This window comes from Bacteroides salyersiae WAL 10018 = DSM 18765 = JCM 12988 (assembly GCF_000381365.1).
Lineage (GTDB): Bacteria > Bacteroidota > Bacteroidia > Bacteroidales > Bacteroidaceae > Bacteroides > Bacteroides salyersiae.
Genome location: NZ_KB905466.1, coordinates 242415 through 357757 on the forward strand (window position 1 = coordinate 242415; position 115343 = coordinate 357757).

Here is a 115343-nt window from a genome sequence, read left to right on the forward strand (position 1 = left end):
GAAAAATAAATTAGTATTATTATCTTTATTATTGGCTGGAACTACAACTGTTGTTTCTGCACAAACTAAAGAGAAATCCTACAGTGAAAGTTGGAAGGATAATATCTTTATCAGTGTGGGTGCAGGAGTACAAGGAACTACCAATCCGGATAGTAAATTCGGCAAAAATTTGACACCACTGATTAATGTATCAGTGGGTAAGTTCGTTACTCCAGTCTGGGGATTCCGTGGCCAAGTATATGGATGGAACTCCAAAATGACTACCAACTATCCATTTGAGAGCGTTAATGCTCCCGAAGTAAAAAGAGAAGAAAATTACTTCGGCATTAATTTGGATGGTATGATGAATCTGACAAACTTGTTCTGTGGTTATAAACCGGGACGCGTGTTTGAACTGAATTTCTTCATCGGTCCTTCTATGAATGTAGTGAAAAATTTCAAAGGATGGGATGCATTCTACAATTCAGAAAAGGTAGTGGAAAACGGACAGACATACGTCAAGGGTGTTCTTGTTCCTGAAAAAAGTACTCCAAAAGATCATGAGGTCCGTTGCCTGGTCGGTGCAAGTCTTGGCTTGGGGGCAAAATTCAATATCAATCCGAAATGGGCCATCGATATAGAAGCTCGCGGACAGGTTACCCCTTCCATTCTGGGTGCATACAGCAGTGGTAAAACAGACGGATATATTCACTTGACAGCCGGTGCAACTTATACGTTTGGTGGCAAAAAATTTGTATCTTGTAATTCTAAAATTGACCAAAGCGCTATTAACGACGAATTAAACAAATATCGTAATGAATTAGCTCAGGCACAAACTGATTTAGCTGATACAAAGAATGCTATGGTCAATGCTCGTCCTGTAACTCAAGAGGTAGTAAAAGAGGTGCAAGTTGCTGGTCCACGTGCTATTTTCTTCAAAATAGGTAGTACTAAGATTGACGACTATGGCATGGTTAATATTCAATTAGCAGCCAAGATACTGAAAGCTAATCCCGATAAGAAGTACAAAATCGCAGGTTATTGCGATCAGGCTACAGGCAGTGTTAAATGGAACCAGGAATTGTCTGAAAAACGTGCCCAAGCTGTTTACGACGCCTTTATTAAAGAAGGTGTAGACAAAAAACAACTTGAACTGATCGGAAATGGCGGAACTCCCAATATGTTTGATAAAGACTCACTGAACCGTGTAGTTATTATGGAATGACAGCAAAAATAAAAAATAGAGATAAGGTGTTCGTTCCAATCGGACACCTTATTTTTTTATACTTTTACTCATGACATAAGAATATCTTAAAAACAACAGAAACAGATATGTGACAAGATACAAAAAAGCGAGCTGCAATCTAACCGATTACAACTCGCTTCCTTTATTATATATACCTTTTATACTTATCAGTAGATCAACTTCACGTTATCCACCCAGAATGTATTACCGGGAGATCCGATATAAGCACCACCGTGGCTGGAAGTAAATTGGAGCACCATATGAGTCGGTTCATCTCCTTCTTCCCCCCAAGCAACTTCGTGAACGGGAACGCTTTCACCTTTACTGTTAAGCGCATAACGTTCTTCAACTTGTAAACGCATCATATGTGCCTTATACGCCGGATTACCGGTTATATCACCATAAAGGATCTCATAAGTAGCATTATTGTGCCAATCGGTTGTCGTATAATACCGTACTACCATCGTACCAACACGTTTCGCAAAAATATTACCGTCTGCATCTTCCCACCTTTTCTGAAGCAATAAAATAGCAGCCGGAAAATCTTTTCCTGCAACATCTGTAATCTTACTAAATCCGGTTGCACGGATTCGATTCTCCCGATCGGACATTTTCACTTTATAATCAAACTGAAGGGCAATCGGACGCTTTGTAAACGGTATTCCCATTTCCAGCATCTTGTTGGGATTCTTAGTCCCCTTAATCGGTTCATGAACAGACCCAAGAAACATAGAGCCGGCTGCAAGCACCGTAATATCTACCAAGCCAAACACTTTCACGCTTTCCATACGGGTATCCAAGCGAGCACAATAACCATCGCCCCGTTCTTCCGGAAACACAGAAGTATTGGTCTTAACCACACCGGCAACTTTAGCCAATACATTGGAAGTAGCCCACGGAGAACCACCTAAATTTTTATAGGCTTTCGCACCGGTAATCGTCTGAGTAGGACCCACGGCATATACATTTTTAGTATGGCCGCCAATTATACCGGATTCCTTAATTTCTCTATTAACCCACTGATCCATATCCCCAAACGGGAGCATTTCGACTTTATGCTGCGCTATGGCAGCCGTTGAGCATAGTGCAGCAAAACCTGTTGCTAACAAATGGCGACATGCATTCCTCATCATCGTTTCTCCTTTCTTTTAAAGACTATATCCCCACTGTTTCAAAGCAAAATCCCAATTGGCCTCTACCAACTGAACAGTACGGTCGTCATACTTATATTTATTCTTTTTATACCCTTTCTTACCGCCTACATATTTCTCTATGGCCTCACGTGCCTCTTCAAAACCGGGAATAGAAAGTTTTTGGTATATATTTTCCGTCATTGCCATAGCATCCGCTTCAAAATCCTCAAACTTCACTTCCATCAGGTTTCCTTCCGGAATAAATTGTTTATCGGCTTCATATTTATGATATAACTTGGCATAGATGGACAGAATATTCTTTTCAATCTCTTCATTACTGATATTTTCGAGCTTCAACGGCTGAATCGTATTCGTAAAAAAGCTTCGTGTAGATTCAAAAACCGTATACGGATTACGCATCAGATAAATGAATTTTGCGTTTGGGAACATTTTCACGAGTTCTTTCACACGCCCGGTATGAGGCGGGTTTTTACTCAAAAATTGAGTTCCCTGTGTATTCCACAATGATATTTTTATCAACTTAGTGAAAGTTTCTTCAAAGACCTTTAACTCCGCTTCGGAAATATCATCAAACAGCAAATATTTATCGGCATACTCCTGCTGATACTTAGGCAAGAACCAAAAATTATAATAAGTATACGGCATCATGTTTGCCAACGCAAATTCTTCTTCCTGCGGTAAATCTACAGCCAATTCCATATTATCAGTCGGACGTTTATCCGGCATCAGCCAACTCATATTCTTTTTAAAGAAAGGTTGCCCCCACATCATCAGATGAGGAAAAACAGTCTGATAAGTTGTATTATACCCGAAATGCTTGTCACAAGAAAAAACATTGTGCACGAATGTCGTACCGCTACGCCAGTGCCCTAAAATGAATACCGGATCGTGCTCCAATGGTTTATCTGCCAGAAGCTTATTATAGCGACTGTCTTGCAAAGGAGCCAATGTAGAGAGCAAACGGCATACAGCCTTTGTCAAACGATATTTTCCTTTATAAGCAGCGTCGATATCTCTACCGCCTGTAATGGCTTTAAAAGTTTTCCAGTCAGCCCCTACCAAAGTATTTATCGGAAGTTTATTGAATTCAAGTAATCCCATCTTAATAATATAATTAATAATTTTTCAATATGCTAATGTGCCAATATGCCAATTGGCTGCGCTATTACAACGAATTCCCATACGGCAATCGCATACCATTATGCCAAATACCAATGTGTCAAGTGTGTCAATTGCCCGCTATTATACCGAATAGCCAATGCCCCATTGGCATATTGGCACATTGAATAATTATTTAATAATTTTCACTGCAATACCCTGGCGTTCCAATTCTTTCACCGCCTTTTCTATCGACTCATAATGTTCCGGCGCAATACCGAGTTTCGGAAGATCGAGCACAGGAATATCATCTGTCGTATTCATGTCTTTCACCTCGACCCGGTCGATAATCATGCCGACAGCACTGGTATTATTAGTTATCGGATCGATAAGAATAAAGGAACCGCACGATTTATTTTTCTGATACGGATCAAAGAACAGCTCTTTGGCAGTAGTCAATACCACACGGGCGATTTCATTCAATGACAGAAACGGTACGGCGGAATGTTCCATCGTATTCACATCCACCTTGTATTTGATGCTGTCGATACGTGTACGACTCATATTGGTGGTCTGCTTGATAAAGAACGATTTGTTTACATCCATCGGTTCCTCATCCATCCATACCAACATAGCTTCAAAGTTACGGTCTACAATAGGAAGATTATCCGTATGAACCAACATTTCCCCTCTCGACACATCGATCTCGTCTTCCAATGTCAAGGTAACGGATTGTGGCGGAAATGCATAATCCAATTCACCATCATAAGTCACAATACTCTTGACACGTGAAGTTTTTCCGGAGGGAAGCGCCATCACCTGATCTCCTTTACGAACCACCCCCGAAGCCACTTTCCCGCAGAATCCACGAAAATCAAGATTAGGACGAAGTACGTACTGTACAGGAAAACGGAAATCTGTTAAGTTATGATCATTGTCGATATGCACCGTCTCAAGAAAATCGAGCAGAGAAATACCTTTATACCAAGGAGTACGCTCTGATTTTTCTACTACATTATCGCCATCCAATGCGGAAAGAGGAATACAATTCACATCGGGAATCCCAAGTGGGTCTACGAATTTCTTATATTCCGAAACAATCTCATTAAAACGTTCTTCGGAGAAATCCACTAAATCCATTTTATTCACGGCCAACACAACATGTTTGATACCCAGCAACGATACCAGGAATGTGTGACGGCGCGTCTGAGTAATTACCCCCGTACGAGCATCGACCAATATGATAGCTAAATTGGCAGTCGAACCGCCGGTAATCATATTACGCGTATATTGTTCATGTCCCGGAGTATCGGCAATGATAAACTTACGGTTGTTGGTTGAGAAATATCGGTATGCCACATCAATCGTAATGCCTTGTTCGCGCTCTGCTTTCAAGCCATCCAGCAATAAAGCATAATCAATATGCTCGCCGGCATTTCCCATGCGTTTGCTGTCACGTTCCAAAGCATCCAGCTGATCTTCGTACAACTTCTTGCTATCAAACAACAGACGGCCAATCAAAGTGGATTTTCCATCATCTACCGAACCTGCCGTCAGAAGACGGAGTAAATCTTTCTGTTCGTCTTTATCCAGAAATGCTTTTATATCTAAAGTAGTTCCCATCTTTAATTTCTAATTTTCAATTTTTAATTTAGAAGTAACCTTCACGTTTCTTCTGTTCCATACTCGCATCCTGGTCGAAGTCGATCACACGTGTCGTACGCTCACTCTTCGTAGTGGTCATCATCTCTTCTACAATCTTTTCGATCGTATCGGCTTCACTTTCTACTGCACCTGTCAACGGCCAGCAGCCCAATGTGCGAAAACGTACCATACGCATCTGAATCTGATCGCGATATTTTTCCGGCAGACGATCATCATCGGCCATTATCAAATTACCGTCTATCTCTACACACGGACGTTCTTTGGCATAATAAAGCGGTACGATAGGTATATTTTCAAGACGGATGTATTGCCAGATATCCAATTCCGTCCAGTTACTCAATGGGAAAACACGGATACTCTCCCCTTTATGTACACGGGCATTGTAGATATCCCACAATTCAGGACGTTGGTTTTTAGGATCCCATTGATGGAATTTATCCCGGAAAGAAAAAATACGCTCCTTTGCACGGGATTTTTCCTCATCGCGGCGGGCACCGCCAAAAGCCGCATCAAATTTATATTTATCGAGAGCATGTAGCAGAGCTTGGGTCTTCATCAGATCGGTATGTACCTTACTTCCATGAGTAAACGGACCTACCCCCGCATGAAAAGCCTCCATGTTACTTTCTACAATCAGATTCCATCCGTACTTTTTTGCATATTCATCACGGAACTGAATCATTTCCTTAAACTTCCATTTTGAATCGATATGCATCAAAGGAAACGGAACTTTACCCGGATAAAAAGCTTTTTCCGCCAAGCGAACCATTACAGAAGAATCTTTCCCTATACTATAAAGCATTACCGGATTCTCGAATTCCGCAGCCACCTCGCGGATAATATGAATAGACTCAGCTTCGAGCTCTTTCAGATGGCTTAATTTATACTCTTCTTTCATTATATTCTTGTTTTATAAAATCTCTCTTTATCTTTTTACTTTCGGCAGAATCAGCTCCAACAAACGGTTGACCGATTCTTCAAGTGAAAGTCTGGAAGTATCCAACTCCAATGCCGGATGTTCCGGAGCTTCGAACGGAGCCGAAATACCGGTAAAATTCTTAATTTCTCCTTTACGGGCTTTGGCATACAGGCCTTTCACATCACGTTTCTCGCATTCTGCAAGCGGAGTACTGACATAGATTTCCAGAAAATCATCTTGCCCGATAATATTTGCAGCCATTTCACGAATATCGTTATTAGGACTGATAAATGCGGCAATCGTTATGATACCACTATCGATAAACAGTTTTGAGACCTCTGCTATGCGACGGATATTTTCTACTCGGTCAGCTTCGGAGAACCCTAAATTATTATTAATTCCACTACGGATATTATCACCGTCAAGAATACGGCATAACAATCCGCGTTTATGCAATTCGCGTTCCAATGCAATGGCAATCGTACTCTTTCCGGAGCCGCTTAATCCGGTAAACCATATCATCACACTGTGTTGCTTCAATAAATCTTCTTTGTCTTCCCGCGCTAACATGCGGTCGAATATAGGGTAAATATTGTTTTTAGTTGAAAGTTGAGAGTTGAAAGTTGAAAGTTCTTCGTTCCCATCATTCTTTTCTATTTCATTATTATTTTGCTCCATATAGGTTATTTTTAGTCGTTTTTACAATACTGGCTGTCAGTTTAATCAATTCACTACAATTTTCATTCATCGATTCATATTCCGTTTCCGATATATAATCTGTTTCTTTTAACAACATCAGCCAATATTCTGTTTCATTGGCTTCTTTTAAAGCTATATTGACTTTATTTATGAAATCTGCAACAGATTGTGCATGTTCTGCTTCTTTCAACAAAGCACCAATGGCAGTACCACTACGTAACATCTGTTTCGATAATACATATTCATTTCTTTCACACAGCAACTTATAAAGTCTCACTACACGAATAGCAAAAACAAAAGCTTTCTCCCTAACTATACTCTTCCCCATTTCTTTGTTCTCATTTTCAACTTTCAACTCCCTATCTCCTCCAAACTTTCAACTTTCAACTCTCAACTTTCAACTCTAAAAGGGCCAAATTAGGGGTATCAGAAATACAGATATAAGGAAAGTTATGATATTTAGCGGCAAACCTATACGAACAAAATCCGTAAATTTATAGTTGCCGATACCTTGCACGATCAGATTTGTCTGATAGCCGATAGGAGTTGAAAAGCTGGCAGAAGCCGCCATACAGATAACCACAAAGAATGGTGTCGGATCGACTCCCAACTGTTGGGAAATAGCCAGTGCCAGCGGGAATGCCAAAGCCGCTGCCGCATTGTTTGTAATAAGCTCTGTAAACAGATTGGTTATGATAAACAGGATAGCCAACAAAACGTGAGGACCATAATCGTTGCTCAAACTGATTATATAAGCAGCTACGCCATCGGCTACACCCGAATTCACCATCGCCTTGCTAATAGCAAAGGCACAGGCAATCGTAATCAGAATATCCCATGAAATGTATTTGGTATACTTGCGCGCAGGAAATATCTTAGTCCACGCCATTATGATAGTAGTAACCGAAACAAAGAAAAACATGTCTAATTTAATATTCGGAAACATCTCCTGCGTCACCGGCAACTCACCCACCGTGGCACCCAAAATCATCAGAATAAGCAGAATCAAAGCAAACCAACGTTTTTTCTTTCCGGGAACAGGCTCGGTGTCTTTTCCATTAGCAAGCAGCACAAAGACCGAAGACTCTCCCCAAGTAGGAACAAATGTTTCATCAGCCATCACTACCAAAGTATCGCCTTCACGGAGCACCACCTCATTAAGATTATCAATAATCCGTTGTCCGTTACGGGTTTTTATCTCCTTCACTTCCGCTCCATAATGACGCTGAAAATTAAACTCAGCCAAAGTTTTATTAATACCTGGAAAACGAGCTCCCAAAACAGCCTCCACACGATGCAAATTCTCTCCTTTTTCCACCTCTTCATCAGGCACAGCGGTATCCGGACGTGCATCAGGCAAGAGCTTCTTAGAAAAAACAAAAAGATAAATAATACCCGCAATAGCAATAAAAATACCGACTTTCCCCAACTCGAACATCGTAAAACCTTCATATCCGGCTTCAAGAATCATACCATGCACAACCAAATTGGTAGAAGTACCGATCAATGTACAGATACCTCCCAAAATAGTAACATAAGAAAGAGGAATCAAAAATTTAGTAGCCGGAAGATGAACAGCCCGTGCCCACCGTTTAATAATAGGAGCAAAAATAACAACGACCGGAGTATTGTTCAGAAAAGCAGAAATAAAAGCGATAGAAGGCAACATTCTAAGTTGTGCCTTAAAAACAGTCGTTTTACCCTCCGGAAGCAGTTTTTTGATAACTTGCCCCAATGCTCCCGATTGGCGAACACCTTCACTTACCAAGAAAAGCATGGCAACAGTAATCATCCCTTTATTACTAAACCCTTCAAGCATCTCTTTCGGACTAAGAATGCCGGCACAAAGAAAAAGTACCACTACCGAAAAGAGTACCATGCCTGGTCGCATCTTGTCCATAATAAGAGCAATCACCATTCCCAATAGCGATAGTAGTACAAATACAATTTCAAATGTCATAATCGGTACAAATCAATTAGTGATTTACTCTTTTCTTCTCTACAATAAACCAAGGATTCAGCAAATCCTCCTTATTATATTGTAGCGGCCACTCTTCGCCGGCCTGATAAACTTCCATACCAGCAGCCCGTGCAATGGCATGCCCGGCAGCAGTGTCCCACTCCATCGTCGGAGCAAAACGGGGATATACATCTGCCTTTCCTTCGGCAACCAGACATATTTTTATCGAACTTCCACTCGAAATCAGTTCAACATCCGCATGTTTCCGTTTCATCTCATTAATATATGTTTCTGTTTCAGGGGTAAGATGCGAGCGGGAAGCTACAATTACAAAATGATCTTTCCGGGAGTCTTTCCCGGGCAAACGAACAGAAGAAGCTATCAACTTATCCAAAGAGGCAGAATCATCCAAAGCGGTAATTCCCGAAAGCTTATAAGCGCCCAAAGACTCTTCGGCGAAATATAGTTCCTGTTTTACCGGAAGATAAATAACCCCCAACACGGGAATGCCCTCATAAACCAATGCTATGTTAACGGTAAATTCTCCGTTACGCTTTATAAATTCCTTTGTCCCATCCAACGGATCGACAATCCAAAGCGTATTCCAACCTTTACGCACTTCATAATCCAAATGCTTTCCCTCTTCACTCAACACAGGAAAAGGAGTTTCATTCAGGATCATGGCAATCGTTTCATGTGCCTTACGGTCAGCAATTGTTAAAGGGGAGTTATCGGCTTTCCTCTCTATCTCAAAATCCGACTTCGGATCATTATAAATAGAAAGTATCTTTTCACCTGCTCTCAGGGCCGCATCAACAGCAACAAATAAATATTTCTGTTCCATCTTGTTATCTTATTATAACCCTGTTTCCAACAAGGCATACTATTTCATTCTATAAAGAGCTACAAAAGTAAAAACTTTATTTTCTCCCAAAGTTTCCACACTATCATTTATAACTTATTTTAGCAGTATGGCTAATATTACCAAATATTACTAAAATAAGGAAAGAGATATTTGTGAAAAAGGCAGTAACTTCCCAGCTACTGCCCTTGTTCCGGAAGGGTGCTTTCCCACTTCCGATATTACCAAAAAGAAATTATTAAAATACCCGATAAAGCAACCAGGCACCCTGGAAGTCTTTACGGTTAGGATATTTAGCTTTAAATGCGTCACGAGCCTGTGCAGCAGAAGCACGATCAGCGAAAGTACTTACAATCACACGATACATTGCAGACTCTGCATTGAATGCAATTGTCGCGTTGTAACCTTCGGCATCCAAAAATTCCTTCAAACCTTCGGCATTTGCCTTCAATCCAAAGCTGCCGCATACCACGCTATAATCTTTCAGGTTATCTCCATTGCCCGATACGACCGTCACCTTTTCCTGACGGACACCATTAGCCGCATCAGTAGCTTTTTTCACTTCTACCGGAGCAGCAACAACCGGAGTCACTTCTACCGGAGCTTCTACCTGAGGTTCTGCCAGTTCTTGTTGTTTTGCTTTCTCGTATGCTTTCTTATATGCACTTTCGCTTGATTTACAGGAAGCAAATGCCAGTACCATGCATACACCCATTCCCAATACTACTAATTTTTTCATAATCTACATTTTTGAGTTAATAATTTCACTTTAATATTTTCTAAAGACCGATACAATCCCCTCATAATTAAGCCGAAGCGAAGAAGAAGAAAGTTCATCCACATGGAATATACGCTTATTTTCTTCCCATCCTATATACTTATCATATTCCGGTCCACCGTATTCAGGCAGCAAAATAATAGAAATTTTATCATCCTGCAAAGAATAATTCCCAAAAAAGGTTTGATAATTGCCATCTGCCAACAAACAAATGGCCGAAAAACTACCTTTCTGAAAATTATAAAATACGCTATCCACCGTTTGCGTTGTGCCGTCCGGAAATTCATAACGCCTCAACTGCCATTTATTAGTCAGCTTATCTTCATCGTCCGAACAGGCCGTTGCCACAGAAAACAGCAAAGACAGACATAAAACAACGTATAACCATTTTCTCATCATTCCATTTTCTTTTTATAGGAGATTGTCCCTGTAGCCTGATAGGTAGGCATCACCAACACTTCCGCTATCTGAATATGCTCGGGTGCCGAAGCTGCAAAATATACCGTTTCCGCAATATCCTCTCCGGTAAGCGGACGAATTCCTTTATAAAAATTGTCGGCCGCCTGTTTATCACCACGATAACGCACTACTGTAAAATTCGTTTCCACCATGCCCGGCTTCACATTTGTCACCCTCAACGGAGTATCCACCAAGTCGATACGTAATCCATCCGACAAAGCTTTGACTGCCGCTTTAGTAGCACAATACACACTACCACCCGGATAAGCGGCATCCCCCGCAATAGAACCGATATTAATAATGTGTCCGCGTCCACGTTCCACCATTCCGGGAACAACCAGACGGGTTATCGCTAACAAAGCTTTTATATTCGTATCTATAACAACATCCCATTCATCCAGATTTCCTTCAAATTCTTTATCCACCCCGATTACAAGACCTGCATTATTTACCAATACATCAATGGCTTTCCAATCTTCGGGCAGCGAAGCCAATGCATCAACTGCCGCCTTACGGTCACGCACATCGAAAGGTAACAAAAACACCCGAATACCATAAGCCTTCTCCAGTTCCTTTTTCAACTCTTCCAATTTAGCAACGTTACGGGCATTAAGTATCACATCCGAACTCTGTGAAGCAAACTTCCGGGCACAACCTTCACCAATTCCGCTACTTGCCCCGGTTATAAAAACAATCTTACCTCTCATATTGTTATCTATTATATAGAATTGAGCAACAAAAGTACGGCTTAACCCGCTATCTTTCGACCTTTCTCTTAGTTAAATAAGATTAAACCAATCGATATAAAAGTATTTACCACACAAGTTGGCGTATCTTTGCATAAAACAAGTGCACTTCAGCACAGTTCAAGCAAATTTGACTCTGTATTCGTTTGCATTATTTTGTCCTATAATAAATATAACAGAGCCGCGAGGCTCATTCAATTTTTTCACATGATATTTGAAAATTTAAATCTGATAGAGCCCATACTTAAAGCTCTTCAAGAAGAGGGATACACCTCTCCCACCCCCATACAAGAACAGTCGATCCCCGTTTTACTCCAAGGAAAAGATTTATTAGGATGCGCACAGACCGGCACCGGAAAAACAGCAGCTTTTTCGATCCCTATCTTGCAAAAACTATATAAAACGGACCACCGTAAAGGAATAAAAGCATTGATACTTACTCCTACACGTGAACTCGCCATCCAAATAGGCGAATGTTTCGAAGCATACGGTCGGTACACGGGACTGAAACACGCAGTGATATTCGGCGGAGTAGGTCAAAAACCTCAAACAGATGCGTTGCGCAATGGAGTACAAATCTTAGTAGCGACTCCGGGTCGCTTATTAGACTTGATCACTCAAGGATTCATTTCGCTCAAAACTCTCGACTTTTTTGTTTTGGACGAAGCCGACCGTATGCTCGACATGGGCTTTATCCATGACATTAGACGCATACTGAAACTCCTGCCGGCAAAACGACAGACGCTTTTCTTCTCCGCCACTATGCCTCCGGAAATCGAAACTTTGGCCAACTCTATGCTGACCGATCCGGAAAAAGTAGAAGTAACTCCGGCATCCTCTACTGTAGATACCATTGCACAACATGTGTATTTTGTAGAAAAGAAAGAGAAGAAAGACTTGCTTCTGCATCTGCTGAAAGACAAGTCTGTCGAATCGGTTTTGATCTTTACACGTACCAAATACGGCGCCGACAAATTGGCACGCACCTTGACAAAAGCGGGAATACGCGCCGAAGCCATACATGGCAACAAATCGCAGAATGCCCGTCAACGAGCTTTGACCGAATTTAAGAACCACACGCTTCGTGTACTGATAGCAACAGACATTGCGGCACGTGGCATCGATGTGGACCAACTGTCACATGTCATCAACTACGAACTCCCCAATGTCCCGGAAACTTACGTACATCGCATCGGCCGTACCGGTCGTGCCGGACACGAAGGTATCGCCATTTCTTTCTGCGAATCGGAAGAAATCCCTTATTTAAAGGATATTCAGAAGCTGATCGGAAAAACAATCCCGGTCGTGAGCGAACATCCGTTCATCACCAACGAAGGCATGAAAGCGCAAGAGGTGAAAACAGAAGAGATCAAAGCTAAAGCCAAAGAAAATAAAGTTTACCGTGGAAGCCGTTCCAATGGCGATTTCTGGCGTAGAAAGAAACAGGTACCCAAAAGAGAACAAAAAAAATAATCGGAAAAGACTCAAAAAAATCATGCCTTACAGAACATCCTTATCAATAAAAATGTTATATTTGTAGTATTATCATTTTAAAACATTAGAATTATGAAAGGACTTAATGTATTAGCAGCTTTTTTGGGTGGTGCAGCCGTAGGTGCAGCCCTTGGTATCTTGTTTGCTCCGGAAAAAGGAGAAGATACTCGTCATAAAATCGCAGAAATTCTTCGTAAGAAAGGTATCAAACTGAATCGTAGCGAAATGGAAAACCTCGTTGACGAAATTGCAGCCGAACTGAAAGAAGTAACCGATTAAAGAAGAACCCAAAAAAACAGAGCCATCATGTTTGCAGACGACAAAAGTATTGAAAACTTCCAGCAATTATTTTTCGAGTTCAAAAAATATCTGGAACTCCAAAAAGAATACACCAAACTGGAATTAACGGAAAAGCTGACTATACTCCTTTCCACCCTAATTATGGTTTTGGTACTTATCATTCTCGGGATGGTGGCTCTGTTTTATTTTTTATTCGCCTTGGCATATATTTTAGAGCCATTGGTAGGCGGTCTCATGGTAAGTTTCGGCATTATTGCGGCTATCAACATCTTACTAATTGCCATTGTCATTATTTTCCGCAAGAAACTCATCATCTCCCCGATGGTAAACTTCCTTGCCGGTCTGTTTCTTAACGATTCAAAGGAATAAGTCATGAACAATCAGCAACAAAAACCTCAGACAATCACATTAGAATACATCGCCCGGCTCAAAGCGGAGAAACTGGAAGAAATACGGGAACAAAAAAGGGCAATGAGCCGGACTACGCGAAGAATATTTGCACCACTTGCACCTGCCGCTTCTAAAGGAGATGCGCTGATGAGATCGTTCAATACAGGAATGGCGGTCTTCGACGGAGTCATGTTAGGATGGAAAATACTAAAACAAGTCCGTCGCTTCTTCAGAAGAAATTAGGAAAAATCTATCAAGAGCTACAATTCAGCAGCCATTGGCACAATCAATTTACAGCCATAACCAGCAGATAACCAGCATTTATAAGGATGTACACTTTTACATGGCAAGAGTATATACTTTTGTAGTGTAAGAATATATACTTCTATATGACAAGAGTATATATTCTTCCGACCCTCTCTTTCATCCCGATTTATCATATCATAAAAAATCTTTTCCCTTAAAGACAAGATCGGCAGCATTCTTTGCCCCTATCTTAATCATCAAGCGTTTGCGATAAGTTTTAATCGTATTTTCACTGAGATAGATTAATTCTGATATTTGCTTGTTATTGAATCCCTTAACGATATATGCCAGTATCTCTTTTTCCCGTGAGGAAAGGTTCGGCCCTTTATTCTCCGTACAGATATAAAACTCTTTTCCATGCCGGATCATATCGAGAAACACCTCGTTGAAATAAGTTTCTCCACTCCGCAAAGTAGAAATCGCTTTTTGTAGCTCCGACAAATCTGCATTCTTCGAAACCAAGCCATCAATATCGGCATCAATAAGTTTAGCCAGCATCCAAGGCTCTTCATGCATCGTATAGATCAGAATACGACTATCCGGTGCCTTATCGCGAAGCATTCGGAGTACACTGAAACCATCCGCTTGGGGAAATTCAAGATCTAATATATACATATTATAAGGAGAACGCACAGAAAAATAATGTTCCAGTTGTTCCACTTCCATAATACCATCGCATTTCACACCTTCCAATGCAGAAGCTATCTTCTTTATACCCTCTAAAACAATCGGATGATCATCGACAACCAGTATTTCACAGCATTCCACTTCCATACACCACCTCTTTTAGATTAAAACGTAAGCAAGAAAACCGTTCTTCCACTTTCGTTCAATGTTTCAAAAACGGCCGATATCGATTTGGCACGGTCTTGAATTGTACGTATACCGATACCTCCTTGCTTATTTGTCGCATCCGCAGCCATAGCAGCAGAGAAAGCATTGCCATCATTCTCTATCCTCAACCGATATTTTTCATCGGTCACAGCACTGAGTGATACACTGACTGAGTGTGCTCCGGCATGTTTGGCAATATTCGTCATCAATTCTTGGGTTATACGGTATACTTCGTAAGCAGTTTCTTGTGGAATCCGTTCCCAACATGTGTCCGAAGCTGCTTCGTAAGCCAACACGAATCCATATGTTTTCTGCATATCGGTCAGATAGTAACCGATAATCTTATCGATACTTAAATGATTGAATTCGGGTGGCATCAATTCATGAGAAATATTGCGGACATTCTGCCTAAGCTCATTTACAGACTTCACCATTTCCTCCTTTTCATCCGGATTGTCTCCCACCGAACTCAATTTCATCTGTAATCCTAAAAGATCGTTAGCTACCCCGTCATGCAGTTCTTTGGCGAAACGTTTACGTTCACTTTCCAGTCCTTCAATGTATTTTCTGGCAGCTTTCAAATCGCTTTCCTGTTCCAAAAGCTTCATATTTTTCTCAATCTGTTTTCTTTTTTGCGTTGCGATAATAATGCTGATAGCCAACACCGCTATAAGTATTGTACCGATAATTCCCATTGCCATTCTATTTGCTTCCTGTTTAAGTTGTTCTTGTTGCAGACGAGCTATTTCCAATTCTTTTTCACGAGTTTCATATTTAGCGGAAAAATCCGACAGTTGCGTTTCCACCTTTCGCCGGGCAAGCGAATCGGTCCACATACGAGCACTATCCATATAAACATATGCTTTATCCTTTTCTCCAAGGTTCTGATAGCATTTTGCCATTCTTAAATAGAGCGCATCTATGGCCGTCTGTTCGTTCTGTGGAATATTTTTAAGATACCGCAACCACTTGACGGCTTCTTTATACTGCCCATATTCCAGTAATAATCGCGCTTTCATTTCAATAAAGCCCAACCCTTCCACTGTTTCCGGCGGTGTTATTTTAAGCAATTCATCGCCTCGGCGCATATAGTACATTACCGAATCTTTTTCCTGCCGGTTGGAATACATCGCCATTATATTGGGCAAACAACGCAACTCTGCCCGTGGAAGGTTGTGCTCTGAAGCAACCGCAATGGCTTTTCTGAGAGAAGGTATCCCCCGCTCCGACTCCTTCCTTAACATATATATAGAACACTCTATCTGATATGCAAAGACGATATCCGAAGCATTATCCGTTTGCTCTACATAAAAGATAGCCTTACGAATGTAGGTCAATGCTTCGTCCAGCCGCTTATTATTGGCATAAAACACAGCAAGATTATTATAAATATTGGCAAGCCATTCATCATTTCCAAGCTTCTCGGCCGAATCCAAAGCTTTTTCATAATAGACAAGAGCCGAATCCGGCATCTGACGGCGACGATAAATAATGCCGAGCGTACTGTAAGCATCAACCAATCCTTCAAGATCCGGATGCTCTTTCCGGTTCAGCAATCGAACAGCCTCCAACTTATCTGCAAGGGCACTGTCCATATCGCCTGTTGTATAATATAAAAGCCCTCTTCCATTGATTATTTTCGCATACCAATCTGTACTTTTCACTCCATTCTGACTTAGGGCCGCATTGTAGAAATAGAAAGATGAATCATATTTCGCTTCATCCATGCACCTTTCTCCCTGTTTACATAAATTCTCTATAATCACATCCGAAGATCTTACCTCCGCCAAAACACCTGTAATTCCTACCAATAAACATATAGCCAATAGAAATTGCTTCCTCATAATATAAGATAAACTTTAGTTTTGTTTTTTAGCGAGACAAAAGTAGCATATTTTTCTACATACATCCCTTATCAAGTTCATACTTTTAACCGCCTAATCGGGCGAACAATGCAAAATCACCCTTTTGGGTGACAATGACGCATATGTAATTGACCTACCTTTGTTGCAATCAATAATATTACTAATTTTTTCTTAAGCTTATGAAAGAACAAATTACCACATGGTTGTTTCTACTTCTATTGGGAAGCGGTTACAATATCGAATCGGTGCAGGGACAGAATGTGATTAATGAATTTCCTTATGAACTGTCTCCCGAATCTTATAGCAAATGGACTTTGGAAGAAGGGTATGACTGGATTGTCACCTCCTCCATGGGCAAACCGATCTATGGGTTTAGCGGAACAGGATTAGGATCTTATGTAGTCTCACCACTTTTTGATTTCTCATCGCTCGATCATCCGGAAATTACATTTACAGGAGAAAACTTTCGCTTTGAAACATTAGATAAGCAAGGGAATGTTCTCTTCAGCAGTTCGGTGCTTGAGGGAAAAAGAATAGTAACTTTCAAAATAGACAAGGAATGTTGCCAATTCAGATTTTCCAGTTATCATTCTATCGCGTCGGTAGAAGTGCTTACAGTAAAGGATCTGATTGTCGGTGAAGCAGGAACTACTGATAAAAGCCCGATCTCGCAATTTCCTTATACTTTAGAGCCACAAGCTACCGGTTGGCTACTGACAAATGGGAATTGGGGGACTACAACTCCGCTCATCAATGGCAGTAGAATCGCTTTACAATCCCCCAGAATTAACTTACCGGAAGAAGGCGGTTCATTATATATCAGCGGAATAGTTGGCAGTTTCACTATTTACGGTGGGACAGATAGAGAAACGTACAATCCGCTCGGCTATGCCAACAATGCCAGCCCCACAAGCAATATCATCTTATCAAAAGACATTCATTATTTGAAGATACAAAGCAGTTATAACGGACAGATAGGTGCACTAACTATAAACGGTTTTAGTAATGACTTGAACTGGACTGTCAGCGATGACACCTATACTCTATCGGGAGAAGAATGCGAAGCCGGCCAAACTGCCTTTTGCTGGTTACCGGAAGTTTCTTTATCAATAAGTGAAAACGGCACAAAAGGAGCGGTTTCCTTTAAAATAGCAAGCTCTTCCATGGAAAACATAGAGCTATATTTTATAGATCAAAATAACATAAATAAAGAAACCCTCATTACTACTACCAATGGAATAGCTACGGTCGACCTTGGCACTTTGCCCACGGGCACATACAAAATGATACCCGGTTTTAAAGCAGTAGCAACCAAAAAAGGAAAAACACCTACAGTAGTAATCAGTAAATTCTTTGCCGGGACAACTAACGGAGGAACCATGCAATTCGACTTGAATTACTGGTATGACGAAGATAGAGACGGACAAATGGAATTCTGTTTCGGACAAGAGATATACAGAAATTATTGGATATATTATGGGAAATACAAATTAATAAATGGCAGGACGCTGAAATACGAGGATCTTCCAGAGGGTATCAGTAGCCTGATGCCTTGCAATATAAACAACGACAAGGCCATTGACTATTGTGGAGGCATATTACGAGGTAACTATGAGAATCATTCTTTTAACTACAAAGTCTACACAAACGATGAACAAGGTGAAAACAAAGATTCTCAAATATTTGAATCTTGGGGAACATCCCGTATAACCGGAAAGTCCGGAGAAATTTTTGTCCCCTGCGATTACAATAATGATGGATTAACGGATTTTTTGTTACCCCATTCTAAAGTTGCCGTACAACTGATAGATGGCTCGTTCGAAATTCACCAATTAGAGATATTAACGCAAGATGAATATCTCAACCGTGACAAAACAAATGACGAATGGTCACAAAACGGAAATTATAGCGGAGTGGTCGTTCAAAATAAAAATGACGCATTCCTTAGCGGAAAAGACATGTTTATCGGTGGAAAAGGAGAATACACCGGCAGCATGGGTTATCAGACAAGCAATATCGATTTCAACAAAGACGGCTATCCAGATATCGTAAACACCGGTACCGGAGAAATCCTATTGTATGTAGCAAAAGATAAATATGTGGGATTGCCAATGGGAGGTGCCATTTACTTTAGAGACTTAAACAACGACCAACGATTAGATTATATCGTTTATGAGCCTGCCAGTAAAACCGTTACTGCACATGTATACCAATCAGATGGAACAGAGAAGACACAACAACTCATCAGCAATCTGAGTATGGATCAGCAAGTGTGGTGCTATGACTTTGATAAAGACGGAGATATAGACATCTTGTTGCCGTTCAGTTATCTGGAATCCAACGGAGCAGCCTATCTTGTCGTTATGGAAAACGACGGAAAAGGTAAATTCAAAATGCACGAAACGGCTTTTGACGAAGCACTGACGTTTAGGGCTTGTGCAGATATCGACCATGACGGATATTATGATATTGTGGCCCAATATGCAAAACCCAACGTAGTCAATGACGTGCTGCTGCTGAAAGGCAATAATAAAATGCAATTCGAACTTCAGCCTACTCCTCTTATCCACTTGCCAGAGTCTAAAGATGAATATCGCATACAAGTGGCAGACATCGACAATGATGGTTATTACGACATAATGACCAATGATTACGTTTACTCTGTAAAAGATCTCTTGCCTGATATTACCGCTAATCAAGCTCCGCAAAAGCCGGAAAAGCCCTCTTATTTGTTCGAACCTTCTACGGGATTCCTAAAAGTAAACTGGCAACTCGGAAAAGACACAGAATCCTCTTCCGTTGATTTAACTTACGCATTACGCATTGGCACCGAGCCGGGCAAGGGAGATATCTACTATGCCCACGCCAAAGAAGACGGAATGCGGTTAAATCTATTGGATGGCAACATGGGATACAACCTTGACCGTATCTTGGATGCCTCGGGATGGAATGCCGGAAAATATTATATCGCGATACAAGCCATCGACCCGATGCATAACGGTTCTATGTGGTCGGAGGAAACGATATTTGAAAAGTCACAATCCGGTTTCGGATTCCGCTTATCCGACGAGAGAACGGTATGCGATACAATAACCTTGGCCTTGCTCGCGCCTAAAGATCCTTCTTTAGAGTATAAGTGGGATATGGCAGATGCAACCGTCATTTCCGAAAGTAATAATAGTTCTGTCTACCAGATACGGTTTACTACTCCCGGCAAGAAACGTATTTCGCTGCAAACAATCAGTACCAAAGGAGAAGTATCAGCAACGACAGACGAAAACATCTATATCTTTTCTAATAAAATAGTTTTAGATACACTGACACTCACACCGAAAGACTATACAGTGGTATATGGAGCCATAGACATGAATGGTGATGGCACAATGGAGTTACTCACAAGTAATGGAGTACATGAGTATGACAGCAAAGACACATACAATAAAATCAAAAAGATATACAATACAAATCTCTCTTTCGACGAAGACATGTATATCACCGATATAAACAAAGACGGCCTGCCGGATATTGTATATTCCGCCTATAACTCCAGTCAACACAAAGACTATCTGTATCATTGCATTAACGAAGGAGACAAAGTACTTTCTGTAGAGACTTTCGAGAATCGCTCTTTTAGTGACGGAAAATACTATTTAGATTTTAACCACGACGGACACATGGACTATAATACCGGCAGTCGCACTGAAATAAATCTCGGAAATGATATGGATTTTGCACCGGTTGAGATAGGCTATGTCGGTTCTTACATGAGTTATGAAATGCCTTTCATTACAGACTTAAACAAAGATGGTTTTTATGATGGAGTCAGTAACTATTTCAAAAGTGACGCTAATGTAGAAGTCTACATAAACAATGGAGATGGAACAATAACGCGGCAACAAATTCCAATAACAGATACTTCGCATTTTGCAGACAAAGAAAGGTTCACCATCTCAGCCGTTGCCGACATGAACAATGATGGCTATTCCGATCTCATCATTCAGAAAAACGCCCAAAGCATTCTCATCGCATTGAACAACAAGAATGAAACTTTCGATGAAGTTAAAGAAATCATCCTGCCAATGGACTTATATAAGGTAGAAATCGGAAATATTTTTGATTTCGATAACAACGGATTTCTCGACATTGCTTTATATTCTTCCCAAAATGCCTCTATTCTCTATTTCTACAATGATTTGGAGACAAAGATGATGAATTTTGGAGATAACAGATATAATTATGATGGTATTGGACGATATAAGGCTGCTCTTGAAATAGACCTGAATGGGGACGGAATACCGGATTTTATTGACACGGACTATGGAAACTATACTTACTTCAGAAACAACACAAGCATCACCAATACCCATCCGGAAAAACCTACAAACATCCGTAGTAATCAAACCGAAAAATTCGTCACGCTGCAATGGGATGCGGCAAAAGATGCTGAAACACCTTATACCCAGATGCGTTATAACATCAGTGTAAAAAAACAGGGTTCGACCGGTGCAGGAGCATTCATCCTTTCTCCAATGAATGACCTGAAAGCAGAAGCGGCTATCATACCCTACTATATGTATCCTAACGCTACAGAATATTCCATCCCCCTATCAGTACTTCCTACCGGAACTTACGAAATACAGATACAGGCTATTGATGGATGGAACGCTACCTCTCTCTTCTCCGAACCCTATCTGCTGACGGTAGAATCCAATCCACAGATGCGACTGCCGTTATCCGTTTGCGCAGGAACATCTGCCATAGTCGCCTACACCGGCAATGCCAGTTCATCCGGCATTACTTGGGATTGGGACGGAGGAAAACAGATATTCTATACGGACTATGGTAAAGAAATACAGTATGAGGTAGTTTGGGATACGGAAGGCAAGAAACAGATATCCGTTACTTCCGACGGGGTAACGTCTACTGCCGAAATTTGGGTAGCTCCCGCCATCAACCCGGAATTCTCTATCCCTTCGCAAGCACTGCTCGTTGCCGAAACACCGATGACTTTGCCGGAAGGCGACTACGAATATTCATGGGAAGTCAGCAAAGACGGAAGTGATTTCAAAGCACTGGGCGAATACAGAGTTCCACCGGTTCGCATCGTACGCAACGGAAACAGCAACCAAGCAAAAGCAACCTTTATGAGCACCGGCAATTTCGTATTGCGCCTGTCTGTTTCTACTCCTTGCGGCATCGCTACTTGTGACAAGAGTATTACAGTCGCAGACGAACTGTCCCGACAGGAAATCAACCTGATTACAGTAGATCCTGCCACCGGAAAATACAGCATATCCTGGCAGTACCCGACTGCAATCCCTGCATTTGTCAGCAATGTAAACATCTACAAAGAAGGAAGCAAGTACAATGACTTCTATTTATTAGCTACCGTCCCTGTTTCGCAAACGAGCTTTGTAGATATGACATCCAACCCGCAAGTTCAAGCATCGCGCTATCGTCTGACATTGCAAACCAATTATGGTGCAGAAACCACTCCTGGCACACCTCACCAAGGTGTACATGCCATGATAAACAAAGGTACAGGTAATGGATGGAATGTTACTTGGAGCCAATACGAAGGAGCGCCCATAGAGACATACCGTATCTTAAGAGGTACCACCCCAAATAACCTGACCGTAATAGCAGAGATCTCGGGCAATAACACCTCTTACTCAGATCTCAATGCTCCCGCAGGCATCCTCTACTATGCATTGGACTTTGATGCCAAATACGAAGACAATTGGAAGCCGATGCAAACCGGCCGACAAAGCAGAGCCGGCAAAGCAACCGTACGCTCAAATATTGTCAGTACTGACGGTGCAGCCAATGTAATTTTTGCAGAAGATATTATCGTTCATTCAACAGAAGAACCAACCCTTTCACCGGAACAAACCAGCATCCATCTGACTGCCGATATCTATCCGTTAAATGCTACATTCAGGGCGGTCAACTGGACAATAGTATCGGGTAATGACATTGCAACTGTCAACCAGAACGGAATACTGACTGCCAAAGGCGATAAAAACGGTTCAATAACTGTACGGGCAAGTGCGATCGATGGTTCTAATGTGTACAAGGAAATAACCGTCACTGCAGATGGGCTGACCTCGATAAACGAACTGGAAAAGGAAGACAATACTCTTATATATCCTTCACCCGTAACGGATATGTTATATATCAAAAACATGCCCGAAGGTAATGGAAATAAAAATAAAATTTACATTGTCAGTTTAAACGGTCAATTGCTTTATATGGAAGAAACAGCAAGCTCGGAAGCTAACATTTCGTGTAGCAGTTATTCCACCGGCATCTATCTATTGAAGATTGTATCCGAAGACAAAGTGACTACCCGACGGTTTATAAAAAAATAAACTCAAAAAACTTCTATTCAAAAAAAGATCCCTGCTTCGGTGTTGAAGCAGGGATCTTTTTTTACTTAAGTTTCGACCGTATCAAACGGATATAATCTTCTTTGGGGCAATTGTCTCTTTTTTAACATTGTTAATCACCTTTTCCAAGTATTAATTCCTGTTCTACAAAACATTAATTCTTTAAGTGCAAGAATACGTATTCATGGCTATAAAGAATTAATATTAACAGAGTGTTAATATTAATTTCTTTTTCCGATGAATATGCATGCTTCTTCTTAATAAAATACCACATTATATACTTGATATACAATATTTTATCTTAAAAACATCATTTCTCTGTTCTATCTTGCTTTGCCGTTTTTTCAAAAGGTAGTTTATCTATACTTATCAATACAACAACTATATCAGTACTACCACCTCACAGTTACTCCGGATATATACGCCTTCTTCTATACCTCCCAACATTTCCATCCTCGGTTGGCACAGATGTAAACCACATACGTACGCACCTTATAATTCGGGAAATGCCGCAGTGTGTCTTCGGCATAGCGGTGCACCTGTTCCACATGTTCGGGCAGGGGCGCATCCGATGCTAACATCTTTTCCGCCTCTTTGGCTTTGTAATATTTGAATTCCACCAGGCGGTCGTCCGTGTAATAATCCGTGCCCGGTATGCCGGTCATTTCGAAGTCGGCGCGTCCTTCCGAATTGTTCTGTTCGATGGCAAAGGTATAGCAACTGCTCAGGTAGCGGGATACCAACTCGAAGAAAGAGCAACGGATGAAATTTTCATTGATCTTGTCGAACACCTGCGCGGGGAACTGGCCGAGGTATTGCTCGAAATAATTCCGGACAAGCGATTCAAAATCACGTTCGTCAACGAAGCGTTCGTAAGTAGGGACATACCGGTTGGCGCCGCCGTCTATACGGTTCAACACGTTGTAGTAGTCCATATAGATGCTGCGCATGGTCAGGTTGGGGAGTGCCATCCGGAAGTTGTTTTGCAGGGTCGTCATGCCTAAATAGAAAAGGCTGACGGGATAGAAATTCTTGTCAAAGAACTTCTGCTTGTTGAATTTGCTGGAGAGGTCGGCTACGTTGTAATATAATCCGTTGTCTATCACTAATGCATCCAGCATGGCTTTCGAGTTTTCCAGCGAAAGGGTGAGCCGTCGCAGCCAGCCGATGTCGGTGCGCAGGTTCTCGTCTATCATCTCTTCGGGAACTTCACCTTTATTGACTGCAAATTTCTTCAGGAAATACGTCAGTATCGTTGCATTGAACAGTTTTTCCCCCTTGGGGCTGAAACGGTAACCGTCGTAGTTGTTGACGATGAGCTGCCATATTTCGTCGTAGCGTTCCTGACTTCCGGTATACTTGTCGAGCACGTAGCGAAGATAAGCATCCGCTTCGGCATGGGTAAAACCCAACATATTGATAAAATCGGATTCTAATGTCAGTATCTCGGCAATGTTATATCCACTGGTCAGGTCGTCCATCGTCACAGGCAGCACACCGGTGCAGAAACAGGTACGGATACTGCCCTCGCCGATACCTTTTTTGATTACCTTGAAAAAGGTGCGCAGGAAGCTGTCGGCAGTGGTTACTTTCTCGTAGAGCGGGTCATTGTAAGAGGTCAGCAACTGGTTGGTGAAGTTATCGTATTCGTCTATCAGGATGTAAACCGGAGGGAACCCGTGTCCACGGGCATAAGCCAAGGCTTCCTCCAGCATTTTCGAAGCATTGCCACGAGCTGTGAATTTAAAATCGCCGAAGAGGTCGTGATTGTGTAATACCATGATTTCCACAGGGCTGCAATTCAAGTCGTTAAAGTTCTGTTCCAACCCTTCCATATTATCAGCCATCACCATTGCCGAGAAGTCATAACGAATGATCATATAACGATTGTGCTCCGGTGTAGGATGGCTTCCGATATATGTTCCACCAAAGAGATCCTCAAACCGGTGGGCCAATGTACGGTCGTAATAATGCGCTAAGGTAGATACCAGCAGGCTTTTCCCGAAACGGCGGGGACGCAGGAATACGGGCGCTTTATAGGCCTCGAGACGTGGGATGTAATCCGTCTTATCCACATAATAAAAACCACGGTCACGCATTTCGGCATAGTTGGCCACGGCATAGGGAATCGTTATACGTGCTTGAATTTTCATATTCTATCACTCTTTGTTACACTAACAGTTACAAAGTTACAAAAGTTTTTGCATTTAAAATGATAAACAAGCAGAATATCTTCTCACACCCTATATTATTGCGAACAATAAAAATCCCCTATCAAGCAATACGCCTAATAGGGGAAATCCCATCAGAGAGATCGTATCATGTAGCGATACCGACCGTCTTATTTCTTATACATATGTCTCAAGAATCTTCACACTGCCTCCTTCTTCCGGAGTAATTGTGACATCTTCTGTTGAAGCAGGCAATAAAACTGTCTCACCGGCACGCAATGTCAGCTCATTGTTTTCATTGTCTTTCAGTTTACAAACTCCTTCGATACAGATAAAGATTACGAACGAATCCAACTCCGAATAGTCACAACTGATCTCTTCGGTCATATCATATATAGAAGTAGTAAAGTACGGACAAGCAACCAATTCTACAGGTTCATCTTTCACAGCATCGTATTTCGTACGGTAATCGTCGAGTACCTCGTAATTGATGGCTTCACGTGCCAGATCGGTATGCAATTCACGCGTCTTGCCATTGGCATCTTTACGATTGAAATCATAAATACGATAAGTGATATCCGACGTTTGCTGAATCTCCGCAATGAACGCGCCGGCACCTATACTGTGAATACGTCCTGCAGGCAAGAAGAATACATCTCCCGGATGTATTTCATATTCTTGCAGAACATCAGTTATTGTGTTATTGTAAACGCGTTCCTTATACTCTTTCGGTGTGATCTGCTCTGAGAATCCGGAACGAAGTTTCGCACCTTTATCTGCATCAACCACATACCACATTTCAGTCTTTCCCATAGAGTTATGACGTTTTTTCGCCAACTCGTCATTGGGATGTACCTGGATAGAAAGATCTTGCTTGGCATCGATGAATTTTATCAGCAAAGGAAACTTATTGCCAAATCGGGCATAATTTTCTTCACCAACCAATTCGCCACGATATTTCCTTACCATATCGGTCAACGTCAGTCCTTTGTCGGGGCCGTTAGCCACTACAGACTCATTGTCTTCTACGCCGGAGATCTCCCAGCTTTCCCCTACTCCCGTTAAGTTATCACTTAAGTGCTTGAACGGAACAATTTTGTCGCCTCCCCAAAGTGTCTGCTTCAGGATCGGTTCGAATTTTAACGGATACATTTTGTTTTTCTGTTATAAACTTAGATTAAAATAATCAATGAATAATCGAGGACAAACTTACAAAAAATATCAAATAATACACAAATTCAAGGCTTTTAATTAAAATCAACCGCAAAAATTTATGGATTCGTTATCAAAATATGCTTCGACAGACAAGAAACAAAACGCTAAACTTTCCTAAATGCCCATCCATATTTACTGTGAATAATTTGGGAGTACGGAAGAATTTCCCTTTATTTGCAAGAAATTTTAATATATCAGACATGAATAACACATTCCCAACAGAAGGAAATTTATCCGGTCTAAACCGAGAAGATTTTCAAAAGGATATAAATGATAAGAAAACAGACTTATTTATCCTGAAAAACAAGAAAGGAATGGAAGTTGCCGTAACAAATTACGGTTGCGCCATTCTCTCTATAATGGTTCCCGACAAAAACGGAAAATATGCCAATGTCATTCTGGGACACGACAGCATAGACCATGTAATAAACAGTCCCGAACCTTTCTTAAGCACCACTATCGGCCGATACGGAAACCGAATTGCCAAAGGGAAATTCACTCTCTATGGCGAAGAACACTCGTTAACCATCAATAATGGCCCGAATTCTCTCCACGGAGGTCCTACCGGATTTCATGCACGTGTCTGGGATGCCGATCAAGTCGATGAAAGCACAATCATTTTCAATTACGTATCGGCTGACGGAGAAGAAGGATTCCCAGGTAATCTGGAAGTAGAAATGACATACCGACTCGAAGAAGAGGAAAATGCACTGGTAATAGAATATCGTGCCACTACCGACAAAGCTACTGTTGTGAACCTTACCAACCACGGTTTCTTCAATCTGGCAGGAATTGCCAATCCTACTCCGACCATAGAAAACAACATCGTCACTATCAACGCGGATTTTTATACCCCGATAGACGAAGTTTCCATCCCTACAGGAGAAGTCTCCAAAGTAGAAGGAACACCTATGGACTTCCGTACCCCTCATACAGTGGGGGAACGTATCAATAATTCATTCCAGCAACTCGTATTCGGAGCCGGATATGACCATTGCTATGTTTTGAACAAAGCAGAAATCGGTTCACTTGATTTGGCAGCTACCTGTACTGATCCGGTAAGCGGACGTATTATGGAAGTGTATACTACAGAAAACGGTGTACAGCTCTATACCGGAAACTGGCTGAATGGATTCGAAGGCGCACACGGAGCCACGTTCCCGGCACGCAGTGCGATCTGTTTTGAAGCACAATGCTTCCCCGATACGCCCAATAAAGCCCATTTCCCATCGGCAGTATTGCTCCCGGGAGATGAATATCAACAGATTACGATTTACAAATTCGGAACGGTCAAGAGTTGAAAGTTGAGAGTTGAGAGTTGAAAGTTACCATACGGCATAGACAGCGCAGCCTAATTTTCAACTTTCAACTCTCAACTCTCTCCCAGCATCATCATGTTTACAACTAACCTAATTTTATAAACTAACAACTTTTTTAAAACCATGACACAACAAAAAAAGAGCTATCTATTGCCTATCGCAATGATGTTCGCCCTCTTCGCAATGATTTCGTTCGTAACAGGACTTCCTGCTCCTTTTGGAGTCATTGTACAGAATCAATTCGGTGCAACCAATTTTCAGGCTACTTTAGGATTTGCCGCTAACTTTATCGCTTATTTCTTCATGGGTATCCCATCCGGTATGTTACTCCAAAAAATCGGATATAAGAAAACAGCATTAATCGCTATCCTCGTCGGTTTCACAGGTGTTGGAGTGCAAGCGCTTGCTTCACAGGCAGGACCGGATTACGGTTTCACCGTTTATCTTTCCGGAGCGTTCATTTCCGGTTTCTCCATGTGTATGTTGAACGCTGTAGTAAACCCAATGTTGAATACACTTGGTGGTGGCGGCAAAAAAGGTAATCAATTGATTCAGGCCGGCGGTACACTCAACTCTATTTCAGCTACAATCGTTCCGGTATTGGTAGGTTACCTGATGGGAACTGTTGTTGAAGAAAGAACGATTGCAAAGGCACTTCCTGCTTTGTACATCGCCATGGCCATCTTCGCTGTTGCTTTCCTTGTATTGTTCTTTATGCAGATTCCGGAACCACGTTTGGAAAAAGCTGCGAAAACAAAAACAAAAGATCCTCACAGCCCATTGTCTTTCCGTCACTTCATTCTTGGAGCAGTAGCCATTTTCGTATATGTAGGTGTAGAAGTCGGTATTCCTCACTTTGCCAATTTGTTTATGACTACGCAGGCAGGTGGTGGTGGTTTGGCCATCGATACCACTATTGCCGGATCGGTAGTAGGTACCTATTGGTTCCTTATGATGATCGGCCGTTTGACCGGTGCTTCTTTAGGTGCAAAATTCTCCAGTAAAGCTATGTTGACATTTGCCTCCTCTTTAGGACTGATTCTGGTTGCAGGTGCTATATTCCTGCCCACTACCATACATGTAAGCATGCCGGTATTCCAGTCTGATATTTCATTCGGTATGGCTCAGGTTCCTGTCAATATCATGTTATTGATTCTTTGCGGCTTGTGTACTTCCATCATGTGGGGCGGTATCTTTAATCTTGCAGTAGAAGGTCTTGGCAAATACACAGAAGCAGCTTCCGGTATCTTCATGGTAATGGTTTGCGGTGGTGGTCTTTTGCCATTATTGCAAGGTGGAGTAGCCGATTCTCTCGGTTTCCTGTCCAGCTACTGGGTTATTTTCATTGCTTTTGCTTACATGCTATATTATGCACTGATCGGTTGCAAAAATGTAAACAAGAATATTCCTGTTGAATAATTTATTAACTCTTAATAATTTAAAAGTATCATGGATATAGAACACGTAAGAAGTCGTTTCATCAAACACTTTGACGGAACTACAGGATTTGTTTATGCCTCACCGGGCCGCATCAACCTTATCGGCGAACATACCGACTATAACGGTGGATTCGTATTTCCGGGAGCTATCGATAAAGGAATGATTGCAGAAATCAAACCGAACGGAACAGATAAAGTACGCGCTTACTCAATCGACTTGAAAGACTATACAGAATTCGGATTGAACGAAGAAGACGCTCCCCGTGCCAGCTGGGCCAGATACATTTTCGGTGTATGCCGCGAGATGATCAAACGTGGTGTTGACGTAAAAGGATTCAATACAGCTTTTGCAGGCGATGTGCCATTGGGAGCCGGTATGTCTTCATCCGCCGCATTGGAAAGTACTTATGCTTTCGCACTGAATGAACTGTTCGGTGATAATAAAATAGATAAATTCGAATTGGCAAAAGTAGGTCAGGCTACCGAACACAATTATTGTGGCGTGAACTGCGGTATTATGGATCAGTTTGCTTCCGTATTCGGAAAAGCCGGTAGTCTGATTCGCTTGGATTGCCGTTCTTTGGAATATCAGTATTTCCCATTCAAGCCGGAAGGTTACCGCCTGGTTTTGGTTGATTCGGTGGTAAAACACGAATTGGCTTCTTCTGCATACAACAAACGCCGCCAGAGTTGCGAAGCTGCTGTAGCCGCTATCCAAAAGAAACATCCGCATGTAGAATTCCTGCGCGACTGTACAATGGATATGCTGAAAGAAGCGAAAGCAGACATTAGCGACGAAGACTATATGCGCGCCGAATATGTGATCGAAGAAATCCAACGCGTACTTGATGTTTGCGACGCTTTGGAAAAAGACGATTACGAAACTGTAGGTCAGAAGATGTACGAAACTCACCACGGTATGAGTAAATTGTATGAAGTAAGTTGCGAAGAGCTCGACTTCCTCAACGATTTGGCCAAAGAATGTGGTGTAACCGGATCACGCGTAATGGGTGGCGGTTTCGGCGGTTGTACCATCAACTTAGTAAAAGAAGAACTCTACGATAACTTCATCGCAAAAGCGAAAGAAGCATTCAAAGCTAAATTCGGCAGAAGTCCGAAAGTATACGATGTGGTAATCGGAGACGGTTCGCGCAGATTAGCATAACCCTATCTTAATAAAAAGAGGAAGAATATAAAATTTCGTCCTATAAAAATTTTACTTGCCCGGGAAATATGTTTTAAACATTTACCCGGGCAAGTTTTTTTGCTTTTCACACCCGAATCCCTCTGTTCAAGCCATATACAACAAACGATTTCTTCCCTCATCCACACGAAAATTCACCCCACAGTCAAGCCATACGACTTGTAAATAATAAGATTTTATATTACAACAAACAAAATATATGCTGCACAACATATTAAAGTGTAATATTTACACCAAACAAAAGTGTTACTTTTACACCCAAAATAAGATAAGTATCTCATTTACATAAAATACTAATCCATGAAAAAGCAAATCTTATTAGTGGGACTCTCCACATTGATGCTGATGGCATGCCAACAGAAGCCAGACAAAGTATCTACATTATCCGGACTTGATCCGGTAAAATTCAGTACAGAAGTAAACCATTCCCAAACCAATCTTTATACATTAAAGAATAAATCGGGAATGGAAGTTTGCATTACCAATTTCGGAGGACGCATCGTATCTATAATGGTGCCCGACAAAGACGGAAAAATACAGGATGTCGTGTTAGGATTTGATAACATCGATGACTATATCCGCATACCCAGTGATTTTGGGGCTTCCATCGGGCGATATGCCAACCGAATAGCTCAGGGTCGCTTCGTGCTGGACAATGACACCATACAATTACCGCAAAACAATTTCGGGCATTGTTTGCACGGCGGACCGCAAGGATGGCAATATCAAGTATACGATGCCAACCTTATAGACAATACAACATTAGAACTGACACGCCTATCTCCGGACGGAGATGAGAACTTTCCGGGAAACGTAACAGCTAAAGTCACATTCAAACTATCGGATGACAATGCTTTGGACATAAAATACAGTGCCACCACAGATAAGAAGACTATCATTAATATGACAAACCATTCTTATTTCAATCTTTCGGGAGATCCGTCACAACCCGCAACAGATCATATACTATATGTGAACGCAGATAATTATACCCCGGTAGACAGCACTTTCATGACTACCGGAGAGATAATTCCGGTGAAGGATACTCCTATGGATTTTATCACTCCGAAAGCAATCGGTCAGGACATCACTAAATATGATTTTGTTCAACTCAAAAACGGTAATGGCTATGATCACAACTGGGTATTGAACACCAATGGAGATATTACAAAACCTGCTGCCCGACTGACTTCCCCCCAAAGCGGCATTACATTGGAAGTATATACCAATGAACCCGGCATACAAGTATACACCGGCAACTTCCTGGATGGAAGCATACAAGGCAAAAAAGGCATTACCTACAATCAGCGAGCTTCCGTATGTCTGGAGACACAACATTATCCCGACAGTCCCAACAAGCCACAATGGCCCTCTGTAATACTGGAACCCGGGCAGACTTACAACAGCGAATGTATCTTCAAGTTTTCAATAGCAAAATAATATAAACTTAAAATCATTAATATCGTGGAAGCATTAGATTGGATTGTAATCGGAGTCTTTGCCCTGGCTCTGATCGGAATTATAGTTTGGGTAGTAAAACAAAAACAAAACGACTCTGCCGACTATTTTTTAGGAGGACGCGATGCAACATGGCTTGCCATCGGTGCATCTATATTTGCATCGAATATCGGTTCGGAACACTTGATAGGCCTCGCAGGTGCAGGAGCATCCAGTGGTATGGCTATGGCTCATTGGGAAATTCAAGGATGGATGATTCTTATCTTAGGATGGGTATTCGTACCGTTCTATTCCCGTAGTATGGTATACACGATGCCGGAATTTCTGGAACGACGTTACAATTCCCAGTCACGCACCATCCTTTCAGTCATTTCTTTAATCAGCTATGTACTTACCAAGGTAGCCGTTACGGTATATGCGGGCGGTTTGGTGTTCCAGCAAGTATTCGGTATCAAGGAACTTTGGGGAATCGACTTTTTCTGGATCGCTGCCATCGGTCTGGTGGTACTGACTGCATTATACACCATTTTCGGAGGAATGAAGTCCGTGCTATATACTTCCGTATTGCAAACTCCGATTCTGCTATTGGGCTCTTTGATCATACTTGTACTCGGTTTCAAAGAGCTCGGAGGATGGGACGAAATGATGAGGATTTGCGGTGCAGTCACTGTCAATGATCAAGGAAACACCATGACCGAACTCATTCGCAGTAATGATGATCCCAATTTCCCATGGTTAGGCGCATTGATCGGATCGGCTATCATCGGATTCTGGTATTGGTGTACGGATCAATTCATCGTACAGCGTGTTCTTTCCGGTAAAAACCAAAAAGAGGCCCGCCGGGGCACTATCTTCGGAGCCTATCTGAAGTTGTTACCGGTATTCCTGTTTCTGATTCCGGGTATGATCGCTTTTGCACTGCATCAAAAATACATCGGTGACGGTGGCTTCCTTCCCCTACTGGCTAACGGAACCCCGAATGCAGATGCCGCCTTCCCCACCCTTGTAGCCAAAATACTGCCTGCCGGTGTAAAAGGCTTGGTTGTATGCGGCATTCTGGCAGCATTGATGAGTTCACTGGCCTCTCTGTTTAATTCATCCGCCATGCTGTTCACCATCGATTTCTACAAGCGTTTCAAACCCCAGACTTCCGAGAAGAAGCTGGTAGTAATCGGCCAGATAGCAACAGTAGTCATCGTAATTTTAGGTATCCTGTGGATTCCTATCATGCGTAGTGTAGGAGATGTGTTATATACCTATCTGCAAGACGTACAGTCGGTATTGGCTCCGGGTATTGCGGCCGCCTTCCTATTGGGTATTACCTGGAAAAAAACTTCTGCACAAGGCGGTATGTGGGGATTGATAGCCGGTATGGTGATCGGATTGACCCGCTTGGGAGCTAAAGTTTATTACAGCAATGCCACCGTCACCGACAGTTCTCTGTTCAAATATCTGTTTTATGACTTGAACTGGCTGTTTTTCTGCGGATGGATGTTCCTATTCTGCATAGTCGTCGTAGTGGTAGTCAGTCTGTTTACAACTCCTCCGACTGCCGAAAAGATACAAGGACTTGTATTCGGAACAGCTACCTCCGAGCAAAAAGCAACGACCCGTGCCAGTTGGAATCATTGGGATATTATCCATACTGTAATCATATTGGCTATTACAGCAGCTTTCTATTGGTATTTCTGGTAAAAACAACTGCATAAACAGATTTAATAAATGAATAATTATTATTCTTCGAATCCTACTTTCTATGTCAGCGTCGACTGTATCATTTTCGGCTTCAACGAAGACGGACTGAGCCTGTTACTGCTGAAAAGAAACTTTGAACCGGCTAAAGGAGAATGGTCTCTGATGGGTGGGTTCATTCAACAGAATGAAAGTGCTGACGAGGCAGCCAAACGCATTCTCGCAGAACTCACCGGACTGCAGGATGTGTACATGGAACAAGTGTATACTTTCGGAGAGATACATCGCGATCCGGGTGAAAGAGTAATCTCCATCGCCTATTATGCACTGATCAACATCAATGAATATGACCGTGAACTTGTGCAGAAACACAATGCATACTGGATGAACATCAACGAGCTCCCGCCTCTGATATTCGACCACCCGCAGATGGTGGAAAAGGCACAGGAGATGATGAGGACACAAGCATCTACAGAACCTATCGGGTTCAACCTCCTGCCCAAACTTTTCACCCTGTCGCAACTGCAAAGCCTGTACGAAGCGATTTATGGCGAACCGATAGACAAACGGAATTTCCGCAAGCGGGTAGCCGAAATGGACTTCATTGAGAAAACGGATAAAATTGATAAAACAGGATCCAAACGGGGAGCAGCCCTATACAAGTTCAATAACAAAGTATACCGCAAATCCCCCAAATTTAAATTATAATTGATATGCTGGAAGAACTGAAAGAAAAAGTATTTCATGCCAATCTGGAATTAGTAAAGCATGGATTGGTCATTTTCACTTGGGGAAACGTATCGGCTATCGACCGCGCAACAGGATTAGTCGTCATCAAACCCAGCGGCGTCAGCTATGAGAAAATGAAAGCGAAAGACATGGTAGTAGTCGACCTCGACGGAAACGTAGTGGAAGGAACACTTAAACCCTCTTCGGACACTCCTACCCACGTGATACTCTACAAGGCATTTCCCGAAATCGGCGGCGTAGTACATACTCATTCCACCTATGCCACTGCATGGGCACAAGCGGGATGCGACATACCGAACATAGGAACAACCCATGCCGATTATTTCCACGATGCCATTCCCTGTACGGCAGATATGACCGTCCAAGAAGTGGAAGGAGACTACGAGTTGGAAACCGGCAATGTCATCGTAAAACGATTTGAGAAATTAAATCCGATGCATACGCCGGGAGTATTGGTAAAAAATCACGGTCCGTTTGCATGGGGAAAAGATGCGGGAGACGCTGTACACAATGCAGTGGTCATGGAGCAAGTGGCCAAAATGGCAAGCATTGCTTACACCATCAATCCCAATCTGACCATGAACCCGCTCCTGATAGAAAAACATTTCAACCGTAAGCACGGGCCGAACGCTTATTATGGACAGTAAGAATGAATGAAAGAGTGAAAGAATGAAATAACCAACGAATTAATAATTAAAAAATAAAAGAAGATATGAACAACGCATTTGATCAATATGAAGTATGGTTCGTAACAGGAGCACAGCTTCTGTACGGAGGTGACGCAGTAATCGCAGTAGATGCACACTCTAATGAAATGGTAAACGGATTGAACGAGTCCGGCAAACTTCCTGTTAAAGTGGTATACAAAGGTACGGCCAATTCTTCCAAAGAAGTGGAAACTGTTTTCAAAGCTGCCAACAATGACGAAAAATGTATCGGTGTCATCACCTGGATGCATACTTTCTCTCCTGCCAAAATGTGGATTCACGGTCTGCAACAGTTGAAGAAACCATTGCTGCACCTGCATACCCAGTTCAACAAGGAAATTCCATGGGATACAATGGATATGGATTTCATGAATCTGAACCAGTCAGCTCACGGCGACCGCGAATTCGGACATATCTGTACCCGCATGCGTATCCGTCGTAAAGTAGTGGTAGGCTATTGGAAAGAAGAAGATACTTTACACAAAATTGCTGTCTGGATGCGTGTTTGTGCCGGTTGGGCAGACTCACAGGATATGCTGATCATCCGTTTCGGAGACCAGATGAACAATGTTGCCGTAACTGATGGTGACAAGGTGGAAGCCGAACAGCGTATGGGTTACCACGTAGACTACTGCCCGGTAAGCGAACTGATGGAGTATCACAAAGAGATCGAGGATACAGATGTGGACGCATTAGTAGCTACTTATTTCAAAGAGTACGACCATGATGCAGCATTGGAAGACCCATCAACGGAAGCCTATCGGAAAGTATGGAATGCCGCTAAAGCCGAACTGGCTATCCGCGCTATCCTGAAAGCAAAAGGAGCAAAAGGATTCACTACCAACTTCGACGATTTAGGTGATATTGAATACAACGGTTTCGACCAGATACCCGGACTTGCTTCCCAACGTCTGATGGCAGAAGGTTACGGCTTCGGTGCGGAAGGCGACTGGAAATCGGCCGCCCTATATCGCACTGTATGGGTAATGAATCAGGGACTTCCGAAAGGCTGTTCTTTCCTCGAAGATTATACACTCAACTTCGACGGCGCAAAAAGCTCTATCCTGCAATCGCACATGTTGGAAGTTTGTCCGCTCATCGCTGCCAACAAGCCCCGTTTGGAGGTACACTTCCTCGGCATAGGTATTCGCAAGAGTCAGACCGCCAGACTGGTATTCACCTCAAAAGTCGGTACAGGCTGCACGGCTACTATCGTAGATATGGGGAACCGTTTCCGCCTGATCGTAAACGATGTAGAGTGCATCGAACCGAAACCGTTGCCTAAATTACCCGTCGCTTCCGCTCTCTGGATTCCGATGCCCAACCTCGAAATAGGTGCAGGAGCATGGATTCTGGCCGGTGGAACGCACCACTCTTGCTTCTCCTACGACCTGACGGCCGAATATTGGGAAGACTACGCCGAAATCGCAGGTATCGAAATGGTACATATCAATAAAGATACCACGATCAGCTGCTTTAAAAAAGAGCTGCGCATGAACGAAATTTATTATATGCTAAACAAAGCTCTCTGCTAATTATGGATAGTAAATTTGTAATAGGACTCGATTACGGTAGCGACTCTGCACGCGCTATCGTAGTCAATGCACTGACAGGCGAAACGCTTGCCACTGCCGTGCAATACTACCCCCGTTGGCAAAAAGGCCTGTATTGCAATCCTGCCATCAATCAATACCGCCAGCATCCGCAAGACTATATCGACGTGCTCGAAGGCACTGTAAAGGAAGCCCTTGCACAATGTCCGGCGGGTACTGCCGAACAAGTAGTCGGTATTGCTTTCGACACTACCGGAAGTACTCCCGCCCTGACAGATACCAGTGGAACCCCACTTGCCCTGTTGCCCGAATTTTCCGAAAACCCGAATGCCATGTTCATTCTTTGGAAAGACCACACCGCCATTCAGGAAGCCGCCGAGATAAACAAAGCCTGCAAAGAATGGGACATCGACTATTCAGCCTATGAAGGCGGAATCTATTCTTCCGAATGGTATTGGGCAAAGGCCTTGCACGTATTGAGAGCAGACGAAACGATACGTGCCAAAGCATATAGCATCGTAGAATATTGCGAATGGCTGCCTGCACTTATCACCGGAGTCAAGACAAGCAGTGATATTGTGCGTAGCCGTTGTGCCTGTGGTCATAAAGCGATGTGGCACGAAAAATGGGGCGGACTGCCTTCTGATGAATTCCTTACCAAGATAGACCCGTTGCTGACAGGATTCCGCGACCGTCTGTTCGAAAAAACAGAAACCGCCGACAAACCGGTCGGACATCTGACCGAAGAATGGGCGGCACGTCTCGGACTGACCACCAAAGTAGTGGTTGCCGGAGGGGCATTCGATTGCCATATGGGTGCTGTCGGTGCCGGAGTGACTCCCCACACATTCGTCCGGGTGATCGGTACGTCTACCTGCGATGTGATGGTAGCTTCCTATGAAGAGATCGGACACAATCTGATAAAAGGCATTTGCGGACAAGTGGACGGCTCCGTTATCCCCGGCATGATCGGTCTGGAAGCCGGGCAATCCGGATTCGGAGATATTTATGCCTGGTTCAAACGTGTTCTCGAATTCCCGTTGCACAACATCATCGGGCAATCGGCCTTGATCGATGAAGCCACCAAAGAAAAATTGATAGCCGAATCAATCGACCGTATCATCCCGGCTCTGACTGCCGAAGCAGAAAAGATTCCGGTAAGCGAAAGCACGGTCATTGCTACCGACTGGATGAACGGACGCCGTACACCCGATGCCAATCAGTTGCTGAAAGGAACAATCACCGGACTGACATTGGGCAGTACGGCTCCCCGTATCTTCCGCGCACTGGTAGAAGCGACCGCTTTCGGTTCAAAAGCCATTGTAGACCGATTCCGCAGCGAAGGCGTACAGATAGACAGCGTGATCGGTATCGGCGGTATTGCCCTGAAGTCCCCTTTCGTGATGCAGACATTAAGCGATGTGCTGGATATGCCTATCAAAGTTTGTCGCACAGACCAAGCATGCGCATTAGGCGCCGCCATGTTTGCCGCCACCGCCGCCGGTATCTATACCAAAGTCGAGGATGCACAGAAAGCAATGAACTCCGGCTTCGCCAACGAATATCGCCCCAATGCCGAAAACGCAGCTGCCTATAAAGAGATATACGAAAAATATATCAAACTCGGTCAATTTACAGAAAAAGAGCTGTTTAAATAGCTAAGCAGTTTAGTAGTTAGTTAAGTAGTTAAGTAGTCAAGTAGTTAAGTAGTCAAGTAGTCAAGTAGTCAAGTAGTCAAGTAGTTAAGTAGTTAAGTAGTTAAGTAGTTAAGTAGAAATGACTTGCTGATGTGTTTCTCTTGACTATCTACTACTTGACTACTTGACTACTTAACTACTATATATATTGTATCATTTCCAATTCTCAAAAGTAAAAATCAATAAGTATGCAACTGACGTAAAACCAGTTAGTAAATAGTTTGTTATATATTCAGTATAACTCGGATTACGGTAAAAGCTTATTGTATTCAAAACAAGAACCATCTTTCAAAAGCCACAAAAAGATGTATGTTTTGTATTTCTAATTACACATAAAGAGTTATCTTTGCCAAAGAAAAGAATGAAATTTATAAATTTTAAGAGATATGAATGATAATAAACTTATGAACCGTGCAGCGGACAACATCCGTATCCTGGCTGCTTCGATGGTTGAAAAAGCCAATTCCGGACACCCGGGAGGTGCAATGGGTGGTGCAGACTTTGTAAACGTACTCTTCTCCGAGTTCTTAGTATATGACCCACAGAATCCGCGCTGGGAAGGACGGGATCGCTTCTTCCTCGATCCGGGACATATGTCGCCTATGCTCTATTCCGTGCTGGCTCTCACCGGCAAATATACGCTGGCCGAATTGGCACAATTCCGCCAATGGGACAGCCCCACTCCGGGACATCCGGAGGTAAATGTAATGCGTGGTGTGGAAAACACTTCCGGTCCTCTCGGACAAGGACATACCTATGCCGTAGGAGCAGCCATCGCCGCTAAATTCCTGAAAGCACGGTTCGGTGAAGTAATGAGCCAAACCATCTATGCCTATATTTCGGACGGCGGTATCCAAGAAGAAATTTCACAGGGTGCAGGACGCATTGCCGGAACATTAGGACTGGATAATCTGATCATGTTCTACGACTCCAACGACATCCAGCTTTCTACTGAAACAAAAGATGTCACAACAGAAGACGTAGCCATGAAATACAAGGCATGGGATTGGAAAGTAATCGAAATCAACGGTAACGACCCCGATGCCATCCGCGCTGCCCTCAAAGAGGCAAAAGCAGAAAGTGAACGCCCTACCCTGATCATCGGTAAAACAACGATGGGTAAAGGTGCACGCAAAGCCGATGGAAGCAGCTATGAAGCCAATTGTGCTACACACGGTGCTCCGTTGGGCGGAGATGCCTACATCAACACCATCAAAAATCTGGGTGGTAACCCGGACGAACCGTTTACAATCTTCCCCGAAGTGGCCGAACTGTATGCCAAACGCGCTGAAGATCTGAAAAAGATCGTAGCCGAGAAGCATGCCATAAAGGACGAATGGGCCAAAGCAAATCCGGAACTGGCAGCTAAAATGGCCGAGTTCTTCTCCGGCAAAGCTCCGAAAGTGAACTGGGATGCCATCGAACAGAAAGCAGGTATCGCCACCCGTGCCGCTTCGGCAACTGTGCTCGGCGCTCTTGCTACTCAGGTGGAAAACATGGTAGTGGCTTCTGCCGACCTCTCCAACTCCGACAAAACCGACGGCTTCCTCAAGAAGACACACGCATTCAAACGCGGTGACTTTAGCGGTGCTTTCTTCCAAGCCGGTGTATCCGAACTGAGCATGGCTTGTATCTGTATCGGTATGTCGCTTCATGGCGGTGTAATCCCTGCATGTGCCACTTTCTTCGTATTCTCGGACTACATGAAACCTGCTATCCGTATGGCTGCCTTGATGGAACAACCGGTGAAATTCATCTGGTCGCATGATGCTTTCCGTGTAGGCGAAGACGGCCCTACGCACGAACCGGTAGAACAGGAAGCACAAATCCGCCTGATGGAGAAACTGAAAAACCACAAAGGCCACAATTCAATGCTGGTACTTCGTCCGGCAGATGCCGAAGAGACGACTATCGCATGGAAGCTGGCTATGGAAAATGTCTATACCCCGACTGCATTAATCCTGTCTCGTCAGAATATTGCCAACCTTCCGGACGGAACGGACTACGCCCAAGTAGCCAAAGGCGCATACGTCATTGCCGGTGCCGATGAAAACCCGGATGTTATTCTGGTTGCTTCCGGATCAGAGGTTTCCACACTTGTAGCCGGAGCCGAACTGCTTCGTAAAGACGGTGTGAAACTTCGTATCGTATCCGCACCTTCCGAAGGTCTGTTCCGCAGCCAGGACAAGGCATATCAAGAATCTGTTCTCCCGACAGGTGCAAAGATATTCGGTCTGACAGCCGGTTTGCCCGTCAACTTGCAAGGTCTTGCCGGTGCTAACGGCAAAGTATTCGGACTCGAATCATTCGGTTTCTCCGCTCCATACAAGGTATTGGATGAAAAATTAGGTTTCACTGCCGAAAACGTATACAATCAGGTAAAAGAAATGCTATAATGAAAACAATCGGATTATGTTGCGACCATGCCGGTTTTGAGCTGAAAGAATTCGTTCGCGGATGGCTACAGGCAAAAGGCTGGGAGTACAAAGATTTCGGAACTTATTCTACCGAGAGTTGTGATTATCCGGATTTCGCTCACCCGTTAGCATTGGCTGTAGAAGCCGGTGAATGCTATCCGGGAATTGCTATCTGCGGAAGTGGAAACGGAATCAGCATGACACTGAACAAGCATCAAGGCATCCGCGCCGCACTTTGCTGGACAGCAGAGATCGCACATCTGGCCCGCCAACACAACGATGCCAATGTGCTCGTGATGCCGGGACGCTTTATCAGTACTGAAGAAGCGGATATGATTCTGACAGAATTCTTCTCTACACCATTCGAGGGAGGAAGACACCAGAAAAGAATAGATAAAATTCCCGTAAAATAAGAACATAGTACAAGAAAACCCGGTTCAGACTGACTGAAGCCGGGTTTTCTTTTCATATTAAATCAAAAAACCCACCTTTTCAATCAAAATACATCAGATAGAGATGCGCGACAGTTCGTATTTTTGCAACCATAAAATCTATTATCCATCAAAAACAACCCAAAACAAATGAAAAGAATATTTGGATTCCTATCTTTGTTGTTAACAGCAGCAATCACTTTCGCCAATCCGATTGACTTTGACAAAGCTTTCAAAGAGAGCAAAAAGATCGAAAAGCAGATCAAGAAAACATCGTTCCCCAAACAAACGTACCACATCACGGATTTCGGAGCAAAAGCGGACAATGAGTCGGTACCTTGCCATGAAGCAATCAACCAGGCAATCCTTCAATGCAGCCTGGCAGGAGGCGGCACAGTGATTGTTCCCAAAGGAACATTCTACACCGGTCCTATCACGTTGAAAAGCAATGTGAACTTTCACTTGGAGGAAGGAGCCGTACTGAAATTCCTCACTGATCAAAGCCTGTATTTCCCCGGTGTGATAACCCGTTGGGAAGGGTTGGACTGTTACAACGCGCGCCCTTTGATCTATGCTTACGGTGAAACCAATATCGCCATTACCGGCAAAGGCACCATTGACGGACAAGGCTCCAACGACACTTGGTGGCCAATGTGCGGTGCAGCCAAATATGGCTGGAAAGAAGGCATGGTGGCACAGCGTAACGGCGGTCGCGAACGTTTATTAATGTATGGAGAGACCTCCACTCCCATCTACAAGCGTGTGATGACACCGGAAGACGGTTTACGTCCGCAACTCATCAATCTGTACTCCTGCCACACCATCCTCATAGAAGATGTCACTTTGCTGAATTCTCCTTTCTGGGTGATTCACCCGCTTTTCTGTGAAAGCTTGATCGTACGTGGAGTGAACATTTTCAACCGTGGTCCCAACGGAGACGGATGTGACCCGGAATCCTGCAAAAACGTGCTGATAGAGAATTGTACATTCGACACCGGTGACGACTGCATCGCTATCAAATCGGGACGTAATGCCGATGGACGTAAATGGAATATTCCGAGTGAAAACATCATTGTACGTAACTGTAAAATGAAAAACGGACACGGCGGCGTAGTGATCGGCAGCGAAATATCCGGCGGATACCGCAATCTGTTTGTAGAAAACTGCCAAATGGACAGCCCCAATCTGGATCGTGTGATCCGTATCAAAACCAGTACTTGCCGGGGCGGCATCATCGAAAATGTATTTGTCCGTGATATCACCGTAGGCCAGTGCCGGGAAGCAGTATTGCGTATCAACTTGCAATATGAAAACCGTGAGAACTGCAACCGCAACTTTCCTCCTGTTGTCCGCAATGTACACCTGAAAAATGTAACTTGTGAAAAAAGCCGGTTAGGAGTGCTCATCATCGGGTTGGACGACGATCAACATGTATATAACATCAGCGTGGAAGACTCGCACTTCAATAATGTTGCAAAAGGAACCAATGACATAAAAGGAGCGAAAAACGTTACTCTCAAGAACCTATACATAAACGGAAAACTTGTAAAAGAGTAAATCCATAGAACCAGTCAAAAAAGATGTAGCATCCTTTCCAAAAAGACGTAACATCCTCTCCAAAAAGATGTAACGTCTTTCAAAAAAACATATAACGTCTTTAAGAAAAAGATTTAGCAGGCTTTAGAAAAAGATGCTAAGTCTTTTTTTATTGGTTACTTTTATACTTGAAGCATATGGAAGTGTTTGATTTAAACCTTTTATCCATAGAGCCTACAGGGTGAAGCGACACTAAAGAAGAAAAGAACCGGCAGACCAATATCCCGATGCCGGGTATATACTCCCCCTGAGACTCCTTCTTACTGGTCATATGCACCGTGCTTGACGCACGTAAGCACCGTTTCCGGATGGTTTTTGAACGGTACATAAAAACAAAGTTTGCCTTCACCCCGTAACGCCTATGAACAAAGGGTTTGATAGAAAAAGGTGAAGGCGGTGAACGGGGTAAAAACAAGTTGAATAGAGGTTATTTGCCACGAAATCCACAAACATACGGATCTTCTCCCTGCATCCGGAGTCAAAAGACCTCCTTACAAATTGTAACTCAGCCACTTCCCCGTAAAATAATAAAATGACAAATTGTCGTTAAAATCCCTTTATATCCTCTCTATTTTAAATAGAAAAAGAATAAAAGGAAGAAATTTAACCTGTTTCATGAGCAACGAATCTAAATAAAAAACTATCTTTGTAGTGCAAACTCTGAAACTCAACAGATATGGAACAAATGGAGACCATAAAAGAGCTTATCAATCAGGGAGATGTAAATAAGGCGATTGAAGCCCTCGATACTCTCCTCACTCAATCAGACTTCGCCGGAAAAGACGAAGTTTACTACCTACGGGGTAACGCTTACCGAAAACAAGGAAACTGGCAACAAGCCCTCAACAATTATCAATCCGCTATTGAGATCAACCCGGAAAGCCCGGCTTTGCAAGCCCGCAAAATGGTAATGGATATTCTGGAGTTCTATCACAAGGACATGTATAATCAATAAACGTAATAAAATCGATAGATTATGGCAAAAATTAAAGGAGCAATCGTAGTCGACACAGAGCGTTGCAAAGGCTGCAATCTGTGTGTGGTGGCTTGTCCGCTCAATGTAATATCACTCGCCAAAGAGGTGAACGTAAAGGGGTATAACTATGCCCGGCAGGTGTTGGAAGATACCTGTAACGGGTGCAGTTCGTGTGCAACGGTCTGCCCGGACGGTTGTATCTCAGTGTATAAAGTTAAATGTGAATAAAAGAAACGAATATGGCAGAAGAAGTTGTATTAATGAAAGGTAACGAAGCCATCGCTCACGCAGCCATCCGTTGCGGTGCCGACGGATACTTCGGTTACCCTATTACTCCGCAATCGGAGGTATTGGAAACGCTGGCTGACCTGAAACCATGGGAAACTACCGGTATGGTAGTGCTTCAGGCAGAAAGTGAAGTAGCAGCTATCAACATGGTATATGGTGGAGCCGGAAGTGGCAAGATGGTACTGACCTCCTCTTCAAGTCCCGGCGTCAGCCTGAAACAAGAGGGTATCTCCTATCTGGCCGGTGCCGAACTTCCCTGTTTGATTGTAAATGTGATGCGCGGCGGCCCGGGATTAGGAACCATCCAACCCAGTCAGGCAGATTATTTCCAGACAGTAAAAGGCGGCGGACACGGTGACTATAAACTGATCGCACTCGCTCCGGCTTCCGTACAGGAAATGGCTGATTTCGTCGGACTTGCCTTTGAACTTGCCTTCAAATATCGTAATCCGGCTATCATCCTTGCCGACGGTGTTATCGGACAGATGATGGAAAAAGTAGTGCTACCGCCTATGAAACCCCGCCGTACCGACGCGGAAGTAATCGCACAGTGCCCGTGGGCCAGTACAGGTAAAACCAAAGACCGCAAGCCTAATATCATTACATCACTCGAACTCCGTCCGGAAGAAATGGAAAAGAACAACATCCGTTTCCAGGCCAAGTATCGTGTAATCGAAGAAAATGAAGTGCGTTTCGAGGAAATCGATTGTGAAAATGCAGAATACCTGATCGTAGCGTTCGGTTCAATGGCGCGTATCGGACAAAAGGCAATGGAACTGGCACGTGAAGAAGGTATCAAGGTAGGTATGCTTCGCCCCATCACGTTATGGCCTTTCCCCACAAAAGCCATTGCAGCATATGCCGGAAAAGTGAAAGGCATGCTTGTTACCGAGTTGAATGCCGGACAGATGATTGAAGATGTACGCCTTGCCGTAAATGGGAAGGTAAAAGTAGAACATTTCGGCCGTCTCGGTGGTATTGTTCCCGATCCTGACGAGATAGTGACTGCTCTTAAAGAGAAAATAATGCAATAATAATTTACGGTTAGACTCAAAGAAATTCCAATCGTCTAATCATAAACCGTCTAATCGTTAAATAGAATAAAGATGAATCCCGATAAAATAAGAAATGTATTGAACATACTTTTCATGATACTTGCTCTGGCAGCTATTATCGTTTACTTCGTGGCAGATGATTTCAAGATATTCATCTACGTCTGCGGTGCGGCGATCTTCGTCAAGCTGATGGAGTTTTTTATACGATTCACCAACAGATAAGGAGAACAAGTTATGACTAAAGAAGAAATAATCAAACCCGAGAATCTGGTTTATAAAAAACCGACTCTGATGAACGCCAATGCCATGCACTACTGCCCGGGTTGCAGTCACGGCGTGGTACATAAACTCATTGCCGAAGTCATCGAAGAGATGGGAATGGAAGATAAAGCCGTAGGTATCTCTCCGGTAGGCTGCGCCGTTTTTATCTACAACTATCTTGATATCGACTGGCAGGAAGCTGCCCACGGACGTGCCCCTGCACTGGCCACCGCCATCAAACGCCTGTGGCCGGATCGCTTGGTATTTACTTATCAAGGTGACGGTGATTTGGCTTGTATCGGTACTGCCGAAACCATCCATGCACTGAACCGTGGCGAAAACATTACCATTATCTTTATAAACAACGCCATTTACGGTATGACCGGCGGACAGATGGCTCCTACTACCCTTGTCGGCATGAAAACAGCTACTTGTCCTTACGGACGCGATGTGAATCTCCACGGTTATCCGCTAAAGATTACCGAAATAGCTGCCCAACTGGAAGGAACGGCATACGTCACCCGCCAATCCGTACAATCGGTTCCGGCTATCCGTAAAGCCAAGAAAGCCATCCGTAAAGCATTCGAAAATTCAATGAACGGCAAAGGTTCCAATCTGGTAGAAATCGTATCGACTTGTAGTTCCGGCTGGAAGATGACACCCGAAAAGGCCAATAAATGGATGGAAGAACACATGTTTCCATTCTATCCATTAGGTGATTTGAAAGATAAATAATGACTCAATATGCCAATGTGCCGATATGCCAATGAAGACAGGAAATGTAGTTTTGGACAAAAGTTTTGCATTTGCATTATCAATTATAAGCTATTGCGAAACTCTGGAACAAAACAAAAAATTCGTAATTTCCAATCAGCTTCTAAAAAGCGGTACATCCATTGGTGCTAATATCAATGAGGCACAGAACAGTGAAAGTAAGGCAGATTTTATTCATAAATTAAAGATAGCTGCAAAAGAAGCGGAAGAAACCAGATATTGGTTATTACTTTGTGAGGAAGCAGTTAACTATCCTTACGAATCAAATTTGCTAAACGATCTGGGAGACATATTGAGATTACTCAATAGCATTATAAATTCAGCCAAGCAGCAAATGTAACCGACAATTGGCACATTGGCATATTGGCACATTATCACATTATTACATTATTAACATGAAAGAAGAAATCATTATAGCAGGCTTCGGTGGACAGGGTGTACTGTCTATGGGCAAGATTTTAGCATACTCAGGATTGATGGAAGGTAAAGAGGTTACCTGGATGCCGGCTTACGGACCAGAGCAACGTGGAGGTACGGCCAATGTTACCGTTATCGTAAGCGATGAAAAAATATCTTCACCCATCCTCAGTAAGTACGACACCGCCATCATCTTAAATCAGCCGTCACTCGAAAAGTTTGAAAGCCGCATTAAACCCGGAGGCATACTTATCTATGACGGATATGGAATTATCAACCCACCCACGCGCAAGGATATCAAAGTATATCGTATCGATGCGATGGATGCAGCCAATGAAATGAAAAATGCCAAAGCATTCAACATGATTGTGTTGGGTGGATTATTAAAACTCCGCCCTATCGTAACATTGGAAAATGTCATCAAAGGCTTAAAAAAGACACTTCCCGAACGCCATCACCACTTGATACCGATGAACGAAGAGGCCATCAAAAAAGGGATGGAACTGATAAAAGAGTTGAAAATTGAAAGTTGAAAGTTGAAAGCTTATTCAGTTGAAAGTTGAAAATTTGGAAGAAATAGAGAGTTGAAAGCTTATTCAGTTGAAAGTTGAGAGTTAAAAGTTAAAAGTTACTATGCAGCATCACAGCGCAGCCAACTTTCAACTTTCAACTTTCAACTTTCAACTTTTTAGTACTATCTTTGCGCCCAATTATGAGACGATTCCTACTTACATATATATTACTTGCCATTGTAGGTCAGTTGGCTATCCAAGCGCAAGTCAACCCTAATAATCCGTATGACGACCGGATAGATGAATTCGGTAATATCGTAGATCAATACGGCAATCAGATTGATCCTGCCATGCGTCCGCAAAACCCGGATAGTAGCAATGTAGAAATACAAGGACTCCCCCCCAAGCTCTACATGTGGCACATCAGTGAAAATCTGGGAACTGTAACCCGTACACCTGCCGATACATTACGTCTAAACTTCCAGAATACCAATCTTACGGAAGGAATGACAGGGCACTATAATTATCTGTCCAATATGGGTGCCCCGCGTATATCCCGTATCTTTTTTGACCGTGACGCTACCCAGGAGCCGACTATCTTCATGCAGCCCTACTCCTTTTTCTTTATACGGCCGAACGAATTCAATTTCACCAACAGTAACGTTCCCTACACCAATCTGACATACTATAAAGCCGGTAGTAAAGTAAATGGTGAAGAACGTTTCAAAGCATATTTCTCAGTCAACGCAAATAAGCAGTTGGCTTTCGGTTTCAATATCGATTACTTATACGGACGAGGATATTACAACCATTCGAGTACCTCCTTTTTTAATGCCGCTCCTTTCATCAGCTATATGGGAGAGCGATATGAAGGAACACTGTTATACAGCTATAACTATCTGAAAAACAACGAGAATGGAGGAATCACGGACGACAACTACGTCAAAGATCCCGAAGCCGTATCCGGTGGGCAGCAAAGTTATGAGTCGATCAATATGCCAACGGTTATGAGTACGGCTACTTCCCGAAATTCAGATAGCTATGTTTTTCTGGCACAACGTTATAAGTTAGGTTTTCACCGCGATCTGCCACAAGAAGAAAACGACACGTTGCCACCTGTGCAGGAGTTTGTCCCCGTCACCAGCTTCATCCATACGATGCAGGTAGAATGGAGCAAGCATAAGTTTACTTCAGAAGACCAGTTGAAAGACTATTATCAAAATACATACATCAAGCCGGGCGTCCCTTATATCGTCGACGATTCCACCTCCTATATAGGAGTAAAAAACACATTGGGAATTTCCCTTCTCGAAGGTTTCAATAAATACGCCAAAGCCGGACTGACCGGTTTTATCTCACATAAATTAAGTAAATACGAACTGATGAATAAAGACTCGGTCAGCATAGATCGCTATACCGAGAATGAAGTCTTTGTAGGCGGTGAATTATCTAAACGGCAGGGCAGCATCCTTCATTATCATGCCATTGGCGAAGTGGGATTATTGGGAAAAGCCATCGGACAGTTTAATGTAAAAGGCGACCTCGATCTGAATTTCCGTTTGGGAAAAGACACGGTCAGTTTGATAGCACGCGCAACGGTAAGTAATACATTACCCTCATTTTATATGCGACATTACCACTCCAAGCATTTCTATTGGGATGATGATAATATGGATAAAGAATTCCGTACACGCATAGAAGGCGAACTGAACATCGAACATTGGAAAACAAACTTGAAAGCCGGTGTAGAAAACATTAAAAACTACACTTATTTCAACCAACAAGCCCTTCCGGAACAATTCGGAGGCAACATCCAAGTACTTTCGGCCACATTATCCCAAGACTTCAAACTTGGAATTCTTCATCTGGACAATGAAGTTACCTGGCAAAAATCGAGTAACAGCACAATCTTACCCTTACCGGATCTCTCGTTATACCACAACCTGTATATAGATTTCAAACTGGCGAAAAAAGTACTGAGTGTTCAATTGGGTGCTGATGCACGTTACTTTACCAAATACCATGCACCGGCTTATATGCCTGCTACGGGACAGTTCCACCTACAGCCAACCAATGATCAAGTGGAGATAGGCGGCTATCCCATTGTCAATGTATATGCCAATCTTCATCTGAAACGGACACGTTTCTTCGTTATGATGTATCACGTAAACGATGGATTGATCAATCGTCCGAATGCATTCTATGCACCTCACTATCCCATCAATCCCCGACTGCTGAAATTTGGTGTATCCTGGAATTTCTATGATTAATCCTACCATGCATCTATGAAGCCCATCCAAAGGAAATATCTGAAATATCTGCTTATTGCCATCGTCTGCTTCCTCGTATTTGCTTTCTGGCCTCAAAGAAAGGAAAAGGAAGAAGGACATCCGCGCGATTATGCGGAAATAGCGGCAGACGGTATTCTCCGCGCGGCAACAGAATACAATTCCATCAGCTTCTTCGTTGACGGCGATACGGTGAGCGGATTCCACTATGAACTGATAGAAGCCTTTGCCCGTGATAAAGGAATTCAGGCACAAGTCTCTCCAGTGATGAGTTTTGACCAACGTCTGAAAGGACTTGAAACCGGTAAATACGATGTAATAGCATATGGCATTCCAGCCACCAGCGAATTGAAAGACTCGCTGCTCCTCACCTCGCCCATAATCCTAAGTAAACAGGTATTGGTGCAGCGAAAAGCAACGTCCGAAAACGATTCACTCTTTATCAGAAACCAACTCGATCTGGCAGGACGAACCTTGCATGTCGTAAAAGCCTCTCCATCCATCCTTCGTATCCGTAATTTGGGAGACGAGATCGGGGATACGATTTATATCAGTGAAATAGAAAAGTACGGTTCGGAACAACTGATTGCAATGGTAGCTCATGGAGACATCGATTACGCCGTCTGCGACGAGAGCATTGCACAAGCGGCCATAGATTCACTGCCCCAACTGGATATCAGTACAGACATCAGTTTCACGCAATTTTACTCTTGGGGGGTAAGCAAGCAATCGCCTGTCCTGCTGGATAGCCTGAACACATGGCTTACAAGCTTCCGCCAAGGAAAAGAGTATAAAGAAATATTGCATAAATATTATCCTGTTAAGTAGAGAGTAGTTTAGTAGTAAGTAGTTAAGTAGTAAGTAGTTAAGTAGTAAGTAGTTAAGTAGTAAGTAGTAAGTAGTTAAGTAGTAAGTAGTAAGTAGTAAGTAGTTAAGTAGTAGTAAGTAGTTAAGTAGTAAAGTAGTAAGTAGTTAAGTAGTAAGTAGGAATGACTTGCGTGATGTGTTTCTCTTAATGACATACTATTGGACATGAATTATTCAGACTAAAATCAAAAGTACAAGTGTTTCGGTCAAAAACAGCACATTTATAAAAAGCGAAAAGCCCTATTTTTGCCAATATTAAATTCTGAATATGAAAGACCGGATGATCATGAAAAAGATTTGCCTTATCAGTTTACTTTTTATTCTATATGGCTGTGCCCACACCAATCCCCATCGCCAATCAACCCTGTCCGATGCCTTGTATGGTTTCGAAAATATACAAGATTCAGCCCGCACGAAGGTATGGTGGTTTCATGGAGAAACAGAAACTACCCGGGAAGGAATTACTGCCGACCTAAAAGCCTTTCGAAAAGCGGGTGTCGGTGGGGTCGTCTTCTATGATCAGGTACACTTAAAAAAGCCTGTGGCATTGGATGCCTTTTCCGATGAATGGTGGGCGATGCTCTATTATGCAGCCCGGGAAGCTGAAAGATTGGGGTTAACTTTTGAAACGCATATCTCCAACGGCTTCGTAGCAGGAGGTCCATGGATCACAAAAGAGTTAGGCATGCAGATGCTGACAGCATCCGATACACTGATTCAAGGCGGAAAAAACTTTTCGGGCAATCTCCCTCTTCCCGCAAATGCAAACGATTATTATCGTGATGTAGCCGTATTGGCATTCCCGGTTTCACGCGAGCAATGGTTAACCAGCGATGACATCAAGCCAACAGTAACATCAAACCTGACCGAGCTTCCGGCAGCCGACCTCTTTTCCTCCAATGCCCCAGCAGTAGAGATACCGGCTCAACCCTCCGGAAAATCCGTTTTCGTAAACCTCGATTTCCATAAAGATTTTACAGCCCGTAGCATCACCTACCAAGTACACCCCAGAGGAAAAGCAACCACAAGCGCCACTAATGTCCCCGCCCCTCCGGGAGATACGTTCGTAGGAACCGGTTACCGGGTATTACCGGATTTGGGTAGTCTGGAGGTGTCGGATGACGGTATTCATTATACCACGGTATGTGCACTGAAACCCATCTACAGAGCCCACTCCCAGTGGAAACAAAAAACAATCGCATTTCCTCCCGCTACCGGACGATATTTTCGTCTGAACTTACACGATTGGTACATGGAAGACGACCGACGCCCCGGTATGCAATTAGGAAATGTCACCTTGTCTCCACAAGCAAAAGCCGACCAATGGGAAGAAAAGAACGGACTTTTTTCCGAATATATCGAAAAGGACAACACTCCGGCTTATAAAACCGATGAAACGATACGCCCGGACCGGATAACGGACCTCAGCCACTTGTTGAAACCGGACGGATCCATCTCTTGGGATGTACCCGCAGGTGACTGGGTAATCATGCGGTTTGTGCATGTTCCTACAGGAAGTAAAACGAAACACGGGCGTCCTAATCTGATGGGACTGGAATGTGACAAAATGTCCTCTTTGGCGGCCACCGTACAGTGGAACAACTATTTCAAGGTCATATCAGATTCATTGGCCAAACATCATTTGCCGCTACATGGCATGGCTATGGATAGCCATGAAGCCGGCTCGCAAAATTGGACTCCGGGATTTGACAAAGAATTCCATAAAAGACGGGGATATGATCTAAAACATCTTCTACCAGCCATGATGGGGCACATAATCGGCACATCCGAAGAGACCAATGGAATATTATATGATGTCCGTCGCACCATAGCCGATCTGATTGCAGACAATTATTACGGGACACTAAATAAGCTCTGCCAAGAATCCGGTGTCAATTTTACAGCACAGGCCACCGGAAATGCACTTTGCATCGTAGCCGACCCTATCCAGGCAAAAGGAAAAGTAGACATTCCTCAAGGAGAATTCTGGGCCATACATCCGGATGGTAATTATGACATCAAGGAATCCTCCTCCGCAGCACATCTCTATGGTAAAAAAACAGCTTCTGCAGAAGCCTTCACGGATGCAAAGTTCAGCCACTCACTCGCCTATCTTAAAACATTGGCAGACTACGCTTATTGTTACGGCATCAATGAATTCGTCGTGTGTGCATCAGCTTATCAACCCTGGCTGGATAAAATTCCCGGAAACACAGGAGGAGGCCGTCACTATTGTCTGAACAGAAACAATACCTTTTGGGATTTCAGCAAACCTTTCTGGGATTATCAGGCACGTTGCGCCTATATCATGAGACAGGGGATGCCATTGATAGACCTCTGTGTCTATCTGGGAGAAAATGCCCCTGTGAAAATTCTCACACACCGTTTGCCCGATATCCCCGGTGGCTTCGACTTTGATGCTTTCACTTCGGACGCCCTGTTTACGAGAATGTCGGCAAAAAACGGACAAATCGCATTACCGGATGGTATGAGTTACCGAATGATGATCCTTCCCGGAAATGGAGAAATCACTTTAGAAGCATTAAAGAAAATTGCGGATTTAGTCAATCAAGGAATATCGGTATATGGCACAAAAGCCAGATATTCAGAAACATTTGCAGACATCGGCAAGAAAAAAGAATACGAAGCGTTGGCCCATAAACTATGGGGAAAAGAAACACCTTCGTCCGGATATCGGCATTATGGTAAGGGAACTGTATACTGGGGAATGCCTTTGGAAGAAGCCGTCTATCAAGCAGGTCTACAACCCGACATTAAAATGGAGCATGCTTCTATCAAACAGGAAAAAGTGTGGTTTGCACATCGCCAACTAAAAGATGCGGACGTCTATTTCTTAAACAATCACAAAGATACGGCAGTCGACGATATATTCACCTTCCGTTCATCAGGCAAAATTGCCGAATTATGGAATCCCATGTCCGGCCAAAGATATACCCTGCCCACAAGTAGCGACAGACAAGGACATATCTCTGTTCGTTTGAAAATGGCCGCCTGGGAGTCCTATTTTCTGACACTATCAGATACCGGTTCCGGAAACCTTCCCCTTCTTCATTGGGACCGGCAGGAAACCGTAACTCCGGTTAGCGACGATTGGAGTATATACTTCGACCCGGCTATGGGCGGACCGGGAGAAGTAAAATTCGATTCACTATCAGATTGGGCTTTGCACCCCGATCCATCAATAAAATATTATTCCGGTACAGCCCTCTACCGGAAAACACTGAATCTGCAAAAAACAGAAAAAGATGAAAAAACATTATTGCGTTTTTCGGAATTGGGATCAGTAGCCCGAGTTATCATAAACGGACAAGATATGGGTATCGTATGGTGTTCTCCCTGGGAAATAGATGTCACAAATGCTATCCATGACGGAGAAAATGAATTGGAAATCCATGTGGCCAATTCATTAATGAACAGAATGATTCTCGATTCTCAACTACCGGTTGAAAAACGCATTACCTATTCATATCCGGAGATAGCTTCTCCGAAAGACGCGCTAATACCGTCGGGCATCATCAAAGGAGTAGATATTATTTACAAAAAATGAATTGAATAGAAAATAGTCTTAATTTCACTTTTTATTCTTATTTTTGTGATTCTTAAAAACAAAATAGGTATATGAGTGAAAAGATTATTAAGTGGGGCTTCATCGGTTGCGGTGAAGTGACAAAGAAAAAAAGCGGCCCGGCATTTCAGAAGGTAGAGGGTTCGGAAGTCGTGGCCGTGATGAGCCGTGACGGTGCCAAGGCAAAAGCCTATGCAAAAGAGAGAGGTATCAAAAAATGGTATGACGATGCCCAAGAGCTTATCGACGATCCGGAAGTAAATGCTATCTACATCGCCACTCCTCCCTCATCACATGCTACCTATGCCATCATGGCCATGAAGGCTGGAAAACCGGCTTATATAGAAAAGCCGATGGCCGTTACCTACGAAGAGTGTACGCGTATCAACCGCATCTCGCGTGAAACCGGAGTACCTTGTTTTGTGGCATACTACCGCCGTTATCTCCCTTATTTTATCAAGGTAAAAGAATTGGTAGAAGAGGGTGCCATAGGTAACGTGATCAATGTACAGATTCGTTTCGCCCAGCCTCCCCGTGATCTGGATTATAACCGGGATAACTTGCCTTGGCGGGTTCAGGCGGATATTGCCGGAGGTGGATATTTCTATGACCTTGCCCCACACCAGATAGATTTGTTGCAGGAAATGTTCGGCTGTATCCTTGAAGCCAGTGGATATAAAAGCAATCGTGGCGGACTTTATCCGGCAGAAGATACATTGAGCGCTTGTTTCCAGTTCGATAACGGCCTTGTAGGTAGTGGCTCCTGGTGCTTTGTAGCACACGATTCCGCCAAGGAAGACCGCATCGAAATCATTGGTGACAAAGGCATGATCTGTTTTTCCGTATTCTCATTCGATCCCATCGCTTTGCATACCGAACGCGGACGCGAAGAATTCTACATTGAAAACCCGGAACATGTGCAACAACCGCTCATCCAAGCCGTAGTAGATCACTTATTAGGAAAATCAATCTGTACCTGCGACGGTGAAAGCGCTACGCTGACAAACTGGGTGATGGACAAGATATTGGGAAAGATATAAAAATTAATGATAAATACATTAGTGATAAGTGATAAGTGTCATGCCGGTATATCGTGCAATCTACTTATCACTAATTACTAATTCGCTAATCACCAATTCATTATTTCCCCTTTTTCCTCCTTTCTCAAAAAAAGTTCCATTCACATGTCACGTTTTCCCTACCTCTCCGTCTTATAGATGTAAATGGAACTCAAACAATTTAAAATAGACGTGCTACCCCTCCGCGATAAGTTATTAAACTATGCGCGGAAATTGACAGAAGATCCCTCCGATGCAGAAGATGCAGTGCAGGAAATCATGCTGAAGCTATGGAACATGCGGCAAAAGTTAGATGAATACCAAAGTATCGAAGCTTTGGCTATGACAATGACACATCATCTTTGTATGGATATCTGGCGAGCCAAACGACCGGATTCTCTTTCGCTGGAACAGGTACAAGCCCCCAGCCAGTCAGCCACACCGGAACGGCTACTCGAAGAGAAAGATGAATTCCGGCTGATGAGAGAAATCATCGACTCGCTGCCTACCCTGCAACGTACCATCATACAGATGAAAGACGTGCAAGAGTACGAAACAGAAGAAATAGCCGAGATCACCGGATGCAGTGCCGAAGCCATCCGCAGCAATCTGTCAAGAGCACGGAAAAAAGTGAGAGACATTTACTTGCAAACCATTCAAGAAGAAAAAAGGAGAAGAAAGGTATGAATATAGAAGAGTTGTTAAACAAATATTTTGACGGTGACACCACTTGTGAAGAAGAACGGGAATTACGCCGCTTTTTCACTCAGGAGACCGTTCCGGAGCATCTGAAAGAGTACAGCCCATTGTTTGCCTTCCTTGATAAAGAAAACAAACAGGCAAAAGAGGCCTGTACCGATCATTCCTCTCTGACAGTCTCCTCACGAAAAACAGTTTTTCGCCGTCGACTGATATACTGCATGAGCGGAATAGCTGCCGGATTACTGCTTCTATTGGGCATTGCCGGCATTCATCGCCACTTCAACGCAATGCCGGATAGCTATGTCATCATCGACGGCAAATGCTACACCGACGAGAATCTGGTACGTGAACAGGCGATGACTGCCTTCCGGAATGTGAGTCTCGATGAAGACGAACTGCTGAACAGCCTTTTCGACGGAGAATAAAAGAACCTAAAAAATAAAGTAACCAACACATAGAAAGTATGAACACAGTTATTCGCACAATATTCATCATCCTGCTGCTCTCTGCCGCCACCGCAGAAATAAGGGCACAAGAGGGATTACACAGTGCTTCCATATTTCAGAAATATGGTAAACAGAAGGGCGTGACAATGGTGGAACTGTCTAAAGACATGCTGGACTCTTATCGCATAAGCCTATACAAAAGTTTAGTATTCAAAGATGTAACGGAAGAACTGCCCTACATCCTCGACTGTCTGGAAAAAGACAGAAAAGAAGGAACCATGAAGAAATTGCAGGAAATTGTAGAAGACGGCAAACTGCTGACAGCCTATTACCAGTTGCCGCAACTAAAGAAAAACAACCAAACGCTCAACCGGTTCATCCTCTTCAAAGTGGGTAAGAAGAACAGCGCCACCTTTATTTATATCGAAGGCAATCTGAACTCGGACGAACTGGTCGCCCTCCTATTTCAAAGAAAAAATTAAAACTATAAAAACTAAAAAAAAAATGAAACAAATTATCTTAGCATGCCTGATACTTTTCCCGCTAACGGGCGTCATGGCACAAGAAACGACAAGAAGACAAACCATTGTAAACACAAGCGGTGACTCGATTATCATCCGGAAAGGTGACGGTGATGTGAAAATCAAAGTTTACGAAGAAGTAACTACGGACGGAGATGCCAAACAGGAAGAAAAACTATTCGAAGGAGTCTACCTGACACGTATCGATACAGACCGCCCCAGCATATTGGACGCCCTGCCTTTTGCCCCTAAAAAGCGCAATCGCTTTGATCCGCACTCCAGTGGCCTCTATATGGGATTCAGCAGTCTTTCCAATGATTTCTACAGTTTCAGTGCATCCGACAGAGCATCACTGAATGCTTCCAAATCATGGGAAATAGGTGCAAACCTTTTCACCAGCTATCTTCCCCTCACGCACGACCGTCATTGGGGAATGACCTTCGGGTTAGGCTGGGGGTACCGCTCTTTCCGCCTGGACGGTAACCAGGCTTTCCTAAAGACCGACGGTGCTACGCAAATCGTATCCGGCGATGATGAAACCAATTATAGCAAAAGCCGCCTGCGTTACTTTCATTTCCGCATCCCTATCTCCATCGAATGGCAGACCAGAATCAACGGACACCGCCCTATCTTCGTAGCTGCCGGTCCGGAAGTGGAAATACGCCACGGGATAAAGTCTATGGCAAAGGTAAACGGACATAAAGAAACGCTCGGTAAGGGTATGTATGTACATCCCGTCGGCATAAATCTGCTGGCACAAGCCGGATATGGCAATTTAGGCTTTTACTTGCGCTATTCCACATACGGCCTATTTGAAAAAGGAAAAGGGCCGGATGTATATCCATTGTCTTTCGGCGCATGCTGGTATTGGTGATGTTCCATTCTTCATAAATGAAAAAAGAGGATAAAGAGATCATTAAAATCTCTTTATCCTCTTTTTTTATTATACTATCATCCATACAGTATCAACAATAAAAAAGAAAAACTTAGTTGCCAATGATTATCCGAATGATTATCTTTGTCTTAAACTAAAATACTGAAAATAAATGACTAAGGAAGAACTAATGCGGAAAGCAATCGAGCTTTCCAACGAAAACGTAGCCAATGGTGGTGGCCCTTTCGGTGCTGTCATCGCCAAAGACGGAGAAATAATTGCCACCGGTGTGAACCGCGTAACAGCTTCATGCGATCCTACAGCCCATGCCGAAGTTAGTGCCATCCGTGCCGCAGCCGCCAAATTGGGAACATTTAACCTGAGTGGTTATGAAATATATACCTCATGCGAACCCTGTCCGATGTGTTTAGGAGCAATCTATTGGGCCCGTTTGGATAAAATGTATTATGGCAACAATAAAACCGATGCGAAAAACATAGGTTTCGATGACTCCTTTATCTATGACGAACTGGAATTAAAACCGGAAGATAGAAAATTGCCGTCAGAGGTGTTGTTGCACGATGAAGCGATAAAAGCTTTTGAAGCCTGGATGGAAAAAGAAGACAAGATAGAGTATTAAATACGATATGGAACATTAAAACACAAGAATCCCCGGAGTACTGCAAATTCTCCGGGGATTTCTTTCACACATAAAAGTTATTATTGCAATTGAAACTTTCTATTAAAAACGCATACCAACAGTAAACAGTACCTGGCTACGTGTATTAGTCACCTCTGTTTTATTAAGGTAAAGATCATCGAAAGCATAAAAATCTTCTTTATAAGAACTAAACTTATATGCCAAGTCAGCGTAAAACATGTTACCGCGATACCCAATACCTAATGTATAGTTATTAAGAGCCTGGGCATTGGCAAAATCAGTATCAGTACTTATTGAATTTTCAGGTAATTGCTTATAAGCCTCGCCTTTAAAAGCAGTAGTACTATGATTATATCCCAAACGGAAAGCAAACTGAGGAATTACCTTGTATTCAGCACCGACACGGAATGTATGCACACCTTTCAACATATCAGTCTGATTATTTTCAAAAAACATAGCATCTCCCTCAGGATAATTAAACCTCATCGTCGAATAATCTTCATATTCGTACTCCGCACCAATTGCAAAACTATTACCGACCGTATATCCTAAACTAAGATTATAAATCCACGGCGTACGGAGACTGTATTCACGATTCATATCACCAACTAAATTATATGTATCTATATCGGTACGCTTCAATTTACCATCCAAATACATATCGGAAATAAGACGTGCACTTGTTGTCAAAGTAAGTTTATAAAATGTTGGAGAGTGCACAGATGCACCAATACGGAAAGGGGAAGATTCAAACGGACGTACAATAGCTCCCATCTTAAAGTCAAATCCACTACCAGAAATCTTATTCCAGCTTTCCAACAGATATCCGGTCTCTTCTCCATAACTTTCGTCATACGAAGAATACTTGCTATAATCTACATCATAAGCCCCAACAGTCAATCCCAAATAAACACGGTCATTAAAATTAAACGATACATTAAAATCATATGCATCAATTCCTCCTCTCTCTTCGGAACGGAATAAAGAATAAGGAATATCAGTAGTTACCGGCATGTAACGATAAGGATTTTGGGGATCCGATTTATCCTCCTGAATCAAGTATCCCTGCCATCCTAACACAGACATCCATCCAAGATCCGGATCACGGAAAGCTTCCCTACCATCAAGATATTTACTGTCTTTCACACCATTCGTCAAATTAGCCATCTGATAAGTTTGGGTTACGATCCCACCATTAGGATCTGTATTCAACAACCCCTCCATACCCATATTCTTATAAAATGATTTCGATTTATGATAATTAAAACCAAAATTCACATAGCGTAACGGAGTCTGATTACCTATTTTCGATGAAATTACAAAACCTATATTATCGTACGACCAATGATTCTTATCCAACTTAGAATTATAAGTATTATCATACCCTTTATATTTACTTTCTGATCCAAAGGCAGAAAAACTGAAAGATGTCATTGCGTCATTACTGCGATAAATACCGATACCTGCCGGATTTGTGCCCATAGTGGAAATATCCCCACCCAATGCGCTCATCGCACCACCCATACCAACAAAACGGGCAGTTCCATTTAAATCTTTACTCGCTATTTTGGTAGCATCATATATGCTTTGTGCATTAATACCGCTTACAAACAAAGCAGTGGCTACCGTAATCATTATCTTTTTCATAATCCTGAACTTTTACATTAATACCTACATCAGCTTATCTTCTGCTACTACTGCGACTGGAGCTACCGCCACCAGAACGGGAAGAACTTCCACCACTATAAGAAGAACTGGAACGCGAACTACTACTGCTACTGGGAGAGTAACTTCTACTGCTACTGGATGGCGCACTGTAAGAGCGTCTTGAACTCCCATTAGAATAATTACTACGGCTGGATGACTGAGTTGAACTTCCGCGGTTATAGCTTGATGAAGAACGAGTACTACTACTTCTGGAAGAAGAACGACCCGTACTTGGCCGAGAGCTACTGCTATTGTAAGTACTACGGGTACTACTTGGGCGTGTGTAAGTAGAACGACGGGAAGACGACGCTTCTCTTCTATCCGAACTTACTCCCGGCCGGGTACTGGAAGAAGTACGCGTACCTACGACACGACCTGATGACGAAGTACTGGTACGACGGGAAGAACTTACACTGGCACGGTCAGACTGCCCTCCTGTATAGGAACGCCGGGAAGTTCCCGAAGAATACCTGTCTCTACTTCCAAATGAACGTCGACTCGTATAACTGTTATTGGCCCAGTAATGACCGCCGCCACCCCATCCGGGATAATAGCCATGATGGTGTCCCCAATGACCACCCCAATAGCCGCCACCGTACCAACCACCGTACCAACCGCCATACCAGCCACCCCAGTAACCGGGATAGTAACCACCCCATCCATAGTAAGGATGTGACCATCCCCAGCCCCATCCGGGACCATAGGAATTATATCTCCAATCCCACCATAACGGATTGCTGAATGTAGGGAATGCATAGGCATAAAGTCCATCGGTATATACGTTCCAGTCCCATGAATTCATTCCGTATACAACATCCCAATAGAACGGGCTGCTAATGCTAACGGCAAAACGAGGATTACGGAAACGAATGATACGCTCGGCATATTCATAATCATCCTGTGAACCGTTAAACTCACCGTTCACCCATTCTCCGTCCAGATCCGGCTGGTCTTTTTCCTTAATATATAGCGTATCGTTATCCATTTCGAAGTCGTTATCACGTGCATCGTAACGGCGATTATACTCGTCTACATCGCGAGTGTTTCCTTTCCGGTCCTGAATCACAACAGTGGTTCCGGGAGTCGTATAAATATTCGTCGTGGTCTCTCTCCGAACCGGTTCCTTCTTGGCAGGTGCAGGTTCTTCTTCCTTCTCTTTGGAAGGAATGAAATAGAGATCATCATCATAGCTCTGTGCCATCAAACCTATAGGGAGACACAAGGCAATCAACAGTAAAAAAACAATCTTTTTCATATCTCTGTGGTTTATGGGTTATCTTTAATCCTTTCATTCACGTTACAAAGATAAGCAACGTATCCATCCTTTCGGGGAGATTTTCCCCAAAGGATGATAGGGATTTCCCTATTTATAAAAGATTCACGCATGATTTTATATGTAAACAATACCGGATCAGAGGTTACCTATTAAATAAAGTTATCGTCTGTTTAAAATTCACCCGATAATTTTTATGAGGAAATTCCGAACAGAAGTTTCTAAATGTAACTTTCCTTTGTTTTATCCTCATTTAATCGTAATTTTGCAAATAAAAACAACTATGAAGTATTTTGAGTTCACGTTTGATACCAACCCTTGTACGGAAACTGTTAATGACGTATTAGCTGCTGTTTTGGGCGATGCCGGGTTTGAAAGTTTTATAGAACGCGAAGGTGGTCTGTCAGCATATATCCAACAATCTCTCTGCAATGAAGAAGTAATAAAAAATGCTCTTAATGAATTCCCGTTACCGGATACGGAAATCACTTACAACTACGTAGAAGCCGAAGATAAGAACTGGAATGAAGAATGGGAGAAAAACTTCTTCCAACCAATCGTAATCGGTAATCGTTGCGTAATTCACAGCACCTTTCATCACGATGTGCCAAAAGCGGAATATGACATTGTAATCAATCCGCAGATGGCATTCGGTACAGGACACCATGAAACGACCAGTCTTATTATCAGCGAACTGTTGAACAGTGAACTGGAAGGAAAATCTCTTCTTGATATGGGATGCGGTACCTCTATTCTTGCAATCCTGGCACGTATGCGTGGCGCTACTCCCTGCACAGCAATCGATATTGACGAATGGTGCGTGCGTAACTCGATTGAAAATATCGAATTGAACAAAGTGACAGACATAGATGTAGAATTGGGAGATGCCGGCACATTGCAAGGTAAAGGTCCTTTTGATGTAGTTATTGCAAATATCAATCGGAACATCCTACTGAACGACATGAAGCAATATGTGGCTTGCATGCATCCGGGATCAGAACTTTACATGAGCGGTTTTTATGTAGACGACATTCCCGTTATCCGTGAAGAAGCCGAACGCAATGGATTAGACTTCATCCATCATCAGGAAAAGAATCATTGGGCTGCCGTAAAATTCATTCTGAAAGGATGAATGGCTGGGGCAAATGAAAAGCCAAATGAAAAAAATGAAGGAATGAAAGAATGAAAGGCTATGCCAAATGAAAGAATAATTTAAAATGAACAAATGTGTCCATTATCCCATCATTCTTTCATTTGTACACAGCGTGATTAACCGGCACATTAGCATATTATTTCATTATTCCTTGTTTCATTTGGCATAGCCTTTTATTCCTTCATTGTTTCATTTGGTTTTTCATTTGTTTTTACAGCCACATTATCAATCGTCATCTTTTTCAATTCTTCTAATGTCCCGTTGAATACATTCAGATCCACATTCTCTTCAATACCGGGTACGCTGCCTACATCCGTATGTTGCCAAAAATGCCATTTGCCTTCATACTTTACTGAATCCACATAGTAATGGGCTATCCAATAAGGATAAGTATCAAAAATAGAATCACTCAAATAACGTGTTTTAAATTTATAAGAGGTGTACAAAATCGGTTTCACCCCATAATGTGCTTCTATTCGGTCGAGCCAACGTTTTATATTCCCTTGTAGTTCTTCCTTTTTTTTCTTGCCGGTTACTTCCACATCCAGTACCGGAGGAAGATCTCCCGGAGCAAGTTTCACTGTACGAATAAAGAAATCCGCCTGTTTTAAAGGGTCAGTAGCCGGAGAGAAAAAATGATAGGCACCACGAATAAATCCGTGCTTTCCCGCTTCGGAAAAGTTACGGGCAAAAGTATCATCGCCATGATCTCCTCCCTCAGTAGCCTTCATAAAAACAAATTCAATGGGAAAATCAGTCAAACGGCTCTGCGTCAGTTGCCCCCAGTCGATATTTCCCTGATAATGCGATATATCGATACCATGCACATCATAACAGCAAGGTACACAAATTCCATATGCTTTCAACCCATAACAAGGTTTCCAACGATAAGCATAAGGCCTAATAAAGAAATAATAAAATGCCACCGAGAAAAAAGCGACAATGACGGCAACGAGCACATTACGCAGCCATATAGGCATAGTAGTACGAACGGCCTTTTTCGTTGTCTTTCGCGGAGAACGACGGGAAGTAGCAGATTTTTTTTTACGAGGTATAGGTTGACGGGAGTTAGTCATATTAGAAGTTAGAAGTTAGTAGATAGTAGTTAGAAATGAATGGTCAGGAGTCAGAAGTGAATAGTCGGTAAATAGTAGTTAGAATCTAATGGCATAATGCTAACACGCTACATAGATTTTAACTCCTAACTACTGACTCCTGACTCCTAACTTCTATCTACCATCTACTTACTACTTATTTTGCTTGTTCCAACTGCAAAGTCTTAGTAGGCTGATCGCATACTTCAGTCGGACCGAAGTATTGAATAGGACCCGGATATACATAATCCGTAGTCATAGCCCACTGGTCACGCATAGCGGCAAATGTCTTGAACGGAGCACCATCCAGTTTCACAAGAGCTTTCTGGATAACCGGTTTCATTTCTCCATGACGACGTTCCATATTCATCATCATTGTGATAGGCACACCGCCTGCAATCCATTCTTCTGCAGGAGCAGTCGTATTGCGTACAGACGACATATACCCCGTCTTGCCATTAGCAATCAACATAGAAGCAGTATAACCCAATGAGTAGCAATAGTCTGCGTCATAATTTGACGGAGCAGCGCAACGCCCTTCATAACCGAAGAAGTGATGTTGTGCAGCAAACTTACCTACATATTTACCTTCTGCTTTCCAAGTAGCCAGTTTAGTGGCAACCATTTCCGACAACAGTTTTTCCGTTTCAATCAGTGATACCTGTACGTTTCCGTGCGGGTCACGATCCAACGTCAACTGACGGGCCACTCCTTCGGGAAGACTTGCATAGATAGCCGAGTTTTCCGGAGAAAGTTTACGGATGATATAATCACGCTGGTGAGACTTCTTAATCTGAGAGAACTCTTCGGCATTCGTAGCCAGGAAGTCATTCAGTTCGGCAATCAGACGCTTCATAGCCGGAATAAACTCTACCAAGCCTTCGGGAATAAGAACCGTACCGAAGTTATTACCCTGTGCAGCACGATCGGCCACTACCTGAGCAATGTAAGTCACTACGTCGTCCAAGGACATATCTTTAGCCTCAACTTCTTCAGAGATGATACAAACATTAGGCTGAACCTGCAAAGCACATTCCAAAGCGATATGAGAAGCCGAACGCCCCATCAGTTTGATGAAGTGCCAATATTTACGCGCTGAGTTACAGTCACGCTGGATATTTCCGATCACTTCCGAGTAAACTTTACAAGCAGTATCGAATCCGAAAGAAGTCTCGATCATTTCGTTCTTCAAGTCACCGTCGATTGTCTTCGGACAACCGATCACCTGTACACCGGCTTTCTTAGCTGCGTAATATTCAGCCAATACACAAGCGTTTGTGTTAGAGTCATCACCGCCGATGATCACAAGTGCTTTGATACCCAACTCTTTCAGAATTTCAAGACCTTTCTCAAACTGATCTTCTTTTTCCAACTTCGTACGACCGGAACCGATAATATCGAAACCGCCGGTATTACGATATTCGTCGATGATATCCGAAGTCAGTTCCATATAATTATGGTCAACCAGGCCGCCGGGGCCGAGGATGAAACCATACAATTTGCTATCCGGATTCAGCGCTTTGATACCGTCGAACAGGCCGGAGATCACGTTATGTCCGCCCGGAGCTTGTCCACCGGAAAGAATAACACCCACGTTCATGGCAGGCAACTTTACAGCTTCACCGGCCTCGAACTTGATCAATGGCATACCGTACGTATTAGGAAATAATTTCTGAATAGCTTCCTGATCGGCTACAGATTGAGTAGCAGCGCCTTCTACAGCCTTAACAGCTCCTTTCAGCGCTTTCGGAAGTTTGGGCTGATAAGCAGCCCTCGCGATTTGCAATGCACTTTTAGTCATTTTCTTTATTTTTATTTAAAGGTGTTAGTAAGTTCGATTCTAAAAAATCAAAAGCGATGCAAATTTCGTGTTTTTTTCTGAATTATGAAAGAGCATGCGTAAATAATGTTAGCAACTATTTCGGTTATAGAGACTTTACATCGACAAAGATGAAAAACGCAAATGACGATTAAAAAGTTTTATGATCCATTAATATAATTCAGCCGTATGTAACGGAACAATGAAAAGACAATAAAAAGCAACCAATAACATAGGAATACAACACCGGAAGAGAGTACTATTCTCATGAAATTATGAACGTAATCGAATCATAAAAACATCCCCATGTTTCAACCGACAACATCCGGATGTTCTGCATAAGAACATGGGGATGTTGTCAACCAAAACATGGGGATGTTTTACAACTAAGAATATAATCCTGATTAAATAACATATTGGTAACTAAGCATATCAGAGTACAGATACCTTACTATCCAATACTCTATTTGCCTTCGTCTTTTACCTGCCAGCCGCCACCCAGTGCTTTATACACCTGTACAACGGCAATCAGTTCATCGCGAATCGCATTGCTCAAACCGATCTGGGCATCAAAATATCCACGCTGGGCATCAAGCACATCGAGATAGTTAATAACACCATTGATATACTGAAGCTGCGCCAAATCTACATAGCTCTTTGAAGAACGTTCCAGCTTGGCCCTCAAATCATATACCTCCTTTATCTTATTAAAATTGACAATGGCGTTATGCGTCTCTTTAAAAGCAGTAAGGACTGTTTTTTCATAACTGTGTATCTCAGCTTCATAAGCCGCTTTTTTCGCTTTCAATGCAGCGCGATTCTTTCCCCAGCCAAAAATCGGAGTCAATAAAGCACCTTCCATAATACCATAAGGAGATTTCAGGAGATCGGAAAGAACCACACTTTCGGCTCCTGCCCCGCCGGTAAGTGAAATACGGGGAAACATATTTGTATATGCCACCCCTACTTTGGCATTTGCAGCAATCAACTTTTGTTCGGCCTGACGGATATCCGGACGTCGTTCCAGCAAATCGGAGGGTAAACCTATGGGCAATTCGTTCGGGAAGTTGAACTCCTGCAACAAACGGCTGCGGGCTATCTTATTAGGATACTCCCCGGCAAGAAAAGCTATGTCATTTTCCTTAAGGCTGATCTTACGCTCCAGATCGGGCACCAACGTTGCCGTACGGGCAAGTTCCACCTGCGACTGGCGATAAGAGGTTTCGGATGTCAGTCCTCCCTCGAAACGAATACGCGCTAAGCGCATCCCTTCTTCGCGGGCTTTCAAAGTCTGGCGAACGATCTCCAACTCCGTATCGAGAGCTACAAGTTCATAGTAGGCTTGGGCTACTTCGGATACAATCGTCATGCGAAGTGCACGTTGCGCTTCTACCGATTGCAGATACTCAGCAATACTTGCCGAGCGTGCCCAGCGCAGATTCCCCCATAAATCCAGTTCCCAAGAAAACAGTACTTGGGCTTCAAAAGTATCATTACGTTTAAAAGCATCTCCACCATGATTTTCAAATTCGCGTTCACCGGTCACCGTTCCTTTTATATCGGGAAGCAACGCTGCCGTCGAAATTCTTTTTTGCGCCGCCATCTCTTTCACACGGGCGGCGGCAATCAGAATATCTTTATTATATTCCAAAGATTTTGCTATCAGTCCACGGAGGGTGGAATCTGTATAAATGTTCCACCAATCCATATCCCCAAAGCTCAACGAGTCCTGATGTTGTGCAAGGCTATCGGGCAAATGAAGATCGGGACGGGTGTAGCTCTTCCCTACCTTGCAGGCAGAGAAGGTGACAAGGACAAGAAGGGTTACTAAAGTTATATAGATGTTATTTCGTTTCATAATCATTTACGTTTTAGTTTGGAAGCAAACGGAATTTTCACCCCACCGCTTCTGTGGCGTATCTTAGTAGTCGTTTTATATACCATTACAAAGAAGAACGGTACCAAAATAATGCCCAGGACAATTGCAAATATCATTCCGAAGAATACTCCCGTACCGATGGCCTGGCGACTGGCAGAACCGGGACCGCTTGCCAATACCATCGGAAGCATACCGAGCACAAAGGCAAGAGATGTCATCAGAATGGGGCGGAAGCGCAGACGGGCGGCATTGATAGCGGCCGTAACAATATCTTCTCCGTTGTCGACCTGTACTTTGGCAAATTCTACAATAAGAATAGCATTCTTTGCAGCCAAACCTACCAGCATCACAAGGCCGATCTGGAAATAAACATCATTCTCCAACCCACAGATCCATACCCCTAAATAAGCACCTAATGCAGCAATCGGCAAAGAGAGCAATACGGCAACCGGCAAAGTCCAGCTCTCGTATTGTGCTGCCAAAAAGAGGAAGACAAAAAGAAAAACCAATGCCAACACGAGACCGGTCTGCCCTCCGGCTTGTTTCTCCTGATAGGAAAGACCGCTCCATTCCAGACCGATATTATCCGGCAAATGATCACGGGCTATCTGTTCCATAATCTCCATGGCTTGTCCCGAACTGTATCCGTGGGCAGCCTCACCACGGATAACGGCCGTTGTAAACATATTAAAACGTTTAATGCTACCGGGACCTGTGGTGTACGAAGCATTACCCAAAGAGGTCAAAGGAACCATCACTCCATTGGAAGCTTTCACAAAAAACAGATTGATATTGTCCTTATGTTCACGATAGGGAGCTTCTGCCTGAATATACACCTTATATATACGGTTAAACATGTTAAAATCATTCACATAAACAGAACCGGTATAGGCTTTCATCGTAGAAAAGACATCAGCCAAAGGCACACCTAACATTTTCACTTTATCACGGTCCACATCGAAATATAACTGAGGGATTTCCGCCTGTAAGGAAGAAGAGAGCCCGGCCAGTTCTTTATGCTTGGAAGCATAGTACATCAACGTATCGGCAGCCTGCACCAAATTATCGAATGTGGCTTCGCCGCGAGCCTCAAGCTGCATTTCAAAACCTCCGGAACTTCCCAAGCCGGGAATAACCGGTGGAGTGGAAAGATAGACCTTGCATTCGGGATACTCCTCCAAGTGTTTCTGCACTTCCGACATGATTTTGTTTATGCTGGTTTCCTTACGTTCTTCCCACGGTTTCAGAATAACGGTCAACTCACTACGCGCCTGATTACTCCCGACACGAGGACTGCTTCCGGTTACATTCTGCACATAAGCGATGTATGGATTCTTACCAAGAAAAGAGATGGCACGCTCCGTCACTTGGCGTGTACGCTCCAAAGTAGCCCCTTCGGGCAATTCGAGCTCTATTTTGAAATATCCCTGATCTTCTACCGGAAGGAAACTGGTGGGAATAATGCGGTGCAACAACAAAATACCGATCAATACTACGCCGAAGGCACTCAACACGCGTCGCGGATTACGAATAACCCGGGTAATGATACTCACGTATTTATTATTACCGACGTTCAGCCAATGATTAATTTTACGGAACACGATATTCTTCTTCTTTCCGTTATCCGGTTTCAGAATCAGAGAACACATGACAGGGCTGAGCGTAAGTGCAACCACAGTAGAGATTAATACCGACACGGCAATCGTTATGGTAAACTGCCGGTAAAGTTGTCCGGTAATTCCACTTAAGAAGCTAACAGGAACGAATACTGCGCAAAGCACCAGCGAAGTGGCAATCAATGCACTGGTCAGCCCCTCCATTGCTTTCTTAGTGGCTTCGTAAGCACTCAACTTTTCGGTTTCCATGATATGCTCCACACTCTCTACCACCACAATCGCATCATCCACCACAATACCGATGGCAAGGATCAACCCTAACAGAGTAAGGATATTCAGTGAAAAGCCGAATATCAACATAAAACCGAAGGTACCGATCAATGAAATAGGTACAGCCACAATCGGTATCAATGTGGCACGCCAACTCTGTAAAGAGAGAAAAACAACCAACACGACCAGGACAAGTGCCTCAAACAGTGTTTTATATACCTCATGGATAGACTCGGAAATATAGGTAGTCATATCAAACGGTATTTCGTAATTCAATCCTTCCGGAAAGTTCCTACTGATCTCTTCCATGGCCTCCTTTACATTGTCGGCCACTTCAATGGCATTGGCACCGGGCAACATATAAATACCGAGTACTGCGGCATTCTCTCCATTGATACCACTTTCCGTATTATAGGAAGAAGCCTCGAGCGATACACGCGCCACATCCCTCAGACGGATAATGGAACCGTTCGAATTGGCACGTACTACGATATCTTCAAACTGACTGACAGTGGAAAGACGACCTTGCGTAGTAATAGGGATGGTGATATCCAACCCCTTTACAGGTTGTTGACCGAGTACACCGGCAGCCGACTCACGGTTCTGGTCTTTCAATGCGTTCTGCAAATCCTGTACGGTAAGACCGAAATTTGCCAGTTTATCGGGCTGCGCCCATATCTGCATGGCATAATACCGGCTACCTATATTCGACACACGCCCCACACCGGGAATACGGCGAAGCACATCGAGCACATTGATAGTAGCAAAGTTACTCAGATAGATTTCATCGAATTTCGGATCGGAAGAAGTCAGACAAAGCGTCATCAACTGACTGGGTGCCTGCTTCTCCACTGATATACCATTCTGAATTACTTCGGCGGGAAGACGGGATTCGGCAAGTTTCACCCGATTTTGAATCTCAACAGCCGCTAAATCCGCATCGGCAGACACGTCAAAAGTAACTGTTGCAGAAAATCCTCCGGAATTGGAACTGTTGGATTCCATATAAAGCATACCCGGAGTACCGTTTATCTCCTGTTCGATAGGAGTCGCCACAGCCTGCGAAACCGTCAGTGCACTGGCTCCGGGATAAGAAGCACTGATCTTAACAACGGGAGGCGTAATCTGCGGATATTGGTCCACCGGAAGCATGGTCAGACCGATAATTCCGATGATAACAATAACAATAGACAATACCGCAGAAAAAACCGGCCTATCTATAAAAAAACTTACTTTCATTACTTAATCCTTTTTAGCATTATCCACACTGTCAACCGTACCGGAATCCATCGCACCGGCTTCTACCACCCGGACTTTCATACCCGGATTCAATTTGTGGAATCCTTCAACAACAATCATCTCTCCCTGTACAAGTCCCCGTTCTACAACTACTTTATTGCCAAATTCGGGTCCCAATTCAATGAAACGCCTTTCGACAGTAGAATCTCTGCGCATCACATAAATGTAAGCTCCTCCTTTTTCAATCGTTACTGCTTTCAACGGCACCACAACGGCTCCCTCACGAACATCGAGCAGCAGTTTCACTTTGGTAAACTGTCCGGGTAATAATACCTGCTTCGGATTGGGCATTTCAGCACGAACAGAGAATGTACCCGTTTGGGGGTCTACCTGCGGTTCGGCAAAATCCACATAACCTTTATAAGGATAGACCGTATTGTCGGCCAATGTAATCGAAATGTTCGGCTGCCAGGAACGGCTGGAATCCTGTTGGCCGATATTGATGTTACGTTCTTTACTTTTCAGATAATCCAAAGCCGTCATATTGAAATCCACCAATACCGTATCACTCTTGACAATCGTAGCCAGCAAAGATTTCCCACCGGGACCGACTAAAGTTCCCAAATCGACATTTCTTTCGCTGATATGCCCCGAGAGTGGAGAACGGACCAGCGTATACCCCAATTCCAACTCTGCCTGTGCCAGATCGGCTTCACTCATGGCAACCGTAGCGACAGCGCTTTCGTAAGCCGCTTCGGCATTATCAAGATCCAATTGACTGGCGGCATTCTGTGCATACAGAGGTTTGATACGTTCAAAATCACGTTGTGCTTTCAATGCTTGTGCCTCGTCTTTCTTCAACTGAGCCCGGGCTTTATCTGCTTTAGCCCGATATTGCTCCTGGTTAATGACAAAAAGTACCTGATTCTTATTTACGTAAGTACCTTCGGCAAAAAGCATCTGTTCCAGATACCCTTCTACCCGGGCACGTACCTCTACAAACTGTTGGGCACGGATACGGCCTACATACTCACCATAAATTTCTACATCGTCTTTTGCAGCCGCTTCTACCATGACCGTAGGAATTTCCGGTTCAGCCTTACGCGGCCGGGTCAGTACCCAATAAATGCCTAACAGCAGAATGATGCAAACAACAGCAGCAATGGTTCTCTTTCGCTTTAACTTCAATTCTTTTTTTGAGAAAAATAATCTCATAATCGGATGAATTATTTAATTTAACTTATGTTTGTTCTTAGTTTTGTAGCATACAAATTGTATACCAAAGTAATTAATATTGTATTTTTCATTATAAATCAGTTCATTATATCCCAAACAGTATATTCACAGAATTGTAGATTTTCTTTTCTAATTGTGGAATTTATCTACAAATCCGACTTTCGGACCAAAAAACGAGATAAATATCTTCTACTACTAAACAAATTATCGCATACATTTGTACTTTATAATAATAGATATAACAAATATCCTTAATGAAAAAACATTTATCTCTGACATTGGTTCTCCTGACTTGTCTTTTTTTTACCTTGCCCTCTTCCGCACAGCAGCGCAAAAAGGTAGGCGTGGTTCTCAGTGGTGGCGGTGCAAAAGGAGTTGCACATATCGGAGCACTCAAAGTTATCGAAGAAGCCGGTATTCCCATCGATTATATCGTAGGCACCAGTATGGGATCTATTATCGGAGGATTATACGCTATCGGCTATACCCCCCAGCAACTGGACAGCATGGTGAAAAAGCAGGACTGGACTTTCCTGCTCAGCGACCGTATCAAACGAAGCCAGCAAACGATGTCCGAAAGAGAAAAATCAGAAACCTTCGTGCTATCGCTCCCTCTCACCGGAAAACGTTTCAAGGAACAAGCTTCGGGAGGAGTTATCAAAGGACAGAATCTTGCCAATCTATTCTCTGACCTGACCTTAGGATATCACGATTCAATCGATTTCAATAAATTACCGATTCCTTTTGCCTGTGTTTCGGAAAACGTAGTAAGTGGAAAAGAAATCGTATTTCATGACGGCGTGCTTTCCACTGCCATGCGCGCCAGCATGGCTATTCCCGGTGTATTCACTCCGGTACGAATTGACGGCATGGTATTGGTAGACGGAGGTATGAAGAATAATTATCCGGTAAATGTGGCCAAAGCCATGGGAGCGGAAATCATCATCGGGGTAGATGTTCAAAATAAATTGCGAACGGAAGAAGAATTGAATACGGCACCTGATATTCTGCTACAAATCATAGATCTGACCACACAGGAAAATTACGCAAGAAACGTTGCCGCATCAGACGTCCACATTAAAGTAAATGTAAAAGGATACTCTTCAGCCAGCTTCACCCCGAACGCACTCGATACACTGACGAACCGTGGAGAAGAAGCCGCACTTGAGAAATGGGACGACTTGTTAAAACTGAAGAAGAAAATCGGCATCCCGGAAGATTATAAACCGGAAGCTCACGGGCCGTACACTTCTCTCTCTTCTTCCCGGAAGTTTTTTGTAAAAGAGATTAATTTCTCCGGCATTGAAGATGCCGACAAAAAGTGGATGATACGGAAATGCAAGTTGAAAGAGGATAGTGAGATCAGTGTGGCGCAACTGGAAAAAGCCCTTTCGGTACTGAGAGGAAGCCAAGCCTATTCCAACGTCAGTTATAAACTGACCAATATGCCGGAAGGCTACAAACTCGACTTTCTATTGGAAGAGAAATATGAAAGAAATATAAATTTAGGAATTCGCTTCGACTCCGAGGAAACAGCCTCTGTGTTACTGAATGCCACATCAAACCTGAAAACCCGTATTCCCTCTAAGATATCCGTCACCGGACGTTTAGGAAAACGATATGCCGCCCGTGTAGACTATACTCTGGAACCAATGCAGATGAGAAACTTTAATCTCGGTTATCTCTTCGAATACAATGATATCAATATCTACAATCATGGTGACCGGGCATACAATACCACTTATAAATATCATTCGGGCGAATTCAGTTTCTCCGATGTCTGGTACAAAAATCTGCGCTTTGCTATCGGAGCACGCTTCGAATACTTTAAGTATAAAGATTTCCTGTACAACAGTTCGGAATATAATCTGAAAATTCAACCGGAACATTTTTTCAGCTATTTTGCACAAGTACATTACAATACGTTCAACAAAGGATATTTCCCGAATAAAGGAGCCGATTTTAAAGCCGGCTATGTGCTCTATACCGACAACTTAGCAAAATATAAAGGACATGCCCCATTCTCCGCACTCAGTATTTCATGGTCGGAAGCCTTTCAACTTACCAACCGAATCGCACTGCTCCCCTCTGTATACGGCAGGGTACTCATCGGTAGAGATATTCCCTACCCGTACACCAATGCATTAGGAGGTGACTATTTCGGACGTTTCATCTCCCAACAAATGCCATTTGCAGGAATAGACAACATCGAAATCATGAAAAACTCCGTCGTGGTAGGTGCATTGAAACTTCGTCAACGCTTATGGAGCAAACATTACATAAGCCTCACCGGAAACGTAGCGCTGAACAACAATAATTTCTTTGATATTCTGGAAGACAAATGCATCTATGGTTTCAGTTTAGGATACGGAATCGATAGCATGTTCGGCCCCTTGGAAGCTTCATTAGGATACTCCAACCAATGCAAAAAAGTAGGATTCTACGTAAATTTAGGATTCTATTTCTAACGGGAGGAGGAAGTCACACCTACAAGATGTAAGCTATCATTACTAACGTTCCAGAATAGCGAGCCTCAATGGGCACACCCCGTCCAGAATGCCTCCCGGACGGGGTGAGGATGAAAATACGACTGATCATACATGAGAATACGACTGATAATTCCTTATCCAACGGGCAAAGCCACTATTTCCTGCAATACACTGACCGCCGTTTCCACATTCGGAATGTCTTTTATCAGCATCGAGCGCCTTCCGTTTTGCTCACGCAAATCACAACGGCGGGTGTATTTCATCATATAATCGATCACTTTGCCAAATGCCTGACTTTGATAGAACGGGCTCTCCGGGTTGGAAACGAAAAACAAGGTCATCCGGCCGGCCTTAAGAAAAACCTTCTCAGCACCCAACCGGGCAGCAAGCCGACGAAGCGGCACGATCCGCAACAGTTCTTCCGTCTCAGGGGGTACAGGCCCGAAACGGTCTTCAAGCCGCGAACGAAAAGCATCTACATCCCTATCCAATGTCAATCCGTCCAATTCGCGATACAAAAGCATGCGTTCACTGCTACCGGTAACATAAGTGGCAGGCAGCAGCAACTCCAGATCGCTCTCTACCTGGCACTCCTCCACAAACTGTTCGCCGCTCACTGCACCTTCTCCTTTTATCTCGTCGGCATACAGTTCGGCAAACTCATCCGTTTTCAATTCGTGCACAGCTTCGGAAAGGATTTTCTGATAAGTTTCATACCCTAAGTCGGCTATGAATCCGCTTTGCTCGGCTCCCAACATATTTCCTGCACCGCGAATATCGAGATCCTGCATGGCAATATGAATACCGCTACCCAAATCAGAAAAATTCTCAATAGCCTGCAAACGCCGTTTCCCCTCCGGGGTAAGTGACGACAACGGAGGAGCAAGCAGATAGCAAAATGCTTTCTTATTGCTACGCCCTACCCGCCCGCGCATCTGGTGAAGATCGCTTAAGCCGAAATTCTGTGCCTGATTGATAATAATCGTATTTGCATTGGGAATGTCGATACCGCTTTCTATAATAGTGGTAGCAAGCAATACATCATAATCATAATTTACAAATCCGAGGATAATCTGTTCCAATTCCGACGGTTCCATTTGTCCGTGCCCGATGGCAATACGGCAATCGGGAATATGGCGAAGAATCATTGCTTTCAGTTCCGGCAAGTTTGCAATACGGTTGTTGACGAAAAACACCTGTCCGTTGCGACTCATCTCAAAATTAATGGCATCGGCAATAATCTCTTCATTGAAAGTATGTAGCTCGGTTTGTATCGGATAACGATTGGGCGGTGGTGTGGAAATCACACTCAGATCTCGTGCACCCATTAATGAAAACTGAAGCGTACGCGGAATAGGAGTAGCAGTCATGGTCAGTGTATCTACATTTACTTTCAGTTGGCGCAACTTCTCTTTCACGGATACTCCGAACTTTTGTTCTTCATCGATAATCAGCAAACCGAGATCTTTGAAATGTACATCCTTTCCCAAGATGCGGTGTGTACCGATAAGAATACCGACCTCTCCGTCGCTAAGGCCTTTGAGTACTGCTTTGGCTTGTGCCGCCGTACGGGCACGACTCAGATATTCCACCCGGCAGGGAAGCCCTTTCAAGCGTTCACGGAAGGTCTGAAAATGCTGATACGCCAATACGGTTGTAGGCACCAGTACGGCCACCTGCTTATTGTCGGCCACCGCCTTAAATGCGGCACGAATAGCCACTTCCGTTTTTCCGAAACCTACATCTCCACAAACCAGACGGTCCATGGGGCGGTCACGTTCCATGTCTGCTTTTACTTCAGCCGTCGCTTTACTTTGGTCAGGGGTGTCCTCATAGATGAAAGACGCCTCCAGTTCCCGTTGTAAAAAGCTATCCGGACTATATGCAAATCCTTTTTCTTCACGACGTTGTGAGTAGAGTTTTATCAGATCACGGGCAATGTCTTTTATCTTGGTCTTGGTGCGTTCCTTCAACTTCTCCCAAGCACCGGTTCCCAATTTATTCAAACGGGGCGGTTCTCCCTCCTTTCCTTTATACTTCGATACCTTGTGCAACGAATGGATCGAAACAAAAACCACATCGTCATTCTGGTAAACCAATTTCATGACCTCCTGTGTGGTATCGCCATTAGGGATACGTACCAATCCGGAAAAACGCCCTACTCCGTGATCGGTATGCACCACATAATCACCGGGAGTAAACTGATTGAGTTCCTTTAATGAAAGAGCCACTTTACCCGAACGGGCCTTGTCGCTTTTCAGATTGTATTTATGAAAACGATCGAACAACTGATGATCCGTAAAAACGCAAAGCCGCAATTCATTATCTGCAAAACCTTCGTGAAGAGTACGTTCCACGGCTATAAAAGAAATTTTATCCCCCCTATCCTCAAAGATGGCACGGATACGATCGGTCTGTTTTGTACTGTCACTACAGATATACAATGAATATCCTTTTTCCTGATACTCTTGAAAAGAAGCGGCCGCCAAATCAAAGTTCTTATGGAAAATAGGTTGTGCCGTAACATCAAAAGACACCGTGGCATCGGCTGTACCGGTAGGTTTATTACCAAACTCCAGACGCCGGAAATCAAGCGCATGAACTGTAAATTCACTCCCGTCAATCAGTTTCCCTTCAAGTGTAATGCCCCCGTTTTCTTCGGCCTCCTGTACGGCAATCGCCTGTGGAGTCAACGTCTCATCATGCACGCTCTGTATACGTTCACGCAACCACAGGAAATCACGCATGGCAAGTACCGTATCCCTCGGAATGAAATCAAGAAAAGAGGTCGATGCCATCCCTGTCACCGCCAGATCGGGCACTATGACAATACTGTCTTTCTTTTCACGGGAAAGTTGCGAATCCACTTCAAACGTACGGATGCTCTCCACTTCATCTCCAAAAAAGTCAATACGATAGGGATACTCCGATGAGAAAGAAAAAACATCGATAATACTTCCGCGAACCGCGTATTGACCCGGCTCATAAACATAGTCAACATACTCGAAACCGTAACTATGCAACACATCGGTTACAAAAGTGGAATCAACACGTTCGCCAACACCGAGCTTAAGCGTCTTATCGCTCAACTCTTTCCGGGAAACGACTTTCTCTGCCAATGCATCGGGATAGGTAACCACACACAGCCCCTTCTCCCCTTTCTGCAAACGACTGAGAACCTCGGTACGAAGTATCTCATTTGCCGCATCTTTCTGTCCGTATTTGATAGCGCGACGGAAAGAAGAAGGAAAAAACAGTATCCGCTCCCCTCCCAATACTTGCGTAAGGTCATGATAGAAATATCCCGCTTCTTCAAGATCGCTCAAGATAAAAACAAACGGACAGGTCTCTTTCCGCACCAATACAGAAAAGAAAAGCGAAGCGGAAGATGCACACAATCCCCCACAAAAAATATGTTTTACGGAAACATCTTTCAGCAGCCGGTTCATGGCCGTCACATTGGGATGGACGGCATATTGTTGTTGCAGTTCAGTGATAGTCATTATTCCTGTTTTTTTTAACTCACCATCTAACGGATAAAGCATCGTTCTGTTTCTATAAAAAAACACAACGATGTAAGACTCTGCATCCTCTGTGGTGAAAATCCCCGCAAAAGTACTAAATTATCCTTAGTTTTAATATACTATTTTTTGTAAGTAACGGAAAAACGTTACATTTGTCGCAAATACAAATACGCTTATGCAAACACCATCGGACAGCATTGTTATCATCCCCACTTACAACGAGCGGGAAAATATAGAAAATATTATCCGCGCGGTATTCGGATTAGATAAAGTGTTTCATATACTCATCATTGAAGATGGTTCACCGGACGGTACGGCGGCTATCGTCAAAAAGTTGCAGGAAGAGTATCCGGACCGTTTGTTCATGGTGGAGCGTAAAGGTAAATTAGGATTAGGAACTGCATATATTGCGGGATTCAAATGGGCGCTGGCCCACAACTATCAATATATTTTTGAAATGGATGCCGATTTCAGTCACAATCCCCAGGATCTGCCCCGTTTGTACAAAGCCTGCGCTGAAGATGGAAGCGATGTAGCCATCGGTTCACGCTACGTAAGTGGAGTCAATGTAGTAAACTGGCCTATGGGACGTGTATTAATGTCATACTTCGCATCCAAATATGTCCGGTTCATCACCGGAATTCCGATACACGACACGACTGCCGGATTCAAATGCTATCGCCGCCGTGTTCTCGAAACCATCGATTTGGACAATATACAATTCAAGGGATATGCCTTTCAGATAGGAATGAAATTTACGGCCTACAAATGTGGATTTAAAATTACTGAAGTACCGGTTATCTTCATCAACAGAGAGTTAGGAACTTCAAAGATGAATGGCAGTATCTTCGGTGAAGCCGTATTCGGAGTCATCAAGTTGAAAATAGGCAGTTGGTTTCATAAATATCCGAAATGCAGCAATCCGTGATTAATACCCCCGAAAAAATGAAAAGAACTTTTATAAAAAATGCAATCATAGTAAACGAAGGACGGCAGGTAGCCGGTTCCGTAGTGATAGAAGGAGAAAAGATAGCAGAAATATGGGTGGGCGATGAAGGGCCTGTCGTACCTTGTGATGAAACAATTGATGCTACAGGATGTTATTTATTACCCGGAGTGATTGATGATCATGTACACTTCCGCGATCCCGGATTGACTCAAAAAGCCGATATTACAAGCGAAAGCCGGGCAGCTGCGGCAGGTGGAGTAACTTCGATTATGGATATGCCCAATACGAGTCCGCAAACAACCACCCTGGATGCACTGAATGCAAAGTTCGATTTAATGGCAGAGAAATGTTCCGTCAATTATTCCTGCTACTTCGGAGCTACCAATAATAATTATCCTTTATTGGAGCAATTGGACAAGCATCGCGTATGCGGTGTCAAGCTATTCATGGGATCGAGCACCGGTAATATGCTGGTCGATAAAATGACAAGCCTGCTGAACATATTCAACAGTACGGATTTATTAATAGCCACTCACTGTGAAGATCAAGGTATTATCAAAGAAAACACTGAAAAATATCTAACCAAATACGGAGCAGACGGTGATGTTCCTTTAAGATATCATCCGAATATCCGGTCGACAGAAGCCTGTTACCAGTCGTCAGAACTGGCAGTACGCCTGGCGCGGATAGCCGATGCGCGTCTACATATTCTGCATATATCGACTGCCAAAGAATTGCAGTTACTCGAGAATATTCCCCTCGTAGAGAAAAGGATTACAGCCGAGGCATGTGTTTCCCATCTTTTATTTACTTCGAGTGATTACCAAGAGTTGGGTACTCGTATCAAATGTAACCCGGCCATCAAGAAAAAAGAACGGAATGCCTTACGTGATGCCGTCAACTCCGGCCTGATCGACGTAATAGCCACCGATCATGCTCCGCATTTACTCAAAGACAAAGAAGGTGGTGCACTGAAAGCGGCATCAGGAATGCCTATGATACAATTTTCACTGGTCAGTATGCTCGGGTTGGTAGACGAAGGAGTATTCACCATCGAGAAGATAGTGGAAAAGATGTGCCATGCGCCCGCACAGATTTACGAAATACACAATCGAGGTTTTATCCGTACCGGTAATCAGGCCGATCTGGTACTCGTTCGTCCTAATACGGAATGGACGGTAACCAAAGATTGTATTTTCAGCAAATGCCAATGGAGCCCGTTGGAAGGACATTCTTTCCGATGGAAAGTCGAAAAGACATTTGTAAATGGACATCTGTTATACTCGGACGGTGCAATAGATGAAAACTATAGGGGACAGGAACTGAGAATCAGAAATTAGTGATTAGCAGATCACTTATCACTTACCACTAATCATTAATTTTTAATCGCTTGATTACCATTTTACATTATAAAGTCCATGAAGTCAGCTCCTATATCAACTGGATCTACTTCTTTCATGCGTGGGGATTCCAACCTCGCTTTGCTGCTATTGCCGATATACACGGATGCGATGTTTGTCGCGCATCCTGGTTGACATCTTTTCCGGAAGAAGAACGTCCGAAAGCATCAGAAGCGATGCAGCTTTTTAAGGAAGCCAATCGAATGTTAAATCTGCTGGACGAAGACTTCGAAGTAAAAACAATTTTCAAGCTATGCAAAGCTAATTCGAAGGGGGACAATCTCATATTAGACGGGGTTACGTTCCCTTTGCTCCGCCAGCAGATGAAGAAGCGCGAAGGAGGTCCGTTCCTTTGCCTCAGTGATTTTGTACGTCCGCTATCTTCCGGAATAACTGATACGGTAGGTGCTTTTGCCGCCACGATCGATGCGGATATGGAAGGGTTATACGAAAAAGATCCATACAAGCATCTTTTAGTACAGACTCTCTCCGACCGTCTTGCGGAAGCAGCTACGGAAAAGATGCACGAACATGTGCGTAAGGAAGCTTGGGGATATGCTAAAGACGAAAATCTGACTATTCCGGAACTACTTATAGAGAAATATCAAGGTATTCGTCCGGCTGTAGGTTATCCGTCTTTACCCGACCAATCGGTAAACTTCCTTTTAGACGAGCTCCTGAACATGAAGCAAATCGGCATAAAGCTAACAGAAAACGGAGCTATGTATCCGCATGCCTCCGTCTGTGGTTTAATGTTTGCACATCCTGCCTCTGAATATTTCTCAATTGGAAAAATCGGTGAAGATCAGCTACAGGATTATGCCCGTCGCAGAGGAAAAAGTGTAGAAGAAATGCGGAAATTCCTGGCGGTTAATTTACAGGATTGAGATTTTCTGAATTTCTTTTCCTATCCTTCAATGGAATCCCGAAAAATAAAGACTGCCCAATATCCAAATCCGGTAAGATCTTATTGTCCTGCTAACCTTCTCTACCTTTTGATTTTGAGTCTCCATTTCTAATAGAGCATTTTATTTCGGTTTGAAATACCCTGATATCGATTTTTTTTATTTATCACTATCTTCCACTCTTTAAATCCTCTATTTGTTTTCTATAACCCTCTATCGCTCGTTTGTGAGCCTCTATTTCTCTTTTCCCTGCACTTGTAGGATTACTATTGTAGCGTTTTTGAGCATGTTGCAAGTATTCAGTTTCATTCGCAATGTTTTTTTCTACTTGTCTGATACGATTTTGCACACCATCACTCAATCCGCCACTATTTGAAGAATTACTTGACCCGGTAGAGTTAGAAGTAGATGAGTTATGCCGTCCATCATCATTTGCAGTACTATGAGAATTCTTGCCAATATTTAGCGAAGAAGCGTTAATCGATTTTACCGCAGCTTGTTTCAACCCTTCGGAAATACCTGCAAGTATTGATTTTAGTAATTGGTTCCCAAAACTATTTTCTTTTAATTGTGCATGATATGTTTCCAGTAAATCTAAGTACACATCGCAATTATTTATATTTTCTTGATATACTTTGGTTCGCAAGGTATCTTGGCTCATTGCTGACTCAAGTATCGTCTTAGCATCATTTAGAAGGCTTTTTATCTCGTTATAGTTGTAATCTTTCAATTGGTTGGCCGAAGGGGCTTGAACATGATTTTGAAGTTGTATCACTTTTAATATAGCAATTGTTTTTAACGCAGAAGCTGAATATAACTTTGAATCAGCATCAGCTACACCCTCTGTAGCATAATATTTGATGCAGTCTTCATATTTTCTTTCAACGTAGAATTGTTCACCAGGATTTTTAGGAATAAATTTTTCATTCATTGTCTTGTTGTAAACATGAAATTTATCAGCAGGATGTAGTTTCACTTCAAATTCTCTTTTACCTGAGATTGTACGTATTTCCGAGTATTCAATCGGTACAATTGAATTTAAATCCTCCAAATAGATTGCTCCCATACGATTTTGATTATTAAAAGCAAATACATTATTGAAATTTCCGGAAGCTTTGTTTGCTATGATCATCAAAAACATTTCATCATTAAAAATTTCAATGCCATTCCAAGTCATAAAACGCATGTTTTTAGACTCATTATTTACAATTATTAATTTTAGAACGCCATCCAACTGTCTTGTGTATATTTCCTTTGTATTTATCAGCAGCCAACTACCCAAGTATGTGATTTGTCCTTGTATCCCACTCTTCAATATTTTACCGTCACAAGTACATATCAGTTTTTCATGCGTATCAGCTTTTTCTAAAATAAAATGATCCAGCATCATATGGTTATATAATTTAAATTCATCAGTTCCTCCTGACATAGAATTAAATGTATAATTGACATAACCATCTTTATAAATACCATTGATATAAATAATATCTTCATACTCACATTCAAATATAAAGTTCCCGTTTTTGCTAATAACTCCATAACATTTTTGATTTCCCTTTTTCTGAGAGACTAAATAATACCAGAATCCATTATCTCCCATTTCTATTTTTATAGAGCTTAACCCATACTTCACCTTAAGTTCTTTCATCGTCTGTTTGTTTTCACGTTTCAAGCTACTTAAGGACTGAGCGTAAATTGACGAACACCACATTCCCCAGAAAAGGAGTATTAAAAAGATTAATTTTGCTTGCATAATAACAATTAATTTTACAGATGTTTAATGATAATATTATTTAGTAAACTAAACACAATTTATTCATAAAACATCACATGTAGAAAACATTTTCATAAAATGACTCATATCGACTCATTTTATGAAAATGGATGTAAGATTTCATTTGAATTATAAATCAATATATTGAATATCAAGTATTTTACTAAAAAACCGAGCTATCAACAATTTCAACATAGCGTATTCTCTTTCGACTTAAATGAAAAGCCGTTTACACATGAAGATTTGAATTCTATTTATAATAAGTGTACGAAGTAGATGTTTCAGCAGAACCAACGCTATTCTGAACTTTACCTTTATAATAAATCTTCGATTTGGAACTTCCCATTACAAACGACTTAAAGAAAATATAATTTTTAGTGGCAGTAGCACTACCACCATAATATCGTGAACAAGTTTTTGTTTTAGTCATCGATGATTCAGAAGAACCATAATACAATGTAACGCTAACATTATCTTCATCGTCATTTGCTTTAACTTTAAAAATAATATTAAATTCTGTCATATCAGTAGTAGCAGCAACAGTGGAAATAGTTGGCTTTGATTTTTTAGAAGGGGTCGGAGATTCTGTATGCCCCCCCGATGAACCACCATCATTATCATAGCCATTATCATCATCATCCGTACTACAAGAAATACAACATCCAAAAACTAAATTTAACAATATCAATGAACAATATTTATATGCCCGTCTTCTACATATCAACTTTTTCATATTTTCTCCTGTTTTTTTAATTTCTCTACTCTATTACAGGCTTTTCGAATTCGCCTTAAAACAACATGTCAGCATCGTGTTATCAACTGTAAATTGAGTCATAAAAAACGTAATTAGCAAACAGCCTTTTCCTTTTTCTTATCCAACACGATCCAAGCGAGGATATCAAGACAAAAAAAGGAATTAACAGGGTAAAAAAAATCACAGTAAAATAATACAAAATCAATATAATAGTCAATTTTCTCTCAAGTGACAATTCTATTTAAGACTTTATGCTCACAACAAAGAGAGAGCACATTGATGCAAATGAAAAAGAGCAAAGGCCTTATTTTTCCATAGTATGAAAAATAAAGCCTTATGTCAACTCTAATCAAAGATAAAACATTACTTCATTTTAATAAATTTCTGCAAAATCCAATTCATATTTTTTTCCATCACCACATAATAGATTCCTCTTGAAAGTGGAGATACATCTATACTTTCTCCCGAAATCAACTGCTCCACTTGAACATATATCCGCCCGGAAGAATCAATAATCGAAATATGTTTCAGACGATCAAAATCGCCCCGAATATATAAACGGTCGGCTACAGGAGAAGATATAAAAATCACTTGTTGATCAAAGGATTGTATTCCGGTCGCAAACCCCTGAAGCGAAACCGTTACTTCATCATATGCATTAGACTGATCTACAGCAGTAGCACGAACAACAACTTCTCCATCTTTTTTCACTCCGTCAATGGCTTGAAGTACCCCGTTCTGGGTTATTGTCGCCAAATCATCAGCACTTTCTATGCTCCAAACTAAATCTTTGTCCGTAGCATTCTCCGGTAAAACAGATGCGGAAAAATGAAGAGTTTGCTGATTCGGGGTCAGCAAAAGTTGATCTTCTTCACAGGTTATTTTTACCGACGCCACTAAAATCGGTTTAACTATTACCTGACAAGTAGCAGTAAAATTACCATCAACAGTAGTAGCCGTGATTGTAGCCGTACCGGCTTTCATACCTATAACGACACCATTTTCATCGACAGTAGCAATGGCAGCATCACTACTACTCCAAATGACAGACTTATTACTTGCATCGATAGGATCGACATTGGCAATAAGTGTATATGTATCGGTAGTATTCAGCGTCACTGACGTTTTATCAAGACTGATTCCTGTCACAGGTTGTGTAGCAGTCAATTGAAACAAATGACTCAATGTACCATGTTGTTCACCATCAAATAATAATGATTCTGCCACCATTAACTCCCGACCCGTAGCTTGATTATAGCATTTAAAAGTTATATTATCACCTTGAGACTTCTTGCTATGCACCCGGAGTTCATAATACTTCTTGCCCTGTGATACAGTAGCTTTAGCGATTCCACAGCATTCATTTCCACAAAAAGCGGCAACTTCAAATGTTGCATAATCTTCCACATCCATACCATTAAATGTCAATGCCGCATGAACATTCATATCATACGCATATTCAGCCGGATCGAATGTCCAATGGGAAGCACTGCTGCCTGCACCCCAAACAAGAGGTACAAACAACAAACTAAAAAGTAATACATATATTTTTTGATCTTTCATACTCTTTTCCATTAAAAAAGTTCATCCTTTACTTACTACTTTGCACGATTCGATTTCACAAACTTCTGCCGAATGAGATCCGTATCCGTCTGAATTGTAATAAAGTAGATACCTTCCGTTAACGAAGTCACATCCAGTCCTACTCCCAACGGCAAGGTGTCAGTAGTCAGTAATACACTTCCTTTCATATCAATAATGCGTATTTCCTTCACATTCTGCAAATCAGTCCGGATAAACAGACGATCTTTCACCGGATTAGGATAGATCAACAAACTACTACCGTTTTTATCAAGACCGGTTGCCGACCCCAAATGGAGTATAAACGGATTAGTCAGACTCCCAACCACATTAGCGCCAAAACGGATTGTCTCTTTTATATCGAACTCCTCACCCGTCAGAGTGTTATAGGCACGGAACGTCACCTTTTCGTTCGTCTGCTCACCGTGCACAGTGACGAACTGATAACCATCCGCCTCTGACGACATGCCACGACACTCTTCACCGGTAAACGCACCAATCAGGAATTGACCGGCGGGCAATTCTTGCCCGCTACTGCTGTAAAGCCGGGAGATAACTCCCATATTATCGGCATATTTACGCTTGTCGTACTGCCATTTCGCAAAATAATAACTTTCTGATGCACGATAGGAAAGCATAGGAATAGCCATCTTGCTACTTCCCGTCGGATAATTAAAGGATTTCACCGAACCGGAATAATATAGATAGGCATTACCCGGAGCAAGAACAGAAAGACTGCCCTTCCAAGCTGCACCATCATAAGTGGCAAACTGATCCTGTGCCATCACAATGTCGCCCTCTTCGGCCATCAAATTGCATAATGCAGCATTGACGGACATTTCCATATTCGGAGTATACCCCATCCAATTCCAACCTTTATTCAGGGTTATAGTCACTTCATTCTCCGCGAAAGGAATCCCCTTCAATGAAAAATCAACATCCTCTTTTACGCGTACCTTATACCCCCTATCCGGTTTGAAAGCTGTCAGCGAACCGTATAGGCCGTATTGATCATCGTAAACCAAATCTTCCTCCCGTCCCAAGACAGAGACGACAGATTGCTTTATAGGTTCCAACAATGCGACGGGATTATTCAGATTCTCGTCTTTCACATTGATTGAGAACCAATTCCAACCGGTAGGAAGCTCATAAGAGACCGTTGTATCGACCGGTATTTTCGTAAAGACAGCTTCGATCTCCACATTCTTCTTTATGGTTAAGGAGAAAATTACATCCGTCGAAAGAATCTCGCCATCCACTCTCCAGCCATTGAATACATAACCGGTATTGGGTGACGCCGAAAGCTGAATATCCGTATTATACTCATATTTACCGACCCCTTTACCTAAAGAGACTGTCCCGGCCTGAATATCATAATCAATGGTAACATCATATAATTTAGCCTTGAATTCCGCTTTTATGGTTCTGTCTGCCACAATCTGATATTTATAGACCGGCTCTTCCGAAATCTTTTCACCATTTATTTTCCAACAAGCAAAGTCGTATCCTTCGTTTGCTTCGGCCTTCAGTTCCAAATTAGTACCAAATACATACTCTTGCTTTTTAGGAGTTACTACCCCTGCCCCTTCCGGAGTGACAACAACAGACAGGGCAACCTTTCCGCCTACGAACTGATTCCATGTGGCATTTTTACCGGAACTACCGCAAAAACCATCCAGATCCTCTATACCCGCCGTTTGAACGGTCAGTACATGATAACCATCGCGAGGGGGCAACAGGGATAAATCCAGTTTGTATTGGGTGTCGGACACGGGTTCTATAACGAGTTGAGACAGATCAACTTTAGTGTTCTGGCAGTACAATGACAGATCGTCCGCCGTAAAAGTCGCGGTATTTATAGGTTTATTGAATGTCACCAGGATTTCCGTCAAAGCGGAGTGTATGTCTCCCGTCGGTATCCCGCCAAATGACTCTACTTCCAGCACCAGATCGGGTTTGGGAGTGAATGTCAAGACGTAGGACTCCTGCGCGTTGGCCAGATAATCGGCAAAACGAAGATTATTTTCGTACAGTGGATCTTTACCGTCTCTCAACGTCCTGTCCGTTTGCCAGAAATTCTGCAAATCGATCACGGCGCCATCACTCATACGGGTCACGGAAGCCAGTTTCTGTCTGCCATTGGTAGGATCATGAATCGCTCCATATACCCAGCCTTTTGCCCCTGATAATGTCAGGGTATACTGATTATTGCCCATGCTGCTGCAGGAAGCCGACTCTGAAACAATGGTTACCCGGTCATCCACAGTACCGTCCGTCAGATAGACACAATCGGGCAGATCGTTCGCATCTTTTATATCGTTCACCATAAAAGCAGTCAATGAAGTATTAGGTACTTTCAAGCTCCTAATCAGTTCATGACAACCTTCTATCGACAACAGGTTGAAATCTTCGTTTCCATAACTCGATCCTTTCGTTATAGTGGTGTTGTACTCGGTGAAATGTCCCAATAAGGAAGAGGTGAAATACCACTGGGCATATGCCTGCTTACCGGCCTGTATCGAACCGAAGTCCAGATTGGCGAAATCAGCAGTGGCCGCTTGCCCGTTCATGCTGGAACCTATCATCTCAAAATGTATAGCCAGTCCCTTTTGGTTATCGACTATCTCCGGCTGTCCCGTAGCTATTTTCACACTATTCGCATCCCCATATCCGACGTTATTAATCAACAATGAAAACTCTGCCGGTATGCTCGGTTCTATTTCCGCCGTTTCCGGATCATCGCCAAATACATCACGTTCCACAAAATAAGAGAGCGACAAATCCGGACACGGTTTCACGGTCAACGTAACCGGATACAAATCCCGCGTCACAAACAGCCCGGTGAAAGGATCTTTATAAGTAATCGTTCCTCCGAAAGAGTACTCTTTCGGCTCTGTGGGGGCAGCATATTTGGAAGGTACAAACAGAATGGTAGCTGTTCCCGTCTGCTTTGCTTCCAACGTCCACGGACCTTTCAATTTTCCACCAAAATGGTCGATGCTTTCATTCGAAACGGCAAACTGCTGGGAAGTAGCCAACTTTCCTTCATTATCTCTCACTTCCAGATTCAACTGCAAGCTATCTATGGCTTGGGCTTCATGGCCGTTGAACATGGTCAACGTTCCTCTGAACGCCTGACGGGCAACCGTTATTGTCTGTTTGAAAGAGAGAGAAATGGTAGAGCAGACACCTTTGGACGGCTCTTTTTCATCAGTATCACCAAAATCGAATATTTTATTTTCATCAAAAACATCAACAACACATTGAGCTGTCAATCCTTTAAAAGAAGCCGTTAGCAACGAAGTTCCTATTTTCTCACCAATAATCGTTGCATCCTGATTATTTATATATCCAACTTCATCTTGAAGTGAAATAAATGGAGTGACCACTGTTACTTCACCATTACTCCATGTACAATGAGCTTTGAATGAACGTGTTTCTCCAATAGCAACATACGCGGTATCATATGGTAGCGACAGTTGCAACGGATATACACTTAAAGCTATATTTGTATCAACCAAAGTATTATCCATTACCAAATTCCCTTCCTCATCCGTTCCCATTACACAAATGGAAATTGATCCTTCATGAGTAGCAGGGATATCGCATGTTACAGAATTATTTGACGCCACGATAGATGAACCATCCGAAAAAGTACCAACGACTACCAAATGGTTTAAATTAAGCGAAGCGGTATTCACTTGAATAGACAACTTCCTCTTTTCCACATCAACTTTAGCATCTATTATTATATTCTTTTTAACAACAGACAACTTTGAATCTGCGGCAGCCATACTCAGCAATTTATTAGACGAAGACACAACGGGAAATCCATTCATACTGAACACGCCAGAATCATCAGCTTTATTCATTAATAATGAATGAATACGTTGATGGATAGTAGCGGCATTCGGAGAGTCACAGTGCCAGAAGCCATCCGTATTATCCGTATGGGGGCTATTCAAGCCTCCTTTTTGACTATCCAGAGAAACCACCATGTCACTCGATCCTAAAAAAGAAACAATCTTTAATGCTTGTCCTATTGCAGATAATCGAAACAAAGGATCAGTCATAAATATACCTTTATCCAAATCGCCGAGCGATTCATTTAATATAGTAGTAGTCAATGCATATACAGGAATATCTTTCATCCTCTGCATTACATTTTTATTATTCAAATAACTCTTCATCGCATCTGATCCTATCGCCAGATCTTTTATAGCATGGTCTCCTTTGAACCCCATCAAAATTCCTCTTAAAATTTCGGGAACATCACTAGGGATAACAACGGCCAAAGATCCCAAAGGACTGCCTGTATGAGGGGTATTCAATGTTATTACCTTGTGTACATTGGTGTTATCAACATATTGAACATGTAACCGCGACAAAATACCTCCCATACTATGGCCTACCAAATCTACCTTATCAATCATATAACCATTAAAGGCACACGCTCTTTTCAATATGGATATTCCCCTCTGTACAACCCTTTCGTTCACTCTGAAATAGGAACAATTAGTAGGTTCATAATCCGCTCTAAACAATTGGAAACTTTGATATTGTCCGGATTGCTCAAGATAACGTTGCAACTCCCAGAAACACATGGCATCTGAATTCAGGCCATGAACCATCAGCACAGGAACACGAATAATTTCAATATCCACACTCGCAGAACCGGAATTATATTCACTTGAATAATGCATGGTCGCTGTTATTTTATGTACGGCATTCATCTCTCCGTCCGGATAATTATCCGGCGCAACATATACAATATTCGTCCATGAATCGGTATTTTCCAAATGTCCAAGTTCTTCTGACAAAGACCAATGAACCTCATAACCACATTCATCTGACGGTATTTTCGAATTTACGACGTCCAACATAATTCTCACTTTGCTTTTCCCATCAGCAGCGACACCTTTTACTGGCTTACTGGAAGTATTACTTTTTTCTGCCGCCAATATATATTTCAAGATGGGCTCTTTCTCACAAGGCTGTTCTTCGGGTTGCTCATCCGCTCCGTCATCGCCATTATTTTTCTTTGAACAGATTTCTATCGAAACTTTGTTTCCCGATGAAGACGATCCATAAGAAGAGTTTCCGCCACCGCTTAATGACGGGAAACCACTGCCACTACCACCACCAGAACCACCGGAACCACCGGAACCACTTCCCGGTTTATTGCACAGCCCATTCGGTCCATAGAAATAATCGTAATAATCCGACGCCGTCTTATACTTTCCGGCACAATAATATTCCCAATACTTTTTCCATCTGAAGTCCAAGCATTTAGTGCCCCATCCGGCCCTCGCTTCCGCTGATTTAAATTTCGTGCGATAAGATACAATCCGGGACGGATCATCGACACCAGCACCGGAAGAGGTGTTCGTTATTCTGGAATGCGTAAAGACAACATCATCATATTCCACCTCTGCCGTTACACGTACGGGGACAATGATCGACTCCTGTGCCCGCAACTGAGCGATGGGATTTTCACACAACAGTTCAAACTTCAGTCCTTCTACCTCGGGAACATCGATTGTTACGTTCTGGGCTGTAATCAATCCCTTGTTAGTCAGAGTTAAATTGAAAATGTAGTTTTTACAGTAAATCTCGCTGGGATAGGTAGTCACAACTACCGGAACCGGAACATTGGTTTCGTATTTCACTACCGTCTCGACTTCATACTCATCCTGTACTTCCGTTTCGACCACATTCCAATCGTACGTAATAGCTTGGAATGTCAGATCCACATCTACTTTGGTCGTCTTACCGGGATCTACCAACAAATTGTTTGAATAACTGTCATGCTTTTCGGCCGTCACCGTTATTGCATAATACCCTTCGGGAATATCGCCCACCGTAAACAAACCATCGGTACCGGTAACTCCCTCATAAATAACCTGTCGAGACACCGGATGCATAATAACAACCTTCGCCCCTTCCACATGAGGAGCCTCATCGGTAAAGTAAGTGTATTCGTCTTTTACATCGACTACCAATGTTCCCTTAGTCTCCGACACCGGTTCGATGCTGTAAGACAATGGGATGCCGTTGCCATTGCGGCAATTGATTCCAATCGTACCTGTCACCGGAACATTCAATTGCATTTCATCGGTTGTGGCAAGCCGTAGAACGACCACTGCACTATCACCGCCGGCAATAGAAGGCATTTCAAGAGGAGTAACAGAGGTCATCCACTTTTGATCGGACGGTAATACCACAGAAACAACGCCTGTTTCTTCTTTACCGGTATTGGTCAGGATAACCGAATAATCACGGACAGTCCCTTTCGTCACCGTTGTATGAATGGATGATACATTTGCACGCAATACCGGTTTCTGTGATTTGCAATGATAGAAAACAGTAGTGGACAAAGAAGCACCTTCGGCTGTCGTTATCTTCAAAGGCATCCGTTCGTAATCGATAAGATTGGTCTGCTCGTTGCCGGTCACCGTATAAGCGATCTCTCCCATGCTATTGGCCGGTATGGACGACAGGACATCGAACTCTACCTGACATCCGTTCACCAATGAAACCAATTCCGCCTTGACATTTGTCAAAGGAACGTTGCACGGATTAAATACGGCAATCTTGTCGGTGTAAGGTTCATCGGTCGTTACGTTCCAAGTGATCCAGGAATCGGATGTACGCCGGATGCCATAAATATCAAACGAGGCCATTTCAGTTTTCAAACCTTCACCAGGATAACAAGCGCCAACCATAAAATGTCCCATCTGCCTGGAAGCCGGTTTGAAATTCAGCGTGTAATTTCCATCCGAATCCGCCTGTGCCTGCAGGACTTCCCGGGCTCCGTTACTGATGATATAAACCTCCAATTTTGCATTAGCGACATCTACACCGGACACTTTTCCGGTAATAACGATCTCTTCTCCTTGCTGATAAAATTCTTTTCCGACCGATGCCGTTACAGAGAACTTGGGATTCATGGTCAAAGGAAGCACATCTGAAACATTGTTTACAGACGTCAGTTCCTTAACCGAATGATCTTCATTGACAATTGCCACAATGCTGTATTTTCCGGTTACATCCAGCAATACGAAATTCCTCGAAATAAGTTCCTCTTCACCTACCATTAACGCCTTTTGCGTATATAGAGTGGTAAGGAAGGTCTTTTTAGAGGTACTGCTATATTTCTGGTCAGACGTCAGGTACACCATGACCTTCGTCTTTGCCGGCAATTCTACCGCACCTTTATTGATAACCTTCGCACTCACCGTAAGTGTATCACCGGCCAATGCTTCCTTCTTTGAAAGTGCCAAATAGCTGATTGCGGCATCAGGCAATGTCTGATCCGTTATCATCACCCAACAGATACCTTTCGTATATCCCTCCGAAGTGGCAATAATCGTGCTGGTCCGGTCGCCTTCGGAAACATCATTCGCCTTAGCATACACCTTGACATCGACAGAAGATACGCCTGCCGGTATAATAATCGTTTTGTCGAAAACCAAATCAGTTTCATTATCGCTTGTCAGAGTTACGGTTATATCAGCATTGTCCGTATTATTTCTGGTAACTTTCAACACGATGCCTTCGGCCACTCCCTCCAATATGGTAGGTTGTGAAGTGGTTAATGATAATGACGGCCCGTCATCATCAAGTATTTTAAAAGATTTCGTGACATGTCCGCCGCTTGTTGCCGTTGCGGAACAATTGCACGAAGGGAGATAAACCGATGCGGTGACAATCACCTCGCGATCGCCGTCCTTCAATGCATTATCGACCACTCCTATCGAAAATTCCTGTGAACTAACTCCCGCAGGAAAAACCAATGTTTCATAAGACAGGTATGCGTCCTGCGAACTGACCGTTAACTTCACCGTTATCTTACTTTCCAAGTTAGTGATGCGGGTCACCCGTCCGACGATGGCTGTACTTCCTGCCGACTCATTGACCTCTTCCGTAGAAAATGACAACTGTATCTGCGGAACATCATTGTCATTCAACAGGATGATACATTTTCCACTGTTGTATCCATCCGCCGATACTGTGAAATCGACATCGGCCGTTACATCCGGAATATTATCATCAACGGCCAACACTTCTACTGCCACACTCTTCTCACCCGCCGGAATCATTACCTGAGCCGGAAATTTAAAACGGCTTTTATGGCTGGTCGACAGATACACTGTCAATGGAGTATCCCTTTTACTCTCACGTTCAACAGTGAGTGTAAAGGTGTCTCCCTCCGTCAGTTCTGTTTTAGAGGGGATTAAAGTCAAAGCAGGCAGTTCGTCATCTATAATATGGACTTCGCCCGTTATGGTCTCGTATCCGTTTCCTTCAATGGTGATCGTTACAACCGAATCAACATTCAGCACCTCATTGTCTATCGCATGGATGTAGAAAGTGCCGCCAGATTGCCCTGCCGGTATAGTCACCGATTGTGGTACATTCAAACGCTCCGGCTTATCCGCACGAAGACTGAAAACCTGCTCATTCGCCCAAGTGCCACTCCGATACAATTTGCAACGAATCAAAGAGGTATTATTCTCTTTGATAGCTGCCGTGGGAAGCTCTACCCGTAGTTTTTTGGCAATCGTACACCCTGTTCCGGCATAAGCCGTATTATTACCTATGGCAGCAGCCAGTTCACCTAAATTGGTCCCGGGAATCAACTTGACTTTGGCTTTTACCATTCCATCGACTCCCGGCAAATCCGATAAGGTAAATTCTGCCTGTCGGTTCACAGTCCCGCCGTCTCCCAAGATAGATTCGTAATAGACCTTGCCTAAGTAAACCTCTTCGCCATTATCCGCCACCAAAGAAACCTGTTCGCTCCAACCGTCCCCCGTCTCCTTATCTCCTTCATTGGTTACCAACCAAGAGACCACAATCTTATCACCGGGAGCATAAGACGACTTATCGACCTTGACGGTAGAGACTGCTACATCCGGACGCGGATCAGCTATCATGATCAAGGCGCCGGCTTCGGACGATGTCCATACGTTACTGCCATCGCGGGCACTCAATATGGGGTTTTCTATCACAAAAGGATATTTGCCACCGACCTCCCAATTTTCCGGAACTTGCAACGAAAAGTTGATCAGGTTTCCGGAGTTTCCTCTTAAAGGTGTGTTTGTAAGAGAATAAACGACGAACAAATAATGGGTACTGCTCATCCTTCGCACAGACAGACTATGATCTGACTTGCGATCGGTCAGGCTCCAGGAGGAACCGGTGATGGTACTTCCCGATGGCAACTGCACGTCGAATTGCAGGGCGACAATCTCGCTGTCGTTACTTATTGCTACCGGAACGTTGATCGTTTTGCCCCGTCCGCACTCCATTTCCGGGATATATATTTTATTTGTCACCTGCTGTGCCACCATCGGCAAAGAGGAAAGCAACACTCCCCACAGCAGCATGAAAACCATTTTACGCTTCATAACTCATCTTATTTTGAAATGACTACTTTTTGACTCTTATATACCACGCTACCGTTTGTTTCCAACTGCACCCTCAGAAGATAAATTCCCGAAACTAAATTCGATACTACCTTCAAAGTTCCTGCGGAGGGAGATTCGAACGCTTTCTCATCGATCGGGCAACCGTCCATGCCGATTACATCGACCGTCATACGTTCTGTTTCAACCGGTAATGTGACAAAGACATCATTGCCCACTGTATAAATGGAAACTTCCCCGGAGACACCTGCATGGATACCTGTTGGAGAAACCGTTGACACAATGCGCTGCGCTTCTTTATCCGCCAAATCGACATAGGTAACAACCGGATCTTTTGACGAGAGTTCGGCAAGTACCGTGCGTCCTGCCGGCATCACCTCTCCTGAAGTGGAGAAGATAACCAGACGTACTCCCCCATCCTTGTTCTTCGTAGCCGACTGGAATTGGTTTACATTCAACAACATGCGCAATTGAGACTGCTGGCAATGGTTCAATACAATATCCACAGCAGCAACTTCAACATCACTATACATCACGAGCATTCCGTCTTCCACACAGACACGTGCGGAAGGCAGCATTTTCGAGCGGGACGATGCCATATAGTCCGCAGTAGAAAAAGTTACAGGAACAGCACCCTCCAACACAAGATTGACAATCAGGACCATATCCTGAACGGTGAGGTTAGAATCCTCATAGACATCCGCCGCCGCGTAAACAAACGGATACCGGCTATTACCCAAAATATAATTCAACGTTTCCTGCACATCCAATATGTCGATTGCCGAGTCCACATTGACATCTCCTTTCTCAAAGGTAACCATCCATGGAATGGTACTTCCGTAAGCATCGTTAGCATTCGATCTTAATAAAAAACGGCTACCGGACGGCGTCCGCCAATCAGACCAATTCATAGCGTATATACCGGAGTCGTATCGTAAAGACGCCGAAGCATACAGCCCGGACTCTTCAAAATACATATCCAGAGAAGAAACCGGCTTATAATTCTTGCCGGAATGAGAATAGGTGAAAATAGTAGGTAAATCGAAATGCTGTTTTACAGCCAACCGCATCGTTTGCACCTCTTCCACAGACACTTGCTGATAATAGATACTCAGACTCTTGATTGCATCCGATAAAGGCCGGGATAGCTCAGAAAAACGATTATTACTCAAATTTAATGTTTCCAAGCCGGGAAACGCATCTGCCAAAACAGAAATATCTCCCCTCAGCCGGTTAGCATTCAATATCAGGCTCGAGACAGTCGGTTCAACAGCATGCTTGGCAAGGGTATCAGCCAAGTCCTGCACATCCCAATCCAAAGAATTATTGCTCAAATCGAGTTGTTCCAAAGTGGAAAGAGACAATACGGAAGGAGGTATATGCCCTCTCACTCCCCTACCATTAAGATTAATCTCCGACACATGTGTATCGATAAAAGTAACTCCACGCCAATTATTACCGTCGATCATGTCGCTATCGATATTCCAAGGTTGATACCATCCAGCACCATTCATTTTATGATACATATCGCACAAGGCGGCATAATCCTCCGGCCCCATTTTCTTGGGTGCCAAAGTCACATTCAATCGGACACTAAATGTACTCAGTTCTTTTTCAATTCCATTGGGCAATGTTACTACTACATTATTAAACTGTATGGTATAATATCCGGGCTTCACTTCCGAAGAAACCGTCAAAGGAATATTCAGTATTGCTCCCGAAGTTCCTTGTATGTTCTGTTCACCGGAAATGACAAAGTGCCAAGAGTTCCCCTCTTCATTCTCTGTGATCTGCAATGTATGTGTATTGCAACGGTTACCTAACGTCACCTTTTCTTTATCGATCACAATGTTATTATCCGGTATGAGATCAAAGGCCAAGCCGGAGACATTTCCCGAATTAACCAGATAAACCGGAAAATCGACTGTGCCGCCCTGCTCTACAGAAGTAGAATACCCTTGAATATAATAATACTTTTCATCCGGCGTACTGGGTTCACCGGGATTGTAAGGATCGAACACGAATTTCGCTTTCAAGGCCACATCTTCCTTCCCCATCGTGAAATCCAAAGACGCATTGGTGGAGAGCTTCAACGTATCGGCGCCTTCTATACGATACCAATAAGCCAACTTATATCCATTATTTCCATATGCTCGTAAATACAGCTGTTCGCCTTCTGCAAATGTGCTGCCGCTACTCCAATTAAAACTGCCGGCCCCTACCGGATCGGACTCTAAAAAGAGCTGATGCCGGATAACCGGTTCGGGAGGATTGGGAGGACTATACACAAAGCGAGCCGTCAAAGTAACATCCGTACTCCCCATAAGATAATTAAAGCCGGGGGAAATAGAAATGACCTTACCGTCTTGTTCCCATGCTACAAAACGATAATCACCTTTGGAATAAGCATATAAATAATAAGATTCCCCTTCGGTTACCGCCATTTCCTTCTCACAATTGAAGTATCCGGCTTCTGCCGGTTCGGCCACCAGAGAGATACGCAAACTTCCTGCCGGTTCGGGAGGATTGGGAGGGTCGTATTGCCCCCAAGCAGTGAGGTTACTCAACAGTAACCCCACAAGGAGGATATATTTCAGTCGTTTCATAATGAATTATTTTATTAATAAACCACTGATTTACTGATAGAATTACCAGCTTTTATCACATAAACGCCTTTAGTCAGAGGAACAAATGTACCCGTTTCTTCAACCGGAAGCTCGGCTATCTTCACTCCGGCCACTGTATAAACCTCCACCTTCTCTCCAGCTTGCCCTTTAACAAGGATACCCCCGTCAGCAGACGTTACTTCACAAGCAACATCCGACCGTTCTTCTTTCACCGACGTCGGAGCTGCACCGAAACGTAGAACAAAACGATTGTCAAAGTTACCGGCTTCGGATGAAAAACGATAACCTTCGGCAGACAGCGCTACCGTACGATCGGTTACTGCATCGTACAGCCATGCATCGACATCGGCCTTATCCGCATAAAGAGTATATTCTCCGGCACTACCGGCATAATATCCCAACCGGACAGACCCACCTTCGATAAAAGGCCGTGCATTAATAGCATATTGCAAACGTGTATTATCCAGTGTGTAAAGTTGCGGCACTGCGGCCACTGGACTCATGAACTTAGCAGCATCCTCCTGCATATCATATCCCGCAGAAGCATTCGAAACAAATGCGATACGAGTTTTATCAGCATATGTGCCGTCGGTCAAACGCAAATTAATCAAACTGCGGGAACCGGAAACACTCCTCATTGAACGTGTAGTCCATTTTCCATCGACCAACGCCGCCTTAGCAAGACGCTGTTCCGGCATAAAATGAATCGTCTCCGTTCCTTGAGGAACCTGCACGAAGAAAGCTTCCATCGGTGCAAAGACATATTCATCCGCATCCAGTATGGAATAAGCGTCATAGGTCCATGAATCCTTGTTCCATACCGTAATGGGAGATTTAAAATCGATACCGTTCATATTATAATAGCAGGGATACGGATTACCGATCAAGTTCCAACCCTGATTGGAAGCGTAGTTTGAAATATTCTCACTAACAGGTATTTCTTTCGAAGCAGGAGTCAACATCTGCATTCCACTATCCGTATCTCCTCTTACAGTCAGGTACACCTCCATGCTCGCCTGGAAAATATAACCTTGTCCGGCATGTAGTATACCCTCCGTCACATCTTTCCAGCTTTGCCCAGTTCCATTCAAGGCACGTTCCGCACCGTCATAATATCGGAATACATAACCGATAGAACCCACTAAAGTGGTATCTATTTTTTCAACCGTGATAGCGGACATATCCACATCAAACGGGAAAGATAAGAAATACCAATTGCCAGCTCTACATGCATATTTTATTTCCATATCAGCGACCGTAACATCACAATTAGTCACAATGGCAGATGAAGCAAGCGGTCGCCCCTCGACAGGATATCCATGATAAGAATCATAGAACCATTCACGCAGGTTACTGTCGCCTTGCTGCATAACTAACGAATTCAGAGAGAAAGTACCACTGCCATCCAATGTCAAAGAACTTCCATATCCCAATGTTAAATCAGTAACCGGTTCAAGTAGACTTCTATCCACATGCAAAGAACCGTTAAGCGTCATTGATTCCTGTACTTCTTCCAGAGATTCCATATTTGGAAATTCTCTCCAATAAGTATGTTCGGCATAGTCGCGGACCGAAAATCCAGGTACTCTCAGATGACACATACCCTTATCCAAATCCCTAAAAGGATCATTGTAAATTTCCATATCTAACGGAGCCGGCATATGACAAGTAATCTGTTGCAACTGCCAACATCCGGCGAACGCATTATTGGATAAGTAATTTAAAGAAGACGGTAATTCTATTTCCTGCAAATTGGAACAGTATGCAAAAGCATCATCGAATATACATTTTAACCCTTCCGGCAGAACGACCGAGAGCAAATGGTCATTCCAACCAAATGAGCTATTAGAGATATAATCCAATCTGGCATGTTTCAAGTTCAGCGACTCCAGTTTCCACATGTCACTATTTATAAATCGAAGGTCTTCTTCATTCAATGGACCGGTTACCGTCAATTTTGTAATTTTATCAGATTCCATAGACGAAGCCCATACTTTTTCGTGCAGCGTTCCCGGCATATCCACCTCCACCTCTAAGGAAGTATCGGGTATGATTCTATCACCATATGTTTCCACATACGATTCTTGCAATATTTCCTTATCGTCTCTTCGCTCAAAAACAGTTTTCAACGGAAGTCCATTTTCGTCGTATGTACGATCGTATGTATATATACTCGAATAAATATAATCCCCATCAATCTCTTTCGATTCATATCTGATTATATCCCCTTTTTCATTGAATATTTTAGTTGTCGTAAATGTCCAATCATCCAAAACATTAGCATAGGTATACGAAAAACTGCCATTATCATCCACGTAAGTTTTCGTTTCAACAAGCATTGGAACTTCTAATTCCTGTTCTCCCACAATCACTTTTATCGTACGGGTATATCGATCTTTTTCAGCATCATATTCAGATACCACATGTCCTTTCATAAGGACAACCGTACCGTCTTCATCCGCTTCGCTACCTATTACTATATCAGCATTGAAAAGAGAAAAATCATCTCCGTCATTGTCAAAGAAATATTCGTCCCAGTCATCGGAGAAACATAAATAAGGATTCAATTTTTCCGTCTCATACATAGGCACGATGTTCGTAAGTGACAGGCTGTCTCCATAAGATACCAAATAAAATTCAGACGGAAAATCGTCTTTCCAACTGATTTTAACTTTAGCCCTATCATTACTGCCGTATGACTCGTAAATCCAAGTCAGGTATCCTTTTTCATTAAAAGTGGCCTCCTGAACGATGCGGCTATCAATTCCGGTACGAATGCCATTTTCATCCAAAATAGTAGTAAAAGACGAATTAGTTGAATATTCCACCCACTCTTTTCCATTCCATTGATAAGTAATCTCACTTAATTTCATCTTTCCCTGTACTCCACCATAACTACACATTTTCCTATAAACATCACCCTGTTCTTCCAACAATATATTTCCCAAAGAATCAAATTCTAAATAATAAAAATCTTTACGGGAAACCGTTCCATCACCATTATAATAGGTATATTCCCGATTCACTTTCGGCGGATAATATTTATTATTCGAAACACTTCTCGTCAAAAGACTTCCATACCTTCCCAAATTAGACTTTGTAAAGTCTTGGTTTACCCTTGACTTCACTATCTGTTCTCTACGATTAGTCTCATGGCGTTTCAACCAATCGCCAAATGCATTTTGAGCATTAAGTTCCACACCCAACAAAAACAACAAAATAGAAAAAAGTAGTCTTGCTTTCATATGTCTGAAAATTTAAAAATTTACAATAATATTAGCATAGGTAAAGATATACTGTTTTAAAATATTAGAAAAACGGTATTTTTATCAAAAGTGCCCAAACTGATAAAATCAATGTCTATCACTCGAAAAACAGTAACTATATTACATATTTTTTTTCAAAAGCATCTTCTATCATTACCTAATAGGCTGAAATATGATAAGGAAACGACGTGAATCCACAAATTCTTTTCTATCTTTACCCACTTTCACTGTGATTTTTTTAATTCCGTAACGACCAATAATCCAAAAAGCAATCGAAAAAACCAATGGACTCAAGAGCCACGCAAGTCAACGAAAGCATAGAGCAGGAATTCCTATCCGTTATCCGGGAATACGAGCGGGTGATATATAAAGTGTGCTACCTGTACACCACCCCTACGGCTACCCTCAACGATCTATATCAAGACGTGGTACTCAATCTATGGAAGGCCTTTCCTAAATTCCGCAGAGAATGTAAGATATCAACATGGATCTATCGTATCGCGCTGAATACCTGTATCAGCTTCATTCGTAAAGAAAAAAATGTGCCGGAGTTTGTTACCTTAAACCGGGAGGGGGACTGGATGACCGAAGAGAACGATCCGCTTCAGGAAATGCTTCGCCAACTTTACCGGATGATTAACCAATTGGGACAGCTCGACAAATCCATCATACTGCTTTATCTCGAGGACAAAAGTTATGACGAAATATCAGAAATTACCGGCTTGACCGTAACAAACGTAGCAACCAAATTAAGCCGAATTAAAGATAAATTAAAAAAAATGAAGAAGGAGGAATAAGATATGGAACTGGATGAACTTAAAAAATCATGGAATGCATTGGATGAACATTTGAAAGACAAAAAGCTTGTCAAAGATGAAGACATATCCCAGCTCATCAACCATGCCACAAAGAATATCAATGCAATCAGCCGCTTGAACAAAAGATTACGTATCATCTCTCTGACAATTATTGCATTATTCATATTGGCCCTGTTATACGACGGTGTATTCCCGGATATCTACTATCAGATTATTCTCATAGCTCTGATACCGGCTTTAGGATGGGATATATTCAGTTCCCGCTATCTCAGCAATACAAAGATAGACGAACAGCCGCTTGTTACTGTTATTTCCCGCTTCAACCGTATGCATCGTTGGGTAATCCGTGAACGGATCATCGGTATCGGTTTTATTTTGTTTATGGCTGTATTTTTCTTTTTTTACCGGGAAGTATGGCAACACGGCACCGGAATGATCGTTTTCTTTTTCGTGATATGGGCAATAGGCATTATCATTCCTCTCTCGATATATCGTAAGAATCTGGGGCGTCTCCGCGAGATAAAGAAGAATCTCGGAGAGCTAAAAGAATTAAAAGATAATAATTAGCTCGGATCCGGTTTAAATTTTCCTCTTACAAGTTTTTATCGGCATTATTAAAACCGACCCTTAAACCATATTCTTCTCTCTAACCTGAATAATTCATAATCAGTAGTAAGTAGCTAAGTAGTAAGTAGTTAACTACTTAACTACTGCGTATAAATTATTCAAGTTAAGTATAGCGGAGAAGACTTTATACTATTGTTATCTCACTCTTTCCATTCACGGATTTATGCAACTGTATCTGTACGGAAATACGTTCGCTCATCTCCTGCACATGTGAAATCACACCAATCTTGCGCCCTTGCATTTGCAACTGTTCCAATGCCTCCATAGCGGTACGCAAACTATCGGCGTCCAATGATCCGAAACCTTCGTCAATAAAAAGAGATTCCACTTTCAGATTATTACTCGATAAAGACGAAAGCCCCAAAGCCAACGCTAAAGATATCAAAAAAGACTCTCCGCCAGACAACGAATAAACGGTACGTACTTCATCGCACATATCACAATCAATAACTTGCAAAGCCAATGTACCAGGCACCTGTTGAAGTCTATAACGCTTGGAAAGATAAGCCAAATGTTTATTGGCATGCAACAGCAACAAGTTCAATGTGTAACTTTGAGCAATCACTTTGAACTTTGTTCCATCGGCACTTCCAATCAATTTATTCAGCTTGGCCCATTGCTCGGCAACAGTCTGCTTCTCCTTCCATTCCGATTCTATTTCCATCAGCCGCTTTTTATTCTGTTCTTGCTGCAATAAACGGGCCTCGACAACGGAAAGCAAACGCTCTGTCTCCCGGTTTGCCGATTGACAGGCGACAATATCTTCAGACAAATGTTCCGGATTTTCTATTTTCTCCTGCTGATCGGACAGCTCAATAACAGTTTGTGAAAGCTGTTTGATTTCTCCTTGTATCCCCAAAATACGAACATGAACCGATTCCATGTTTTTACGGGCAAGTTCCAATGCCTTATTCAACTCTTTCTCCCGCCGATGTACTGCCGCTTCAGCCTCATCCGCCGGTTTACCTTTCAAAAGCCCGGCACGCGATTGCTGTAATTCGCCCAATTCCTTGCCTATTGTTTGAAAACGCAACTGCTCAGTGGCCTCCGCCTGCTTGGCCATAGTCAATTGTTCTTCAATGGCAGTCAATTGCTGAGTCAATAACCGGACTTGATTCACTTCTTTCCGAAAAGCCTCATAATGCATACGCAGTTGCTTTAATCTGCCGTCATGTTGTTGCCATTCGGCATAAAGAAGCTGATACTGTTTTATCCTCTCCTCCAATGCACAAAGGCACTGCTGTAACTCAGTCAAATGCGCATCCAGATACTCCGGTGCACGTTCTGCAACTGGATAGTCCGCTAAAACCTCTTCCTGGGCTTTCTGCTGAACGGCATAGTTATTTATATCCCGTTGAAGGGCAATCACACGATTATTTAATTGATTATAAATGTCTGAAGCTGATTTATACTCTTTCTCGATCGAATGATAAAGAGTATCGGCTACTTCATTATCCTGTCGATAAGGATGCGATTGACTACCACATACCGGACATGCTTCCCCGTCATGTAAATCACAACGTAAAGCCACCACATCTTTACTGATCGCCATACGGGCATTATCATAAAGTTTCTGTAGGGAGACGATTTGTTCTTGCTTCACAGCAAGTTGCCGCATTAAAGCAGCCAGTTCAGTAGAAGCTTCTTCTCGCTTTATACACAATTGAGCAAGTAATTGACTGGCCTGAAAAGCACGTTGCATCTGCGCCTGCTGTTTCAGAAGTTTATTCTGTTCTTCACTGACAGACTGAATTCCAAAAGTATTAAGGCGTGACACACGATTATCATTTTCCTGCTGAAGAGTCGTCAATTGTTGTTCTTCATGAAGTAAAAGTTGCTCTATACGTTGCAAATCGATGGGCAGAGAGTTATCAAAGTTATCTTTGCCTTTCAACAATCTGCTCATGGAATTTTGCGACCCACTGAGGGTCTCTTTTCCTGTACGGTATTTCTTTTCAATTTCTGCTGTCTGCTTCCGGGCAAGTAGTAAGGTCTGTTCCGATTGTCGATACTGAGTTCGTAAACTCTGCAAACGGACATCCAACTCGCGTGCCTTGCGCAACTCCGGTTGTAAAGCCTCCCATTGCTCTTGAAAACGAGCCAGATAATCCATCTGTTCCGCAAGGCCCGTTTGAAGTCTTTTTAGCTCCTCCACACCTACAAATTCCTCTTGTTGCTTTTCGTATAACTGTTTTTGCCGTATTTTGAGAGATTGTACAATGCTAAGTTGAGCATTCAGTTCCGTAAGGCGTTTTGTTTCGATAAAACGAAGTCCGATAAGGCGCTCCTGTTCCTTTCGCAATGACAAAAGTTCTTCCTCCGGGATAAGTTCGATGAGACTGATCGTATTTTTGAGAAGATTCATCGCTTCGTCAGCCGCCTTACTACGGGCATAAATCTCCCGGGAGATACGCGAATAGATTTCCGTACCGGTAAGTTTTTCCAATAATTCCGCTTTCGCAGATTCACGGGACTTCAAAAAAGTAGCAAAATCATTTTGGGCAAGCAATACCGTGCGTGTAAACTGTTCGTAAGTGAGCCCTACCAAAGCTACCAATTGGTTCAACAGTTCCGTTTTCGTACCTTGTAGTTCCTCTTCCTTATCCAAATCAGTAACCTGAATGGTTTGAGGTTGCAAAGAACCGGTAGCCTTGCTACGAGCGCGCCGAACCGACCAACGGGAACGATACCGCCTTCCGGTTATCCCGATAAAATCTACCTCAGCAAATCCTTCTCCCGTCCCCCTGCGAAGAATATTCTTCACATCCGACTGATTCACTTGATTTTCACCTACATCAGACAGGTAAAGATTCTCGCCTGATGCTGCAAAACGGGGTGTCTTATCATAAAGTGCCAGACACAAAGCATCCAATATCGTCGATTTTCCAGCTCCCGTAGGACCGGAAATGGCAAATATACCGGCAGAACGAAGAGGTTCGGCAGTAAAGTCCACCTCAAAAGTCCCTTCAATAGAAGTTAGATTCTTTAATCGTATTGTCAATATCTTCATAATAAATAATGTGCCAATAATTCAATGTGCCAATATGCCAATTGGAGAATGAATAATGAATAAAATGAAAGAATGAAAAAATCTGCCTATCAACTGTACCATCATCTGCCAGACATTTCTCCCCGCTTCCTTTCCCTTCTCTCCATTCTTCTCCCCGCTCAATTCTCCTTTCCCCCTTCCCTCACCGCTTCTTCAAACAACCGTTCCAGCTCTTCCGGCATTTCTGTCTGGTAAGTATTCTCAAAAGTCATCTTGAGTATTTGTAAAGGGTTCATTTCCTGCAATCCGGTAGCCACCAATGCTTCTTCTTCCCTCACGTCTGTTTTAGCCTGTCGATATACCGAAACAATACGTGCCAGACGAACAGCTTTGTCAGACAGTATTTCTTCTATCTGTTGTCGAAGCATCGGTTCCGGTTCTGTCAACAGTACTTTCACTTCCAAATACGGATAGTGAGAATTACCTTTGGCTTCTTCCATCTGTAACGGTAACCGGGCAAGTTCATCCAGTACTTCCTCCGGACTGACAGCCTTTCCTTTCGGCACGCTCAGCAAACGAACCAATGGAGTATATTCCCGCTTCTCTATTTCCACAGCCCATCCTTCGGCAAGAGTCACCATCACTACGCCATGATGATAATCCCTTTCTGCAAACGACATCGGCAACGGACTACCGGCATAACGTATGTTCTCCCGTCCCGACACACGCTGGGATTTATGAATATGCCCCAAAGCCGTATAAGCAATCTGCTCTGTAAAAGTGTCGGGTGAGACACATTCCAAACCTCCAATAATGGTTCGTTCGCTGAAATCACGTTCTGCAATTTCCGACCCCGTAGCTTGCAGATGACCGACGGCAACTATTGCCTGATCCTTTTTTCTCCGTTCCATCGCCCGATTTTGCAGACGCGTATAAAGTTCCTTTACCCCCTCCGCATAGGGATTCCCATCAGTTACCACCACCGGATAATCTCCTTGCCGCAGGAAAGGTACTGCCAAACAGAGAGCTTCCACTTCTCCACTACGATTCTTCAATTCCACAATCAAATCATCGTAATCGATCTCTCCATCACGCCGCCGAACAATTCCTTTGATATCGGTACGCATTTCCTGCAATAGCGGTAAAGGAGCTTCAAGACGTGCAGCAGAATCATGATTGCCCGCCACAATCACCAATTGTAATTGCGGATTTTCCGTTGTCACTCTTCGGATAAAGCGGTAGAACATGCGTTGGGATACAGCCGACGGATTGGAAACATCAAAAACATCGCCAGCAATGAGTAACACATCAATCTCATTTTCTTTTAATTCACGGGCCAGCCAATCCAAGAAATGCGCATGTTCTTCCACGCGATCGTAGCCGAAGAAGGTCTGTCCCAAATGCCAGTCGGCAGTATGCAAGATACGTATCATTCGGAATATCTATATCAAAAACATTTATTCAAAAATCGACTAAAGGACAAGTAAAAACAACCGTAGGTCCATCATCTGTTTCTACATTTACTGTATAAGTACCACCAAAATAACGAATAAAATGAATATTAATTTCATTACGGATCAATATCTTTTTATCTTTTACGTTTTCTTGTGCAAACAATGTACCGACCACACGAAAAACCAACATCGAGTCGACTTCGTCTCTTTCTATATAAAACATTACAAGATCCTCCCCTTCTCCCGAAACGAGTAATCCACGTAATAAAGACATCAGCCATTTCCTGTCGGTACATATCGTCTGAGACTCTACGGCAGTCTGTAAAACCACCTTTGCATTTTCATCTTCCACTTGCCCGTTGATAAAACCGACAATTTCACGACAAAGTGCAATTGCTTCTACTTCTGTCTGTTCATACTGTATTTTTCCAGATTCTAAACGTGAAAGTTCCAATATGTTATTTACATAATCCAATAACTGTTCAGCATTTTCCTGTATGATTTTCCCGTACCCCAGCTTACTCTCCTGATCCAAATCATCTGACTCGGCCAGTAATTCCGCAAAACCGACAACCGCATTCAACGGAGTACGCACATCATGACTGATCTCCATCTTCAATCGTTCTTTGGCCATATTATCCTCTTCGGAATGTGCCGCCGCAGAGGCAGCGGCACATTCGGCCAATACTATCTTTTTGGAAAGATGACGCGTATAAACGTAAAATAAAAAGGCTAAAACCAAAAGAATCAGTAATATGACAGAGACCCGCAAATAATTTGTATTCTTGATTTTCTGCTTTTCGAGCAACAGTTCGTCAATGTGATAAATCTCCTTCACCTGATTCAACTGGTCGGCAGAAAAAGCATTGTTTAAAGAGTCCTGCGTTCTTACCAGATAACGACGGGTTTCAATCGCCGCATCAATATCCCCCTTATCAAACTGGGTAATCGCCTTGTAGTTTATCAGCGTTCCGAATATAAATACATAATCTTTCAATACGATAGGAGTCACCTCATCAACAAAAGCAATACTCTTGTCATACTCCTTGGTGCGTGAAAAATACTGCAAGCGAACCAGTTGTACATTCAACCAGAATACCGGATCGACATGGGGTGCAAGCAACTCCTGAGCACGTTCAATATGCAACAGAGCCTGCTCAAACTTTCTTCTGTTCAAATAATGCAATACATATTTCACTTCACAATCTATCGCCAGATCAGTCCAGTTATTTTGCGCCTCCGGTTCGTTGCTCATCACTTCCTGCAAAGTCTTATCCATCTCACACAAGTAAGGCATCTTCGACTTGTCATCTCCTCCATTCCCGTAAACCTGAGTGATCCGGGAAAGAATATCTACCTTCAAAAATGGTTTTGTTCCGGGTTTAAACTCATGATATGCCTTCATCAAAACTTTAAGAGCCTCTTCCGGACGGCTGGATACGGAATAAGCACACCCCAAACTATTGTATGCAGCGATCTTCCCATTATTGCTATTATGAGCTATGGCCTCTTCCAATACCTCCTTAGTAACATGTACAGCCTTCTCTATCATCCTTTTAGAAGCCAATGCCCGGCCGATGGCCGCTTTCCGTTCCAAGTAATAATCATAAGTCCCCACCCCGGACACCAGTTCTTTCAACTGATTCACCCAATAAGTCAGGCTGTCCGGATCATGCTTTTTATCGTAATAACCTGCCAGATAATAAGCTCCTTCATTTTCATAAAAAATATTCTTCTGTCGTTTTGCTTCTTCATAAAGGGCGGTTGCAAAATATCTGTTATAAGGAAAATACTGATGACAGTAAGCCATACTTTGAAGATAAGCCAATCGGACAGTATCCGAAGGCATGCTTTCTGCCAAAATCAAAATACTGTCGCGATAAGCAATTCCTTCATTCTTCTCAGCCCGCAGACTAACGGACAGAAAAATAAGATATATGAAACACAGGATTAATCTTTTCATGACAACAGCCGTTATATTAGTTTGGATTCACTCTTCAACGGATGCAAGAAACAAAAACGCGCACCCTCCGTATACTTATCGTCGATCCAAATCTTCCCTTTCAGCCTTTTCAAGATCAACAGACAGATAGACAATCCCAGCCCGGTTCCCTGCACAAAGTCATTCAGTTTCTCAAACCGTTCAAAGATAAGTTTCTGTTTTTCGAGTGGAATACCACATCCGGTATCGGTCACAGAAAATAAAGCCATATCAGCATCATCAATGCTTCTCTCTAACCGCAGAACAATAGATCCCTGAGTGGTGAACTTTGTGGCATTGACCAATAAATTAATCAACACCTGCCGCAGACGAGAATCATCGGTATCTATCATTAAAGAGGTAAGTGAAGTGTCAAAACGCAATTCAACCTGCAGTTTATAAGAGGCAGCTACCGTCTCTATAACTTCACGGCAAATTTTCACAGCATCCTGTCCCTTGATAGTCATACTGATATTATCTTCATCAAAATCTGAAAAATCAATAATATCATTTATCAATTTCAGCAATTGATATGAATTGATCCTGATAATTTCACAATACTCTTTTCGGGAAACCTCGTCCACTTCTATCTCTTCCGAAGCCATTAAGGTGGAAAAGCCAACGATCGCATTCAACGGTGTACGTACTTCATGGCTCATATTAGAAAGGAAGAGATTCTTTTTACGAATGGCATTTTCCGCTTTCCTATTCATCTCTTCCATTTTTTGTTTCGATTGCTTCAGACGAAATATCTTTCGCCAGCTGAGAAATATAAACAACGCCAGCACCAGAGCACATCCCCCGATCGCTATCGTATAATAACGAAGCGAACGGTTACGGTCCTGCGTTATCTGATAAGTAAGTTGATCCGCCTCGAAGCGTGCGCAAAGCTGATCAATCTCTTTCGGATAATTCGCCTTAAATTTAGAATTTATATAAGAATAAATAGTGTTGTACAAAGTGAAAGCCTCCTCCTTACGTCCCATCTTCTCCAATAATTGTGCTTTCTTCTCCATCGTACTAATATACAGTTCATAATTATTCCCGGCATGCTTCAAGCTGAAAAAGTAATCGTATATTTCCAAAGCCTTTTCCAGCGCATTGCTCTGTTCCAGATAGTAAGCCTCTGCCACCAGAAAATATTCCAAAAGCCCGGGTATTAACTTGTCCTGCTGCTTCCGTACTTTTTCCAAGTAGCTATCGGCCTCTTCCAATGCTCCTGTATGGATCTTATAATATGCATTAAAAATAGACATCACCGTCTGCTCCAATTCAGACTGGCTATCAGTAGAATACTGATTTAACAACCTCACATATTTAGCCATCGCTCCTATATCCTTCATACGCAGATTGTATTCGGCCAATTCCACCAGCAATATTTTTTTCATTGTTTCACCCCCACCATACTCTTCAAAAAGTGCCAACGAACGCTCATAAGCATCACCTGCCTCTCTTTCCCTTCCAATAGCGGTATAAATTTCACCGATGGCATTGAGAGAAAGGGCCATGCCCAAAACATCTTTCAAAACCCTGGCCTTGGAATACATTCTGTCGCTATGGGCAATTGCCATCCCCATCTTCCCTTTGAGTATTTGAGATTTTATTATAATTCGGGACAATTCAAAATAGGAATCAAATTGTTCATGCAATTCGAGTATATCCAACAGACTATCGGCATATACAAAACTACTGTCTTTTTCTTCCAGCACATTAAAGCCGAGACTGTTACAGAAAGATTGGATGATTTTCCCCTGTAAAGCGGTATCCTCTCCGACCTGATCGGCAGCATCAGTAGCAGCAGTGGCATTGCCCGCTAAAAACAAAGCACAGAAGCCCAACAGCAGATATTTCAGTAGCTTTCTCATCAGACAGTAAAAAGTGTATGTTCTGTTTGCATTGATCTTACAAATTATCGACAAATCTACATAAAAAATATCAGACTCTCACAGTAGTTTGACCGAAAGAAATGAGAATCTGTAAAAAAAATCTCCAGAAAGTTTATTATAAGTATTATTTAGATAAATAACGTTCATGTATGCAAATTGGATATATCATCAGAAATACAGATTATCGTCAGCATTTTAGATATCCCCTGATTTTTATCCGTTTTGAGACACGACAATAAAAAGAGATTCTGTATCTTTGTCCTTCGAAAATCCAACACTCATGAAAATACTGTATTACATCTATCAGATTTGTATTGCATTGCCGATACTGTTAGTATTGACTATTCTCACAGCCATTGTAACCATCATTGGTTCACTGGTAGGGGGAGCACATTTCTGGGGCTACTATCCCGGCAAGATATGGTCGCAATTGATCTGCCTTTTCCTGCTTATACCAGTAAAGGTACGCGGCCGTGAAAAAATACATAAGCATACATCTTATATATTCGTTCCTAATCATCAAGGATCTTTTGATATTTTCCTTATTTATGGTTTTTTAGGGCGTAATTTCAAATGGATGATGAAGAAAAGTCTCCGCAAACTTCCTTTCGTAGGTAAAGCATGTGAAAGTGCAGGGCATATATTCGTAGACCGTTCAGGACCTAAGAAAGTGCTTGAGACCATACAACAGGCCAAAAACTCGCTGAAAGACGGTGTATCATTAGTCGTATTTCCCGAAGGAGCACGTTCATTCACCGGACACATGGGATACTTCAAGAAAGGAGCTTTCCAATTGGCAGACGATTTACAGTTGGCAGTTGTCCCAATCACAATAGACGGATCATTCGAAATTCTTCCCCGTACCGGAAAATGGATTCATCGTCACCGTATGATTCTGACAATCCATGATCCGATTCCCCCCAAGGGTAAAGGACCGGAAAACATAAAAGAGACGATGACAGAAGCCTATGCTGCCGTAGAAAGTGCATTGCCGGAAAGATACAAAGGAATGGTAAAGAATGAAGATCAAGATCGCTGATCCTCATTTTCCATGCCCATCAGAACCTTTTTAGTATCCAATTATTTATAAAAAAATAGGGCTGGGATATGCTCCCGCACTTCCCAACCACTCAATCAATCGTGTGTATTAAAAAAATCCCATTATGTAATTTAGAAAACCAGAAGGATTTAAGAATCTCGCATTATAGAATAAGATGAAACTATATCCCATATTTTTTTATTATTCTCCGACATTTCTTTTCTCAACTTATCGGATATAGTTTCTAATTCACGTGAAGAGAGTTTTAAAGCAGATTTTATCTCTTTCTGAAACTGATCAAGAGAAAAATATTCATCCAGTTCTCCACCAATTTTACCAGCAAAATAATTGTGATATTGGTCTACCACATTATCCTGTGTTAATATGCCACCCGACCCATAATCACCAATAATGATAACGGGCTTTTTATGTAAAGCTCCTTGTAACGCTACATATTTACTACCGATAACAAGACTGGCGTTTTGGATCATAGTGTCCAATTCAAACTCTTCACGTACGGTCACATGAGACGCATAACCTACTTCATAAAGTTCCTGTTCACCCGAATAAATGATGTTAATCTTATATTGGGTTAAAGTATTTAAGACGATGAATGTTCTTAATGCCGAACGTCCATTACCAGCTCCAACCAGAATAGAGGGTTTGGAATACGGATATTTAAGATAAGCATCCGTCTCTTCAACGAAAGGAAAAAGCAGGTCTGTAACACAGTCACCGCAAAAATGAGTTTTTTGGGGTGCAATCAACAGTAAATGCTCATATAGAGTAGCACCTCCTATAAACTCTTCCTCATAATCATCTGCCAAGATGGAATAAATAATAGGAATGGCAGGATGTAACGTCTGTATTCTCTCATAACCTCTCTTATTAAAAGCAAAAGCAAGATCATATAAACTCCATCTCTCTCTTACGACGCTTCCTGCCATATCCACTTGATAACGTCCATCTTTCAACAGCCTTATCAAACCTTCACAGGCTTTTTGCTGTGTATATGTGTTACAACAAGCAGAAAATAGAATTTTCCTCATAATGATGAATTACATTAATGTAAATTCGCCATAAACATAACCATCTTTTGAGTTTCTAAATTCTATTATATAAGTACCGGCTTGATAATTTTCCACGGAAATGGCAACTTGTTGTCCAAAAGCAGTTACATCCATAGAAGATGTATATACTACATTCTGGGTCGCATCTTTTATTGCAATATCAACATTACCTACAGGAGTAGTAAATTCAACATACAGGACATTTCCTTCGAAAGTTGCAGAAATCGGGAGTTCTGGTTTTACAGAACGACCACCAATTTGAGAAAATTCTCCCTTTAACACCAACTCATCTTCAAGAGGAGTACCGGCAAAAACATTGCCTACGATAAACAATGCCGTCAATAATAATACAAACAAACGTGATTTCATAATTATATTGTTTTTTGTTTCCCCAAATGTACGGTGTCACTATGAGAAAAGCAAAAAAACGACCCGGACAAATCACGCAATGCTTCCAATTAACAATATACTGAATATCAACATATTAAAGTTTAAGGTAAAAAAATCACCCGGACAATTGAAAATATATTTTCTTAGTAATTTCGTATAAAATGATCCAAATCTTCTTGAGGAGATACGTTCAACCTTTTTTTCAATCGCCCTTTAGCCTTCGTTATAGAATCAGAAGTAGTCAAAAAGACTCTTTTCAATGCATCATTTGTAAAACCAAACTTTAGCAAACAACATATTTCAAGATCATGTTTTGTCAATTGAGGATGTTCTTCTTGTAGACGAACAACAATACCTAAATACAAATAATTAAATAAATCAAACAGATGTTCCCAGTCATCACGAGATAATTTTCCTTTAAAAGAACCGGATTTCAAAGAAAGTAACATACGGAATATGGATATATACTTACCATCCACTGGTGAACAAGAATTACCAATATCACCACCTAATGAATTCAGACGTTCTACTAATGTTCTATTTTGACTTTGTAAAAGCAAAACTTTACCATTCAACTCACCTATTTTACTTCTATAATCTTCTGATTCACTCTGCAGTCGCTGATAGTTAGCTAATTCTTCTTGATAAAGCAAAATTTCTTCTCTATTTACAATAATCTGCTGTTCAATCTCTCTCATCCTCTTTTTATTATGGCGATGCTTATAATAAACATAAAAGCCGCAGAGAAATATCAAAAAGAATAAAACAAAACAAAGTAACAAAATATTCTGATTTTTAATACGAAGTTGAAGGTTTTCTCTTTGCAATTTTTCATTTTTATATTTCTTTTGTAAATTAGCAAAAGCTTCCTTCACTTCTATTTTTTGAATTTCTTTATTCAAAGAATCCGATTTTTCCTTAAACTCAATAGCTTTCCAAGGATTCTTTCTCAATTTTTCAAGTTTAAAAAGTAATTTGTAAGCATCTGATTGAGTATAGACATTTGCTACTGTTGTTGCTTTTTCCAGATACACTTCTGCCTCAGCTTGTTTTCCCATTAGCAAATAAGTATAGCCTAACGAAAGATATATTTCAGAAAAAACAGTAATATCAGTATCTAAATTTAAAGCTTTCAACAAATAATGTTCAGCCATCTTATAGTCTTTCTTCATTCGATAGAATAAACCTAACTCTTGAAGTATTGTCAATTCTGAATTACAATTATGTTCATGAGCAACAGATAAAGCCTCCTTATAATACATATATGCATTATCAAAATCAGCATGAACAGATAGATAATAGCGCCCGATACTTCTAAGTGCATAACTCATAGATAAAGTATCTTTAGCCAAACCATAATATTTTAAAGCTTCTAAATAGTTTGAAAGTACCTCATCTACTATATCTTGATTCCAATTCAAAGTACCTATCTCATCCGAAATAAGTCCCAACATTTTATACTCCTTACTTCCGTCGAATATACTTTTCGCTTTTAAATAGTACCTCATAGCATCCTCCGGGCGATTAAGTTCTTTCATTACCCTTCCATAATAAAAGAATGACTTCCCTTTCGCAACCCATTGATCATCAAGAGAGCCATAGTATCCTACAGCTATTGAAATTAAAGAATCGGACTCCGGCTTTATGTAATTCTTATCCATAGCCTGTGCCTTGCCATGCAAGCTTTCAGGATTTGGAATACGTTTTAATAGATTGAGAGCACTATCCGGATGTGCCTCCATACAATTTTCTGCAGAAGAGAGAGTCTGCACAACAAAATCCGGAGTTTTCTGACACGAAATTACCCACAATGGTAATATAAACAGGAGTATAAGATTAAAAGCATATTGTCGTAACATAGTCTATTCGAGTTTTGCACAAAAATACGCAAAAAACTCCTAACTCAGTTACCGACAGAGGCGTTTTGTTCTAAACGTTGATGTTCTTCAATAAGCTGCATATTTTCCTTCGCCTTAGAAATGAACTCTTTCACCATTTTATTCATTCTAAAGGAATAAGGAGCATCTTTCATTATATCTTCTATCTGAGGAGTCATTATTGGATAAGGAAGATTACTACACAACATCATAAAGACGCTCGGTCCTAAGACAGTTTCATAATTATCGGAAATAAACTTTTTCACATACCGATTCATATCATCGACCAACGCTTCTCCTTCTTTAGTCAACTGTTCATGGATATCAGCCAAGTCCGCTCCCTCCATCACCATACGCGCCTCTTTACGTTCAAGTTCTTCAATCTTTATGTCCATCGCATTTTTCTTATCGATGAAATCATAAAGAGCTTCATTGAGCGGGGTACCTTCTGCCGACAATTCGGTATTAGCAATCGTTATTTTGATATTACCCTTTTCAATTACCAAAGGCATAATAGCCTCATTATCCATATAAAGAGTAGCCATCATGATGGAATCTACCACACCTTTCATCGTAAACAAGCCATGAATTACCTCCGCCGAGTCTATTTTCACCCACTTTCCGTCCTCCAAAGTTTTTATAAACAGCATTCTACCGTCAAGGCTACTCACCGATGATACCCCCTCAATCTTATACTTACGGCTACAGGAAGTAAAGATCACGAGGAAAAACAATAAAGGCAAAAACTTATTCACACGTATCTGTTTATAGATTTTCATACTGCAAAGGTACAACGGATTCAGATTTGAATGAAACATTTTATCAATATTTAAAATTTGTAAGACTCTTTTCTTTAATAATCCTTATAAACATCTGTTTTTGGTATGTATTTTCATTTAGTTTACCTAAATTTGCAGACTATGACTTGACAAATAGTCAATAGAAAAGCCTCATGATTCATAATTTATAATTCGTAAACAGAGAGATAGAATGTCAACTTATGCCCCCTTTGCCAAACCGCTCTACGTGATGCTAAAACCTGTCGGAGCTGTATGCAATCTTGCATGCGATTATTGTTACTATTTAGAAAAATCCAAATTATACAAAGAAAATCCGAAACATGTAATGAGCGAGGAACTCCTTGAAAA

At 42.5% G+C, this 115343-nt stretch carries 80 protein-coding genes (2 of these 80 cut by a window edge); 43 read left to right on the top strand and 37 right to left on the bottom strand.

What is annotated here, in order from left to right; translation table 11 throughout:
- On the top strand, positions 1–1204 hold the 3' portion of the coding sequence (locus HMPREF1532_RS00970; RefSeq protein ID WP_005923560.1) for an OmpA family protein. The gene continues 2 nt to the left of window position 1, outside the view; only the last 1204 of its 1206 coding nucleotides appear in the window; only part of the start codon is in view: it crosses the left edge, with 1 base visible at position 1; its stop codon occupies positions 1202–1204.
- 188 nt (positions 1205–1392) lie between these two features.
- Here HMPREF1532_RS00970 and HMPREF1532_RS00975 read toward each other — a convergent pair whose 3' ends face one another.
- The 11 genes from HMPREF1532_RS00975 to HMPREF1532_RS01025 all read right to left on the bottom strand — a co-directional run bounded on the left by HMPREF1532_RS00975 (position 1393) and on the right by HMPREF1532_RS01025 (position 11526).
- On the bottom strand, positions 1393–2358 hold the full coding sequence (locus HMPREF1532_RS00975) for a PCMD domain-containing protein (RefSeq protein ID WP_005923563.1): 966 nt from the start codon (positions 2356–2358) through the stop codon (positions 1393–1395).
- A gap of 15 nt (positions 2359–2373) precedes the next feature.
- The gene (locus HMPREF1532_RS00980; protein ID WP_005923581.1) at positions 2374–3480 is read right to left on the bottom strand and encodes a cholesterol-responsive sulfotransferase; all 1107 of its coding nucleotides are present in this window, start codon (positions 3478–3480) and stop codon (positions 2374–2376) included.
- Between the two features lie 189 nt (positions 3481–3669).
- On the bottom strand, positions 3670–5100 hold the full coding sequence (gene cysN / locus HMPREF1532_RS00985; protein ID WP_005923584.1) for a sulfate adenylyltransferase subunit CysN: 1431 nt from the start codon (positions 5098–5100) through the stop codon (positions 3670–3672).
- Between the two features lie 28 nt (positions 5101–5128).
- Complete coding sequence (gene cysD, locus HMPREF1532_RS00990) at positions 5129–6040, bottom strand: sulfate adenylyltransferase subunit CysD (protein ID WP_005923587.1); 912 nt, start codon at positions 6038–6040, stop codon at positions 5129–5131.
- A gap of 27 nt (positions 6041–6067) precedes the next feature.
- Entirely contained in the window at positions 6068–6631 is a 564-nt protein-coding gene (gene cysC, locus HMPREF1532_RS00995; RefSeq protein WP_085930803.1) for an adenylyl-sulfate kinase, read from the bottom strand.
- A 94-nt stretch (positions 6632–6725) separates the two neighbouring features.
- Positions 6726–7088: a four helix bundle protein gene (locus HMPREF1532_RS01000; protein WP_005923591.1), complete on the bottom strand. Its 363-nt coding sequence runs from the start codon at positions 7086–7088 to the stop codon at positions 6726–6728.
- Between the two features lie 75 nt (positions 7089–7163).
- On the bottom strand, positions 7164–8720 hold the full coding sequence (locus HMPREF1532_RS01005; RefSeq protein WP_005923593.1) for an SLC13 family permease: 1557 nt from the start codon (positions 8718–8720) through the stop codon (positions 7164–7166).
- Positions 8721–8736: 16 nt separating this feature from the next.
- Positions 8737–9564 carry a 3'(2'),5'-bisphosphate nucleotidase CysQ gene (cysQ, locus tag HMPREF1532_RS01010; protein ID WP_005923594.1) on the bottom strand — a complete coding sequence of 276 codons (828 nt, stop codon included), beginning with the start codon at positions 9562–9564 and terminating at the stop codon, positions 8737–8739.
- A 256-nt stretch (positions 9565–9820) separates the two neighbouring features.
- The gene (locus tag HMPREF1532_RS01015; protein WP_005923597.1) at positions 9821–10321 is read right to left on the bottom strand and encodes an SPOR domain-containing protein; all 501 of its coding nucleotides are present in this window, start codon (positions 10319–10321) and stop codon (positions 9821–9823) included.
- Between the two features lie 30 nt (positions 10322–10351).
- Positions 10352–10759: a lipocalin-like domain-containing protein gene (locus tag HMPREF1532_RS01020; RefSeq protein WP_005923601.1), complete on the bottom strand. Its 408-nt coding sequence runs from the start codon at positions 10757–10759 to the stop codon at positions 10352–10354.
- Positions 10756–11526, bottom strand: a complete 771-nt coding sequence (locus HMPREF1532_RS01025; RefSeq protein WP_005923603.1) for an SDR family NAD(P)-dependent oxidoreductase — start codon at positions 11524–11526, stop codon at positions 10756–10758. Before HMPREF1532_RS01025 ends, HMPREF1532_RS01020 begins: the two co-directional genes overlap by 4 nt.
- 246 nt (positions 11527–11772) lie before the next feature.
- Here HMPREF1532_RS01025 and HMPREF1532_RS01030 point away from each other — a divergent pair, with 246 nt between their 5' ends.
- The 4 genes from HMPREF1532_RS01030 (at position 11773) to HMPREF1532_RS01045 (ending at position 13992) form a co-directional block, all read left to right on the top strand.
- Positions 11773–13038: a DEAD/DEAH box helicase gene (locus HMPREF1532_RS01030; protein WP_005923606.1), complete on the top strand. Its 1266-nt coding sequence runs from the start codon at positions 11773–11775 to the stop codon at positions 13036–13038.
- Between the two features lie 93 nt (positions 13039–13131).
- Positions 13132–13338 (top strand): YtxH domain-containing protein, encoded by a 207-nt coding sequence (locus tag HMPREF1532_RS01035; protein ID WP_005923609.1) that lies wholly within the window; start codon positions 13132–13134, stop codon positions 13336–13338.
- Between the two features lie 27 nt (positions 13339–13365).
- Positions 13366–13728 carry a phage holin family protein gene (locus tag HMPREF1532_RS01040; RefSeq protein ID WP_005923612.1) on the top strand — a complete coding sequence of 121 codons (363 nt, stop codon included), beginning with the start codon at positions 13366–13368 and terminating at the stop codon, positions 13726–13728.
- Positions 13729–13731: 3 nt separating this feature from the next.
- Complete coding sequence (locus HMPREF1532_RS01045; RefSeq protein ID WP_005923616.1) at positions 13732–13992, top strand: hypothetical protein; 261 nt, start codon at positions 13732–13734, stop codon at positions 13990–13992.
- Positions 13993–14190: 198 nt separating this feature from the next.
- Here HMPREF1532_RS01045 and HMPREF1532_RS01050 read toward each other — a convergent pair whose 3' ends face one another.
- Together HMPREF1532_RS01050 and HMPREF1532_RS01055 are read right to left on the bottom strand one after the other, a co-directional pair.
- Positions 14191–14829, bottom strand: a complete 639-nt coding sequence (locus HMPREF1532_RS01050; RefSeq protein WP_005923623.1) for a response regulator — start codon at positions 14827–14829, stop codon at positions 14191–14193.
- Positions 14830–14846: 17 nt separating this feature from the next.
- Complete coding sequence (locus tag HMPREF1532_RS01055; RefSeq protein ID WP_005923625.1) at positions 14847–16733, bottom strand: tetratricopeptide repeat-containing sensor histidine kinase; 1887 nt, start codon at positions 16731–16733, stop codon at positions 14847–14849.
- A gap of 200 nt (positions 16734–16933) precedes the next feature.
- Between HMPREF1532_RS01055 and HMPREF1532_RS01060 the strand changes: the two genes are divergently transcribed.
- Complete coding sequence (locus tag HMPREF1532_RS01060; protein ID WP_005923628.1) at positions 16934–23125, top strand: FG-GAP-like repeat-containing protein; 6192 nt, start codon at positions 16934–16936, stop codon at positions 23123–23125.
- A 449-nt stretch (positions 23126–23574) separates the two neighbouring features.
- Here HMPREF1532_RS01060 and HMPREF1532_RS01065 read toward each other — a convergent pair whose 3' ends face one another.
- Together HMPREF1532_RS01065 and HMPREF1532_RS01070 are read right to left on the bottom strand one after the other, a co-directional pair.
- A complete protein-coding gene (locus HMPREF1532_RS01065; protein ID WP_005923631.1) occupies positions 23575–25296 on the bottom strand; it encodes an ATP-binding protein in 1722 nt (573 codons plus the stop codon).
- Between the two features lie 195 nt (positions 25297–25491).
- Positions 25492–26466, bottom strand: a complete 975-nt coding sequence (locus HMPREF1532_RS01070) for a type I phosphomannose isomerase catalytic subunit (protein WP_005923634.1) — start codon at positions 26464–26466, stop codon at positions 25492–25494.
- A gap of 263 nt (positions 26467–26729) precedes the next feature.
- Between HMPREF1532_RS01070 and HMPREF1532_RS01075 the strand changes: the two genes are divergently transcribed.
- From HMPREF1532_RS01075 to HMPREF1532_RS01205, 28 genes are all read left to right on the top strand, one after another.
- Entirely contained in the window at positions 26730–27830 is a 1101-nt protein-coding gene (locus HMPREF1532_RS01075; RefSeq protein WP_005923637.1) for an aldose epimerase family protein, read from the top strand.
- Positions 27831–27971: 141 nt separating this feature from the next.
- Positions 27972–29267 carry an MFS transporter gene (locus HMPREF1532_RS01080; protein WP_005923640.1) on the top strand — a complete coding sequence of 432 codons (1296 nt, stop codon included), beginning with the start codon at positions 27972–27974 and terminating at the stop codon, positions 29265–29267.
- A 30-nt stretch (positions 29268–29297) separates the two neighbouring features.
- Positions 29298–30452 carry a galactokinase gene (galK, locus tag HMPREF1532_RS01085; RefSeq protein ID WP_005923642.1) on the top strand — a complete coding sequence of 385 codons (1155 nt, stop codon included), beginning with the start codon at positions 29298–29300 and terminating at the stop codon, positions 30450–30452.
- 339 nt (positions 30453–30791) lie between these two features.
- Positions 30792–31931, top strand: a complete 1140-nt coding sequence (locus HMPREF1532_RS01090) for an aldose epimerase family protein (protein WP_005923648.1) — start codon at positions 30792–30794, stop codon at positions 31929–31931.
- 24 nt (positions 31932–31955) lie between these two features.
- On the top strand, positions 31956–33644 hold the full coding sequence (locus HMPREF1532_RS01095) for a sodium:solute symporter (protein ID WP_005923649.1): 1689 nt from the start codon (positions 31956–31958) through the stop codon (positions 33642–33644).
- Positions 33645–33671: 27 nt separating this feature from the next.
- Positions 33672–34349 (top strand): NUDIX hydrolase, encoded by a 678-nt coding sequence (locus HMPREF1532_RS01100; protein ID WP_005923651.1) that lies wholly within the window; start codon positions 33672–33674, stop codon positions 34347–34349.
- A 5-nt stretch (positions 34350–34354) separates the two neighbouring features.
- Positions 34355–35038 (top strand): L-ribulose-5-phosphate 4-epimerase, encoded by a 684-nt coding sequence (locus tag HMPREF1532_RS01105; RefSeq protein ID WP_005923653.1) that lies wholly within the window; start codon positions 34355–34357, stop codon positions 35036–35038.
- Between the two features lie 65 nt (positions 35039–35103).
- Positions 35104–36633: an L-arabinose isomerase gene (gene araA, locus HMPREF1532_RS01110; protein ID WP_005923655.1), complete on the top strand. Its 1530-nt coding sequence runs from the start codon at positions 35104–35106 to the stop codon at positions 36631–36633.
- 2 nt (positions 36634–36635) lie between these two features.
- Entirely contained in the window at positions 36636–38309 is a 1674-nt protein-coding gene (locus HMPREF1532_RS01115; RefSeq protein WP_005923657.1) for a ribulokinase, read from the top strand.
- Between the two features lie 425 nt (positions 38310–38734).
- Positions 38735–40744, top strand: coding sequence for a transketolase family protein (locus HMPREF1532_RS01120; protein WP_005923660.1), 2010 nt, complete (start codon positions 38735–38737; stop codon positions 40742–40744).
- Entirely contained in the window at positions 40744–41178 is a 435-nt protein-coding gene (rpiB, locus tag HMPREF1532_RS01125; RefSeq protein WP_005923664.1) for a ribose 5-phosphate isomerase B, read from the top strand. The genes HMPREF1532_RS01120 and rpiB overlap by 1 nt, the downstream gene beginning before the upstream one ends.
- A gap of 168 nt (positions 41179–41346) precedes the next feature.
- On the top strand, positions 41347–42753 hold the full coding sequence (locus tag HMPREF1532_RS01130; protein ID WP_005923666.1) for a glycoside hydrolase family 28 protein: 1407 nt from the start codon (positions 41347–41349) through the stop codon (positions 42751–42753).
- A gap of 715 nt (positions 42754–43468) precedes the next feature.
- The gene (locus HMPREF1532_RS01135; RefSeq protein WP_005923669.1) at positions 43469–43747 is read left to right on the top strand and encodes a tetratricopeptide repeat protein; all 279 of its coding nucleotides are present in this window, start codon (positions 43469–43471) and stop codon (positions 43745–43747) included.
- Between the two features lie 21 nt (positions 43748–43768).
- Complete coding sequence (locus HMPREF1532_RS01140) at positions 43769–43996, top strand: 4Fe-4S dicluster domain-containing protein (protein WP_005923672.1); 228 nt, start codon at positions 43769–43771, stop codon at positions 43994–43996.
- An 11-nt stretch (positions 43997–44007) separates the two neighbouring features.
- A complete protein-coding gene (locus tag HMPREF1532_RS01145; RefSeq protein WP_005923676.1) occupies positions 44008–45090 on the top strand; it encodes a 3-methyl-2-oxobutanoate dehydrogenase subunit VorB in 1083 nt (360 codons plus the stop codon).
- A 72-nt stretch (positions 45091–45162) separates the two neighbouring features.
- Positions 45163–45333 carry a hypothetical protein gene (locus HMPREF1532_RS21205; protein WP_005923679.1) on the top strand — a complete coding sequence of 57 codons (171 nt, stop codon included), beginning with the start codon at positions 45163–45165 and terminating at the stop codon, positions 45331–45333.
- 12 nt (positions 45334–45345) lie between these two features.
- A complete protein-coding gene (locus HMPREF1532_RS01150) occupies positions 45346–46107 on the top strand; it encodes a thiamine pyrophosphate-dependent enzyme (protein WP_005923682.1) in 762 nt (253 codons plus the stop codon).
- A 31-nt stretch (positions 46108–46138) separates the two neighbouring features.
- Complete coding sequence (locus HMPREF1532_RS01155) at positions 46139–46486, top strand: four helix bundle protein (RefSeq protein ID WP_025819160.1); 348 nt, start codon at positions 46139–46141, stop codon at positions 46484–46486.
- A 55-nt stretch (positions 46487–46541) separates the two neighbouring features.
- Positions 46542–47096, top strand: a complete 555-nt coding sequence (locus HMPREF1532_RS01160) for a 2-oxoacid:acceptor oxidoreductase family protein (protein WP_005923688.1) — start codon at positions 46542–46544, stop codon at positions 47094–47096.
- A 179-nt stretch (positions 47097–47275) separates the two neighbouring features.
- Positions 47276–49345: a putative porin gene (locus HMPREF1532_RS01165; protein ID WP_005923691.1), complete on the top strand. Its 2070-nt coding sequence runs from the start codon at positions 47276–47278 to the stop codon at positions 49343–49345.
- A 15-nt stretch (positions 49346–49360) separates the two neighbouring features.
- On the top strand, positions 49361–50191 hold the full coding sequence (locus HMPREF1532_RS01170; RefSeq protein ID WP_005923694.1) for a transporter substrate-binding domain-containing protein: 831 nt from the start codon (positions 49361–49363) through the stop codon (positions 50189–50191).
- Positions 50192–50498: 307 nt separating this feature from the next.
- Positions 50499–53798, top strand: coding sequence for a glycosyl hydrolase (locus tag HMPREF1532_RS01175; protein WP_005923697.1), 3300 nt, complete (start codon positions 50499–50501; stop codon positions 53796–53798).
- A gap of 71 nt (positions 53799–53869) precedes the next feature.
- A complete protein-coding gene (locus tag HMPREF1532_RS01180) occupies positions 53870–54856 on the top strand; it encodes a Gfo/Idh/MocA family protein (RefSeq protein WP_005923699.1) in 987 nt (328 codons plus the stop codon).
- A 183-nt stretch (positions 54857–55039) separates the two neighbouring features.
- Complete coding sequence (locus HMPREF1532_RS01185) at positions 55040–55561, top strand: RNA polymerase sigma factor (protein WP_005923701.1); 522 nt, start codon at positions 55040–55042, stop codon at positions 55559–55561.
- The gene (locus HMPREF1532_RS01190) at positions 55558–56001 is read left to right on the top strand and encodes a hypothetical protein (protein ID WP_005923703.1); all 444 of its coding nucleotides are present in this window, start codon (positions 55558–55560) and stop codon (positions 55999–56001) included. Before HMPREF1532_RS01185 ends, HMPREF1532_RS01190 begins: the two co-directional genes overlap by 4 nt.
- A gap of 38 nt (positions 56002–56039) precedes the next feature.
- On the top strand, positions 56040–56504 hold the full coding sequence (locus HMPREF1532_RS01195; RefSeq protein ID WP_005923705.1) for a DUF6108 family protein: 465 nt from the start codon (positions 56040–56042) through the stop codon (positions 56502–56504).
- Positions 56505–56526: 22 nt separating this feature from the next.
- Positions 56527–57417 (top strand): hypothetical protein, encoded by an 891-nt coding sequence (locus HMPREF1532_RS01200; RefSeq protein ID WP_005923708.1) that lies wholly within the window; start codon positions 56527–56529, stop codon positions 57415–57417.
- 172 nt (positions 57418–57589) lie between these two features.
- Entirely contained in the window at positions 57590–58057 is a 468-nt protein-coding gene (locus HMPREF1532_RS01205; protein ID WP_005923711.1) for a nucleoside deaminase, read from the top strand.
- Positions 58058–58159: 102 nt separating this feature from the next.
- Here HMPREF1532_RS01205 and HMPREF1532_RS01210 read toward each other — a convergent pair whose 3' ends face one another.
- Both HMPREF1532_RS01210 and HMPREF1532_RS01215 read right to left on the bottom strand, forming a co-directional pair.
- Positions 58160–59725 carry an OmpP1/FadL family transporter gene (locus tag HMPREF1532_RS01210; RefSeq protein ID WP_005923714.1) on the bottom strand — a complete coding sequence of 522 codons (1566 nt, stop codon included), beginning with the start codon at positions 59723–59725 and terminating at the stop codon, positions 58160–58162.
- A gap of 34 nt (positions 59726–59759) precedes the next feature.
- The gene (locus tag HMPREF1532_RS01215; protein WP_005923717.1) at positions 59760–61040 is read right to left on the bottom strand and encodes a hypothetical protein; all 1281 of its coding nucleotides are present in this window, start codon (positions 61038–61040) and stop codon (positions 59760–59762) included.
- A gap of 301 nt (positions 61041–61341) precedes the next feature.
- Here HMPREF1532_RS01215 and prmA point away from each other — a divergent pair, with 301 nt between their 5' ends.
- The gene (gene prmA, locus HMPREF1532_RS01220) at positions 61342–62190 is read left to right on the top strand and encodes a 50S ribosomal protein L11 methyltransferase (protein ID WP_005923719.1); all 849 of its coding nucleotides are present in this window, start codon (positions 61342–61344) and stop codon (positions 62188–62190) included.
- A gap of 194 nt (positions 62191–62384) precedes the next feature.
- Here prmA and HMPREF1532_RS01225 read toward each other — a convergent pair whose 3' ends face one another.
- The 5 genes from HMPREF1532_RS01225 to HMPREF1532_RS01245 form a co-directional block, all read right to left on the bottom strand.
- Positions 62385–63287: a glycoside hydrolase family 25 protein gene (locus HMPREF1532_RS01225; protein ID WP_005923722.1), complete on the bottom strand. Its 903-nt coding sequence runs from the start codon at positions 63285–63287 to the stop codon at positions 62385–62387.
- A gap of 175 nt (positions 63288–63462) precedes the next feature.
- Positions 63463–65106: a diphosphate--fructose-6-phosphate 1-phosphotransferase gene (locus HMPREF1532_RS01230; RefSeq protein WP_005923725.1), complete on the bottom strand. Its 1644-nt coding sequence runs from the start codon at positions 65104–65106 to the stop codon at positions 63463–63465.
- A gap of 481 nt (positions 65107–65587) precedes the next feature.
- Positions 65588–66982 carry an efflux transporter outer membrane subunit gene (locus HMPREF1532_RS01235; protein WP_005923731.1) on the bottom strand — a complete coding sequence of 465 codons (1395 nt, stop codon included), beginning with the start codon at positions 66980–66982 and terminating at the stop codon, positions 65588–65590.
- 2 nt (positions 66983–66984) lie between these two features.
- The gene (locus tag HMPREF1532_RS01240) at positions 66985–70128 is read right to left on the bottom strand and encodes an efflux RND transporter permease subunit (RefSeq protein WP_005923734.1); all 3144 of its coding nucleotides are present in this window, start codon (positions 70126–70128) and stop codon (positions 66985–66987) included.
- 3 nt (positions 70129–70131) lie between these two features.
- Entirely contained in the window at positions 70132–71343 is a 1212-nt protein-coding gene (locus HMPREF1532_RS01245) for an efflux RND transporter periplasmic adaptor subunit (RefSeq protein WP_005923737.1), read from the bottom strand.
- Between the two features lie 275 nt (positions 71344–71618).
- On the opposite strand from HMPREF1532_RS01245, the gene HMPREF1532_RS01250 reads away from it, so the two are divergent.
- Entirely contained in the window at positions 71619–73832 is a 2214-nt protein-coding gene (locus tag HMPREF1532_RS01250; protein WP_005923741.1) for a patatin-like phospholipase family protein, read from the top strand.
- Between the two features lie 155 nt (positions 73833–73987).
- Here the strand turns inward: HMPREF1532_RS01250 and mfd are convergent, their stop codons facing one another.
- The gene (gene mfd, locus HMPREF1532_RS01255; protein WP_025819161.1) at positions 73988–77356 is read right to left on the bottom strand and encodes a transcription-repair coupling factor; all 3369 of its coding nucleotides are present in this window, start codon (positions 77354–77356) and stop codon (positions 73988–73990) included.
- A 196-nt stretch (positions 77357–77552) separates the two neighbouring features.
- Between mfd and HMPREF1532_RS01260 the strand changes: the two genes are divergently transcribed.
- The 3 genes from HMPREF1532_RS01260 to HMPREF1532_RS01270 are packed head-to-tail and all read left to right on the top strand — an operon-like array spanning position 77553 to position 80613.
- Complete coding sequence (locus HMPREF1532_RS01260) at positions 77553–78305, top strand: polyprenol monophosphomannose synthase (RefSeq protein WP_005923747.1); 753 nt, start codon at positions 77553–77555, stop codon at positions 78303–78305.
- A gap of 17 nt (positions 78306–78322) precedes the next feature.
- The gene (locus HMPREF1532_RS01265) at positions 78323–79666 is read left to right on the top strand and encodes a dihydroorotase (protein ID WP_025819162.1); all 1344 of its coding nucleotides are present in this window, start codon (positions 78323–78325) and stop codon (positions 79664–79666) included.
- Between the two features lie 50 nt (positions 79667–79716).
- Entirely contained in the window at positions 79717–80613 is an 897-nt protein-coding gene (locus tag HMPREF1532_RS01270) for a vitamin B12 dependent-methionine synthase activation domain-containing protein (RefSeq protein ID WP_005923752.1), read from the top strand.
- 187 nt (positions 80614–80800) lie between these two features.
- Here the strand turns inward: HMPREF1532_RS01270 and HMPREF1532_RS01275 are convergent, their stop codons facing one another.
- From HMPREF1532_RS01275 to HMPREF1532_RS01300, 6 genes are all read right to left on the bottom strand, one after another.
- Entirely contained in the window at positions 80801–82279 is a 1479-nt protein-coding gene (locus HMPREF1532_RS01275) for a hypothetical protein (RefSeq protein WP_224202874.1), read from the bottom strand.
- 376 nt (positions 82280–82655) lie between these two features.
- A complete protein-coding gene (locus tag HMPREF1532_RS01280) occupies positions 82656–83138 on the bottom strand; it encodes a hypothetical protein (RefSeq protein WP_005923758.1) in 483 nt (160 codons plus the stop codon).
- Positions 83139–83522: 384 nt separating this feature from the next.
- On the bottom strand, positions 83523–84722 hold the full coding sequence (locus tag HMPREF1532_RS01285) for an Ig-like domain-containing protein (protein ID WP_005923760.1): 1200 nt from the start codon (positions 84720–84722) through the stop codon (positions 83523–83525).
- A 35-nt stretch (positions 84723–84757) separates the two neighbouring features.
- Positions 84758–94153 carry an InlB B-repeat-containing protein gene (locus HMPREF1532_RS01290; RefSeq protein ID WP_005923763.1) on the bottom strand — a complete coding sequence of 3132 codons (9396 nt, stop codon included), beginning with the start codon at positions 94151–94153 and terminating at the stop codon, positions 84758–84760.
- An 8-nt stretch (positions 94154–94161) separates the two neighbouring features.
- Positions 94162–96777, bottom strand: coding sequence for an InlB B-repeat-containing protein (locus HMPREF1532_RS01295; RefSeq protein WP_005923766.1), 2616 nt, complete (start codon positions 96775–96777; stop codon positions 94162–94164).
- Between the two features lie 14 nt (positions 96778–96791).
- A complete protein-coding gene (locus tag HMPREF1532_RS01300) occupies positions 96792–100043 on the bottom strand; it encodes a leucine-rich repeat domain-containing protein (protein WP_005923769.1) in 3252 nt (1083 codons plus the stop codon).
- Between the two features lie 305 nt (positions 100044–100348).
- Between HMPREF1532_RS01300 and HMPREF1532_RS01305 the strand changes: the two genes are divergently transcribed.
- Together HMPREF1532_RS01305 and HMPREF1532_RS01310 are read left to right on the top strand one after the other, a co-directional pair.
- Positions 100349–100861 carry an RNA polymerase sigma factor gene (locus HMPREF1532_RS01305; protein WP_005923773.1) on the top strand — a complete coding sequence of 171 codons (513 nt, stop codon included), beginning with the start codon at positions 100349–100351 and terminating at the stop codon, positions 100859–100861.
- Positions 100862–100864: 3 nt separating this feature from the next.
- Entirely contained in the window at positions 100865–101449 is a 585-nt protein-coding gene (locus tag HMPREF1532_RS01310; RefSeq protein WP_005923776.1) for a hypothetical protein, read from the top strand.
- A gap of 184 nt (positions 101450–101633) precedes the next feature.
- Here HMPREF1532_RS01310 and HMPREF1532_RS01315 read toward each other — a convergent pair whose 3' ends face one another.
- From HMPREF1532_RS01315 to HMPREF1532_RS01330, 4 genes are all read right to left on the bottom strand, one after another.
- Positions 101634–104519 (bottom strand): AAA family ATPase, encoded by a 2886-nt coding sequence (locus HMPREF1532_RS01315; protein ID WP_005923779.1) that lies wholly within the window; start codon positions 104517–104519, stop codon positions 101634–101636.
- A 158-nt stretch (positions 104520–104677) separates the two neighbouring features.
- Positions 104678–105931: an exonuclease SbcCD subunit D gene (locus HMPREF1532_RS01320; protein WP_005923781.1), complete on the bottom strand. Its 1254-nt coding sequence runs from the start codon at positions 105929–105931 to the stop codon at positions 104678–104680.
- Positions 105932–105959: 28 nt separating this feature from the next.
- Positions 105960–107915, bottom strand: coding sequence for a sensor histidine kinase (locus HMPREF1532_RS01325; RefSeq protein WP_005923783.1), 1956 nt, complete (start codon positions 107913–107915; stop codon positions 105960–105962).
- Between the two features lie 11 nt (positions 107916–107926).
- Positions 107927–109798, bottom strand: coding sequence for an ATP-binding protein (locus tag HMPREF1532_RS01330; protein WP_005923786.1), 1872 nt, complete (start codon positions 109796–109798; stop codon positions 107927–107929).
- A gap of 301 nt (positions 109799–110099) precedes the next feature.
- Here HMPREF1532_RS01330 and HMPREF1532_RS01335 point away from each other — a divergent pair, with 301 nt between their 5' ends.
- A complete protein-coding gene (locus HMPREF1532_RS01335; protein WP_005923789.1) occupies positions 110100–110858 on the top strand; it encodes a lysophospholipid acyltransferase family protein in 759 nt (252 codons plus the stop codon).
- A 149-nt stretch (positions 110859–111007) separates the two neighbouring features.
- Here the strand turns inward: HMPREF1532_RS01335 and HMPREF1532_RS01340 are convergent, their stop codons facing one another.
- The 4 genes from HMPREF1532_RS01340 to HMPREF1532_RS01355 all read right to left on the bottom strand — a co-directional run bounded on the left by HMPREF1532_RS01340 (position 111008) and on the right by HMPREF1532_RS01355 (position 114950).
- Positions 111008–111907, bottom strand: a complete 900-nt coding sequence (locus HMPREF1532_RS01340) for a hypothetical protein (RefSeq protein WP_005923792.1) — start codon at positions 111905–111907, stop codon at positions 111008–111010.
- A 9-nt stretch (positions 111908–111916) separates the two neighbouring features.
- The gene (locus HMPREF1532_RS01345; RefSeq protein ID WP_005923796.1) at positions 111917–112297 is read right to left on the bottom strand and encodes a DUF3244 domain-containing protein; all 381 of its coding nucleotides are present in this window, start codon (positions 112295–112297) and stop codon (positions 111917–111919) included.
- Positions 112298–112461: 164 nt separating this feature from the next.
- Positions 112462–114177, bottom strand: a complete 1716-nt coding sequence (locus HMPREF1532_RS01350; protein WP_005923799.1) for a tetratricopeptide repeat protein — start codon at positions 114175–114177, stop codon at positions 112462–112464.
- Positions 114178–114221: 44 nt separating this feature from the next.
- Positions 114222–114950: a DUF4369 domain-containing protein gene (locus HMPREF1532_RS01355; protein WP_025819163.1), complete on the bottom strand. Its 729-nt coding sequence runs from the start codon at positions 114948–114950 to the stop codon at positions 114222–114224.
- A 235-nt stretch (positions 114951–115185) separates the two neighbouring features.
- Here HMPREF1532_RS01355 and HMPREF1532_RS01360 point away from each other — a divergent pair, with 235 nt between their 5' ends.
- Positions 115186–115343: the start of an anaerobic sulfatase-maturation protein gene (locus HMPREF1532_RS01360; protein WP_005923804.1), read on the top strand. 1093 nt of this gene lie beyond the right edge of the window; only the first 158 of its 1251 coding nucleotides appear in the window; it begins with the start codon at positions 115186–115188; its stop codon lies off the right edge, out of view.

What these genes read in the sequence shown, in the direction of transcription:
- HMPREF1532_RS01260 (WP_005923747.1), top strand. Translation starts at nt 77,553, where the DNA reads ATGCAAACACCATCGGACAGCATTGTTATCATCCCCACTTACAACGAG.
- HMPREF1532_RS01015 (WP_005923597.1), bottom strand. Translation starts at nt 10,321, where the DNA reads ATGAAAAAATTAGTAGTATTGGGAATGGGTGTATGCATGGTACTGGCA.
- HMPREF1532_RS01025 (WP_005923603.1), bottom strand. Translation starts at nt 11,526, where the DNA reads ATGAGAGGTAAGATTGTTTTTATAACCGGGGCAAGTAGCGGAATTGGT.
- HMPREF1532_RS01070 (WP_005923634.1), bottom strand. Translation starts at nt 26,466, where the DNA reads ATGTATCCGTTAAAATTCGAACCGATCCTGAAGCAGACACTTTGGGGA.
- HMPREF1532_RS01295 (WP_005923766.1), bottom strand. Translation starts at nt 96,777, where the DNA reads ATGAAACGACTGAAATATATCCTCCTTGTGGGGTTACTGTTGAGTAAC.
- HMPREF1532_RS00980 (WP_005923581.1), bottom strand. Translation starts at nt 3,480, where the DNA reads ATGGGATTACTTGAATTCAATAAACTTCCGATAAATACTTTGGTAGGG.
- HMPREF1532_RS01080 (WP_005923640.1), top strand. Translation starts at nt 27,972, where the DNA reads ATGACACAACAAAAAAAGAGCTATCTATTGCCTATCGCAATGATGTTC.
- cysC (WP_085930803.1), bottom strand. Translation starts at nt 6,631, where the DNA reads ATGTTAGCGCGGGAAGACAAAGAAGATTTATTGAAGCAACACAGTGTG.
- HMPREF1532_RS01075 (WP_005923637.1), top strand. Translation starts at nt 26,730, where the DNA reads ATGAATAACACATTCCCAACAGAAGGAAATTTATCCGGTCTAAACCGA.
- mfd (WP_025819161.1), bottom strand. Translation starts at nt 77,356, where the DNA reads ATGACTATCACTGAACTGCAACAACAATATGCCGTCCATCCCAATGTG.
- HMPREF1532_RS01135 (WP_005923669.1), top strand. Translation starts at nt 43,469, where the DNA reads ATGGAACAAATGGAGACCATAAAAGAGCTTATCAATCAGGGAGATGTA.
- HMPREF1532_RS00975 (WP_005923563.1), bottom strand. Translation starts at nt 2,358, where the DNA reads ATGATGAGGAATGCATGTCGCCATTTGTTAGCAACAGGTTTTGCTGCA.
- HMPREF1532_RS01030 (WP_005923606.1), top strand. Translation starts at nt 11,773, where the DNA reads ATGATATTTGAAAATTTAAATCTGATAGAGCCCATACTTAAAGCTCTT.
- HMPREF1532_RS01335 (WP_005923789.1), top strand. Translation starts at nt 110,100, where the DNA reads ATGAAAATACTGTATTACATCTATCAGATTTGTATTGCATTGCCGATA.
- HMPREF1532_RS01290 (WP_005923763.1), bottom strand. Translation starts at nt 94,153, where the DNA reads ATGAAGCGTAAAATGGTTTTCATGCTGCTGTGGGGAGTGTTGCTTTCC.
- HMPREF1532_RS01155 (WP_025819160.1), top strand. Translation starts at nt 46,139, where the DNA reads ATGAAGACAGGAAATGTAGTTTTGGACAAAAGTTTTGCATTTGCATTA.
- galK (WP_005923642.1), top strand. Translation starts at nt 29,298, where the DNA reads ATGGATATAGAACACGTAAGAAGTCGTTTCATCAAACACTTTGACGGA.
- HMPREF1532_RS01305 (WP_005923773.1), top strand. Translation starts at nt 100,349, where the DNA reads ATGGACTCAAGAGCCACGCAAGTCAACGAAAGCATAGAGCAGGAATTC.
- HMPREF1532_RS01200 (WP_005923708.1), top strand. Translation starts at nt 56,527, where the DNA reads ATGAAACAAATTATCTTAGCATGCCTGATACTTTTCCCGCTAACGGGC.
- HMPREF1532_RS01185 (WP_005923701.1), top strand. Translation starts at nt 55,040, where the DNA reads ATGGAACTCAAACAATTTAAAATAGACGTGCTACCCCTCCGCGATAAG.
- HMPREF1532_RS01020 (WP_005923601.1), bottom strand. Translation starts at nt 10,759, where the DNA reads ATGATGAGAAAATGGTTATACGTTGTTTTATGTCTGTCTTTGCTGTTT.
- HMPREF1532_RS01280 (WP_005923758.1), bottom strand. Translation starts at nt 83,138, where the DNA reads ATGAAAAAGTTGATATGTAGAAGACGGGCATATAAATATTGTTCATTG.
- HMPREF1532_RS01140 (WP_005923672.1), top strand. Translation starts at nt 43,769, where the DNA reads ATGGCAAAAATTAAAGGAGCAATCGTAGTCGACACAGAGCGTTGCAAA.
- HMPREF1532_RS01315 (WP_005923779.1), bottom strand. Translation starts at nt 104,519, where the DNA reads ATGAAGATATTGACAATACGATTAAAGAATCTAACTTCTATTGAAGGG.
- araA (WP_005923655.1), top strand. Translation starts at nt 35,104, where the DNA reads ATGAACAACGCATTTGATCAATATGAAGTATGGTTCGTAACAGGAGCA.
- HMPREF1532_RS01105 (WP_005923653.1), top strand. Translation starts at nt 34,355, where the DNA reads ATGCTGGAAGAACTGAAAGAAAAAGTATTTCATGCCAATCTGGAATTA.
- HMPREF1532_RS01055 (WP_005923625.1), bottom strand. Translation starts at nt 16,733, where the DNA reads ATGAGGAAGCAATTTCTATTGGCTATATGTTTATTGGTAGGAATTACA.
- HMPREF1532_RS01150 (WP_005923682.1), top strand. Translation starts at nt 45,346, where the DNA reads ATGACTAAAGAAGAAATAATCAAACCCGAGAATCTGGTTTATAAAAAA.
- HMPREF1532_RS01300 (WP_005923769.1), bottom strand. Translation starts at nt 100,043, where the DNA reads ATGAAAGCAAGACTACTTTTTTCTATTTTGTTGTTTTTGTTGGGTGTG.
- HMPREF1532_RS01160 (WP_005923688.1), top strand. Translation starts at nt 46,542, where the DNA reads ATGAAAGAAGAAATCATTATAGCAGGCTTCGGTGGACAGGGTGTACTG.
- HMPREF1532_RS01060 (WP_005923628.1), top strand. Translation starts at nt 16,934, where the DNA reads ATGAAAGAACAAATTACCACATGGTTGTTTCTACTTCTATTGGGAAGC.
- HMPREF1532_RS01115 (WP_005923657.1), top strand. Translation starts at nt 36,636, where the DNA reads ATGGATAGTAAATTTGTAATAGGACTCGATTACGGTAGCGACTCTGCA.
- HMPREF1532_RS01285 (WP_005923760.1), bottom strand. Translation starts at nt 84,722, where the DNA reads ATGAAAGATCAAAAAATATATGTATTACTTTTTAGTTTGTTGTTTGTA.
- HMPREF1532_RS21205 (WP_005923679.1), top strand. Translation starts at nt 45,163, where the DNA reads ATGAATCCCGATAAAATAAGAAATGTATTGAACATACTTTTCATGATA.
- HMPREF1532_RS01100 (WP_005923651.1), top strand. Translation starts at nt 33,672, where the DNA reads ATGAATAATTATTATTCTTCGAATCCTACTTTCTATGTCAGCGTCGAC.
- HMPREF1532_RS01230 (WP_005923725.1), bottom strand. Translation starts at nt 65,106, where the DNA reads ATGACTAAAAGTGCATTGCAAATCGCGAGGGCTGCTTATCAGCCCAAA.
- HMPREF1532_RS01250 (WP_005923741.1), top strand. Translation starts at nt 71,619, where the DNA reads ATGAAAAAACATTTATCTCTGACATTGGTTCTCCTGACTTGTCTTTTT.
- HMPREF1532_RS01310 (WP_005923776.1), top strand. Translation starts at nt 100,865, where the DNA reads ATGGAACTGGATGAACTTAAAAAATCATGGAATGCATTGGATGAACAT.
- HMPREF1532_RS01325 (WP_005923783.1), bottom strand. Translation starts at nt 107,915, where the DNA reads ATGAAAAGATTAATCCTGTGTTTCATATATCTTATTTTTCTGTCCGTT.
- HMPREF1532_RS01195 (WP_005923705.1), top strand. Translation starts at nt 56,040, where the DNA reads ATGAACACAGTTATTCGCACAATATTCATCATCCTGCTGCTCTCTGCC.
- HMPREF1532_RS01120 (WP_005923660.1), top strand. Translation starts at nt 38,735, where the DNA reads ATGAATGATAATAAACTTATGAACCGTGCAGCGGACAACATCCGTATC.
- HMPREF1532_RS01130 (WP_005923666.1), top strand. Translation starts at nt 41,347, where the DNA reads ATGAAAAGAATATTTGGATTCCTATCTTTGTTGTTAACAGCAGCAATC.
- HMPREF1532_RS01190 (WP_005923703.1), top strand. Translation starts at nt 55,558, where the DNA reads ATGAATATAGAAGAGTTGTTAAACAAATATTTTGACGGTGACACCACT.
- HMPREF1532_RS01245 (WP_005923737.1), bottom strand. Translation starts at nt 71,343, where the DNA reads ATGAGATTATTTTTCTCAAAAAAAGAATTGAAGTTAAAGCGAAAGAGA.
- cysD (WP_005923587.1), bottom strand. Translation starts at nt 6,040, where the DNA reads ATGAAAGAAGAGTATAAATTAAGCCATCTGAAAGAGCTCGAAGCTGAG.
- HMPREF1532_RS01350 (WP_005923799.1), bottom strand. Translation starts at nt 114,177, where the DNA reads ATGTTACGACAATATGCTTTTAATCTTATACTCCTGTTTATATTACCA.
- HMPREF1532_RS01035 (WP_005923609.1), top strand. Translation starts at nt 13,132, where the DNA reads ATGAAAGGACTTAATGTATTAGCAGCTTTTTTGGGTGGTGCAGCCGTA.
- HMPREF1532_RS01040 (WP_005923612.1), top strand. Translation starts at nt 13,366, where the DNA reads ATGTTTGCAGACGACAAAAGTATTGAAAACTTCCAGCAATTATTTTTC.
- HMPREF1532_RS01235 (WP_005923731.1), bottom strand. Translation starts at nt 66,982, where the DNA reads ATGAAACGAAATAACATCTATATAACTTTAGTAACCCTTCTTGTCCTT.
- HMPREF1532_RS01180 (WP_005923699.1), top strand. Translation starts at nt 53,870, where the DNA reads ATGAGTGAAAAGATTATTAAGTGGGGCTTCATCGGTTGCGGTGAAGTG.
- HMPREF1532_RS01345 (WP_005923796.1), bottom strand. Translation starts at nt 112,297, where the DNA reads ATGAAATCACGTTTGTTTGTATTATTATTGACGGCATTGTTTATCGTA.
- HMPREF1532_RS01175 (WP_005923697.1), top strand. Translation starts at nt 50,499, where the DNA reads ATGAAAGACCGGATGATCATGAAAAAGATTTGCCTTATCAGTTTACTT.
- HMPREF1532_RS01050 (WP_005923623.1), bottom strand. Translation starts at nt 14,829, where the DNA reads ATGGAAGTGGAATGCTGTGAAATACTGGTTGTCGATGATCATCCGATT.
- rpiB (WP_005923664.1), top strand. Translation starts at nt 40,744, where the DNA reads ATGAAAACAATCGGATTATGTTGCGACCATGCCGGTTTTGAGCTGAAA.
- HMPREF1532_RS01090 (WP_005923648.1), top strand. Translation starts at nt 30,792, where the DNA reads ATGAAAAAGCAAATCTTATTAGTGGGACTCTCCACATTGATGCTGATG.
- HMPREF1532_RS01215 (WP_005923717.1), bottom strand. Translation starts at nt 61,040, where the DNA reads ATGAAAAAGATTGTTTTTTTACTGTTGATTGCCTTGTGTCTCCCTATA.
- HMPREF1532_RS01340 (WP_005923792.1), bottom strand. Translation starts at nt 111,907, where the DNA reads ATGAGGAAAATTCTATTTTCTGCTTGTTGTAACACATATACACAGCAA.
- HMPREF1532_RS01210 (WP_005923714.1), bottom strand. Translation starts at nt 59,725, where the DNA reads ATGAAAAAGATAATGATTACGGTAGCCACTGCTTTGTTTGTAAGCGGT.
- HMPREF1532_RS01320 (WP_005923781.1), bottom strand. Translation starts at nt 105,931, where the DNA reads ATGATACGTATCTTGCATACTGCCGACTGGCATTTGGGACAGACCTTC.
- HMPREF1532_RS01000 (WP_005923591.1), bottom strand. Translation starts at nt 7,088, where the DNA reads ATGGGGAAGAGTATAGTTAGGGAGAAAGCTTTTGTTTTTGCTATTCGT.
- cysN (WP_005923584.1), bottom strand. Translation starts at nt 5,100, where the DNA reads ATGGGAACTACTTTAGATATAAAAGCATTTCTGGATAAAGACGAACAG.
- cysQ (WP_005923594.1), bottom strand. Translation starts at nt 9,564, where the DNA reads ATGGAACAGAAATATTTATTTGTTGCTGTTGATGCGGCCCTGAGAGCA.
- HMPREF1532_RS01225 (WP_005923722.1), bottom strand. Translation starts at nt 63,287, where the DNA reads ATGACTAACTCCCGTCAACCTATACCTCGTAAAAAAAAATCTGCTACT.
- prmA (WP_005923719.1), top strand. Translation starts at nt 61,342, where the DNA reads ATGAAGTATTTTGAGTTCACGTTTGATACCAACCCTTGTACGGAAACT.
- HMPREF1532_RS01240 (WP_005923734.1), bottom strand. Translation starts at nt 70,128, where the DNA reads ATGAAAGTAAGTTTTTTTATAGATAGGCCGGTTTTTTCTGCGGTATTG.
- HMPREF1532_RS01005 (WP_005923593.1), bottom strand. Translation starts at nt 8,720, where the DNA reads ATGACATTTGAAATTGTATTTGTACTACTATCGCTATTGGGAATGGTG.
- HMPREF1532_RS01065 (WP_005923631.1), bottom strand. Translation starts at nt 25,296, where the DNA reads ATGAAAATTCAAGCACGTATAACGATTCCCTATGCCGTGGCCAACTAT.
- HMPREF1532_RS01165 (WP_005923691.1), top strand. Translation starts at nt 47,276, where the DNA reads ATGAGACGATTCCTACTTACATATATATTACTTGCCATTGTAGGTCAG.
- HMPREF1532_RS01045 (WP_005923616.1), top strand. Translation starts at nt 13,732, where the DNA reads ATGAACAATCAGCAACAAAAACCTCAGACAATCACATTAGAATACATC.
- HMPREF1532_RS01205 (WP_005923711.1), top strand. Translation starts at nt 57,590, where the DNA reads ATGACTAAGGAAGAACTAATGCGGAAAGCAATCGAGCTTTCCAACGAA.
- HMPREF1532_RS01275 (WP_224202874.1), bottom strand. Translation starts at nt 82,279, where the DNA reads ATGAAAGAACTTAAGGTGAAGTATGGGTTAAGCTCTATAAAAATAGAA.
- HMPREF1532_RS01170 (WP_005923694.1), top strand. Translation starts at nt 49,361, where the DNA reads ATGAAGCCCATCCAAAGGAAATATCTGAAATATCTGCTTATTGCCATC.
- HMPREF1532_RS01145 (WP_005923676.1), top strand. Translation starts at nt 44,008, where the DNA reads ATGGCAGAAGAAGTTGTATTAATGAAAGGTAACGAAGCCATCGCTCAC.
- HMPREF1532_RS01330 (WP_005923786.1), bottom strand. Translation starts at nt 109,798, where the DNA reads ATGAGAAAGCTACTGAAATATCTGCTGTTGGGCTTCTGTGCTTTGTTT.
- HMPREF1532_RS01265 (WP_025819162.1), top strand. Translation starts at nt 78,323, where the DNA reads ATGAAAAGAACTTTTATAAAAAATGCAATCATAGTAAACGAAGGACGG.